Source organism: Enterobacter sp. BNK-22 (assembly GCF_048684805.1).
GTDB classification, from domain to species: domain Bacteria; phylum Pseudomonadota; class Gammaproteobacteria; order Enterobacterales; family Enterobacteriaceae; genus Enterobacter; species Enterobacter quasiroggenkampii.
The window spans coordinates 691,663-807,005 of the sequence record NZ_JBLQTT010000001.1 but is presented as its reverse complement, the minus strand read 5'-3'; the positions used below and the strand labels follow the sequence as shown (position 1 = coordinate 807,005).

The 115,343-nt window shown below is 56.6% G+C and carries 103 protein-coding genes, 3 pseudogenes and 1 riboswitch (2 of these 107 only partly in view); of the genes and pseudogenes, 38 read left to right on the top strand and 68 right to left on the bottom strand.

The window, feature by feature from the left end:
* The 23 genes and pseudogenes from ACMGGE_RS03690 to ACMGGE_RS03580 all read right to left on the bottom strand — a co-directional run.
* Window positions 1-308: the 5' end (the start) of a type VI secretion system Vgr family protein gene (locus tag ACMGGE_RS03690; protein WP_420293362.1), read on the bottom strand. Its footprint begins 1,621 nt before the window's first position; only the first 308 of its 1,929 coding nucleotides appear in the window; it begins with the start codon at window positions 306-308; its stop codon lies beyond the left edge, outside the window.
* Between the two features lie 65 nt (window positions 309-373).
* On the bottom strand, window positions 374-1,792 hold the full coding sequence (locus tag ACMGGE_RS03685; RefSeq protein ID WP_420293361.1) for a serine/threonine protein kinase: 1,419 nt from the start codon (window positions 1,790-1,792) through the stop codon (window positions 374-376).
* A 24-nt stretch (window positions 1,793-1,816) separates the two neighbouring features.
* Window positions 1,817-4,432, bottom strand: a complete 2,616-nt coding sequence (gene tssH, locus ACMGGE_RS03680) for a type VI secretion system ATPase TssH (protein WP_420293360.1) — start codon at window positions 4,430-4,432, stop codon at window positions 1,817-1,819.
* 38 nt (window positions 4,433-4,470) lie between these two features.
* Window positions 4,471-5,514 (bottom strand): type VI secretion system baseplate subunit TssG, encoded by a 1,044-nt coding sequence (tssG, locus tag ACMGGE_RS03675; protein ID WP_045908274.1) that lies wholly within the window; start codon window positions 5,512-5,514, stop codon window positions 4,471-4,473.
* Window positions 5,511-7,382 carry a type VI secretion system baseplate subunit TssF gene (gene tssF / locus ACMGGE_RS03670; RefSeq protein ID WP_420293359.1) on the bottom strand — a complete coding sequence of 624 codons (1,872 nt, stop codon included), beginning with the start codon at window positions 7,380-7,382 and terminating at the stop codon, window positions 5,511-5,513. The genes tssG and tssF overlap by 4 nt, the downstream gene beginning before the upstream one ends.
* Before the next feature lie 2 nt (window positions 7,383-7,384).
* On the bottom strand, window positions 7,385-7,948 hold the full coding sequence (gene tssE, locus ACMGGE_RS03665; RefSeq protein WP_024909842.1) for a type VI secretion system baseplate subunit TssE: 564 nt from the start codon (window positions 7,946-7,948) through the stop codon (window positions 7,385-7,387).
* Entirely contained in the window at window positions 7,941-8,753 is an 813-nt protein-coding gene (locus tag ACMGGE_RS03660) for a type VI secretion system accessory protein TagJ (protein ID WP_420293358.1), read from the bottom strand. Before ACMGGE_RS03660 ends, tssE begins: the two co-directional genes overlap by 8 nt.
* Window positions 8,754-8,762: 9 nt before the next feature.
* Window positions 8,763-9,761 (bottom strand): hypothetical protein, encoded by a 999-nt coding sequence (locus tag ACMGGE_RS03655; RefSeq protein ID WP_048029471.1) that lies wholly within the window; start codon window positions 9,759-9,761, stop codon window positions 8,763-8,765.
* Window positions 9,762-9,777: 16 nt separating this feature from the next.
* Window positions 9,778-10,575 (bottom strand): PP2C family protein-serine/threonine phosphatase, encoded by a 798-nt coding sequence (locus tag ACMGGE_RS03650; RefSeq protein WP_008502637.1) that lies wholly within the window; start codon window positions 10,573-10,575, stop codon window positions 9,778-9,780.
* Complete coding sequence (tagH, locus tag ACMGGE_RS03645) at window positions 10,572-12,335, bottom strand: type VI secretion system-associated FHA domain protein TagH (RefSeq protein ID WP_048029470.1); 1,764 nt, start codon at window positions 12,333-12,335, stop codon at window positions 10,572-10,574. The genes ACMGGE_RS03650 and tagH overlap by 4 nt, the downstream gene beginning before the upstream one ends.
* An 86-nt stretch (window positions 12,336-12,421) precedes the next feature.
* Complete coding sequence (locus ACMGGE_RS03640) at window positions 12,422-12,775, bottom strand: T6SS amidase immunity protein Tai4 family protein (protein ID WP_045908268.1); 354 nt, start codon at window positions 12,773-12,775, stop codon at window positions 12,422-12,424.
* A complete protein-coding gene (locus tag ACMGGE_RS03635) occupies window positions 12,772-13,263 on the bottom strand; it encodes a type VI secretion system amidase effector protein Tae4 (RefSeq protein WP_032645536.1) in 492 nt (163 codons plus the stop codon). The genes ACMGGE_RS03640 and ACMGGE_RS03635 overlap by 4 nt, the downstream gene beginning before the upstream one ends.
* A 58-nt stretch (window positions 13,264-13,321) precedes the next feature.
* The gene (locus ACMGGE_RS03630; RefSeq protein WP_008502640.1) at window positions 13,322-13,804 is read right to left on the bottom strand and encodes an Hcp family type VI secretion system effector; all 483 of its coding nucleotides are present in this window, start codon (window positions 13,802-13,804) and stop codon (window positions 13,322-13,324) included.
* 681 nt (window positions 13,805-14,485) lie between these two features.
* Window positions 14,486-15,151: a hypothetical protein gene (locus ACMGGE_RS03625; protein WP_025913122.1), complete on the bottom strand. Its 666-nt coding sequence runs from the start codon at window positions 15,149-15,151 to the stop codon at window positions 14,486-14,488.
* A gap of 98 nt (window positions 15,152-15,249) precedes the next feature.
* A pseudogene (tssC, locus tag ACMGGE_RS03620) lies at window positions 15,250-16,748 on the bottom strand (type VI secretion system contractile sheath large subunit).
* Window positions 16,749-16,751: 3 nt separating this feature from the next.
* The gene (tssB, locus tag ACMGGE_RS03615) at window positions 16,752-17,276 is read right to left on the bottom strand and encodes a type VI secretion system contractile sheath small subunit (protein ID WP_008502644.1); all 525 of its coding nucleotides are present in this window, start codon (window positions 17,274-17,276) and stop codon (window positions 16,752-16,754) included.
* A gap of 75 nt (window positions 17,277-17,351) precedes the next feature.
* Entirely contained in the window at window positions 17,352-18,368 is a 1,017-nt protein-coding gene (gene tssA, locus ACMGGE_RS03610; protein WP_420293357.1) for a type VI secretion system protein TssA, read from the bottom strand.
* An 11-nt stretch (window positions 18,369-18,379) separates the two neighbouring features.
* Window positions 18,380-19,096, bottom strand: a complete 717-nt coding sequence (tagF, locus tag ACMGGE_RS03605) for a type VI secretion system-associated protein TagF (protein WP_420293356.1) — start codon at window positions 19,094-19,096, stop codon at window positions 18,380-18,382.
* Window positions 19,097-19,112: 16 nt separating this feature from the next.
* A complete protein-coding gene (gene tssM, locus ACMGGE_RS03600; protein WP_229226050.1) occupies window positions 19,113-22,733 on the bottom strand; it encodes a type VI secretion system membrane subunit TssM in 3,621 nt (1,206 codons plus the stop codon).
* 3 nt (window positions 22,734-22,736) lie between these two features.
* Window positions 22,737-23,975 carry a DotU family type VI secretion system protein gene (locus ACMGGE_RS03595; protein ID WP_045908263.1) on the bottom strand — a complete coding sequence of 413 codons (1,239 nt, stop codon included), beginning with the start codon at window positions 23,973-23,975 and terminating at the stop codon, window positions 22,737-22,739.
* 17 nt (window positions 23,976-23,992) lie between these two features.
* Window positions 23,993-25,336, bottom strand: coding sequence for a type VI secretion system baseplate subunit TssK (gene tssK, locus ACMGGE_RS03590; protein WP_029740099.1), 1,344 nt, complete (start codon window positions 25,334-25,336; stop codon window positions 23,993-23,995).
* Between the two features lie 28 nt (window positions 25,337-25,364).
* Complete coding sequence (gene tssJ / locus ACMGGE_RS03585; RefSeq protein WP_023618341.1) at window positions 25,365-25,868, bottom strand: type VI secretion system lipoprotein TssJ; 504 nt, start codon at window positions 25,866-25,868, stop codon at window positions 25,365-25,367.
* A 23-nt stretch (window positions 25,869-25,891) separates the two neighbouring features.
* Window positions 25,892-26,386 carry a hypothetical protein gene (locus ACMGGE_RS03580; protein ID WP_045908262.1) on the bottom strand — a complete coding sequence of 165 codons (495 nt, stop codon included), beginning with the start codon at window positions 26,384-26,386 and terminating at the stop codon, window positions 25,892-25,894.
* Window positions 26,387-27,390: 1,004 nt separating this feature from the next.
* Between ACMGGE_RS03580 and ACMGGE_RS03575 the strand changes: the two genes are divergently transcribed.
* Both ACMGGE_RS03575 and ACMGGE_RS03570 read left to right on the top strand, forming a co-directional pair.
* A complete protein-coding gene (locus tag ACMGGE_RS03575; RefSeq protein WP_420293355.1) occupies window positions 27,391-29,679 on the top strand; it encodes an FdhF/YdeP family oxidoreductase in 2,289 nt (762 codons plus the stop codon).
* Between the two features lie 22 nt (window positions 29,680-29,701).
* A complete protein-coding gene (locus ACMGGE_RS03570; RefSeq protein WP_032675006.1) occupies window positions 29,702-30,598 on the top strand; it encodes a LysR family transcriptional regulator in 897 nt (298 codons plus the stop codon).
* Here the strand turns inward: ACMGGE_RS03570 and ACMGGE_RS03565 are convergent.
* Together ACMGGE_RS03565 and ACMGGE_RS03560 are read right to left on the bottom strand one after the other, a co-directional pair.
* On the bottom strand, window positions 30,577-31,335 hold the full coding sequence (locus tag ACMGGE_RS03565) for a phosphate/phosphite/phosphonate ABC transporter substrate-binding protein (RefSeq protein ID WP_196351748.1): 759 nt from the start codon (window positions 31,333-31,335) through the stop codon (window positions 30,577-30,579). The two genes, ACMGGE_RS03570 and ACMGGE_RS03565, sit on opposite strands and share 22 nt — an antisense overlap.
* Window positions 31,328-32,298 (bottom strand): annotated as a pseudogene (locus tag ACMGGE_RS03560) (fatty acid desaturase). Before ACMGGE_RS03560 ends, ACMGGE_RS03565 begins: the two are co-directional and overlap by 8 nt.
* Before the next feature lie 149 nt (window positions 32,299-32,447).
* On the opposite strand from ACMGGE_RS03560, the gene ACMGGE_RS03555 reads away from it, so the two are divergent.
* Together ACMGGE_RS03555 and gap are read left to right on the top strand one after the other, a co-directional pair.
* Window positions 32,448-33,428 (top strand): GlxA family transcriptional regulator, encoded by a 981-nt coding sequence (locus ACMGGE_RS03555; RefSeq protein ID WP_032675009.1) that lies wholly within the window; start codon window positions 32,448-32,450, stop codon window positions 33,426-33,428.
* A gap of 78 nt (window positions 33,429-33,506) precedes the next feature.
* Window positions 33,507-34,517 (top strand): type I glyceraldehyde-3-phosphate dehydrogenase, encoded by a 1,011-nt coding sequence (gene gap, locus ACMGGE_RS03550; RefSeq protein ID WP_045908256.1) that lies wholly within the window; start codon window positions 33,507-33,509, stop codon window positions 34,515-34,517.
* Between the two features lie 41 nt (window positions 34,518-34,558).
* Here gap and ACMGGE_RS03545 read toward each other — a convergent pair whose 3' ends face one another.
* Entirely contained in the window at window positions 34,559-35,746 is a 1,188-nt protein-coding gene (locus tag ACMGGE_RS03545; protein WP_032675011.1) for an MFS transporter, read from the bottom strand.
* Between the two features lie 115 nt (window positions 35,747-35,861).
* On the opposite strand from ACMGGE_RS03545, the gene ACMGGE_RS03540 reads away from it, so the two are divergent.
* Entirely contained in the window at window positions 35,862-36,818 is a 957-nt protein-coding gene (locus ACMGGE_RS03540; RefSeq protein ID WP_048029460.1) for an AraC family transcriptional regulator, read from the top strand.
* Window positions 36,819-36,831: 13 nt separating this feature from the next.
* Here ACMGGE_RS03540 and ACMGGE_RS03535 read toward each other — a convergent pair whose 3' ends face one another.
* Window positions 36,832-38,169, bottom strand: a complete 1,338-nt coding sequence (locus tag ACMGGE_RS03535) for a carbohydrate porin (RefSeq protein WP_048029459.1) — start codon at window positions 38,167-38,169, stop codon at window positions 36,832-36,834.
* Between the two features lie 425 nt (window positions 38,170-38,594).
* Here ACMGGE_RS03535 and ACMGGE_RS03530 point away from each other — a divergent pair, with 425 nt between their 5' ends.
* Window positions 38,595-40,280, top strand: a complete 1,686-nt coding sequence (locus ACMGGE_RS03530) for an alpha,alpha-trehalase (protein ID WP_420293354.1) — start codon at window positions 38,595-38,597, stop codon at window positions 40,278-40,280.
* Between the two features lie 64 nt (window positions 40,281-40,344).
* Here ACMGGE_RS03530 and ACMGGE_RS03525 read toward each other — a convergent pair whose 3' ends face one another.
* Entirely contained in the window at window positions 40,345-42,447 is a 2,103-nt protein-coding gene (locus ACMGGE_RS03525; RefSeq protein WP_420293353.1) for a TonB-dependent siderophore receptor, read from the bottom strand.
* Window positions 42,448-42,559: 112 nt separating this feature from the next.
* The gene (locus tag ACMGGE_RS03520; RefSeq protein ID WP_420293352.1) at window positions 42,560-42,814 is read right to left on the bottom strand and encodes a GlsB/YeaQ/YmgE family stress response membrane protein; all 255 of its coding nucleotides are present in this window, start codon (window positions 42,812-42,814) and stop codon (window positions 42,560-42,562) included.
* Window positions 42,815-43,022: 208 nt separating this feature from the next.
* Here ACMGGE_RS03520 and ycgR point away from each other — a divergent pair, with 208 nt between their 5' ends.
* Window positions 43,023-43,754: a flagellar brake protein YcgR gene (gene ycgR / locus ACMGGE_RS03515; RefSeq protein WP_048029456.1), complete on the top strand. Its 732-nt coding sequence runs from the start codon at window positions 43,023-43,025 to the stop codon at window positions 43,752-43,754.
* A gap of 38 nt (window positions 43,755-43,792) precedes the next feature.
* Here the strand turns inward: ycgR and emtA are convergent, their stop codons facing one another.
* Window positions 43,793-44,404, bottom strand: coding sequence for a membrane-bound lytic murein transglycosylase EmtA (emtA, locus tag ACMGGE_RS03510; protein ID WP_024909815.1), 612 nt, complete (start codon window positions 44,402-44,404; stop codon window positions 43,793-43,795).
* Window positions 44,405-44,510: 106 nt separating this feature from the next.
* Between emtA and ldcA the strand changes: the two genes are divergently transcribed.
* Window positions 44,511-45,425 (top strand): muramoyltetrapeptide carboxypeptidase, encoded by a 915-nt coding sequence (gene ldcA / locus ACMGGE_RS03505; protein ID WP_223539152.1) that lies wholly within the window; start codon window positions 44,511-44,513, stop codon window positions 45,423-45,425.
* A 97-nt stretch (window positions 45,426-45,522) separates the two neighbouring features.
* Window positions 45,523-47,256, top strand: a complete 1,734-nt coding sequence (locus ACMGGE_RS03500; RefSeq protein ID WP_045908249.1) for a potassium/proton antiporter — start codon at window positions 45,523-45,525, stop codon at window positions 47,254-47,256.
* A gap of 97 nt (window positions 47,257-47,353) precedes the next feature.
* Here the strand turns inward: ACMGGE_RS03500 and dadX are convergent, their stop codons facing one another.
* Together dadX and ACMGGE_RS03490 are read right to left on the bottom strand one after the other, a co-directional pair.
* Window positions 47,354-48,424: a catabolic alanine racemase DadX gene (gene dadX / locus ACMGGE_RS03495; RefSeq protein WP_420293351.1), complete on the bottom strand. Its 1,071-nt coding sequence runs from the start codon at window positions 48,422-48,424 to the stop codon at window positions 47,354-47,356.
* A 9-nt stretch (window positions 48,425-48,433) separates the two neighbouring features.
* A complete protein-coding gene (locus ACMGGE_RS03490; RefSeq protein WP_045908248.1) occupies window positions 48,434-49,732 on the bottom strand; it encodes a D-amino acid dehydrogenase in 1,299 nt (432 codons plus the stop codon).
* A 321-nt stretch (window positions 49,733-50,053) separates the two neighbouring features.
* Between ACMGGE_RS03490 and ACMGGE_RS03485 the strand changes: the two genes are divergently transcribed.
* Complete coding sequence (locus ACMGGE_RS03485; RefSeq protein WP_023293929.1) at window positions 50,054-51,586, top strand: SpoVR family protein; 1,533 nt, start codon at window positions 50,054-50,056, stop codon at window positions 51,584-51,586.
* A 116-nt stretch (window positions 51,587-51,702) separates the two neighbouring features.
* Here ACMGGE_RS03485 and fadR read toward each other — a convergent pair whose 3' ends face one another.
* Window positions 51,703-52,422, bottom strand: coding sequence for a fatty acid metabolism transcriptional regulator FadR (gene fadR, locus ACMGGE_RS03480; RefSeq protein ID WP_008500512.1), 720 nt, complete (start codon window positions 52,420-52,422; stop codon window positions 51,703-51,705).
* Between the two features lie 201 nt (window positions 52,423-52,623).
* On the opposite strand from fadR, the gene nhaB reads away from it, so the two are divergent.
* Both nhaB and dsbB read left to right on the top strand, forming a co-directional pair.
* Complete coding sequence (nhaB, locus tag ACMGGE_RS03475; protein ID WP_045908245.1) at window positions 52,624-54,162, top strand: Na(+)/H(+) antiporter NhaB; 1,539 nt, start codon at window positions 52,624-52,626, stop codon at window positions 54,160-54,162.
* Window positions 54,163-54,305: 143 nt separating this feature from the next.
* Window positions 54,306-54,836, top strand: coding sequence for a disulfide bond formation protein DsbB (gene dsbB / locus ACMGGE_RS03470; protein WP_045908244.1), 531 nt, complete (start codon window positions 54,306-54,308; stop codon window positions 54,834-54,836).
* Between the two features lie 105 nt (window positions 54,837-54,941).
* Here dsbB and ACMGGE_RS03465 read toward each other — a convergent pair whose 3' ends face one another.
* The 3 genes from ACMGGE_RS03465 to ACMGGE_RS03455 form a co-directional block, all read right to left on the bottom strand.
* Window positions 54,942-55,382 (bottom strand): YcgN family cysteine cluster protein, encoded by a 441-nt coding sequence (locus ACMGGE_RS03465; protein WP_045908282.1) that lies wholly within the window; start codon window positions 55,380-55,382, stop codon window positions 54,942-54,944.
* 93 nt (window positions 55,383-55,475) lie between these two features.
* Window positions 55,476-56,135: a fumarylacetoacetate hydrolase family protein gene (locus ACMGGE_RS03460; protein WP_024909871.1), complete on the bottom strand. Its 660-nt coding sequence runs from the start codon at window positions 56,133-56,135 to the stop codon at window positions 55,476-55,478.
* A 47-nt stretch (window positions 56,136-56,182) separates the two neighbouring features.
* Window positions 56,183-56,458 (bottom strand): YcgL domain-containing protein, encoded by a 276-nt coding sequence (locus ACMGGE_RS03455; RefSeq protein WP_008500507.1) that lies wholly within the window; start codon window positions 56,456-56,458, stop codon window positions 56,183-56,185.
* 123 nt (window positions 56,459-56,581) lie between these two features.
* Between ACMGGE_RS03455 and minC the strand changes: the two genes are divergently transcribed.
* From minC to minE, 3 genes are read left to right on the top strand one after another with little or no spacing between them, the layout of a single operon-like run.
* Window positions 56,582-57,289 (top strand): septum site-determining protein MinC, encoded by a 708-nt coding sequence (gene minC / locus ACMGGE_RS03450; protein ID WP_045908243.1) that lies wholly within the window; start codon window positions 56,582-56,584, stop codon window positions 57,287-57,289.
* 23 nt (window positions 57,290-57,312) lie between these two features.
* Window positions 57,313-58,125: a septum site-determining protein MinD gene (minD, locus tag ACMGGE_RS03445; RefSeq protein ID WP_008500505.1), complete on the top strand. Its 813-nt coding sequence runs from the start codon at window positions 57,313-57,315 to the stop codon at window positions 58,123-58,125.
* A gap of 3 nt (window positions 58,126-58,128) precedes the next feature.
* Entirely contained in the window at window positions 58,129-58,398 is a 270-nt protein-coding gene (minE, locus tag ACMGGE_RS03440) for a cell division topological specificity factor MinE (RefSeq protein WP_008500504.1), read from the top strand.
* Between the two features lie 71 nt (window positions 58,399-58,469).
* Here minE and rnd read toward each other — a convergent pair whose 3' ends face one another.
* The 5 genes from rnd to ACMGGE_RS03415 all read right to left on the bottom strand — a co-directional run bounded on the left by rnd (window position 58,470) and on the right by ACMGGE_RS03415 (window position 64,849).
* Complete coding sequence (gene rnd / locus ACMGGE_RS03435) at window positions 58,470-59,597, bottom strand: ribonuclease D (RefSeq protein WP_111967062.1); 1,128 nt, start codon at window positions 59,595-59,597, stop codon at window positions 58,470-58,472.
* A gap of 71 nt (window positions 59,598-59,668) precedes the next feature.
* Window positions 59,669-61,354: a long-chain-fatty-acid--CoA ligase FadD gene (fadD, locus tag ACMGGE_RS03430; protein ID WP_074180385.1), complete on the bottom strand. Its 1,686-nt coding sequence runs from the start codon at window positions 61,352-61,354 to the stop codon at window positions 59,669-59,671.
* 203 nt (window positions 61,355-61,557) lie between these two features.
* Window positions 61,558-62,139 carry a Slp family lipoprotein gene (locus ACMGGE_RS03425; protein ID WP_028018678.1) on the bottom strand — a complete coding sequence of 194 codons (582 nt, stop codon included), beginning with the start codon at window positions 62,137-62,139 and terminating at the stop codon, window positions 61,558-61,560.
* Between the two features lie 37 nt (window positions 62,140-62,176).
* On the bottom strand, window positions 62,177-62,872 hold the full coding sequence (gene tsaB / locus ACMGGE_RS03420) for a tRNA (adenosine(37)-N6)-threonylcarbamoyltransferase complex dimerization subunit type 1 TsaB (RefSeq protein WP_045908240.1): 696 nt from the start codon (window positions 62,870-62,872) through the stop codon (window positions 62,177-62,179).
* A gap of 66 nt (window positions 62,873-62,938) precedes the next feature.
* A complete protein-coding gene (locus ACMGGE_RS03415) occupies window positions 62,939-64,849 on the bottom strand; it encodes an ATP-dependent DNA helicase (protein ID WP_023325496.1) in 1,911 nt (636 codons plus the stop codon).
* Window positions 64,850-64,982: 133 nt separating this feature from the next.
* On the opposite strand from ACMGGE_RS03415, the gene ACMGGE_RS03410 reads away from it, so the two are divergent.
* Window positions 64,983-65,327 (top strand): RidA family protein, encoded by a 345-nt coding sequence (locus tag ACMGGE_RS03410; RefSeq protein WP_008500498.1) that lies wholly within the window; start codon window positions 64,983-64,985, stop codon window positions 65,325-65,327.
* Between the two features lie 6 nt (window positions 65,328-65,333).
* Here ACMGGE_RS03410 and ACMGGE_RS03405 read toward each other — a convergent pair whose 3' ends face one another.
* Entirely contained in the window at window positions 65,334-65,516 is a 183-nt protein-coding gene (locus ACMGGE_RS03405; RefSeq protein ID WP_008500497.1) for a YoaH family protein, read from the bottom strand.
* 61 nt (window positions 65,517-65,577) lie between these two features.
* Between ACMGGE_RS03405 and pabB the strand changes: the two genes are divergently transcribed.
* The 4 genes from pabB to ACMGGE_RS03385 all read left to right on the top strand — a co-directional run bounded on the left by pabB (window position 65,578) and on the right by ACMGGE_RS03385 (window position 70,767).
* On the top strand, window positions 65,578-66,903 hold the full coding sequence (gene pabB, locus ACMGGE_RS03400) for an aminodeoxychorismate synthase component 1 (RefSeq protein WP_420294170.1): 1,326 nt from the start codon (window positions 65,578-65,580) through the stop codon (window positions 66,901-66,903).
* A gap of 6 nt (window positions 66,904-66,909) precedes the next feature.
* Complete coding sequence (locus ACMGGE_RS03395) at window positions 66,910-67,488, top strand: CoA pyrophosphatase (protein ID WP_045908238.1); 579 nt, start codon at window positions 66,910-66,912, stop codon at window positions 67,486-67,488.
* A gap of 185 nt (window positions 67,489-67,673) precedes the next feature.
* Window positions 67,674-69,038 carry an L-serine ammonia-lyase gene (gene sdaA / locus ACMGGE_RS03390; RefSeq protein ID WP_008500494.1) on the top strand — a complete coding sequence of 455 codons (1,365 nt, stop codon included), beginning with the start codon at window positions 67,674-67,676 and terminating at the stop codon, window positions 69,036-69,038.
* 130 nt (window positions 69,039-69,168) lie between these two features.
* The gene (locus tag ACMGGE_RS03385) at window positions 69,169-70,767 is read left to right on the top strand and encodes a cyclic diguanylate phosphodiesterase (protein WP_048029448.1); all 1,599 of its coding nucleotides are present in this window, start codon (window positions 69,169-69,171) and stop codon (window positions 70,765-70,767) included.
* A 6-nt stretch (window positions 70,768-70,773) separates the two neighbouring features.
* Here ACMGGE_RS03385 and yoaE read toward each other — a convergent pair whose 3' ends face one another.
* On the bottom strand, window positions 70,774-72,333 hold the full coding sequence (gene yoaE, locus ACMGGE_RS03380) for a CNNM family cation transport protein YoaE (RefSeq protein WP_008500492.1): 1,560 nt from the start codon (window positions 72,331-72,333) through the stop codon (window positions 70,774-70,776).
* On the bottom strand, window positions 72,321-72,479 hold the full coding sequence (locus ACMGGE_RS03375) for a protein YoaL (protein WP_406915712.1): 159 nt from the start codon (window positions 72,477-72,479) through the stop codon (window positions 72,321-72,323). Before ACMGGE_RS03375 ends, yoaE begins: the two co-directional genes overlap by 13 nt.
* 316 nt (window positions 72,480-72,795) lie before the next feature.
* Here ACMGGE_RS03375 and manX point away from each other — a divergent pair, with 316 nt between their 5' ends.
* The 5 genes from manX to mntP all read left to right on the top strand — a co-directional run bounded on the left by manX (window position 72,796) and on the right by mntP (window position 76,952).
* Complete coding sequence (manX, locus tag ACMGGE_RS03370) at window positions 72,796-73,761, top strand: PTS mannose transporter subunit IIAB (protein WP_045908235.1); 966 nt, start codon at window positions 72,796-72,798, stop codon at window positions 73,759-73,761.
* A gap of 47 nt (window positions 73,762-73,808) precedes the next feature.
* Entirely contained in the window at window positions 73,809-74,609 is an 801-nt protein-coding gene (gene manY, locus ACMGGE_RS03365; protein ID WP_024909729.1) for a PTS mannose transporter subunit IIC, read from the top strand.
* 12 nt (window positions 74,610-74,621) lie between these two features.
* On the top strand, window positions 74,622-75,473 hold the full coding sequence (locus ACMGGE_RS03360) for a PTS mannose transporter subunit IID (protein ID WP_420293350.1): 852 nt from the start codon (window positions 74,622-74,624) through the stop codon (window positions 75,471-75,473).
* A gap of 55 nt (window positions 75,474-75,528) precedes the next feature.
* On the top strand, window positions 75,529-75,987 hold the full coding sequence (locus tag ACMGGE_RS03355; protein ID WP_420293349.1) for a DUF986 family protein: 459 nt from the start codon (window positions 75,529-75,531) through the stop codon (window positions 75,985-75,987).
* Window positions 75,988-76,185: 198 nt separating this feature from the next.
* Window positions 76,186-76,375: riboswitch (yybP-ykoY riboswitch) on the top strand.
* 10 nt (window positions 76,376-76,385) lie between these two features.
* Entirely contained in the window at window positions 76,386-76,952 is a 567-nt protein-coding gene (mntP, locus tag ACMGGE_RS03350; protein WP_045908281.1) for a manganese efflux pump MntP, read from the top strand.
* Here the strand turns inward: mntP and rlmA are convergent.
* From rlmA to mgrB, 7 genes and pseudogenes are all read right to left on the bottom strand, one after another.
* On the bottom strand, window positions 76,949-77,764 hold the full coding sequence (gene rlmA, locus ACMGGE_RS03345) for a 23S rRNA (guanine(745)-N(1))-methyltransferase (RefSeq protein WP_235403176.1): 816 nt from the start codon (window positions 77,762-77,764) through the stop codon (window positions 76,949-76,951). The two genes, mntP and rlmA, sit on opposite strands and share 4 nt — an antisense overlap.
* Window positions 77,765-77,829: 65 nt before the next feature.
* Complete coding sequence (gene ftsI / locus ACMGGE_RS03340) at window positions 77,830-79,548, bottom strand: peptidoglycan glycosyltransferase FtsI (protein ID WP_045908232.1); 1,719 nt, start codon at window positions 79,546-79,548, stop codon at window positions 77,830-77,832.
* Window positions 79,549-79,767: 219 nt separating this feature from the next.
* On the bottom strand, window positions 79,768-79,977 hold the full coding sequence (gene cspE, locus ACMGGE_RS03335) for a transcription antiterminator/RNA stability regulator CspE (RefSeq protein WP_001062678.1): 210 nt from the start codon (window positions 79,975-79,977) through the stop codon (window positions 79,768-79,770).
* Between the two features lie 13 nt (window positions 79,978-79,990).
* Window positions 79,991-80,135: pseudogene (locus ACMGGE_RS03330) on the bottom strand (DUF2627 domain-containing protein).
* Between the two features lie 525 nt (window positions 80,136-80,660).
* A complete protein-coding gene (locus ACMGGE_RS03325; protein ID WP_045908231.1) occupies window positions 80,661-81,650 on the bottom strand; it encodes an MBL fold metallo-hydrolase in 990 nt (329 codons plus the stop codon).
* 23 nt (window positions 81,651-81,673) lie between these two features.
* Window positions 81,674-81,964, bottom strand: a complete 291-nt coding sequence (locus ACMGGE_RS03320) for a YebO family protein (protein WP_024909723.1) — start codon at window positions 81,962-81,964, stop codon at window positions 81,674-81,676.
* Between the two features lie 74 nt (window positions 81,965-82,038).
* Window positions 82,039-82,182: a PhoP/PhoQ regulator MgrB gene (gene mgrB, locus ACMGGE_RS03315; RefSeq protein WP_006175995.1), complete on the bottom strand. Its 144-nt coding sequence runs from the start codon at window positions 82,180-82,182 to the stop codon at window positions 82,039-82,041.
* Between the two features lie 160 nt (window positions 82,183-82,342).
* Here mgrB and ACMGGE_RS03310 point away from each other — a divergent pair, with 160 nt between their 5' ends.
* A complete protein-coding gene (locus ACMGGE_RS03310) occupies window positions 82,343-82,582 on the top strand; it encodes a YobH family protein (RefSeq protein WP_045908230.1) in 240 nt (79 codons plus the stop codon).
* Window positions 82,583-82,648: 66 nt separating this feature from the next.
* Here the strand turns inward: ACMGGE_RS03310 and kdgR are convergent, their stop codons facing one another.
* Window positions 82,649-83,440: a DNA-binding transcriptional regulator KdgR gene (gene kdgR / locus ACMGGE_RS03305; protein ID WP_023312208.1), complete on the bottom strand. Its 792-nt coding sequence runs from the start codon at window positions 83,438-83,440 to the stop codon at window positions 82,649-82,651.
* A 178-nt stretch (window positions 83,441-83,618) separates the two neighbouring features.
* Here kdgR and ACMGGE_RS03300 point away from each other — a divergent pair, with 178 nt between their 5' ends.
* Window positions 83,619-84,992: an MFS transporter gene (locus ACMGGE_RS03300; protein WP_343666119.1), complete on the top strand. Its 1,374-nt coding sequence runs from the start codon at window positions 83,619-83,621 to the stop codon at window positions 84,990-84,992.
* 50 nt (window positions 84,993-85,042) lie between these two features.
* On the opposite strand, the gene htpX is transcribed toward ACMGGE_RS03300, so the two are convergent.
* The 4 genes from htpX to ACMGGE_RS03280 form a co-directional block, all read right to left on the bottom strand.
* Window positions 85,043-85,924, bottom strand: coding sequence for a protease HtpX (gene htpX / locus ACMGGE_RS03295; protein WP_014884290.1), 882 nt, complete (start codon window positions 85,922-85,924; stop codon window positions 85,043-85,045).
* A gap of 193 nt (window positions 85,925-86,117) precedes the next feature.
* Window positions 86,118-88,166, bottom strand: a complete 2,049-nt coding sequence (gene prc, locus ACMGGE_RS03290; RefSeq protein WP_025910096.1) for a carboxy terminal-processing peptidase — start codon at window positions 88,164-88,166, stop codon at window positions 86,118-86,120.
* A gap of 19 nt (window positions 88,167-88,185) precedes the next feature.
* Window positions 88,186-88,872: an RNA chaperone ProQ gene (gene proQ, locus ACMGGE_RS03285; RefSeq protein WP_014884292.1), complete on the bottom strand. Its 687-nt coding sequence runs from the start codon at window positions 88,870-88,872 to the stop codon at window positions 88,186-88,188.
* 96 nt (window positions 88,873-88,968) lie between these two features.
* A complete protein-coding gene (locus ACMGGE_RS03280) occupies window positions 88,969-89,466 on the bottom strand; it encodes a GAF domain-containing protein (protein ID WP_008500476.1) in 498 nt (165 codons plus the stop codon).
* A 132-nt stretch (window positions 89,467-89,598) separates the two neighbouring features.
* Here ACMGGE_RS03280 and yebS point away from each other — a divergent pair, with 132 nt between their 5' ends.
* From yebS to ACMGGE_RS03260, 4 genes are all read left to right on the top strand, one after another.
* Window positions 89,599-90,882 carry a membrane integrity lipid transport subunit YebS gene (gene yebS / locus ACMGGE_RS03275; protein ID WP_045908227.1) on the top strand — a complete coding sequence of 428 codons (1,284 nt, stop codon included), beginning with the start codon at window positions 89,599-89,601 and terminating at the stop codon, window positions 90,880-90,882.
* The gene (locus ACMGGE_RS03270) at window positions 90,851-93,484 is read left to right on the top strand and encodes an MlaD family protein (protein ID WP_420293348.1); all 2,634 of its coding nucleotides are present in this window, start codon (window positions 90,851-90,853) and stop codon (window positions 93,482-93,484) included. Before yebS ends, ACMGGE_RS03270 begins: the two co-directional genes overlap by 32 nt.
* 77 nt (window positions 93,485-93,561) lie before the next feature.
* A complete protein-coding gene (rsmF, locus tag ACMGGE_RS03265) occupies window positions 93,562-95,004 on the top strand; it encodes a 16S rRNA (cytosine(1407)-C(5))-methyltransferase RsmF (RefSeq protein ID WP_420293347.1) in 1,443 nt (480 codons plus the stop codon).
* Between the two features lie 106 nt (window positions 95,005-95,110).
* The gene (locus ACMGGE_RS03260; protein WP_008500472.1) at window positions 95,111-95,350 is read left to right on the top strand and encodes a YebV family protein; all 240 of its coding nucleotides are present in this window, start codon (window positions 95,111-95,113) and stop codon (window positions 95,348-95,350) included.
* Between the two features lie 34 nt (window positions 95,351-95,384).
* Here ACMGGE_RS03260 and pphA read toward each other — a convergent pair whose 3' ends face one another.
* Window positions 95,385-96,029: a protein-serine/threonine phosphatase gene (gene pphA / locus ACMGGE_RS03255; protein ID WP_048223724.1), complete on the bottom strand. Its 645-nt coding sequence runs from the start codon at window positions 96,027-96,029 to the stop codon at window positions 95,385-95,387.
* Between the two features lie 166 nt (window positions 96,030-96,195).
* Here pphA and ACMGGE_RS03250 point away from each other — a divergent pair, with 166 nt between their 5' ends.
* The gene (locus tag ACMGGE_RS03250) at window positions 96,196-97,137 is read left to right on the top strand and encodes a VirK/YbjX family protein (RefSeq protein ID WP_262766083.1); all 942 of its coding nucleotides are present in this window, start codon (window positions 96,196-96,198) and stop codon (window positions 97,135-97,137) included.
* A gap of 304 nt (window positions 97,138-97,441) precedes the next feature.
* Here the strand turns inward: ACMGGE_RS03250 and ACMGGE_RS03245 are convergent, their stop codons facing one another.
* The 4 genes from ACMGGE_RS03245 to yobA form a co-directional block, all read right to left on the bottom strand.
* The gene (locus tag ACMGGE_RS03245; protein ID WP_063621985.1) at window positions 97,442-97,933 is read right to left on the bottom strand and encodes a hypothetical protein; all 492 of its coding nucleotides are present in this window, start codon (window positions 97,931-97,933) and stop codon (window positions 97,442-97,444) included.
* A 654-nt stretch (window positions 97,934-98,587) separates the two neighbouring features.
* Entirely contained in the window at window positions 98,588-98,926 is a 339-nt protein-coding gene (locus ACMGGE_RS03240; RefSeq protein WP_048029434.1) for a YebY family protein, read from the bottom strand.
* A gap of 16 nt (window positions 98,927-98,942) precedes the next feature.
* The gene (gene copD, locus ACMGGE_RS03235; RefSeq protein ID WP_420293346.1) at window positions 98,943-99,812 is read right to left on the bottom strand and encodes a copper homeostasis membrane protein CopD; all 870 of its coding nucleotides are present in this window, start codon (window positions 99,810-99,812) and stop codon (window positions 98,943-98,945) included.
* A 1-nt stretch (window position 99,813) separates the two neighbouring features.
* Window positions 99,814-100,185 carry a CopC domain-containing protein YobA gene (gene yobA / locus ACMGGE_RS03230; RefSeq protein ID WP_048029432.1) on the bottom strand — a complete coding sequence of 124 codons (372 nt, stop codon included), beginning with the start codon at window positions 100,183-100,185 and terminating at the stop codon, window positions 99,814-99,816.
* Window positions 100,186-100,322: 137 nt separating this feature from the next.
* Here yobA and ACMGGE_RS03225 point away from each other — a divergent pair, with 137 nt between their 5' ends.
* The 3 genes from ACMGGE_RS03225 to exoX all read left to right on the top strand — a co-directional run bounded on the left by ACMGGE_RS03225 (window position 100,323) and on the right by exoX (window position 102,001).
* Window positions 100,323-100,553, top strand: a complete 231-nt coding sequence (locus tag ACMGGE_RS03225) for a DNA polymerase III subunit theta (RefSeq protein ID WP_008500465.1) — start codon at window positions 100,323-100,325, stop codon at window positions 100,551-100,553.
* Window positions 100,554-100,663: 110 nt separating this feature from the next.
* The gene (locus tag ACMGGE_RS03220; RefSeq protein ID WP_048223735.1) at window positions 100,664-101,314 is read left to right on the top strand and encodes a carbon-nitrogen hydrolase family protein; all 651 of its coding nucleotides are present in this window, start codon (window positions 100,664-100,666) and stop codon (window positions 101,312-101,314) included.
* A 24-nt stretch (window positions 101,315-101,338) separates the two neighbouring features.
* A complete protein-coding gene (gene exoX, locus ACMGGE_RS03215; protein ID WP_420293345.1) occupies window positions 101,339-102,001 on the top strand; it encodes an exodeoxyribonuclease X in 663 nt (220 codons plus the stop codon).
* Here the strand turns inward: exoX and ptrB are convergent.
* Both ptrB and ACMGGE_RS03205 read right to left on the bottom strand, forming a co-directional pair.
* Entirely contained in the window at window positions 101,998-104,058 is a 2,061-nt protein-coding gene (ptrB, locus tag ACMGGE_RS03210) for an oligopeptidase B (RefSeq protein ID WP_045908214.1), read from the bottom strand. The genes exoX and ptrB overlap by 4 nt on opposite strands.
* Window positions 104,059-104,143: 85 nt before the next feature.
* Complete coding sequence (locus tag ACMGGE_RS03205; RefSeq protein ID WP_008500461.1) at window positions 104,144-104,794, bottom strand: tellurite resistance TerB family protein; 651 nt, start codon at window positions 104,792-104,794, stop codon at window positions 104,144-104,146.
* Window positions 104,795-104,965: 171 nt separating this feature from the next.
* On the opposite strand from ACMGGE_RS03205, the gene purT reads away from it, so the two are divergent.
* On the top strand, window positions 104,966-106,144 hold the full coding sequence (gene purT, locus ACMGGE_RS03200; protein WP_126533673.1) for a formate-dependent phosphoribosylglycinamide formyltransferase: 1,179 nt from the start codon (window positions 104,966-104,968) through the stop codon (window positions 106,142-106,144).
* A 41-nt stretch (window positions 106,145-106,185) separates the two neighbouring features.
* Here the strand turns inward: purT and kdgA are convergent, their stop codons facing one another.
* From kdgA to zwf, 3 genes are all read right to left on the bottom strand, one after another.
* Window positions 106,186-106,827 carry a bifunctional 4-hydroxy-2-oxoglutarate aldolase/2-dehydro-3-deoxy-phosphogluconate aldolase gene (kdgA, locus tag ACMGGE_RS03195; RefSeq protein WP_008500459.1) on the bottom strand — a complete coding sequence of 214 codons (642 nt, stop codon included), beginning with the start codon at window positions 106,825-106,827 and terminating at the stop codon, window positions 106,186-106,188.
* A 39-nt stretch (window positions 106,828-106,866) separates the two neighbouring features.
* Window positions 106,867-108,678: a phosphogluconate dehydratase gene (edd, locus tag ACMGGE_RS03190; protein ID WP_420293344.1), complete on the bottom strand. Its 1,812-nt coding sequence runs from the start codon at window positions 108,676-108,678 to the stop codon at window positions 106,867-106,869.
* A 233-nt stretch (window positions 108,679-108,911) separates the two neighbouring features.
* Window positions 108,912-110,387 carry a glucose-6-phosphate dehydrogenase gene (zwf, locus tag ACMGGE_RS03185; protein ID WP_023312228.1) on the bottom strand — a complete coding sequence of 492 codons (1,476 nt, stop codon included), beginning with the start codon at window positions 110,385-110,387 and terminating at the stop codon, window positions 108,912-108,914.
* A 356-nt stretch (window positions 110,388-110,743) separates the two neighbouring features.
* Here zwf and ACMGGE_RS03180 point away from each other — a divergent pair, with 356 nt between their 5' ends.
* Both ACMGGE_RS03180 and pyk read left to right on the top strand, forming a co-directional pair.
* Window positions 110,744-111,613: a MurR/RpiR family transcriptional regulator gene (locus ACMGGE_RS03180; RefSeq protein WP_023312229.1), complete on the top strand. Its 870-nt coding sequence runs from the start codon at window positions 110,744-110,746 to the stop codon at window positions 111,611-111,613.
* A 140-nt stretch (window positions 111,614-111,753) separates the two neighbouring features.
* Window positions 111,754-113,196, top strand: coding sequence for a pyruvate kinase (pyk, locus tag ACMGGE_RS03175; protein ID WP_008500455.1), 1,443 nt, complete (start codon window positions 111,754-111,756; stop codon window positions 113,194-113,196).
* Between the two features lie 46 nt (window positions 113,197-113,242).
* Here the strand turns inward: pyk and lpxM are convergent, their stop codons facing one another.
* Both lpxM and mepM read right to left on the bottom strand, forming a co-directional pair.
* Window positions 113,243-114,214: a lauroyl-Kdo(2)-lipid IV(A) myristoyltransferase gene (gene lpxM, locus ACMGGE_RS03170; protein WP_420293343.1), complete on the bottom strand. Its 972-nt coding sequence runs from the start codon at window positions 114,212-114,214 to the stop codon at window positions 113,243-113,245.
* Between the two features lie 121 nt (window positions 114,215-114,335).
* Window positions 114,336-115,343, bottom strand: partial view of a murein DD-endopeptidase MepM gene (gene mepM, locus ACMGGE_RS03165; RefSeq protein ID WP_048029426.1) — the 3' portion only. It continues 312 nt past the right edge of the window; only the last 1,008 of its 1,320 coding nucleotides appear in the window; the start codon falls outside the window, past its right edge; the stop codon is at window positions 114,336-114,338.

Sequence of the window (115,343 nt, the reverse complement as noted above, 5' to 3'; positions counted from 1 at the left end):
TCGCGCTTCATCGGCCACAGGTCCGGCTCCACCGTCAGCTGGTACACCGCATAACGGGTGCCCGTCAGCTCAACGGCGCTGACCGCCACGCGGGTAATCTTGCCGTTAATATAGCGGGACGTCAGCAGATTCTGCGTCGGGATGGTCACCGTGACCGGCTGGCCCAGCAGCTTACTGCGGTCAATGCGCGCGTCCGTGCCGAGCACGGTCAGCGTCAGCGCGAACGACTCGGACATCGCCTCGCGGCCCGTCAGTTTCCAGAACAGAAGCCCCTCCACCGGGAGCTGAACGGTAATTCGGTTGAGCATAATCTTTATTCCATCTAGCTTATGCGATTCAGAAAAGAGGTTCGCATCAGTAACTGAGCGTCATTCTACGGATTCACCAGCCAGGTGCCCGGCTTGGCAATATCCAGCGTCTGGCCACGCGTTCTTCCGTTGCCCTGCAGTTCAATCTTCGCCTCACCGGCTGGCAGCTTGAGCGATGCATAGCCGTTGGTTCCCGGGCGCAGCGCTTTTGGCTCGCCGTTTACTTTCAGCGTTTCGCCGTCGAGGATGCGGATATAGACCAACGCAACAGGGCTCGCGACAGGCGGTGGCGTCTGCTGTGCCGTCGCCGGTTCGCTTACCTTCGCCGTTTCTGGCTTCACGTCTGGCGTGTTCGCGGCGGTTTCGGTTGGACGCGTCTCTGCCGGTGCCTGCGCAGCCTGCTCAGGCGCATCGTTACCTCCGCTGAACAGCATCGCGCCAGCGACAACGCCGACCAGCACGCCTGCGGCAACCATGCCCGGGATCCTGTAGCGACGCCAGTCGAGCAGCGAAGCAGGTTGTTCCTCCTCCACCGGTACCAGCATCGTGCCGGGCTTTTTCGCCGTCAGCACGTCGTTGATACCCGCGACCGGCATCTCAATCAGCGCGGCGAACTCGTCGATGGACTGCGGACGATCCTCCATGTGCAGCGCCAGCGCGCGGTCAATGGCCTGGAGTAGCGGGATGGAATAGCCCTGCGGCATGATTTCCACCAGCGGTTTGCAGGTATCCTGAATAGAGCGCACCACGCTGACCGGCGGCGGAGAACCCACAATCAGGGTACGCAGCACGGCGCCGAGGGCGTAAATATCCGTCCACGGGCCCTGCTCGCTTTCGTTGTCGTCGGTGTACTGCTCAATCGGCGCAAAGCCCGGACGCAGCATGGTTTCCGTTTCGTCGGAAAGGTTACCAATCGTGCGGCGCGCGGAGCCGAAATCGAGCAGCACCGGCAGGCCGTTATCCTGGATCTGGATGTTATCCAGAGAGATGTCGCGGTGCAGGTAGCCTTCATCGTGGATGGTCTTGATCGCGCCAAAAAGCATCGGCAGCGTGCGGCGGATCCAGGCTTCGTTGATCAGCTCCGGCTTTTCTTCACGCAGGCGTGACAGCGTGGTGCCGCTGTAAAACAGCGTCCCCATGTAGGCCGTGTCGTTTTGCACCCAGAAGCGCAGGACGTGCAGCAGGTTCGGGTGGTTAAAGCGCGCCAGCAGACGCGCTTCCTGAATGAAGCTGTTCAGGCCCGCGGAGAACGCTTTGCCAAAGCGCTCGCTGCGGAGCACCAGGGTCATGTCGTCGCCGCGTACGGCGAGCGAGGAAGGCATAAATTCTTTGATAGCGATAGTGCGTTCGAGCTGGTGATCCCACGCGCGATAGACAATGCCAAAACCGCCGCCGCCGATCACCTCTTTGATTTCAAACTCGTTGAAGCGGTACCCGACCGGGAGCGCGTTTGGGACAGTCCGATTGTTATCATTATCCGTCATCTTTTACAGTTCTCTTGATGATTATTACGCGGCAAACTGACAGTGAAACTCGCCCTGCTCGCAGGTGACATGCAGACGTCGGTACTGCTCGTCGCTGCGGCTGGCGGTAAGTAAGATCTGGCTCATCTGGGGCAACAGGGTGTTGGTCAGAATAGCATCCACCATGCGTCCCCCCGACTCCACCTCGGTACAGCGCTGAACAATCTGTTCCACCACGCTGTCGTCAAACTCAGAAATGATGCTGTGATTCTCTTCCAGACGACGCTGAATGCGCCTGAGCTGCAGGCGAACAATCTGCCCCAGCATCTCGTCGCTGAGCGGGTAATACGGCACCACCAGCAGACGGCCCAGCAGCGCGGGCGGGAAGACCTCCAGCAGCGGCTGGCGCAACGCGCCGCTTAAGGCCTCAGGCTCCGGCATGAGGTCCGGATCGGCGCACATGGCGCTAATCAGCTCGGTACCGACGTTGGAGGTCAGAATAATAATGGTGTTGCGAAAATCAATGTGGCGCCCCTCGCCGTCCTCCATCCAGCCTTTATCAAAGACCTGGAAGAAGATCTCGTGGACGTCCGGGTGCGCTTTCTCAATTTCGTCCAGCAGCACCACGCTGTATGGACGGCGGCGGACGGCCTCGGTTAATACCCCGCCTTCACCATACCCTACGTACCCTGGAGGCGCACCTTTTAAGGTGGAGACGGTGTGCGCTTCCTGGAACTCGCTCATGTTGATGGTGATGACGTTCTGCTCGCCGCCGTACAGAGATTCGGCGAGCGCCAGCGCGGTTTCGGTTTTACCAACGCCGGACGGGCCGCACAGCATAAAGACGCCCACCGGCTTGTTCGGGTCGTCCAGCTTCGCCCGCGAGGTTTTCACGCGGCGGGCAATCAGATCCAGACCGTGACGCTGGCCGATAACACGCTGGTTCAGCGTGTCGGCAAGGTTGAGTACCGCGTCGATCTCGTTTTTCACCATCCGGCCCAGCGGGATCCCGGTCCAGTCAGAGACCACCGCAGCAACCACGTTTTCATCCACCGCGGCAAACAGCAGCGGCTCGTCACCCTGTAAGGCGTTCAGCGCCAGCTGCTGTTCCGCCAGCTTGCCGCGCAGCTCAGCGGTATCTTCCTCGCCCGCCGCGAACAGCGCGGCGCGCAGGCGGATAATCTCCTGCACCAGGCTGCGTTCTTCTTCCCAGCGCCGGGACAGGGCTTCGCGTTTTGTCTCATACGCGTCGCGTTCGGCGCGTAATACCGTGACGCGATCGGGATCACCGGCCCCCACGCGCGCTTCGCGTTCGGCAATCTCAATTTCCACGTCCAGCGCGGCAAGATGGCGCAAGCAGTCTTCCAGCTGCGCAGGCGGTGCGCTCTGGCTGACCGCGACGCGGGCGCAGGCTGTGTCGAGCAGGGCCACGGCTTTGTCCGGCAGCTGACGCGCCGGAATGTAGCGATGAGACAGCTTCACCGCCGCGCTGACCGCTTCGTCGAGCAGCAACACCTGGTGATGCGTCTCCAGCGGCGACACGGTGCTGCGCAGCATCAGAATGGCTTTCGCTTCGTCCGGCTCGTGCACCTGCACCGTCTGGAAACGACGGGTCAGCGCCGGATCTTTCTCAATGTACTTTTTGTATTCCGCCCAGGTGGTGGCCCCGATGGTGCGCAGCTGGCCGCGCGCCAGAGCTGGCTTCAGCAGGTTCGCCGCATCGCCGGTCCCCTGCTGGCCGCCTGCGCCAATCAGGGTGTGGATCTCATCGATAAACAGAATGATCGGCGTGGCGCTGGACTGGACTTCGTTAATGAGCGCCTGCAGACGGGCTTCAAACTCGCCTTTCATGCCAGCACCGGCCTGCAGCATGCCGATATCCAGCAGCCACAGCTGAATGTTCTGCAGCGGCTCCGGCACGTCGCCGTCGGCGATACGCAGCGCCAGACCTTCCACCACCGCCGTTTTGCCGACCCCGGCTTCCCCGGTCAGCAGCGGGTTGTTCTGACGACGGCGCATCAGGATATCGACCATCTGGCGGATCTCCTCGTCGCGCCCGACAACCGGGTCAATCTTCCCGTCGCGGGCGCGGGCGGTCAGGTCCTGACCGTACTGGGCCAGCGTCCCCTGCGCAGCCGGTACCGCACCCGCCGGTGCATCGACGGCAGCAGCAGCCTGCTGCGTCTCTTTGCTGTTGGCGCAAATAGCGTCGAACTGCTCAATCAGCACCTCGACGTTAAGGCGGGTGAATTGCGACGAGATGCTTTTCAGCACGTTGGCCAAATTCCAGGTTTTCAGCATGCCGATCAGCAAATGGCCGCCGCGAATGCGGCTGACGCCAAACTTCAGCGAGCCGAAGACCCAGGCGCGCTCCACGGCGCTGTCGATATGCTCGGAGAGATCGGAAACGGAACTCGCCCCGCGCGGGAGCACATCCAGCGCGGCAACGATATCGCGCGTCAGCTGCTGTTCATCAAGGGCAAAGTGGCGGATGACCTGCTGCAGATCGCCATCCTGCTGCTGCATCAGCTGATGCAGCCAGTGCACCAGCTCAACATAGGGGTTGCCGCGCAGCTTGCAGAACGCAGTGGCGCTTTCCAGAGAGGTAAATAACAGCGTATCCAGTTTGCCGAAAAGCACGGCACGGCTAATTTCTGACATGTTAGTTTCCATTAACAATGATTCGGTATACGGAAGGATTACCGCTCTGCGCGATACACCAGATCGCCGCGCGGGACAGGCTGCGGCTGAAGGCCCAGCCAGGTGTTATAGCCTAATCGCGCATGACCGCCGAGCGTGGCGCCCAGCACCGCGTCTGCGTGCAGGATCACCCGCGTTTCCCATTCAAACTCCACTCCGGCGTACTGACGCACCCAGTCGCGCAGTTCGGTGACCCACGCTTCACCCGGCAGAAAGCGGTTGTACTCCTCCGCGCTCAGCGGGCCAATCTCGATGCGAAACTTATGCTGCACGTCGCGGACGGCGACGCCGAGAAAGGCGGACTCACCCATGCGCGGCATGCGGCGTCCTGCTCCCAGCTGCGCCTGCTCGCGCGTGGAGAGCGGCATCCACTGCGGCACGTTGCTGACCAGTTTGACCGGCGCCTTAAAATAGCTGCGCAGGATCTTCTCCAGCCCCTCCGGATCCCGCCCGTGACGGGTCAGGTGCCCGGCGTGGGTAAAGCGCGCGTGTGAGCTCAGGCTGCCGTTGTCCATCTGACCCGGCTGGCCCATACCAATCAGCGACGCCAGATAGCCCTCAAAGCGCTTGTTATCGGCGCGGTCCAGCGAGACGGTGGGCTGCGCATCCGCCCAGGCGCGGTAAAACAGCAGCGCCAGACGATGGTGGAACAGATCGGCAAACGCGCTCAGGCTGGTGTCCTGATGATGATAAATACGCTCGCGGGCGTACTCGGTCATGTGGACCGGCAGCGGGCCGTTCGGGCCAAACAGGCCGAAGCTGAGGATAGACACCTCATGCAGCCCGCTCTCTTCCCGCTGACGCACCCTGGCCAGCGTCGACGGGGCAAAACTCATCGACGGCTGCTGGCCGATGCGCAGCGGTTCAAATTTTGGCAGCGGCGCGCGGCCCAGCGGGTAGCGCTCGCCGCCCTGGGCATCAATGCGCCTTAACAGCTGAAACAGATCGTAGCGCCAGGGCGTCTCACGGACGCCGTGCCAGAACGCGTCCGGCAGCTTCGTCAGGCGATGCACGCGCAGCGGTACAGTGGCGGCGTCACTCATATCAGCGCCCTTTTACCCATGCGCGGCGCCCAGTAGCCAATCTCGCCGCGCTGCTGACTCTTCAGGGAGAACTCCGTAAAGCTGTTGATGGAGACCAGGCGGGCAAAAAGACGCTCCATCACGCTGCCGAAGAGCCACGGACTGGCCCCCGAAAAGGCTCGCTCATCCACCGTCAGGGTAATGCCGATCCCGCGTGCGAACACCACCGGGCCGGGTTCAGGCACGCGGCGGTGAACCGGCTCCAGCACGCAGTGACGAACGCCTTCCACCTGACGCGCAACGGGCGTTTCGGCCAGGTTAGCGTACAGTCCTAACAGCTGGCGCAGCGCGGCAGCCCCCTCCTCATTGTCACTGTCCATCAGGCTGAGGTAGTTCATCTGCAGCTGGCTGATAAGCCGCCAGGTGCTGAACCCTTCCGCCAGCGCCGGACGCGGGGGCGTCGGCCCTTTACGCAGCGTGAGGGATTTCACCGGCATGGAGTCCGCCATAATGAACTGCCCGAGCTCCTGCTGCAGCATCAGCGGCAGGTCGCGGCTGGTGCAGAGCACCTCGGCAGAGATATAGCGCAGGTTTTCCTGCCAGGGGGCGTGCTGTTCATCCACCAGCGAGACAAAGACCTCCGAGCCGATATAGCCGGTACGGGTGCCGTAGCGCAGGGCATGCTCGGACAGCACGCGCTGTTCACGGCGCAGGGAAAAATAGGCTCCGTAGTTGCCCGCATCACCGCTCCAGGTACTCCAGAACGGGCGAAACGTCTGGTCATCGCGCTGACCATCCGCGCTGCCATAGATTTTTTTGACCGCGTAAATCTCATAATCCAGCGGACGGATGTTATCGACCACCAGATGGTATTCATGCTGGCCTTCATTCAGCTTCTGACGCGCCGCGACCTTTGGGAACAGGTTGATGACCGGGGTGCAGTGCAGCGCCAGGTGGCTGGCATCGACCACGCGCTCCAGCTGTTCATCCGACTTATCCAGCAGGATGAAGAGGTCGAAGGCTTTCTCACCTTCACAGCGCTGGATCAGCGTGCTCAGGCCGCTGAGGCTAATGAACCGGAATCGGGCCGGAAAGGCGAAATACTCCTGCAGCAGACGATAGCCGTCAAAGTTGCGCAGATCGTCCGGAAGCAGCGCCTGGTCAGGCTCAAAGCCCTCCTGATGCAGCGCGTCCGACGCCAGCAGCTGTCGCTGCGGCTGCGGGCTGACCGTCTGACAGACGATCCCGGCGTGGTGCTCCATCACCAGCTCCAGCAGCTTCAGCGCCTCGATATCCGGACCGGCGAGGAAAAATTCCAGACGGTCGAAATCCAGGTGCCCGAGATTTTGCGGGCCGTCGCAGGCGATGCGGATCCGCAGGGCGCTGCCGATCCCCTGCTGGCTCAGACCCAGCTGTGCGAGCGGCAAATCGGCGGGGACACCGCCCAGCTCGACCTTGTCGATTTTCAGCGGCAGCAGGTTGACCTCGTGCGCCGTGATATAGCTGCAGGTCACGCCGGTTTTTTTCAGCGCCAGGCTGTCCATCATGGTACCGCGCGGCACGATGAAGCCCTTGCTCAGGTCTCCCCGGCTGCTGTCGGGCTGAATCTCCGCAATCGCCATTGACGGCGTGGGCGCAAGATAGTTCGGCGCAATCATCTCCAGCAGACGCTGGGAGAAGCGCGGAAACTCCGCGTCCATTTTCATCTGCACGCGGGAGGTCAGGAAGGCGAACCCTTCCATCAGGCGTTCGGTATACGGGTCCGCCACGTCGATGCCGCGCATGCCCAGCCGTCCGGCGACTTTAGGGTAGCGTTCGGCAAACTCGGCCCCCATTTCGCGCAGGTAGGCCAGCTCACGGTTGTAGTATTCGAGCAGTTTACTTTCCATGATTACCCCGCATCTTTCAGTTCAAAATGGCCGTTTTCCAGATCGACATCGGTACGAAACAGAAACTCCAGCGGGTACGGCACACACCATAAACGCCCTTTTATCTCGATGGAGAGCACGTTGTGCAGATCCAGCGAGGAGGTATCCGACACGCAGCGGACCTGCAGCCCCTGCGGCAAAATGCGCGGTTCAAAATTGATGATGGCCTCGGTGAGCTTGCGCTGAATGTCGTGCCATTCGATGTCCGACATTCTTTTCCCGGCCAGCGGCGCGACGCCGAAGTTAACCACCGAGCGGCTCACGTGCGGTAACGCGCTCAAATCACCGGAGGCATCGTGGTTGATGGTATTAAACAGCCACTGCAGATCCCGCAGCACATTGCGACGCAGGGCGGCGTGGGTGATCAGATTGCTGTTGGCCGACTCGCGCTTTTTTTCCGGATCGTTATCGGTGAGGCGATCGAGCAGCGAAGGCTGCATTTTGTCGCGCGCCCCCACCTTCTCCTGCTTGCTGCGGGCTTGCCAGCCGCTGCGCAGCAGATCGCCTTCGCCAGCGGGATTACTCATCGGCTCCATCCGTCGCGAACGTCACGAGGTTCAAGGACAGCAGCGGGCTTTCGCTTTGCTCGCTCAGCCAGGCCTTCTGGCCCTGGCCTTCATACAGCGTGCCGTCAGTATCGAGCGGGTGCCAGTCGGTGGTGCGGCCCAGTTTGACCGCATCAGAGGCATCGGCTGCAAACGGGTAACGCGCCGGGATCTGACACACCTGTTCCGTTCCGTCGGTCAGGCGCACCAGCGCGTGACGCCAGACCAGATCGGTGACGCTGGCAGGCGCCTGGAAACGGATCTCCGCGATGGCGTTAAACGGCAGCCAGAAATAGCGGCCGTTGACGATGGTTTCGCATACCGGGCCGAGACGGGCATCGCCGTCCATCAGCCACTCAAAGGCCTGCGTCTCCTCGTTTTCAAGGGTGACACTACCAGGGTTTGCCTGCGCCTGTTCAAGGGCTTCCAGACGCAGCGCCTGCGCGCGCTCGCGCTCCTCGCTCAGCGCCGCGGCAAGGGTGGTCAGCCACGGCCACTGGGTTTCAGGCATCGCCGGACGCGCCTGTCCCGCCATCACCTGCGCGCGCTGCAGCTCGCCCTGAATGGACTGCTCCAGCAGCGTGACGGTGGGCTTCGCCTGCGGCTTCAGCGCCAGCCAGCTTTTTAGCTGGGTCAGGGCACGTGTCCAGTTGCCGCTCAGGGTTAAAAACTGCACGAACGCGGCGCGGAGGTCGGCATCCGCCGGACGGGCTTTGATTTCTACTTCCAGACGCGCGAGCGCATCGTTAAGCGACTCACCCGCCAGGTGTTGATAGAGCGTTTTCATTGCCATTCCTTAATTTGCCGCGCGCCATGCGCCGACGGCTGGATCGCGCAGCTGAGGACGCAGGGTGTCAATCAGAACGATATTCAGCGGAGTGCCGGGTGCCACCCAGGCGCTCCAGGTTTTTTTCACCGCCGCGATACGCGCCTGCAGTTTTGCATCATCGCTGGCGGTTTCACGGGAAATCTCCACCGCGACCGTGCCGTTGCTCTTCCAGCTGTTCAGGGCGTTGTCGTAAGGCAGGATCATCCAGCTCTGGTCGCTGTTTGGAGTGCTGAATACCATGCGCTCTTTGTTGACGGAGGTGATCAGAGCGTTTTCCGGGTCGGCGCTTTGATTCAGCCCGGTGACCGGGAAGCCATGAATGTATGTTACCGCCATCTCTTTCTGCCCGCCGTTGCGGGACTGCGACACAACGGTGTGTCCGCTCAGCCAGCTGCCGTTCCCGCAGCGGGTGGTGTCAGAATCGGGAATAAAGAGCGCCGGTGCAGAAGCGCCCCCTTCCCAGAAGGTGCGCAGGTGGCAGCCGTCCTGAAGCGTAAACTCCTGCCACGGCGTACGATCGGCGGCAACGGTGCGGGAAGCCACGTTCTGATCGGGCGGCAGTAACGCGCCGCTGGCTGGGGTGGCGGTGACGGTCGCGGCAGACGCGGCCTGCTCCTGTTTCACCACCAGCGCCCAGTCCTGTGCTTTGCCAGCCGTGCCCTGCGCCAGCGTGGTACCCGCCGGATCGTTGAGCGTCCAGCTGAGTTTATTCACTTTGCTGCACTGGTGTTCCAGCAGTGAGCCAAGACGCGGCACAAAGTTCTCCAGCACGGAGACGTCTTTCTTGCCGTTCGCCACAATACGCAGCGCCACCTCAGGCTTACACCAGCTCTGCGGCGTGTTGTCTTTGATGTTGTCGATCCAGATATCCAGCTTCTGCGCAGGAGACTGCACGATGCGGAAATTTTCAGCCTGCGCGGTAGAGGTCGCCGCCAGAAGTGCCAAACCCGATAGCCAAAGTTTCATATCGTTCCTTGTGTGTCTAATCAGTTCCGCAGGGAAGAAATTGTGCTGCGTCAGAGAGGGTGTGCAGCAAAGTGGTGTCCTGAGGGTTGCCCATCCATACCGCCAGGGCAGTATAGTTATCCTGAGCATTCCCCTCCTGCTCGCCATTCTTTTGAATGATTTGGTTCATTAAGGTCAGCCACTCCTGCGGCGTATTCACCATGTGCAGCGACTGCTTCATTTGCTCTTCGCTGACGCCGTGCCAGAATCCGTCGGTGCAGAGTAAGAATGCATCACCGTCTTCAACCTGCACCACGTCGCTGTAGCTCGCTTCCGGCCCGCCGTTTTCAATCCCGAGCGCCAGATAGAGCAGATTGCTGTTCAGGTTGTCGGTCTGGTGTCCGGCATCTTTCATCTGCTGCACCAGGCTGTGGTCAGTGGTCACATGCCACAGCCATCCGCGGCGGAACAGGTACAGGCGGCTGTCTCCGGCATGCGCCCAGTAAGCTAGCCCGTAATCACGGTCAATGAACAGGCTGACCAGCGTCGTGCCCATCCGGCGATAGTCCTGAACGGCCTGCTGTTCGCTGAGAATGGTGCGATTCGCCGTCTGAACGTAGTCGCGGATGTGCTGCGCATTAAGATGTTTGTCGCCATCGAAGCGGGAGATAATGCTATTGCGGGCCAGCGCTGCGGCCACCTCGCCGCCCGGCAGCCCCGCGATGCCGTCGCAGACGACAAAGCAGGCTGAACGTTCCCCTATGGTTTCTCCCGTCTGATCCTGGTTGCTGGCGCGCGTCCCCTGGCGGGAGAGAGAAGCCGTTGCGATATTCATTTGTCTTCCGATCCGCTCTGTGAGTCTTTGTACTGATTGACCTCCATGTCATACGCATGAAGGAAGGCTTCGCCGAACAGGGTGTGGAAGTCGTCCTCAATCTCGCCCGCCGTCTCGCCATAGCTGCGAACAAAGTAGTCCCACAGGGCGGCTTTGCGGCTGCCCGGCAGCGCCAGACGCGAGGTCATGCCGTTCTGCTTCGCCTGCTCTTCCAGCTGCTCCGGGTTAAAGGACTGCAGCATCGCGGCAATGATGGCGCGGATGCCGGAGATCATACCCAGCTGGTGCGCCTGCAGATCGATCAGCGCATCGCGCACGGATTTGGTTGGTGGCATAAAGCCCGGCATCGGGGTGCCGAACATTTGGATTAATACGGTTTTGCCGGTCGGCAACAGCTTGAACGGGTTGTTGGCATCGTCGAGCACCATGGTCATGTCGGCTTTTACGCCGCGCTTGAGGATAGAGCGCGAGGAGAGCAGCGCCACTGTCCCCTGAGAGAACATACCGAGGATCTGCCCCAGCTGACGCATATTTTCACGGTCAAACTGCGGAACGGGCTGCATTTCACTGAGCCCCATCCCCTCCAGCAGCGCTTCCAGCAGCTCGCCCTGCAGCACTTCGCCCTTCTCACCGCTGTTTGCCGTGGCGGCTGGCGAGGCGGCGTTATTGACCGGGTCGATGCGCAGGCGGCCCTTCGGGGCCTGCGCGCTGCTGCGCGCAACGGCCTGTGGCGTTGGCATGGTGAAGCCTGCGTAATCCGGTCGCGCGGGTTCTTCTTCAGCACGCGGTTCTTCCTGCGGCTCAGGGGCGAACAGCGGGGAATCGGCCAGCACGTCCTCTTCCTGCTCAGGTTCCGGCACGGGAGCAGGCTTCTCGTTGATAATGTCATCCGGATGGGTTAACGGCGCGCCGCCCATCAGCCCGAGCGGGTCGTCATTGCGCGCGGCTGGAGCGCTGGCTTTACCGCCAAACAGGGCCAGCGGATCGAGCTCATCCGTTGCCTCTTCTTCTGGCTTAACGGGGCTCGTCTCGCCCGGCGGCACCAGGGTTGACGGGGTGACGTCGTCAAAAATACTCTCTTTTTTGAACAACGCTTCATCGCTGAACAGCGTATCCGGATCAACATGCTTACGCTCGAGCGTCGGATCGCTGTCGTTAAACATCGCCAGCGGATCTTCGGCGTTCCGCTCCGGAGCCGCAGGCTGGGAGAACGGATCGTGCGATGCAGCAGACTGCGGCTTTGTGCGGTTACTGGAGATGCTGTCGGAGATGGAGAACTCCTGCATCAGGCTATCCCAGATCTCCGTTGGCACGGCGGTCGGTTCGGCTTTCCCACGCGGTGTGGCGCTCGCCGGTTTCGGCTGCTGCGCAGGCGCAGGGGCGACCGTCGGACGCGCCTGCTGGTGCAGGCTGGCCGCCATGCGGCTTACGGGCTGCGTATCGTGGATCAGTTCGGTCACTTCGATACGGTAGTCATCAATACCGAGAATATCGCCATCCTGCAGCTCAACCTGACGTCCCCGCTCCAGCGGAATGTCATTTAATACCACGCGGGTGACGCTGCCACGGTTAGTGACGCGGCATTCGCCCTGAGCGTCAACGTGAACAATGGCCTGCAGACGAGAGATGGTGCGGTCATTGTCCGGCAACACCAGATTGTTATCCGTACCGCGCCCAATGGTGCCGCCCGGGGCGTAAAAATCACAGCTGCTTTGCGGCGGCTGATGACCGGGTTTCGTAGAAATAATCGTGAATCGCATGGCGTATTCCTGCTGGTATGATTAGCGCTCAAACGCTGCCGCTCTCGGAGCGAGAACGGCGGCGTTTGGGGGCGATTCCATTGGTTCTATTTTGCGGTTTTGAGCGGACGAATCGCGTCGCTGTTGGCGATTAAGCTGCACTTTAAAACCTGATATTGACCCGGTTCGGTTCCGCCTACTTTCTCTTTCAGTAGAGATACAATCACCTTGTCAGCTTTTTCAAAATTCTCAGCAGGGAGATTGCTTGCTTCCAGCCATGCGGCCGCACTGGCCTCAGCATCATCTTTAAGACTTTTACTGTCCGCAATCTTACTGATGCATCGATTTTGCACCCAGTTTTCAAAGATTTGTTGCTGAGAAAAAGCGCTAACATCAGGCAGGGTTTGGGCATAAACAGCAGGGGCATTAATAGCCAGGATCAGCAGTAACAAACGTTTCATTTCAGGCTCCAGAATGTTGCGTTGGTCGGAATAAATGAACCATTACCCGGTGAGCCCAGAAAATGGCAATCATCAGAGCAAATATTTCCATTCCAGAGTGTGACATGCCCGGTAGCGTCGCTCCAGCCGTGCCCGGTGAAGATGATAATGCCCTGTTTGCCTGCAAATTGCGCAGGAGTGGGAGAAGAGACAGACATATCGGCATTGCCCAGTACCGTGGGTAGAAATGCAATCATATCTTTAACGCGGAACATATAGCGCTTTTTGTCGTTTCCGGTCACTGTCGCATATTTACTGTTAGAAGGAATCGGAATGCCACAGTAATTTAAAACGTAGCTCATACGAATTGGGCAGGCATTTTTAAAAATACCGGCGTCGATATTATGCTGAACTTTTCCACCCAACAATTTGCCAACCTGTTCTACGCTTACGTTCACTTCTCTGAATCTGTTCCAGGCGGCACCAAAAGCAGGACGCATTTGAGACATCTTGTTTCTCCTTGATAAGAAGCTCCGGATAAAGTGAGCCCTTTCGGGCCCACTATTATTACGCTTCTTTGTTCTCTTTGATGTTCCAGCCAGCGCTGCTTTCAGCACCTTTACCACCCGACGTGGTCTGCTCCCAGTACTGCTGTTTCACTTTCGCAGCCTGGAATGCGTAGGTCACACCAACGGTATCGCCGTTGTCTGCACCGGTGTACTGAACAGAGGTCACCAGCACATCTTCCAGCGTGATGCGGGAGTATTCCACCTGCTGGCCGCCCGCTTTACAAACGGACAGTTCAACTTTAGTCAGGTGTTTACCGCTTGCGCAGTGTTTCAGGATAGCGGTGGTGGATTTGTCGATCAGCGCGTTAACGTGCAGGTCGTTAAAGTTAACTTTACCGGCACCGCCGCCACCGCCAACGCTCATATTACCTGGCTGGGAAGCGCCCCAGGAGAAGGAGGTAATATCAGTCCAGCCGGTGTGGTTAGAATCTTTAGATTCGCCCGTAACACCCTCGACCTTCAGAAACATATCAATAGCCATAATATCTACTCTTCGTGGATGAAAATTATTGCTTTCGAAAAAGCACTTATATGGCAAACAGGAAAGCATGGGGCTGAATAAAACCGTCCATATTTTACCTCTGCCTCTAGCCTGACGAATTCGTACTTCGTACAGACTCTTCAGAGTGCCTGCAATTGCAACCACCCTAAATTTTGTTAGTTACACTTCATGGTAACTAAGCGCTAGACAATCATTCACTGTATCATCTAGAATATTTTCAATCGTCTATCATTCATCAAAGGCAACATAACATGAAGAAAATATTGTTATTAATACTTACCATTGTATTTTTAATTATCGCAATTTTCACAACTGTAGATCTTTTTCAGTCCGCCTGGTATGTATTTTCATTAGAAAAAGTCACTACAACTTCTGCAGGTTTACTTTTTGGAAAATTACTTTTCCTGCTGGTCATACTTTTAGCATTTTACTTCTCGCTAAGATTTTTGCGCAAATCAAAGCCTTGATTTTAATTTTTCCGCAAAATAGTAAATAGCGATAGATGCAACTAAGAGAATGATTAATAGAGCGGCATTTATCGTTATTTCCAAGATGGTTACCGACCAATCAAAAACAAAAATATAATAGCCAAGAGTTGAGAAAAAAAGCATAAATGAAACAATAAGCATGAGATAGACTATAACGTACTTTGATGCTCTTTCAAACACGAGTAGCTCCTGCTAAAAACTGACTAAAAATCTCTTTATCTATGGCACCATGACTCTGTTGGAAATTTATAGCTTCAATAAATGGCTTAACATTATCTTCAACGAGAAAATATAACAAATCTAAATCGCCCGCACCACGCAACTCATAGTAAACATTTTTGTTTAATTTTAATAGATCGTATGAAGCATAAACTGAGCGAGAAATTGAAGCCCCCACACTTAATACACCAGTAAGCCCTGCAGAAACAAGAAATCGCGGCACAATTTTTGAAACGAATAGCGTAATTAATTCATTTACGAAAACCATTTTAAAGGCTATACCACCTACTTGCGACCCACCGACTTTTAGGAGGAGTTCCTTAGATTGTTCTTCAGATAAACCAGACAGATATCGTTTGACCACTGTATTGATTAACCGACGCACATCTTCTGATGTAAGCCCTTTTTTTATTAAAGTTAACAATCTAATTTTATCTGTTTCATTTCGCCACCGATGGTCTGTATCCAGAAAATCTTTTGTTAACATCCATAAGTCTTCTGGAATTGACATAAAACCATCGACCGCGCTGCGAGCGAAAATTTCTGGGCCACTTTGTTTACGCGTATCAAAAATTTTCAGCATGCCATCTGCAATTTCTTTTGGTGAACTCGTTCCCAAAGTTGATTCCTCCTGAGGTTCATGAATGTCGATGGCTTTCTAGATGAATTTTGCCAATGTAGTTTACTTTGCCGGCCCTCCAAGGCCGGCACTCATCATCACGCGTCTTTCGTCTTCAGCGACGGCAGCTTAGAAACCAGACGCAGGGAAACGGTCAGACCTTCCAGCTGGTAGTGAGGACGCAGGAAGAACTCGCGGCATAGTAGCCTGGGTTGTCCTCAATCTCCTGCACCTGCACTTCCGCAGCTGCCAGCGGTTTACGGGACTTGGTCTCCTGAGAGGAGTTCGCCGGGTCACCGTCGACGTAGTTCATGACCCAGTCGTTCAGCCAGCGTTCCATCTCTTCGCGCTCGCGGAAGGAGCCGATTTTGTCGCGCACAATGCACTTCAGGTAGTGAGCAAAACGGCAGCAGGCGAACAGGTACGGCAGGCGTGATGCCAGGCGCGCGTTAGCGGTCGCATCCGGATCGTGGTACTCCGCCGGTTTTTGCAGAGACTGCGCGCCGATGAAGGCGGCAAAGTCGGAGTTTTTGCGGTGAACCAGCGGCATAAAGCCGTTTTTCGCCAGCTCGGCTTCACGACGATCGCTGATGGCGATCTCGGTCGGGCATTTCATATCCACGCCGCCGTCATCGCTCGGGAAGGTGTGGCACGGCAGGTTTTCCACCGCCCCGCCGGACTCCACGCCGCGAATCGAGGTGCACCAGCCGTACTCTTTGAAGGAGCGGTTGATGTTGGCGGCCATCGCATAGGCCGCGTTCGCCCAGGAGTAGCTGTTGTGGTTCGCGCCGTCGGTCTGCTCTTCAAAGTCAAAGCTGTCCACCGGGTTGGTGCGAATACCGTACGGCAGGCGCGACAGGAAGCGCGGCATCACCAGGCCCAGATAGCGGGCATCTTCCGATTCACGCAGCGAACGCCAGGCGGCGTATTCGGTATTCTGGAAGATCTTGGTCAGGTCGCGCGGGTTAGCAAGCTCCTGCCAGGATTCCATCTGCATCACGCCCGGTGCGGTACCGGTAATGAACGGACAGTGCGCCGCAGAACCGATGCGCGCCATTTCGCCCAGCAGCTCAACGTCCTGCGGGCTGTGGTCAAAGTAGTAGTCGCCGACGATGCAGCCAAACGGCTCGCCGCCGAACTGACCGTACTCCTGCTCGTAGATCTTCTTGAAGATTGGGCTCTGGTCCCAGCCCACGCCCTTGTAGCGTTTCAGGGTGCGGCCAAGCTCCTGCTTGGAGATGCTCATAAAGCGGATCTTCAGCATCTCGTCGGTTTCAGTGTTGTTCACCAGGTAGCTCAGACCGCGCCAGGCGCTCTCCAGCTTCTGAAATTCTTCGTGGTGAATGATCTGGTTCACCTGCTGCGACAGCTGCTCATCGATACCGGCAATCAGGTTCTGAATAGTGCGGTAGGTATCGTTCGAGAAGGTGACGGTATTTTCCAGCGCCTGCTGCGCCAGGGTTTTGACCGCGCTTTCGACGGCGGAGCGCGCCTGGTCGGTTTTCGGGCGGAACTCTTTGTTCAGCAGCGCGCTGAATTCATCCTGGCTGAACGCCTGACCCGCCTGCTGCTCGTGTTGTTGAGTCTGGTTGCTCATCGATTATTCCTCGCTACCTTTCGCACTTTCGTCATTTTTCGGCAACTGGCTCAGGGATTTGAGCAGCGTCGGATCCTGCAGAATTTTTGCGATCAGCTCTTCCGCACCGTTTTTACCGTCCATATAGGTCAGCAGGTTGGAGAGCTGGGTGCGCGCTTCCAGCAGCTTGTTCAGCGGCTCAACCTTGCGGGCCACCGCGTCCGGCAGGAAGTCGTCCATGCTGTCGAAGGTCAGATCCACGTTGAGCTTACCTTCGCCCGTCAGGGTGTTATCCACCTGGAACGCCACACGCGGCTTCAGCGCCTTCATGCGTTCGTCAAAGTTGTCGATGTCAATTTCGAGGAATTTACGCTCGTCGACGGCCGGCAGGTTTTCCACCGGTTTGCCGACCAGATCGGCCATGACGCCCATCACAAACGGCAGCTGAATCTTACGTTCTGCACCGTAGATCTCTACGTCGTACTCGATCTGCACGCGGGGGGCACGGTTACGTGCGATGAATTTCTGCCCACTGTTACTCATTGCCATGATGTTCTCCATCAAAGATGCGCGGTGAAGGTGAAACGACAGGCTCCATGCCTGACGTCATAATGCCTGGACGCGCTATTCGCGGCGCCCAAAGATGTTTTCCAGTTGGTTAACGCCGTCTGGCGCCAGGTCGCGAATAATGTCCATAAAGTTAAGTTCTGACAGCCGCTGTACCCGTTCAATCATCAGCGGCGCGGGGTGGCTCGGTTCGTACTGTGCAAAATACTGCTTCGCTTTTTCCAGCATCAGCTGGGCGTCGGCGCGGCTGGTGACCTGCACGCTGCGCCAGTCGGTGACCGGCTGAACGGGCTGCGTTGCCGCTGATGGCGGCTCCGCCTGTGGGTCCCCCTGCGCCTCACGGTTCGGCAGCAGCTTGCTGATGTCGGTCACCTGACAGGCGCTGGCCACCAGCCCCACGGTTTTCAGCAGCTGCTCCATCTCGGGCACGCCGCTTTCACCGAGATGCCCGGTGAGCAGCTCGCGAATCGCCAGCAGACGTTCGTTGATGACGATAACCGCTGCGGTTCCCGGCTGGTCGCCGCGGGCCAGCTCGTCAATCAGCCGTGGACGGCCGCCTGGATAGTCGGGACACTCCGTCTTACTGCCGTCCAGCAGGGCCTGAGCATCCCTAAGCGAAATTTCATCGCCGTTTGAACGCAGCAGCGAGGCGTTACGCACGGCGACGGTGAGGTCAGATTTATCGCTCAGTCCTGCCAGGGCGTTAATGCGGTAGAACGGATCGGTTTCGCCATACTCTTCCAGCAGCGGATAGAGCGGCTCCCAGTAACGGGCGATCGCCTCCTGCACCAGCAGTAATCCGTCCGCGTAGCCCGCCAGGCCGCGACGGCGGGTCCAGGCATGGGTTAACGCCAGCAGGACGCGAAGATCTTTGGTGCGGGTCAGCAAGCTGGTGGCGTATTTTTCGACCGTGTTCCAGTCAGCAGGCTCCGCCGGGATAATGGTGTCGCCAAACTGCTGTTCCGCTTTCCCAAGGCTTGCCTGGTTCATCGCCTGGAAGTCAGCGTCGTACTCCAGGTTTTCGCCGCAGGGCTTGTCGGCGCTTATCGGCGCGAGAAATTCTTCGATATTCATGAGATCCCTGCTTATTCAAACATAGGCGGATAGAGACCGTGACGGCCCGGACGGGCGCCCCCTGCCGGATCGAACAGCAGGGTGAAAAGCTGCCCGGTGAAGTTACCGCTGTGCACGTGGGTGTACAGCGGGTAACCGTCGCAGCGGTTGGTCCACCAGTAGCTGGTCTGACGCAGCGGATCAAAACACTCTGCCGCCTGCGGCCAGCCCAGCGTGCTCTGACCGTCCTCGTCATAGCCAATCACATCCAGGATGTCGGAGCGCTTTTGCGGCTCGACCGGCTGCGGCGCCGGAATGGTCATCAGCATCTCATCCAGCTGCGAGGCGGAAAAACTGTTGCGCACCGCGTGCAGCCCCAGGCGCCCAATCTGCTGATACCAGCTTTCGGCCTGGCTGAGCAGTCTGGTCGACCATTCTGACGGCGCGAAGCTTAGCTGAAGGCAAACCGGGTATTGTCGGCCAACGCTGTCGCGGCCGGGCAGCAGACAGCCCATCTGGATCATCTGGCTGCCCAGCATGGGCGGTACCACAAAATTCCAGACTGGCGCTTTCTGAAACGGGCGCTCGCCGCTGCGCTGCTCTTCCTGCTGCCAGGCCAGCAGACCGACCTGGAACCAGTGCGACCACTGGCGCTGTAAGGTGTCAGGAAAGCGACGCTGCAAAAAATCTCCGGCGCTGGGTAACTTGCCATACCAGCTGTAGCGGTTCATCGCAGGGGTATTCGTCATACGGCTGTCCTTGCGGTTATGGGCATGAGAAACGGGGAAGCTGGAACGGGTTACGAATGCTGTTCGGCGCAAATTCCAGCGTGACCTGATGTCCGTCGACGTTGAAGGTGGCCTGACGGCTCAGGCTACCCGTGCCGGGGCTGGTGCTCGCTTTATCGAAAAAGCGGTTCAGCGCCCAGGCGCCGTTGGTGACCAGCGTCGCCGTACTGCCGTTCGCCAGCCCCAGCTGCATACGGACCTGGTTGGTGCCGCCCGGCCCCGGCCAGTTCATGATCTGTACGGCCTGCGGGCCGTGGCTGTAGCGCAGCAGCTGACCGTCAACGTCCAGGGTCAGGTTCAGAATGGTGTTATCCATTCGCACGGTGCGAACCGTCACCTTGAAAGACGGCGTGGTTGCGCCGTTAGCAAAGAAGGCGTCGCGAATCGACTGGGCCTGCTGGAACGGCCTCAGCAGCCCTTCACTTCCCGGCAGCGTTTTCCCGTCAATGCCCGGCATAAAGCGCCAGTTGGCCTGCGTGGTATCCACCTTGTTGGTCAGGTTATCGCGAAAGAAGGTATCCATCAGCCCGGTTCCCGGCGCAAACATGCGCGCGAGATCGTCCGGCGTCACCTCGGTGCTGGCGCTGCGCACCAGCGGGTAGCGACCGGCAATTGCCTGGCGGCAAAATCCGCCCACTTCAACGTTAATGCGCTTACGTACGTTTTCCAGGTCACGGCGCTGGGTGTCGCTGCTGGCGCCTACCGCCATGTTGCTGAACATGGTTTGCAGCCCGCCTGGCAGACGACCGGCGCTGGCCTGCAGACGGCTGATCGCCTCCCCGCCCGGCGCAGGCATGCCGCTGTTGGCCGCATCCTGAACGGCGGTCAGGTAGCGATAGAGTTCATCCACCTGCTTGAGAAAATCATCAAACACGATGGTCTTTCCGCCCTTCTCCAGCGGCTGCGCCAGCTCAATCATCGGCGCATAGTGGTCGGTCACCAGCTGTTCCGGTGCCTGCGTAACCACCGCGGCCTGCGTCGGTGCAGCGTCGTTGTTGCTGAACAGGGCTTCCAGCGTACGGGTGGCGCGGTTGCTTTGATCCTGCGCTTTACCCGCATCTTCCGGCGCTGGCGCATTGCGTGACAGCGTCAGGACCTGGCTCAGGTTCTGCACCAGACGGCGCAGCGGCGAGTTGGCGCCGGAGAGCAGGCGCGCGGTGTTGATGCGCTGGGAAAGGTCGGCGCTGTTATTGAGCTGGATGTCGGCGAGGAAGCGATCCCAGTTGGCGATAAAGTCGCGCATATAGAGCTGGCGCACGGCGTTATCGATCTGCTGCTTATCTTCCTGCGCGGTGGCGGCCCCCAGCACCCAGGCGTCGTCCTCGTGCAGCGCCGTAGTGACGCTGTCAATCTGGCCGTTAAAGCTTTTCCAGTAGCCGTCCGGCGTATAGAGACCCGGTACGCCCTCGCTCACCGGCTTGCCGCTTTTGCGCGAAAACACCAGCTCGCTCTGCGGTCCGCCGAGGTCGGAAAGGGAGACCGGCTTCAGGTTGTCATCATGTTCCAGCAGGCGCTTGAGGCGGCCATAGACGCGCGTGGAAAGCGGCTGCTGGTTGATCATCGCTCTTTCGCGTGCGACCAGGGATTCGTCCTGCGCGTACGGCGAGGCCTGAATCTTCGGCTCCAGCAGCTGCGTCAGATGCCATTCAAGCTGCTGCAGCTGCGCCTTCGTGACGTTCTGCGGCAGGTTACGCTGCAGGTTGAGCATCACCCATGAATGCAGGAATTTGCCGTCATAGTGTTTCGGCTGATACAGCATCTGATAGGCTTTCAGCGCTTCATAGCTGTATTCCACATCGCTGCCGTTGTCGTTGCGCAGCCAGGTGGTGATGTGCATGGCGACGGCAGGCAGCAGCATCTGATCCAGCGCTTTCTGGTACAGGGACTGGGAGGCGTCGCTAACGTCATCCCCGCGATAAAGCCCCATGCGGCGGGAGATCGGCGGATCGTTGACATCAAAGGCGTCGCTTTTCGGCAGATCCACCAGGCTATTCAGCAGCGGCAGCAGTTCGAACAGGTCACGCTGAGTCTGGTTCTGTAAGGCTTTGCTCTGCTGGTCAAGTAGGGGCACCTTCGCATCCACCTCTTCCAGGTAGGCCTTGTTTTTGGCATAGCTGGTGAGCCACAGCCCGCCCAGGATCGCGAGCAGAGCCAGCAGCGCCGCATAGCCTGACCAGATCACCGCCCGGTTGCGCAGCTCCCACCAGCGGTTTTCCCCGGCGATCCCAGCTTCCTGGAAGATGACGTTTTGCAGCAGGTTCTTGATGAAGAAACTCTGGCCTTTTGCACCCGGGATTGGCGCTTCTTTGCTGACCGAATCCCAGTTATCGCTCTCTGCCCCTTCCGGCAGCGACAGGGCGCGGTTCAGTTCGCCCATCACGCGGTCGAACGGCATGCCTTCCTGCGTCCCGCTGGCGAAGTAGATCCCGCGCGGGGAGAATTCGGTTTCGAAGTTGGAGCGGGCGAAAACGGTGCTCAGGTAATCCGCCAGCAGCGGACGCAGCGCGGCGAACTCCTGCGGGAAGAGATACGCTTCGGCGCGGGTTTTCGCGTCATGCTCTTTGAGCATGGTTTCCGGCAGCCCGGCGTCGAGGCGCTGCTGCAGCAGCGAAAACTCCTGCTGGAAGTTGCCCATCAGGTCATAATCGGCGTGTTTGGTTTGTTCCCACGGCAGCGTAAAGCCCCAGATCTGATCGCGCTGCGCTTTATCGTAGTCGGCAAACCAGGCGCGGAAGCCTTTAAGCAGGTCGGCCTTGGTCACCATCACGTAGACCGGGAAGCGGATACCCAGCTGTTCATGCAGCTCGGACAGACGCTGACGCAGGTTTACCGCCTGCTGGCGGGACGCCTCGGCTGACTGGGTGAGCAGGTCAGAAATGCTGATGGTAACGATCACGCCGTTGATCGGCTGGCGGCGGCGATACTTACGCAGTAACCCCATAAACTGCAGCCATTCCCCGGCATCCTGCACCTGCTCGCTCTCCTGGGTGGTATAGCGACCCGCGGTGTCCAGCAGCACGGCCTCGTTGGTGAACCACCAGTCGCAGTTACGCGTGCCGCCAATACCCCGCAGGGCGGTCTTACCGAAACGGTCGGCCAGCGGGAACTGCAGCCCGGAGTTGACCAGCGCCGTGGTTTTACCGGATCCCGGCGCGCCGATAATGACGTACCACGGCAGCTGATAGAGGTACTGCGTGCTGAAGCGCTGCGTCCACTGGGCGCCCTGTCCCGCCTTGCTGAAGTGCGCTTTTTTCAGCATCTGCGCGGCTTCATCAAAACGGCTGGCGAGGATCTGCTCCTCACTGTTCAGTCGCTTCTGCGGATCCGCCGCTTCCGGGCTGGCGGTATTCTCTTTGAGCTTATCCATCAGCTTGCGGTTCAGCCAGGCGTTGTACAGGCGCGGCAGAATATGGCCCTGCGCCCAGAGCAGATAGACCACGGCGATACTGATGATGCGGTTCTGTTCCGATTCAAGCGGTCGGGTGTCCACGATGGACAGCAGCGGTCCAATCATCCAGATCACCGCCGCCAGCGCCGTGACGCCGAGGAAGCTCCACAGAATGCGGTTAGTCAGTATGGAAAGAAGAGTCGTCAGCATTCCTTAGTTTCCTTGCGGCAATCCGTTCAGCTCGGCCTGGGTATTTTCAGGCGACACCAGCAGAGTAATTTCCACACGGCGGTTACGGGCGCGGTTTTCAGGCGTCGTGTTCGGCGCCACCGGGTTAATCTCGCCCCGCCCTTCCGCTTTCACGCGGCCAGGCTGAGAGAGGCTTCCCTGCAGCATTTTCTGTACCGAGCGGGCGCGTTCCAGGGAGAGTTCATAGTTAGAGGCAAAGCGCGCGCTGCGGATCGGCACGTTGTCGCTGTAGCCCACCACCAGAATTTTGCCGCTCACGTTATTCATCGCCTGCGCGATGCGGTGGATGACCGGTTCATAGCGGTCACGCACGACGGTCGAGGCAGAGGCAAACAGCCCGTCGCCTTTCAGGATAACCACGCTGCGATCCGCTTCATCTTTCACCGCGACGAGGCCAGCCTCGATCTCCGGTTTCAGGAAGCCGCGCAGGTTCAGCACCGCCGGAAGCTGACGCGCCGGCTGCTGAATAGTGGTTTCCGGCAGCTGGGACTGGTAAATCTTCGCCAGCACCGGGTTGGTGCTGTCGCCAAGACGCCAGTTAAGCACGATATAAAACAGGCAGGCGATAAACCCGGCCAGCGCCACACAGGCCCACAGGGGGACCATGGGCCGCCAGAGCTTGCGCAGCACCGGACGATCTTCCGGATGAGGAGAAAGCGGCGGCGGATAGCTGCCGCGCACGCCGCGGATCATCTGCCACAGCCGCTGCTTGATGGTCTCAAGCTGGGTGCGGCCATTGTCCAGCACCCGATAGCGCCCTTCGAAACCGAGCAGCAGACAGTAGTTGATCATCTCCAGCAGCAGAATGTGCTCGCGCGGGTTTTGCGACAGGCGCGCCAGCAGCTGAAAGAACTTCTCGCCGCCCCAGGTTTCGTTATGGAACGTCACCAGCAGGCCATTGCTTGACCAGACCCCGCTGCTGCCCCAGGGGGTGAGCGCGGCAGCCTCATCGAGCGCCGTACACAGGCAGTAGCGTGCCCCGACGATCACTTCGTAGGGCAGCCCCGCCTGCTGGCAACGGACTTCAAAACGGCGAATTTCATCGATCAGGCGCTGGCGTAGCGCCACCTGATCGTCATGCGATACCGAATGACGGATCTGCGGAATCGCATTGAGCAGCGGATTGGCGGCCGCCACCAGCTGATTGTTGCTACTGGCCCCGGTGAACGCGGCATCGCTGCCGGTATCCTGTCGTTCCTGCATATTAAGCGCTCGCTTTATTATTCTGTCGGGCTACGGATGGCCCAAAACTCCATATCCAGCCCCGGGAACTCCCCTGCAAGGTGCAGGGCGAATGCGCCGGACTTATCCATCTCGTGCCACAGCTCGCTGCCCTTCTCGAGCTCGAAGTAGCTGTAGCCGGCATGCCACGGGATCTGCGGCGGTGCGACCGGCATGGCGCGCAGCATAATGCCCGGCAACTGAAGCTGAACCAGATCGCGGATTTTCGACACCGGTGCGACCTTCATCTGCGCCGGGAAATGGGTTTGCAGGTGTTCGCCCGGCACATTGGCTTTGACCGCCAGCACGAAGCCGAACTCACGCACCATGCTGGTTTCAGGCACCGTGGCGATGTTGAGGCCGTGAGAGCGTTCGTTAAGCGGCAGCTGGATCGCGTGGTCTTCCATCACCAGCGACAGCCCCTGACGCAGCATCAGCATCAGCTTGCTGAAGCAGTTTGCCAGATCGTCATGATCGTAAATCGGCAGCACGCTTTCAGCGGTTCGCTGCGATGTCCAGGTGGCAAGTTCGGTCGCGAACGGCAACCAGCTGCGCCAGAGCGTTTCCGGGTGCAGCAGCGGAAGGGTTTTTAAATGAGACACCTCGCCAAGGTGACGGTTAACCAGCGACAGCAGCGTGAACTCGATCAGTTCGGAGGTGTTAAAGCGGCCGGGCTGGCGCAAACGGCCGCCAATTTGCTGGCTGCGCTGCACCAGCAAGCCGTGCAGATCGTTGATCATGCTGTAGATCTGCGGGCTGTTATTGGCATTCAGCATCGGCGGGATGTAGCTGTTGTCGAGCCGCACGTGGTTGTCGTTACGCTTCTCGGTCACAAACGCCACGCCGATGGCGGTCCACTCTGCCGTGAGGTCTTTTTCGAGCATCAGGGTCAGACGCAGGCGGCCAAACTGAACGGTGGCATCCCCCACCGACATGGCGTTATCGTCTTCCACCTCTTGCTCAAACGCAATAAAGCGCGCCAGCGAGGCTGGCTCTTCGCTGAAAATCACCTCTTCTCTCTCACCACGACGAACCGGCAGTGCGAGCACCACTTTTTCGTTGGTGAGATTGTCAGGAATTTTCAACGGTACAGGACCGTTGCGCCCATTACGGACCTGGAAAAAGGTGCCGTCCGGCAGCAGCCCACTGCAGTAGCTCAGAGCTATGCATCCCTGACGAAGCATCGCTTCATCCAGTTCAACGTCGAGAAAGCCCCAGAGATACGATCGCTGCAGCGCGCCCCATTCACGAACATGGTTGAGCAGATAGCTTTCAGTCCGCTGAAAATGGTGTGGACGCAGGAACATGCCTTCGGTCCAGACGACCTTTTCTGCTTTCGTCATGATGATGTGTTTCCTGTTTTGAAGCGCGTTACTGGCTGATGACCCGAATGCCGTTCACGTCGAGAAAAACGTTGGCCTGAAGTTCATCTGCGGACCATTTCCAGAACTGGTAGATATGATTTTCGCCAGGCACGGGCAGAGGGAGTGAAACGCGCCATTTTTTGCCATCCAGCACCTGATACTCCGCCATCACGCCGATATAGCGAGCCTCCGGCGAGCTTTGCCCGCTGAGGGTTTTTGACAGCTGTCCCGGCATCAGGAAGAACACATCGCTGTTCAGCAGATTCGCGCCAAGCGTAGCTGACGCGTTGTTCTGCAGGGAGTAGAAGTCGCTGGACATGAAATCCGCATCGGATTTCAGCAACAGTACCCGGACCTTAAGCGGCGCAGATTCATTGATTTGTGGATGAGCCTGAAACTGCAGATTGTAGCGGGAGGGGTCGCTGTGTGAAGACGACGTACAACCACTGACCAGCGCGAAAATCATCGCGTAAAAGGGTAACCACAGCTTATGAAAATTTTTATTATTCATAAAAATGCGCTCATGAAAGCCGTTTAGTTCAGGATCCAGGTACCGTTAGCGCTGTCTTTGCAGGCTTTGCTGTTACCGTCGACATCAACACAGGTCGCTTTTTTACGCACCTTTGGACGAATAGCCTGTTTACGCACGGTGGCTTCGTACTGGTCGGCCTTGATAACAGCGCGCATCGGAACGTAACCAATCAGCTGTTCGTTACCTTCATCGGCAAGCGCCATCCAGTAGTGTTCAACCTGCCCCAGCACCACGTACGTTTTTCCGGTCTCGAGAGTGCGGATAACTTTACCGCCAAAGTCAGGACGGCTCATCAGGGAGGCCGGATACATGGCACGATACGGCTCGTTAACCGGGTTGAACTCCGTCGGCGCCGTCACGGCGTGACGGTGGGTTAAGGTGACGCCGTTGACCTGGCTGGTCTCGATCGTATCGTCGTTGATCACAGGTTTCTGCGGTGCTTTACAGCCCGCCACCGCCATTACAAACAGAAGTGAAAACAGTACGCGCATTTTCATATGCTTTTCCGTAGCGATATTTCGATGATGGAGATAAAGGGATGAAGTTTGACTTAAGTGCTATTGTTAAAATAGCCAGGATATTTTCGGGGCGTTACTACTTTAAGGGCATAGCTACCGCACGAGCCTTTCAGAATAAGGCCCAGTGTCTTCCTGACATATTTTGACAAACGGTAAACAAGTTTACATGAGCTTCGTATCAATTCAATATTTACCGCCGCGTAACTGTTGGTAAATGAAGCAGTCGGAAAATTATAGGATTAATCCTATGATAAAAAACGTTATGGCCCACCCTTTCTTATTTCTTCACCACAAAACGACATAACTTTATGTTTTATAAATTAAAAAACATAAAGGAGAACCACTTTCATTAACGCAATCACGCTATTATCGCCACTACCATAATTAGTAGAATTCGCGTTTTTTTGATGTCAAAGGAATATATCTCTGATGAATTATTTGTTGCACTAACAGGGTATCTTTAATATTGAAGACGCTTCATCGTCTGGGTGAGAATATTTCACTTATGCAGCAAGATGTTAATTTCATGCCGCAAAAAAAGCGTATATTTTCGGCCGTAATAATTCCACTGTCAGGTATACCTTATATCTATTATTCATTAAGCGTGAGTAAACCTTCCTGCCATTCTCTCAATTGAAAAATGCCTCTAGCAGCCCACCAGCCGCGAATCGCGGCGATATCTCCAGCGCATCAGCTTCATTCGAAGTTTTACTGGCGCTACATACTTTCCTGCTCACCGCCATCTATCTCGCCTACCGGACGATAGATAAGATTTATTATTAAAATGATAAAAATTCGTTATAATTTCTTTAAATATTTAAACACCAGACCAGATAAATTGCTGTAATAAAAAGAGTTTGCGTTAAGGCACTTTTCCGTTCCGTATGTGCGTTGCCATTCGGTCGTCATTGCTTTCACCTATTGCTCTCGTCAGTGATTTTTTGAGCTCAGGCGTTGTGTGATCGAACAAATCAGGAGTGGGTATGAACAAGAAAAGACGCTCGGTGCCAGGCATCAGACACTATGACGGCCCTGCTGGCGGCTGGGGCGCATTGAAAGCAACGGCCATTGCGGTACGCACCCAAATGGATACCCTTGACGCCCCCGCGACGCTGCTGCGCACCAACCAACCTGACGGCTTCGACTGCCCGGGCTGCGCGTGGCCTGATAAAGAACACAAATCGACGTTCCAGTTCTGCGAGAACGGCGCCAAAGCGGTGACCTGGGAAGCGACCAGCAAACGCGTCACCCCCGCGTTTCTGGCCGAAAACAGCGTCTCCTCGCTGCTGGCAAAATCGGACTTTGAGCTGGAAGGCTACGGTCGACTCACGCACCCCCTGCGCTATGATCGGGCGAGTGACACCTTCCGCCCCGTCGACTGGGACGCGGCGTTTCAACGCATCGGCGAAGTATTGCGCGGGCTCGAGCCGGACCAGGTCGAGTTCTATACCTCCGGACGCGCCTCTAACGAAGCGGCTTATCTGTTCCAGCTGTTTGCTCGCGAATACGGCACCAACAACTTCCCCGATTGCTCGAATATGTGTCACGAGGCCACCAGCGTCGGTTTGCCCCGTTCGATCGGGATTGGGAAAGGGACCGTCTCGCTGGATGACTTTGATAAGACTGAACTGGTGATCTCCATCGGCCATAACCCCGGCACTAACCATCCGCGCATGATGGGGACCCTCCACGAGCTGGCCCGCCGCAACGTGCCGATTATCGTCTTTAACCCGCTGCGCGAGCGCGCCCTGGAACGTTTTGCGGATCCGCAGAGCGTGATTGAAATGGCGACCTACAGCTCCACGGATATCGCCTCGACCTATTTCCAGGTGAAGGCCGGAGGCGATGCCGCCGCGCTGAAAGGGATTGCCAAACACCTGCTGGAAATGGAGGCCGAACGCGGGGACGTGCTCGATCGCGCGTTTATTGCCGAACACACCCAGGGCTTTGAGGACTTTGCCGACGATATCGCACAAACCCGCTGGGACGACATTGAGCGCGAGTCGGGTCTGAGCCAGGGGGCACTCAAACAGGTGGCTGAGGCCTATGCGAAATCGAATGCCACCATTATTACCTACGGGATGGGCATTACCCAGCACAATAAAGGGACGGCCAACGTCCGCCTGATCGCTGACGTGCTGCTGATGCGCGGGAATATCGGTAAGCCCGGCGCGGGAATATGCCCGCTGCGCGGTCACTCAAACGTGCAGGGGAACCGTACCGTCGGGATTAGCGAGAAACCCACGCCAGCCTTCCTGAACAGTCTGAAGGATGTATTCGGCTTTGAGCCACCGTCTCACCACGGCCATGACGCGGTGCAGGCCACGCAGGCGATGATCGACGGCCGCGCAAAAGCGCTCATTTGCCTCGGCGGTAATTTTGCGGTAGCGATGCCCGATCATGAACGCGGCTTTCCGGCCATGGGCTCCCTCGATTTGAGCGTTCACGTCGGGACCAAGCTGAACCGTACCCATTTGCTGGTGGGCAAAGAGACCTTTATTTTCCCGTGTCTTGGCCGTACCGAGCTGGATGTTCAGGCCACCGGCCGCCAGTCCATTACCGTCGAAGACTCGATGTCGATGGTGCACGCCTCATCCGGCAAGCTAAAACCCGCCTCGCCGTTGCTTCGGTCAGAACCCGCTATCGTCGCGGGCATGGCGAAAGCCACCCTGCCGGACACCCGCGTGGACTGGCTGACGCTGGTTGAGGATTACGACCGCATCCGCGATCTGATCGAGCAGACCATTCCGGGCTTTGAGAACTACAACGCGCGGATCCGCGTTCCCGGCGGCTTCCGTATGCCGCTGCCGCCAACGCAACGTCTCTGGCCAACGGCGACGGGAAAAGCGATGTTCTCGGTCTTCGACGGCGTACACGAGAACGTCAGCGGTGAAGGTGAGCACGTTCTGCGCCTGATCACGCTGCGCAGCCACGACCAGTACAACACCACCATTTACGCCCTGGATGACCGCTACCGTGGCGTGTTTGGCCGTCGCGACGTGCTGTTTATGAACGAAGACGATATGGCGCAGTCAGGGCTGGAACACGGCGACCGCGTGGATATCGAAACCGCCCTGCCCGGCAACGGACAGCGTCTGGAAGACATTACCGTGGTGGCGTACAACATCGCGCCGGGGACCGTCGGGGCCTATTATCCGGAAGCCAACGTGCTGGTACCGCTTGATTATCTGGATAAGGACAGCGGTACGCCGTCGTATAAATCCGTTCCGGTTCGCATCACCCTGCGCTCAAAAGAGATCCGCATGCTGTAAGGCTGTTCGCGCAGAGAAAAAGATGGATATTAAACAGTTAAAATATTTAATCGCGCTCGACGAGACCCGCCATTTTGGCAAGGCGGCCTCGCAGTGCAACATCACCCAGCCGACCCTCTCCATGCGCATCCGCAGCCTGGAAGAGGAGCTGGGGCTGGTGCTGATTGTGCGCGGGCAGCGCTTTGAAGGGTTTACGCCGGAGGGTGAACGCATCCTCGCATGGGCCCGCGCGCTGCTGGCCGCGCATGACGGGCTACAGGCGGAAGCCGCGCTGTGCAAAGGCCAGGTGGTGGGAGAACTCCGTCTGGGGATGGTGCCGCTGGCGAGTGTGGATCCGATGATCTTTATTCGCCTGCTGACGCAAAAATACCCGGAGCTGACCTATAGCCTCTATTCCATGTCCTCCGCGCAGATTGCCGACGGCGTCAGCCGCAATCAGCTTGAACTGGGGATTTGCTATCTCAACAGCATCGACACCAGCCAGTTCGATATTATCCAGCTTCCTAAAACGAAGATGGGCCTGCTGCACGACGTCCGCCATTTCCAGTTCGGCCAGGAGAGATTGACCTGGCGCGACCTGACGGATTTTCCGCTGGGGTTCCTGACCAAAGGGATGCATTACCGGGCGCATATGGAGGCCAGCTTTAAGTCTGCTGGCATTGAACCGAGGTCCGTTTTCGAGAGCGACTCCACGTTCCAGATCATTCAGGCGGTGCAAAGCGGCGTATGCTGCGCCGTGATGCCGCTGAACAACGGACTGGAAGATCTGAACAGCCATTTCAGGATTGTCCCCATCGCCGATGCGAACATTGAGGCCCCTGTCGGCCTGATTATGCGCAGGCAAAAACCGGTCTCCTCGCTGGCGCTGCGCTGCTTTACCGACGCGCAGGAGATTTATCACGCCAGCAATGAGGCGTAGGCCTGACGCGTCACGACGCTAAACCCCTCAATCAGTACCGCGTCGCAAACGGCCCGGTGTTCCGGCAAACTCACCAGCGCGTGGAGCGCATCGCGAAGGGCGTTCAGGGTGTCAGGCGAAGTGTGGGGCGAGGTAATGAGCGGCAGCCCTGGCGTCAGCGGGGTACGGTCAATGACAGCCAGCCCCGTCAGACCTTCCGGTTCGTGACGCTGCAGCAGTGCCCAGGTGACACAGTCGATGGCCGCGATATCCCCTGCTCCGCGTTTGACATCCTTCAGCGACTGGCGATGGCTGCCGCTAAAGGACGTTTGCGCGAAAAACGGACCGTCCGCCGCCAGAGCCGCTATTTTTTTTCGCAGCGCATTGTAGCCGGACTGCGAGTCCGCAGAGTTACAGACCGCCCGTCGGCCGCGAAAATCCGCCAGCGTGAGATGCCGATCCGCCTCGCGCACCACCAGAAAGCTGCGGTACTGGATCCCTTCGCAGCCCGGGGCCGCGTAGTGAAAACAGCCGACAACCTGCACGTCCGGAAGCTGCGTGACCAGCGGGTAACCGCAGGTCTGGCTGAGGATAAGCCCGGGCTGTTGCCAGTGCGTGAGCAGATCGGACTCCGGCCCGTCGGGGACATCATCGACGGGCACACCGCGTGCGGCCAGCAGCCCCTTTACCGCCAGCCAGAGCGCGCGCGTGTCGGCGCGATCCACCGCATACATGGGAAACGCCAGCAGGTTACTCATACCCTTCCCCCTGTTGCTTTCCGGGGTGAACGGTGACGTCGACGGGACTGCTCCAGAACCGGCGCAGCCATTCACCGTAGCCCCTGACCAGAAAACCGCGGTTTCGCTCCCGGTACGCCTCCCGGTTTTGCTGGTAGATCGCCTTCAGTCCGTACCACGGCACGCCCGGTAGATCATGATGTACTGAATGATAGTTGAGATTTAAAAACAAGATCCGCCAGAACAGCCCGGCCTCGTTAATGACGGAGCGCGCCAGCGGATCGTCCGCCGCACGATGTTCGAAAAACGATCGTACCTTGGTCAGCGCCAGCGCCGGATAACTGACCGCCAGCACAAACCAGACGGGTGAAAAACCGACGTGCGTCATCCAGGCGAAGAGTGCCGCCAGCAGCGTGATGTGAACCAGCCACATCGTCATCGCCCGCAGGTGAAGATGACGAAACGCCGCCACGGCGCTGCCCAGCGTCTGGACGATATCCAGCAGCGGCGCCAGCAGAAGCCGCCCGGCAAAGGTATTACGGGCCCGAATCAGGCGCTTCTGCCAGGGGGGAAGCGCGCCCAGCTTGCCTCGGTAAAATAGTACGACTCCGGGTCATCCACCGGATGGGTCAGGCTATCGTACCGATGGTGGGCCAGATGGGAATCCCGGTACAGGCCGTACGGGTACCAGACCGCCAGCGGGAGCGTGCCGAACAGCTGGTTAAGCCAGGCAAAACGGGTGGGATGCCCGTGGATCAGCTCATGCTGCAACGACATATACCAGGCGGTAAACCCGATGAGCAGCAGCGTGGCGGGCAGCAGGCCGAGCGTTTGCCAGAACGCCAGCGTGGCAAACCAGCCCGCATAAATCGTGAACATTAACAGCCAGGTGGGCAGTTCGCTTCGCCACAAGAAACCCGACGCGAGGCGGTGGATTTGATTGCGTTGTTGTGGATGTAAATAGAGGGAGCTTCGTTTACCCATTCCTTCAGACGCCGTTTCGCCAGAGACAGAGCCCTGAAGATCGGGGATAACGCCTGAAATAACAAAGAACTTAAATCGCTTTGCTTTGCCAGAAACACAGAGCGCACTCGTCGCTTGACTTATTCTGTATTAAAGGTACTTTTCAGGACATGAAGAAGATCCTGATTATCGTTCCCGACGGCGGCATGCTGTTTGAAGCCGCCGGTATCGCCGACATTCTGATGCAGGCCAACCGGCTGCATCCGGAAGGGCTTGCGCAGCCCCGCTACCGGATTATCATCGCCACCACGCAGCCTCACCAGGTGATCCACGGCCAGTCCGGCCTGAACCTGCTGGCGGACTATCGTCTGCCGGAGCTGGATCCGCGTGAACCGCTGGATACCATTATCATCACCGGACGCGGTATGAACGAGCAGGAGAGCATAGCCGTAGTCGACTGGCTGCACCTCGCTGCGCCGCACGCCCGGCGGATCGCCTCTATCTGCGGCGGCGCGATGCTGCTGGCCCAGACCGGCTTGCTGGACGGTCGTCGCGCCACCACCCACTGGCGGCTGCTGGAAACCATGCAAGCCCAGTACCCGTCAATCCAGGTTGAAGGCGGCCCACTCTACATTCAGGACGGCCCCATCTGGACCTCCGGCGGCGTGAGTTCCGGGTTCGACCTGACCCTGGCGCTGGTGGAGGACGACTACGGATTTACCCTCGCCCGCGACGTGGCGCAGGATATGGTGATGTATCTGCGACGTCCCGGCGGACAGCTGCAGTTCAGCCGCTACAGCCTGCAGCAGCCCGGCACAGCAGGGCCGATAGGCGAGGTGCAAAGCTGGATCCTGCAGAACCTCACCGCCGATCTGTGCGTGGAGAACCTGGCCGAGAAAGCGGCGATGAGCCCGCGTAACTTCACCCGCGTGTTTACCCGCGAGGCCGGGGTCTCGCCTGCCCGCTACGTGACCGAAGCGCGTCTGGCCGCCGCCCGCCAGCTGCTTGAACAGACCCGCGATCCCCTTGAACGCGTTGCTGAGCAAAGCGGCTTTGGCACCAGCATTAACTTGCGCCGCATCTTTGAGAAACAGCTTCACCTCACGCCCGGAGAATACCGCCAGCGCTTTCATTGCCGCAAGATGGCGTAATCTGATCCTTTTTTGTCGTTTACGCCAACCGGCCCGACGCCTACAGTGACTCCAGACAACAGAGATAAGGAGTGCACCATGGTTAAGGTCGGTATTAACGGTTTCGGCCGTATCGGGCGTAATGTCCTGCGCGCGGCGCTGGGCAACCCGGCGCTTCAGATTGTGGCCATCAACGATCTGACAGACAGTAAAACCCTCGCCCATCTGCTGAAACATGATTCCCTTCTGGGCAAGCTGCCCGCGCCCGTTGAAGCGGCTGACGGCGCGCTGCAGGTAGACGGCCAGCGGATCGCCGTATTTAGCGAACGCGACCCGGCGAATATCCCGTGGCGTGATGCCGGGGTAGACGTGGTGATTGAAGCTACCGGCTTCTTCACTGAACGGGAGAAAGCGGCGGTGCATATCACCCACGGCGGCGCTAAGCGCGTCATCATTTCCGCTCCCGCGAAAAACGACGACCTGACGATTGTGATGGGCGTCAACCATGATCAGTACGATCCCGACCGGCACACGGTGGTAAGCAACGGGAGTTGCACCACGAACGGTCTGGCACCAGCCGCGCAGGTGCTGCACCAGCAGTTCGGGATTGAGCATGGCCTGATGAACACGACGCACGCCTACACCAATAGCCAGGCGCTGCACGATCAGCCGGAAAAAGATCTGCGCGGTGCACGCGCGGCGGCGCTGTCGATTGTGCCCTACTCCAGCGGCGCGGCGAAAGCGCTGGGGAAAGTAATTCCCTCCCTGGACGGCAAGCTGACCGGGTACTCCCTGCGCGTGCCGGTGCCGGTGGTATCGATTGTCGATTTAACCGTGACGCTGAGCCGCAACGTGACCGCCGAAGAGGTGAATGACGCGTTCCGCAACGCGGCCGCCAGCGGCCCCCTGAAAGATATCCTGGGTTATAGCGATGAACCGCTGGTGTCCAGCGATTACCAGGGTGACCCGCGCTCCTCGATTATCGACGGGCTTTCCACGCTGGTCATTGGCGGGAACATGGTGAAGATCCTGGCGTGGTATGACAACGAGTGGGGCTTCTCTAACCGCCTGGTGGATCTGGCGGTGCTGATGGATAAGAAAGGGCTGTAAACCTGAGGCCGGGTGGCACGAACGCTCACCCGGCTAAAAAATCACTCCGCTTTCACTTTCACACCCATAAACACAATCACCATCGCCGTCACCAGCAGGAAGCCGCTGCCCGCGAACACGCCGCTGGCGCCGTTAAGATCAAACACTGCCCCACCTCCGGCCGCACCGGCGCTTATCGCCAGCTGGATTGAGGCCACCAGCAGCCCCCCTGCACTTTCGGCTTCATCCGGAACGGTGGTCGCAAGCCAGGTGGACCAGCCCACCGGAACCAGGCCAAATGCAAAGCCCCACAGTGCGACCAGCAGCCCGTCCAGCATGGCCAGATGACCAAAGGCGACCATCATGAGCGCGAGAACGCCCATCGCAAACGGCACCAGCGCCAGCGTCAGGCGCAGATTACGTGCCAGCAGATGCCCGGCCACGGAGGTGCCCACAAAGTTGGCGATACCAAAGCCCAGCAGGATCAGTGAAATGGTCTCCACGCTCGCCTGGCCCACCGTCTCCAGGAACGGACGCAGGTAGGTAAAGAAAGCGAAATGGCCGCTGAAGATCAGGATGGTTGCCAGCATGCCGCCGATCATCCCCGGACGGCGCAGCACGCGGAACAGCGTACTCAGGCTACCGCTGCTCTCCGGCTTCATGGACGGCAGCACCCAGAGCTGCCACAGCAGCGCCAGCATGCTCGGCAGAATGCAGAGTACAAAAACGTTGCGCCAGCCGATCAGGCTGCCCAGATAGCTGCCCAGCGGCGCCGCGACTACCGTGGCAATCGATACGCTGGAGAAGATCACCGCCAGCGCTTTCGGCACTTTATCTGCCGGAACCAGGCGCATCGTCGTGGCCGTCGACATCGCCCAGAATCCCCCGATCGCTATCCCCAGAAGCAGGCGCCCCATTAGCAGGACGTGCAGGTTAGGCGCAAAGGCCACCAGCAGGCTGGAGATAATTTGCAGCACCGAGAAAAACATCAGAACCCAGCGGCGGTCGATACTCTTGGTTGCCGGGGTGATCAGCAATCCGGTGACCAGCGCCACCAGCGCGGTGGCGGTGACAGCTTGTCCGGCCATCCCCTCGGTAACGCCCAGGCTCGCGGCCATGGGGGTTAACAAGCTGGCGGGCAGAAATTCGGCCGTAATCAAACCAAATACCCCCAACCCCAGTGAATAGACGGCCCGCCAGGCGGGTTTTGCAGGCGCTACCGCCTCGCTCGCCGCGACACATGAACTCATCTGTTGATCTCCCGTTATAAAAATGTGACTAGTGTCGCAAAAGAATAGAAGGTTCACCCAGGACGATCTATGACATATAATCTCCACTTATTGATTATTCGTCCGGAGTTGCGCCATGACCGTACAGTCACCCGATTTGATCAGCGAACTTTTACGCGGCATGCGCCTGTCAGGCGTGAAATACCGGCGGATTGAAGCCAGTGCGCCATTTGGCGTCGCGTTTCATCAGGCTCCCGGCAGGGCGCAGTTTCATTTTGTGAGCCACGGTAGCGCCCTGTTGCGCATGGAGAGCGGTGCAACGTTCGAACTGAGCGGTGGCGACGCCCTCTTTATTCCCGGCGGAAATTCTCATGCCCTGCTCTCTGACGAACAGGCCACCCTTACCCCTGTCAACGCCTTTCCGAGCGAGCCTATCTGCAGCTCGGTCTGTGCTATCACCTGCGAGCCCTGCCCGGAGAGCGAGAACACCCTTATCTTTAGCGGATGCATGGATTTTGAGCTGGGCGGCATGCAGCCGCTGATCAAGGCGATGCCGGAAGTGATGATGGTTAGTCGGCTGATGTCCACCTGGCCGGAAATTCATCCGCTGCTGGCGGCAATGGAGCGGGAATCCGCGGCGCGTCAGGCCGGGTATGCCGGGATCCTTGCGCGGCTGGCCGATGTGGTGGCGGCGTTAATTGTGCGGGGCTGGGTTGAAGGCGGCTGTGGCAAAGCCACCGGCTGGGTGCAGGTGCTGCGCGACCCGCGCCTGAGCCGGGCCATTTACGCTATGCACCAACAGCCTGGCCTGAACTGGAGCGTCGCCGATCTGGCAAAAGAAGCCGGGACTTCCCGATCCGTTTTCGCGGAACGGTTTCTCGCGGCGACGGGAACGACACCGGCAAAATATCTCAGCGAGCTGAGAATGCGGCTGGCCATTCAGTATATTCGTCATGAAAACCAGCCGATCGAAACCGTCGCGCTGCGGCTGGGTTACGGATCGCTGGCGGCTTTTAGCCGGGCATTTAAGCGCATCATTGGCCATGCGCCGGGCACGCTGCGGGAAGCCAGCCAGACTCCGGAAGAAGCCTGACTGGCGTACGGCATCAGAAATAGTATTTAAAGCGTACGCGTCCGCCGTAGCGATCGTCGTTTTTATTGTCACCCTCTTTTGGAGAGGCGTTGACCCAGGACGCATACGCGCCCAGATAGATGTTGAAGTTTTTCATCTTCATGACGTTCGGAATGAGGTACGACGTATGGATGGTATGAATGTCGTACTCGCCCGGGTCGCTGATCCAGCAGTCGTTTTCACACTCGGCGTCAAAGGTTGAGGTATTAAACTCGTCGATTTCGTTATGAGCATAGATATAGCCCAGCTCAAAATTACGCCAAAGGGCATTGATGCCTGAGGTAAAGTCGGTTTCGCCCGTGGCGTCCAGGTAAGCCGTGTTGAAGTTCATGACCACCCCGTTCTCCGGATCGGTTTTAAGTCCGTCCCAGGTCATAGTAAACCCGTAGCCGGTCCGGTCTGACTGATCGACCCAGCGCCCGGCATCGTCACGATAGCCGTAAGCGTTGTTTACCAGGTTGGTCTCCATAGCGAACGCGGTTGAAAACGGTCCGCTCTGCCATGAGACAACCGGGCGCACGTAGGCGACGTTTTTATCGTTCTCAAGCTCCGCGCCGTGATAACGCTGGTCGACGTACAGATCGCTGCCGTCCTTAAACAGGGTATTCAGTTCGAAATACCAGTTGTCCAGCGTCTTGCTCACCAGGAAGTTACCGCCGCTGTCGGTTCGGCCACGCCCCTCTTTCAGCATATAGATATAGCCGTAGCCATCGCTGTAAAGGTCGTCTGCCGTATTGCCCGAGTATTCCACAAAGGTATCCTGATTGAGCGGAAACATATCATACGCTTCGAAGCGACCAACCTTAATTTCCCAGTCTTTTTCAGAACCGAAGAAAAATACGGCGTCATCCAGATACATTTGCCCAGCAAGATCGCCGAGCGGCTGAACGGAGAATCCGGCATAATTTCCGTTATTCATTTTACGATAACCATCAAAACCCAGCAGAATACGGCCATTAATATCCCAGCGTTCTTTATCCCCGGGTGCCCAGTCGTTATTAGCGCTTTGCTTAACAGACGTCAGGCTACCCGTTTTACTGGCAGCATCCATATTAAGCTCAACGTCACCATAAAATTTAATATCGCCAAAACCTGACAGCGTCAGTTTCGGCGGCGCCTCGTTGTTGACCGGCTCCTCTGACTGCACGGTGACCGTCGCTGCCTGCTGTACCGTCGCCTGTTGCTGCTTAAGCACTTCGATTTGCGCTTCCAGCTGCGCCAGCTTTTCCTCCACGCTTGCTGAGGACTGGGCGGCTAAAAGCGCCCCGGAATAGAGCGCACCTGTCAATATGACCATTTTCTTTAATTTCATAGATTCCGTCCTGATTAAAAAGGAAATACCCAATGATTGAGTTTCGCCATTTCGTACAAATACAGTCAGGAACGCTATTATGTTTTTTGATAACTGAATTACGAATTTTAACTTGTGTGAACCGGGCAGAATAATTCCTTTATTATTAACGAGAGAAACACAACTCGCCTCACATTATTATTTCATCAACTTACCCGACGTTAATTATATAAAATACAAATATAATTATTTAAGATAATAATTAGACCGGTTTCATTCCCACAACAAATTATCAAACGTCCTGCAGCCTGCCTGAGAACGCGGTAATTTGTCTGGTTCTGCGCAAAATGGGATATTCAACACGCGAAGCGGGCAATATTCGTCTAAGGTTTTCAGGTGATTGACAACAGCGGTCACGCTGCCCGGTAAAGACAGGAGACGAAAAGATGATAAAACCTCGTACATTGCGCCCCGCTTGTTTACATCTCGCGCTGGGAGGCGCGCTGCTCGGTGTCGCAACGTTTGGCTATGCCAACGAACAGCCTGCGACTCAGACAACCCCGCCCGATATTTTACTGGGGCCCCTCTTCAGTGATGTGCAAAGCGCTAAACTGTTTCCCGATCAAAAAACCTTTGCGGATGCAGTCCCCAAAAGTGACCCGCTGATGATTCTGGCGGATTACAGGATGCAGCACGCGCAGTCCAGCTTTGACCTGCGCCATTTTGTCGAGATGAATTTCACCCTCCCAGAAGAGGGAGAAAAGTATGTTCCACCGGCGGGGCAATCGTTACGTGAGCACATTGACGATCTTTGGCCCGTACTGACGCGCACCACCGATAAAGCCAGCAACAAATGGGATTCCCTTCTGCCGTTACCGAAGCCTTACGTTGTGCCCGGCGGTCGTTTCCGCGAGGTCTACTACTGGGACAGCTACTTCACCATGCTGGGCCTGGCTGAGAGCGATCATTGGGACAAAATCAGCGACATGGTGGATAACTTTGCGTATGAGATCGACACCTTCGGCCACATTCCCAACGGCAACCGCAGCTATTACCTGAGCCGCTCCCAGCCGCCGTTTTTCTCACTGATGGTTGAACTGCTGGCGACCCATGACAGCGATGCGCTGAAAAAATATCGTCCGCAGATGGAGAAAGAGTATGCCTACTGGATGGACGGCGTCGATGCCCTGCAGCCGGGCCAGGCAAGCAAACGCGTGGTGAAACTGGATGACGGCGCGATCCTCAACCGCTACTGGGACGATCGCGACACCCCGCGCCCGGAGTCCTGGCTTGACGATGTGAATACCGCGAAAAGTAACCCTAACCGACCGGCAACCGAGATCTACCGTGATTTGCGTTCCGCCGCGGCCTCGGGATGGGACTTTAGTTCCCGCTGGATGGACGATCCGCAAAAACTCGGCACCATCCGGACCACCAGCATTGTGCCCGTGGACCTGAATGCCCTGATGTTCAAGATGGAAAAACTGCTGGCCCGGGCAAGCCAGGAAAGCGGCGATGCCGCCAGCGCAAACAAGTATGAGGCGCTGGCCACCGCGCGCCAGAAAGCCATCGAGAGCCACCTGTGGAATGATAAAGAGGGCTGGTACGCCGATTACGATCTGAAGAGTAAGAAGGTACGCAATCAGCTCACGGCTGCGACCCTGTTCCCGCTTTACGTGAAGGCGGCGGCGCAGGATCGTGCCGATAAAGTCGCTGCGGCAACCTCCTCACGTCTGCTGCAGCCGGGCGGAATAGCGACCACCACCGTCAACAGCGGTCAACAGTGGGATGCGCCAAACGGCTGGGCCCCGCTGCAATGGGTGGCGGCGGAAGGGTTGCAGAATTACGGGCAAGAAAAGGTCTCAATGGATGTGACCTGGCGCTTCCTGAAAAACGTTCAGCATACTTATGACCGGGAAAAGAAACTGGTCGAGAAATACGACGTGTCGACAACCGGTACGGGCGGCGGCGGCGGCGAGTATCCGCTGCAGGACGGCTTCGGCTGGAGCAACGGGGTGACGCTGAAGATGCTGGATCGGGTCTGCCCGAAAGAGAAACCGTGCGACAGCGTGCCGGAGAATCGGCCTGCCGCGAATGATGAGGGGGCGCCGGTGAAGGCGACGGCGCAGTAAGTGAGTATTGCCGGGTGGCGGCTACGCCTTACCCGGCCTACTTTTTAAACTCACAGGGCTTTGCTTAGAAACTGTAACTCGCCCCTAACTGATACGTTCTGTCGCGCCCAATCCAGCAGTTGGTCGCATCGTAGCAGGTCAGCGTCTCTTTGTTGGTGATGTTCTGCGCACTGGCCTTAAGCGTCAGCCCTGCCAGCGAAGGCAGGATTTCGCCCATCCGGTAGGATGCCGACAGATCGTACTGGGTGGTACCGCCCAGCTTACCCGCATCGTTAGCGGGTGAGATTTCCATCGGGCCGGTATAGCGCGCCCCCGCCCCCAGCATCAGCCCTTTCAGCGGCGTGTTCTCAAAGGTGTAATCCCCCCAGAGATTGAAGGCATTCTCCGGCACCTGCGTTGGACGTTTCCCTTTGTACTTATCATCTTCCGTATTGATCGCGTGGGTGTAGGCATAGTTCGCAATCAGCGTCAGGTTGTCCGTCGGGCGGCTGATGGCAGACAGCTCAGCCCCTTTGGATTCCACCTCCCCGGTCTGACGATAGTTCAGGAAGCCCGGATCGGAGGTGACGACATTTTTCTGACGGATGTTGAACACCGAGGCGGTAAAGGTGGTGGCGTAGTCGGCCAGCAGATATTTCACGCCGCCCTCCACCTGCTTGCTGGTGGTCGGTTTGACGTCTTTCGCCGCGAGCGTTCCCTTCGGCGACACTGGTGCAAAGCCTTCGGAATAGCTGATAAACGGTGACAGACCATTATCAAAAGCGTAAAGCGCGCCCAGGCGTTTGGTGACGCGATCCTGAGAGACCCAGTCCTTATCACCGTTTTGCAGATAATTGGTGGTCACGGAGCGATAATCGTCGTAGCGCAGGCTGCCCAGCAGATTTAAGCCCCCCCACTCCACCTGATCCTGCAGGTAGTAGCCGTTCTGCTGATAGCTCAGACGGTTTTTCTGGGCGGTATACAGGCCCAGCGCGCTTTCGCCGATCTGCGAATAGTCAGGGTTGCGCATATCCATGCCCGGCGTGGCCGACGCGTAACGGTAGTGGAAATGGGAATTCAGCTTCTGATAGTCAAACCCGGCCAGCAGATGGTGTTGCCAGTCACCCAGCGCCACGGTTTTAGTCACCTGGTTATCGATGTTGAAGCTCTGCAGATCTTCATCGGTGGTGTAGGCAAAGCGGTTGAGCTGATAGACCTCGCTTCCCGTGCCCGTCGCATAGACGCTGCGCTGATGCGTATCGACGTCGAAATAGCGCGCCTTCTGGTTAAAGCCCCAGCCGCTGTCGAACGCATGTTCAAAGCTGTAGCCCAGCATCCACTGGCGCTGCTTAAATCCGTTCCACTCATCACCGGCGTAGTCGCGCTTGCCCGCGTATTTCGAGCGCAGGTAGGCGAGCGGCAGCGGGTTCGACGGCGTCAGGCTCGGGGAGTTCTGCGCCAGCGCATCCAGAGTCAGGCGGGTTTTGCTGTCGGGTTGCCAGGTGACGGACGGGGCAACCAGGTAGTTTTCATACCGGGTGGTGTGCGGCTGATCGTCATTTTCCGTCGCTTTCCCCAGCAGACGGTAGTTCCAGTCGCTGTCGGCGATCTGACCGGTTGAGTCGAGATAGCCCTCTTTCAGGTTGCGGTTGCCGGTGTTAAATCCGAATTCGGTTCGCGCTTCTCGCTGTGGCTTTTTACTCTGGATATTCACCAGCCCGCCCGGCGAGCCGCCGCCGTAGAGAACCGATGAGGGGCCTTTCAGGATATCAACGCTGTCAATTAACAGCGGATCGATGCGGGCTTTGGTATTGCCGGTGACGTTATAGGGCAGCTGCAGCCCGTTGTAGAACTCCTGGTCGACGGTAAAGCCACGAATTTTATATTCGCTCATGTAGGAGGTATTTCCCCGCACCTCGGTTGAGACCCCTGGCGCATAGCGCAGGATTTCATTCACGGAATTCGCATGGCGCTTATCAATTTCCGGCGCAGAGAGGGTCGTGATGACCTGCGGCGTTTTACTTTCAGCAACGGCCGATTTCGTGGCGCTGTTCGTCCAGGCCGGCAGCGCGCTGCCCTGCTCTGCGCCGGTGACGACGATAGTGGATTCTTCGGCGAATGCCGGAACGTGCAGTGCGAGCGAGACGGCGCCTGCCAGGGCGCATAGCGTAAAACGTGAAGGAGTCATAATGTCGTCTTGTTGTTAGATGCGATACGGAACGACAATTATTATCATTTAGATTAACAAATCAATACGCAGCCAAAAAAACGGCCCTCCGCAGAGAGCCGTTTACGTCATGTTATGCTCGTCGCAGTAACCTGAATATGCCCAGCACCACAATGGCGCCCACGACAGCGACCAGAAAACTGTGCAGGTCAAAACCACTTATGTTGCCTCCTAAGCCAAACATCGTCGCCAGCCAGCCGCCCACAACCGCACCAACGACCCCGAGTACACAGGTCAAAATAAAGCCGCCGCCATCGTTTCCCGGCATGATCAATTTCGCGATAGCGCCAGCAATAAGACCAAAGATAATCCAGGCGATGATACCCATAGCGATGCCCTCTTGCAGGTTTAACGCATGCGCAGAAAACCTTCTGCACAGCTAACATAAGTATAGGTCATCGCCGGAAAATCATTTTCTTCTCACCGACTTATCTTTGTCTAAACAGGCAAAAAAAACTCACCGGTTTGTATTAAGTTTCATCGCAGATTGCCGATAACGCTAAGACAGTCTGTCATCTATCAAGGAGCCATCCGGCGTGAGTCATTACAGTGAGCAGTTCCTCAAGCAAAATCCGCTGGCTGTATTAGGGGTATTACGCGACCTGCAAAAAGGTGAAGTGCCGCTGCGCATCAGCTGGTCGAATAATCAGTTCATCAGCAAGATCCTTGACGCCTCGCAGGAGCGGCTGGTGATTGATTTAGGCAGCCAGGAGTATGAAAACCGCGCGGCGCTGAAGGCGGAGAATATCGCCGTGATGGCCGAAACGCAGGGCGCCAAAGTGGAGTTTGTCCTGTCGCGACTGGAACTGAGCGAATATCAGGGGCTTCCGGCCTTTGTGACCCCCCTTCCTGGCAATCTCTGGTTTGTCCAGCGTCGCGAATATTTCCGCATCAACGCCCCGCTTCACCCAGCCTACTTCTGCAAGGCCAAAATGCCGGATAAAAAAGAGATTCGCTTCCGTCTCTTCGATCTGTCGCTGGGCGGTATGGGCGCGCTGATGGATACGCCGAAACCCGACGGACTGGTAGAAGGCATGCGGTTTACGCAAATTGAACTGGATATGGGGGGCTGGGGGCGCTTTTATTTCGATGCACAGCTGATTGCCATCAGTGACCGCACCGTCGTGGACAGCAAAAATGAAACCATCACGACGCCGCGTCTGAGCTTCCGTTTCCTGAATGTCGGGCCCGGCGCAGAGCGCGAGCTGCAGCGCATTATCTACTCCCTGGAGCGCGAGGCGCGGGAACGCGCAAATAAAGTTCTGTAAGGAACATCGGGCAGCGTGACCGCCGCCCGTCTGCGGCATTACATGGCATCCATCGCTTTCTGTACTTTCCAGATATAACGAGGCGCCTGTGGTGCCGGGTGATTTTTCGCCACATGCTCAAAGAATTCGTCTTTGTCCATGCCGTTAATCTCTTCTATCGCCTCTTTGCGGTCAGAGGAGAACGTTCTCAGCAACGCGCCGGCACCGTTAACGTAAGAGACCACCAGCGCGTACTGCATCACCTCCGGATCCTTAATGCCCTTCAGCACGCCGTGCTCCATGATGCTCAGATAGGCCGTGCCCATTGAAATGTTGCGTTCCGGATTCTTCAGCTCGCTGGTCGACGGCTGACCGCTCCAGCCCATATAGCGGTAAACTTCTTTCCCCGCCGTTGACGCTTTAAGCTGCATCAGCCCCACCGCGTTGGATTTGCTGACAAGCGTGGGATTACCGCCGGACTCCACCGCAATGATCGCCGTGATGAGACGCGGACTGACGCCCCAGGCTTTCCCGGCTTGTTCACTGATCGGCATCCACTGCATCGCGCGCTTCACCGGCACTTCCGGGTTCCAGGGCGGGTTTTGATAATCATGTTTTGAACTACAGCCAGCGAGCAACACAATCAAAAAAGCAAACCATCTCAATTTCACGTCATCTATCCTTATAGCCGGTCATCGCGGTGCGCCGCTCTTGAAGCAGGCGGCGTATAAGCGGCATGATATAGACAATTAGTTTCTCATTCAGCAAGGAATTGCCATGTCTCAGTTTCATCTCATCGCGCCGTCGGGCTACTGCATTAACCAGGACGCGGCGCAGCGGGGCGTTCAGCGTTTGCTGGAGTCGGGCCACCGGGTAGAAAATCAGACGATTATCCCCCGCCGCCAGCAGCGTTTTGCCGGTACCGAAGCGCAGCGGCTGAATGATATCAACAGCCTGGTCAGCCTGAAGGGTGAAAATAGCATAGTGCTGGCGGTGCGCGGCGGATATGGCGCGAGCAGGCTGCTGGAAAGCATTGACTGGCAGGGCCTGGCGCAGCGCCAGCAGCAGGATCCGCTGCTGATATGCGGCCACAGCGATTTCAGCGTCATCCAGCTTGGGCTGCTGGCGCTGCATAACGTTATCACCTTCAGCGGCCCGATGCTGGCCGGTAATTTCGGCGCCCCGGAGCTGAATGCGTTCACCGTGGAACACTTCTGGCGCGCGCTGCGCAATCCCACCTACAGCGTGGAGTGGCAGGGGAATGGACCGCACTGGGAATGTGAAGGCCAGCTCTGGGGCGGCAACCTGGCGATGCTGGTTTCGCTTATCGGCACGCCGTGGATGCCGCACATCGAGGACGGCATTCTGGTGCTGGAAGATATCAACGAACATCCGTTCCGCGTCGAGCGCATGCTCTTGCAGCTCTATCATGCCGGTATTCTTGAGCGCCAGTCCGCGATCGTGCTGGGCAGCTTCAGCGGCTCTGCCCCGAATGACTATGACGCGGGTTACTCCCTGGAAACCATGATTGAGTTCATTCGCTCGCGGCTGGATGTTCCGGTGATCGCCGGTCTGGATTTTGGCCATGAGCAGCGCACCGTGACCCTGGCGCTGGGGGCGCACGCCTCCCTGATCCATAATGATTCCGGCTCCCGGCTGACCATCAGCGGCCATCCTGTCATAAAGGCATAAAAAAGCCGTTATACCCCCTTAATAAAACGCTGTTGCCGTCGTTAATATGTTAGGGTTTTAGTAACAGCGTTAACATTGAGGTGGGAGTAAGAGAACATTGGATGCCGCAGCGATAATCAGCCTTTTCATTCTGGGTTCGGTCCTTGTAACCAGCAGTATTTTATTAAGTTCATTTTCATCGCGTCTCGGCATACCTATTCTTGTTATTTTCCTCGCCATCGGCATGCTGGCCGGCATTGATGGCATTGGCGGTATCCCATTCGATAACTATCCTTTCGCCTACATGGTGAGTAACCTGGCGCTGGCGGTGATCCTGCTGGACGGCGGCATGCGCACCCAGGCGAGCTCCTTCCGCGTGGCCTTAGGGCCCGCGCTGTCGCTCGCGACGGTTGGCGTGTTGATAACCTCCGGCCTCACCGGAATGATGGCCGCGTGGCTTTTCCATCTCAATATCATGGAAGGTTTGCTGATTGGCGCGATTGTCGGCTCAACCGATGCGGCAGCGGTGTTTTCTCTGCTTGGTGGAAAAGGGCTCAACGAACGTGTTGGCTCCACGCTTGAGATTGAATCCGGCAGTAACGACCCGATGGCGGTGTTTCTCACCATTACGCTTATCGAGATGATTCAGCAGCACGAAAGCGGGCTGAGCTGGACGTTTGCGTGGCATATCCTGCAGCAGTTTGGCCTTGGGATTGTCATCGGCCTGGCGGGCGGCTATCTGCTTCAGCAGACAATCAACCGCATATCGCTGCCGTTGGGGCTTTACCCGTTGCTGGCGCTGAGCGGCGGCATCCTCATTTTTGCCGTTACCACGGCGCTGGACGGCAGCGGCATTCTCGCCGTCTACCTCTGCGGGTTCCTGATGGGCAACCGCCCTATTCGCAACCGCCATGCCATTTTGCAGAACTTCGACGGTCTGGCCTGGCTGGCGCAGATCGGCATGTTCCTGGTGCTTGGGCTTCTGGTCACCCCTTCAGACCTGCTGCCCATCGCGGTTCCGGCGCTGCTGCTGTCCGCGTGGATGATCTTTTTCGCCCGTCCGCTGTCGGTATTTGCAGGTTTGCTGCCGTTTCGCGGCTTCAACCTGCGCGAGCGGATATTCATCAGTTGGGTGGGCCTGCGCGGCGCGGTGCCGATTATCCTTGCCGTCTTCCCGATGATGGCGGGTCTGGATAACGCCCGGCTGTTCTTTAACGTGGCGTTCTTCGTGGTGCTGATTTCGCTGCTGTTCCAGGGAACATCCCTCGGGTGGGCGGCGAAAAAAGCCAAAGTGGTGGTGCCTCCCGTGGGCTGGCCGGTTTCCCGCGTGGGGCTCGACATTCATCCGGAAAACCCATGGGAACAGTTCGTCTATCAGCTGAGCGCCGACAAATGGTGCGTGGGGGCTTCGCTGCGCGATTTGCACATGCCGGCCGAAACGCGCATTGCCGCCCTGTTCCGCGACAATGTTCTGCTGCACCCTACCGGCAGCACCCGCCTGCGCGAAGGGGATATTCTGTGCGTGATTGGCCGCGAGCGCGACCTGCCCGCACTGGGCAAGCTGTTCAGCCAGTCGCCTCCGGTGGCGCTGGACCAGCGTTTCTTCGGCGATTTCATTCTGGAAGCCAGCGCCAGGTTTGCCGATGTGGCGCTGATTTACGGCCTGGATGAAGGTGCTGAAGACGGAGATAGCCAGCAAACGCTGGGCGAAATCATCCAGCAGCGGCTTGGCGCTGCCCCGGTCGTGGGCGATCAGGTCGAGTTTGCCGGGATGATCTGGACGGTAGCAGAGAAAGAAGATAACGCTGTGAGGAAAGTCGGTTTGAGGCCGATGGAAGAGGAAGCGGAGTAGCGGTTTTTTTGCCGGGTGGCGCTAACGCTTACCCGGCCTACACTCGAGGGTTTTGTAGGTCGGGTAAGGCGAAGCCGCCACCCGACACAAACATTTGTTACACCGTCACAACCGGCACCCTTGGTGCCAGCGCGCACATCAGTTCATACCCTACCGTCCCTGCTGCTGCGGCAACGTCATCAATTTTGATTTCGTTACCCCACAGCTCAACCGGGGAACCGATGCCCGCCTGCGGGCAGGGCGTCAGGTCAACGGCCAGCATATCCATTGATACGGTGCCTACCGTTCCCGTGCGGACCCCATCGACCCACACAGGCGTGCCGGTCGGCGCAATGCGCGGGTAGCCATCGGCATAGCCGCCCGCCACGATACCAATCCGCTGCTCGCCCTGTGCTCGATAGCGGCTGCCGTAGCCCACCGTGTCGCCAGCCTTCAGGGTTTGCACACCAATGATTTCGCTGCGCAGGGTCATTACCGGCTTCAGGCCGCTGTTGGCGATATCCTGCCACTGGCCCGAGGGGGACGCGCCGTACAGAACGATCCCCGGACGCACCCAGTTGTAATGCGCCTCGGGATGCCAGAGCGTGGCCGCCGAGTTGGACAGCGAGCGCGGACAGTCCAGCCCTTCTGCCGCCTGCTCAATGCGGACCATGGCATCGGCAATGCCCTCCGGTTTTTCCGCGTCGGCAAAATGCGCCATCAGCGTCATTTCACCTACGTTCTTCAGCGCGCGCAGCTGCTGCCAGACCGTATGCACCCGCTCAGGCTGGAAGCCCAGGCGGTTCATGCCGCTGTTCACCTTGAGATAGATATCCAGCGGAGCATGGAGCTTCGCATCCTGAATCGCTTTGATCTGCCAGTTGCTGTGAACGCTGGTGGTCAGCCGGTACTTATCCAGCAGCGGCAGATCGTCGGCGTGGAAGAAGCCCTCGAGCAGCAGTATGGGCCCTTTCCAGCCGCGCTCGCGCAGCAGAATAGCCTCTTCCAGATTAAGTAACGCAAAGCCATCGGTGGCGCTCAGCGCGCTCCAGATACGGTCAATGCCGTGGCCGTAGGCATTCGCTTTCACGACCGACCACACGCGTGCGCCAGGTGCCGCCCGGCGAACAATCTGCAGGTTATCCTTCAGGGCCTGCAGGTTCAGCTGAGCCAGAACAGGACGGGACATGACAACTCCTTAGTTATGCGCGCCGTGCAGGTGCTGTGGACGCGACGGCGTAAACCCCGATTGATAGCGCGCGGCGCTTAAATCGTCAAACGGAATGGCTGGCGTGCGTCCGGAAATCAGGTCGCTCAGCAGCTGGCCGGAGCCACAGGCCATCGTCCAGCCAAGGGTGCCGTGTCCGGTATTGGTCCACAGGTTTTTGAACGGCGTGCGCCCCACAATCGGCGTACCGTCCGGCGTCATCGGACGCAGGCCGGTCCAGAACGTCGCCTGCTCGACAAAGCCACCGCGCGGGAAGAGATCCCCAACCACCATCTCCAGCGTTTCACGACGCGGTTTCAGCAGCTCGGTATTGAAGCCAACGATCTCCGCCATGCCGCCTACGCGGATGCGGTTATCGAAGCGGGTAATGGCGATTTTGTAGGTTTCATCCAGAATGGTAGAAACCGGTGCGCCGCTCTCCTCTTTTACCGGAATGGTCAGCGAGTAGCCTTTTAGCGGGTAGACCGGAATATCGAGAATGCCCTTCAGCATGGCGGTGGAGTACGAGCCAAACGCCATGACGTAAGCATCCGCTTTGATCACCTCTTCGCCACACTTCACGCCGTAAATTTTTTCCCCTTCCGACAGCAGCTTGTCGACAGCGGTGTTAAAGCGGAACTTCACCCCCGCCTGCTCGCACATCTGCGCCAGACGCTGCGTAAAGAGCTGGCAGTCGCCGGTTTCGTCGTTCGGCAGGCGCAGGCCGCCCGTCAGCTTATGCGCCACTTCCGCCAGCGCCGGTTCAACCTGACCAAGCTGGCTGGCTTCCAGCAGCTGGTACGGTACGCCGGCATCTTCCAGCACGGCGATATCGCGGGTGGCATTTTCGTACTGCTGCGCCGTGCGGAACAGCTGCAGCGTTCCGCCCTGACGGCCTTCATACTCAATCCCCGTCGACGCGCGCAGCGCTTTCAGGCAGTCGCGGCTGTATTCCGCCAGGCGCACCATGCGCCCTTTATTCTCCATGTAGTGGCGGGTGTCGCAGTTGCGCAGCATCTGCCACATCCACTTCAGCTGGAACTGCGTGCCGTCAAGGCTGATGGCCAGCGGCGCGTGGCGCTGGAACATCCATTTAATCGCCTTCAGCGGAACGCCCGGCGCTGCCCACGGTGCCGCATAGCCGGGAGAGATTTGCCCGGCGTTCGCCGCGCTGGTTTCCAGCGCAGGGCCTGACTCACGATCGATAACGGTGACGTCATGTCCCGCCTGACTTAAATACCAGGCGCTGGTTACCCCAACGACACCACTTCCCAGTATGACAACACGCATAGCCACTCCATTATGTGCAAAAGAACAATCTTCTAATTACAGATTGATAACCTAGTTGAAAATATTATTCAACATACGACTTTTTTATGGTGACTTACCTCACACATCCCCCAGCATCAGGGGATAGTGCTAATTTGGGATCTCCTGCTGCGCGTTATTTTTAACCAGCATAATATGCTGAGGGACGCCCTTTTTTTGCCGTATCAAAAACGCGAAATCGCAAAGAAAAAATTTCTGCCTCAGCACGCTTTTTAACACGTTGATCTATGCTTGAAAGGAGGCTCTCCAGACAGAGAGAGCACCCACAACGAGGGCGCGCTAATGGCTACTATTGATTCCCTGAACAAGGACAACACACGTCTGAGCGATGGACCCGACTGGACCTTCGAGCTGCTGGATGTTTACCTCGCCGAGATCGACCGGGTCGCAAAACTGTATCGCCTGGATACCTACCCCCATCAGATTGAAGTCATTACGTCCGAACAGATGATGGACGCCTACTCCAGCGTCGGGATGCCGATCAACTATCCGCACTGGTCGTTTGGTAAGAAATTTATTGAAACGGAGCGGCTGTATAAGCACGGCCAGCAGGGTCTGGCGTATGAAATCGTCATCAACTCCAATCCGTGTATCGCCTATTTAATGGAAGAGAACACCATTACCATGCAGGCGCTGGTGATGGCGCACGCCTGCTACGGGCATAACTCTTTTTTCAAGAATAACTATCTGTTCCGCAGCTGGACGGATGCCAGCTCCATCGTCGATTACCTGATCTTCGCCCGTAAATACATTACCGACTGCGAAGAGCGCTACGGCGTGGACGAAGTGGAAAAACTGCTCGACTCCTGCCACGCGCTGATGAACTACGGCGTTGATCGCTACAAACGTCCGCAGAAAATCTCCCTCCAGGAGGAGAAAGCGCGGCAGAAAAGCCGCGAAGAGTATCTCCAGAGCCAGGTGAACATGCTGTGGCGTACCCTGCCGAAGCGTGAGGAGGAAAAAACGATCGCCGAAGCGCGTCGCTATCCGTCCGAGCCCCAGGAAAACCTGCTCTATTTTATGGAGAAGAACGCCCCGCTGCTGGAGCCGTGGCAGCGTGAGATCCTGCGTATCGTGCGCAAGGTGAGCCAGTATTTCTATCCGCAAAAGCAGACGCAGGTGATGAACGAAGGCTGGGCGACATTCTGGCACTACACCATCCTCAACCACCTGTATGACGAGGGGAAAGTTACCGAGCGGTTCATGATGGAGTTTCTCCACAGCCATACCAACGTGGTGTTCCAGCCGCCCTACAACAGCCCGTGGTACAGCGGCATTAACCCGTATGCGCTTGGCTTTGCCATGTTCCAGGACATCAAGCGTATCTGCCAGTCGCCGACGGAAGAAGACAAGTACTGGTTCCCGGATATCGCCGGATCTGACTGGCTGGAAACGCTGCACTTTGCGATGCGCGACTTTAAGGATGAGAGCTTCATCAGCCAGTTTATGTCGCCGAAGATCATGCGTGACTTCCGCTTCTTCACCGTGCTGGACGATGACCGCAACAACTATCTGGAGATCTCCGCAATCCACAACGAGGAGGGATACCGTGAGATCCGCTCTCGCCTCTCTTCCCAGTACAACCTGAGCAACCTTGAACCGAATATCCAGGTCTGGAACGTGGATTTACGCGGTGACCGCTCCCTGACGCTGCGCTATATCCCGCACAATCGCGCGCCGCTGGATAAAGGGCGTAAAGAGGTGCTGAAGCATGTGCATCGCCTGTGGGGCTTTGATGTGCAGCTGGAGCAGCAGAATGAAGACGGGAGCGTTGAGCTGCTGGAACGCTGCCCGGCGCGGTTGAATACGCTGTAGTGCAGCCTTTTTTGCCCGGTGGCGCTACGCTTACCGGGCCTACAAGACCCGTAGGTCGGGTAAGGCGTAGCCGCCACCCGACGAAAAAAAACCTCTCATACGAGAGGTTTTTTATTTCAGCGGCTCTGAATCGCCAAATCGCCCGGCAGCGTTTTCTGCATACGGTGCCAGATTTCACCGGAATCGTGACCGTAGCGGCGCACCGTCTCATAAACCTGATCGTGCAGGCCTTCAGAGCACAGCTTGCTCAGCTTATGGTAGAAGCCCAGCGCCAGGCTGCGGGCTTCTGGATTGGCAAAGTAGTGGCGACCAATGCGGGTGTAGAGCCCTTTCATGCCGTTGAGGATCAGACCGTACACCGGATTGCCGGAGGCAAACGCCAGCCCACGGAAGACGTTGTAATCGAGGGTGGCAAACGCGTCGGCATGATCTTCCACTTCGTTGGCACTGGCCAGTACCGCAAGCGCATCTTCCGGATGCTGACGGAAAGCCGTACGAATGAAGATCGTCGCGATGTTGGTGCGAACGGAGAGCAGATTATCAATGAGTTGCGGCACGCTTTCATGATCGAGACGCGCCAGCGTTTCAAGAATGTTCAGCCCGGAGGTTTCCCAGAAGTTGTTCACTTTTGTTGGCTTGCCGTGCTGGATCGTCAACCAGCCATCGCGCGCCAGTCGCTGAAGCACTTCACGCAGCGTGGTGCGAGTGACGCCAATCAGTTCAGAGAGTTCGCGTTCAGCCGGAAGAATGGACCCCGCAGGGAAACGATTATTCCAGATGCTTTCAATGATGTACTCTTCCGCGAAACCCGCCGGGCTCTGCGCCTTAATGACCATAGTGAGATTTCCATTACACAGCTTTAGCAAATTGGACTCATCATACCAGAGGCACGCAGTGGCAGGTAGCGCGGCAAAGAGAGAAAAGAGGGATCGCCGTTTCATTTTTGTGAAATTTACACTGCAGCGTTATCCGCCTCCGGCCCGCGATTTTTGCGTATACTGATGTTTTGTCTTACTTGACGGGGAAGGACGTCTGTCGTGGAAATTTCATTTGGGCGCGCGCTGTGGCGCAATTTTTTAGGCCAGTCTCCTGACTGGTACAAACTTATACTTCTGGTGTTCCTGGTCGTAAACCCCCTCCTCTTTAGCGTGAACCCGTTTATGGCCGGGTGGCTGTTGGTGGCGGAATTTATCTTCACCCTGGCGATGGCGCTGAAATGTTATCCCCTTCTGCCGGGCGGACTGCTGGCGTTTGAGGCCGTCGTCATCGGCATGACCCGCGCTGAGCACGTCAAGGCCGAGCTGGCATCCAATCTTGAAGTGCTTCTGCTGCTGATGTTTATGGTGGCGGGCATCTACTTTATGAAACAGCTGCTGCTGTTTATCTTCACGCGCCTGCTGCTCAGCATTCCGTCGAAAATGTTCCTCTCGCTGGCATTTTGCCTTGCGGCTGCCTTCCTGTCGGCCTTCCTGGACGCGCTGACGGTGGTCGCGGTAGTGATAAGCGTAGCGGTGGGGTTTTACGGTATTTATCACCGCGTGGCCTCCTCTCGTCCGGGCGAGGATTTGCAGGATGACAGCCACGTCGATGCGCATAACCGTGAGGTACTGGAGCAGTTTCGCGCCTTCCTGCGCAGCCTGATGATGCATGCCGGCGTCGGTACCGCTCTGGGGGGCGTGATGACGATGGTGGGCGAGCCGCAAAACCTGATCATTGCCAAAGCGGCGGGCTGGCACTTCGGTGATTTCTTCCTGAGAATGGCGCCGGTGAGCGTGCCGGTGCTGATCTGCGGTCTGGCGACCTGTCTGCTGGTGGAGAAGTTTCGCCTCTTTGGGTACGGAGCACAACTTCCGGAGCCGGTGCGCCAGGAGCTGCATAAATTTGATCTGCAGAGTCGACGCCAGCGGACGCGCCAGGAGACGCTGCGCCTGATTGCTCAGGGGATCATCGGCGTCTGGCTGATCGCCGCGCTGGCGTTCCATCTGGCTGAAGTGGGGCTGATTGGCCTGTCGGTCATTATTCTCGCCACCACCTTTACCGGCGTAACGGATGAGCATGCCATCGGCAAAGCCTTTACCGAAGCCCTGCCGTTTACCGCCCTGCTGGCGGTCTTCTTTGCGGTCGTGGCGGTGATTATCGACCAGCATCTGTTCGCGCCGATTATTGCCTTTGTCTTAAAGGCGTCGCCGGATGCTCAACTGTCGCTGTTTTACCTGTTTAATGGCCTGCTCTCATCGATCTCAGATAACGTCTTTGTCGGGACGGTCTACATCAACGAGGCCAAAGCGGCCATGGAGCAAGGCGTGATTAGCGCCGGACAGTTTGAGCTGCTGGCCGTGGCGATCAACACCGGTACCAACCTGCCGTCGGTGGCGACGCCAAACGGACAGGCCGCCTTCCTGTTCCTGCTGACCTCCGCCCTCGCCCCCCTCATACGTCTTTCTTATGGCCGGATGGTGTGGATGGCGCTGCCCTACACGCTGGTGCTCACGATCGTGGGATTGCTTTGCGTCAAAATTACCCTCATTCCCTGTACGCAATGGTTGATACAAGCGGGTATACTTGCGGCGCAGTAAATACTGCAACTCGGGCAGTTCGCTGCCCGTTTGCCTTTTCGCACGATAAACATCCAATTACGTTTTATTTCGCCAGGTACAGGTGGCGCGAAAAACGAATTCGTTTACACTGCGATTTCTAAGCATGTTCCAGGGAAATGATTATGTTGAGATTTTTAAACCAGTGCTCCCGCGGTCGCGGAGCGTGGTTGTTAATGGCCCTGACCGCCTTTGCGCTGGAAATGGTGGCGCTATGGTTCCAGCACGTGATGGGACTGAAACCTTGCGTACTCTGTATTTACGAACGCTGCGCCCTGTTCGGCATTATGGGTGCGGGCCTGGTGGGCGCAATTGCGCCGAAATCGCCGCTTCGCTACGCCGCTATCGCGATCTGGCTGTACAGCGCCTGGAAAGGCATTGAACTCTCCTGGCAGCACACCATGATGCAGCTGCATCCGTCACCGTTTATGACCTGTGATTTCGCCGCCCGCTTCCCGAGCTGGCTGCCGCTGGACAAATGGCTGCCGCAGGTGTTTGTTGCATCCGGTGACTGCTCAGTTCGCCAGTGGGAATTCCTGACCCTCGAGATGCCGCAGTGGCTGGTGGGCATTTTTGCCGCCTACTTCGTCGTGGCGCTGCTGGTGCTGATCGCTCAGCCTTTCAAACCGAAGAAACGCGATCTATTTGGGCGCTAATTCGCCCGGCGGCGCTTCGCTTGCGCGGGCCTACGGTTTTGTAGGTCGGGTAAGCACAGCGCCACCCGATATAATAAAAAACCCGCCTCGGCGGGTTTTTTAATCTCAGCGGGTCGGGTGGTTCATGATGTGGTCTTCCCAGTCACGCACCTCGGACTCTTTCACCGCAATGTGACGCACGGAGATACGCTCGCCGTGCATCGCCGCTTTTGAACCGGTCAGCAGCGGATGCCAGGCCGGCAGATCTTTCCCTTCCGCCAGCAGGCGATACGCGCAGGTATGCGGCAGCCATTCGAAGGTGGGCAGATTATCCCGGGTTAACTTGATGCAGTCCGGCTCAAACTCAAAGCGGCGCTCATAGTTGCGGCACTGGCAGGTCTTAATGTTGAGCTGCTTACAGGCCACGTTGGTGAAGTAGATTTCATCCGTGTCTTCATCCATCAGCTTGTGCAGGCAGCACTGACCGCAGCCGTCGCATAAGGATTCCCATTCCGCATCAGTCATGTCGTCGAGAGTTTTGCTTTGCCAGAAAGGGATGTCGTTCATCAGGATGTCCACACGTCAAAAGAAAGCGCACCTTATAACGAGTCTGGCACGTCGTTGCAAGTTTTGCCGCCCTTTTCAGGCGGCAAGAGGATGTTACAGCACGCGGGTTTTCAGCGACAGGCCGTTAAAACCGACCTCCAGTTCATCACCGCTCACGAGCGGACCAACGCCTTCCGGCGTGCCGGTCAGGATCACATCACCCGGTTTCAGGGTAAAGAAGCGGCTCATGTAGGCGATCAGCGGCACAATCTTATGGATCATGTCTGCCGTGGTGCCCTGCTGGCGGATTTCACCGTTAACCTTCAGGCTGAGCGGGGTATCCTGCGGATCGCCGGTAAATTCGCTCACCGGCACAAACGCCGAAATCGGGCAGGAATTATCAAACCCTTTGGCTTTTTCCCACGGCTGTCCGGCTTTCTTCATTTTGCCCTGCACGTCGCGTAGCGTCAGATCCAGCGCCACGCCGTATCCGGCAATCGCTTTCTGAACATGCTCTTCGGAAGCCTGACGCAGCGTCGCGCCAATCAGTACGGCGAGCTCAACCTCGTGATGCACCGAGCCGAGCCCCTGCGGCAGGGCCAGCGGCTGGCGGATATCGCAAAGCGCCGTTTCAGGCTTAATAAACAGAACCGGCTCTTCTGGCGTCGCACTGCCCATCTCCTGAATATGTTTTGCATAGTTGCTGCCTACGCAAACCACTTTGCTGACGGGATAATCCAGTAATGCACCTTGCCAGTTATGATGTTGATACATGGTCGACCCCTAAACGGTTGATGTGTTGTGCTCAAAAACAGTTGAGACTATTTTTTTCCGTTCGCCTCAAGATGCTGTTTTAATAAATTCTCCGGTGGCGGCGGAAGCTGTAAATAATAGCCCTGCTCGGCTAATGCCGTTTTCACTTTCTCCAGATCGGCATTCACCAGTTTCTTGCGACCATCAAGCGGCAGCAGCATCGCCATCTGCGGTCGGCCAAAGCTCTTCATTAATTCTTCAGGCACGCGTGAAAAATCGTCTTTCTTTTCGACATAAAGATAGGTCTGGTCACGGGTTGTACTTCTGTAGATCACACAAAACATGTTTTTACTCTGAATTAATGGGTGGTTGCTTGCCTCAATATACTCCTGACTATAACATGCCTGATACTCTTCGGAATATCGCAGCGAGTGGTTGCGGTTAATAGCAAATTGAGTAAGGCCAGGATGTCAAACACGCCCATCGAGCTTAAAGGCAGTAGCTTCACCTTATCAGTGGTACATTTGCATGATGCAAAACCCGAGGTTATTCGTCAGGCGTTAGAAGACAAAATCGCCCAGGCTCCCGCCTTTCTGAAGCACGCCCCTGTTGTGATCAACGTCAGCGGTCTTGAGGCGCCGGTTAACTGGAAACTTCTCCAGCAGGCCGTCTCCTCCACCGGACTGCGTATTGTCGGCATCAGCGGCTGCAAAGATACTGAACTGAAAGCGGAAATCGACCGTGCGGGGCTGCCGCTTCTGAATGAAGGCAAAGAAAAAGCCCCCCGTGCGGCCCCCGTTGCCGTCGAAACGCCCCCTCCTGCGGCGCAAAACGTTACAACCATCACAAAAACGCGAATGATTGATGTGCCGGTTCGTTCCGGTCAGCGCATTTATGCACCAAACTGTGATCTGATTGTTACAAGCCACGTCAGCGCTGGCGCTGAGCTGATTGCAGATGGCAATATTCACGTATACGGTATGATGCGTGGACGTGCGCTCGCGGGTGCAAGTGGCGATCGGGACGCGCAAATATTTTGTACTCACCTGACGGCGGAACTGGTGTCCATCGCAGGTGAATATTGGCTGAGCGACAAGATCCCAGCCGAATTTTATGGCAAAGCGGCTCGCCTGCTTCTGGCAGACGACGCGTTGACCGTTCAACCGTTGAATTGATCCCTTTTTAACAAGGAATTTCTATGGCACGCATTATTGTTGTTACTTCGGGTAAAGGAGGCGTTGGCAAGACCACCTCCAGCGCGGCCATCGCTACTGGTTTGGCCCAGAAGGGAAAGAAAACCGTCGTTATCGACTTCGATATCGGCCTGCGTAACCTCGACCTCATCATGGGATGTGAGCGTCGCGTCGTGTATGACTTCGTGAACGTCATTCAGGGCGATGCCACGCTGAACCAGGCGCTGATTAAAGACAAGCGCACCGAGAACCTCTACATTCTCCCGGCCTCTCAGACGCGTGACAAAGACGCCCTGACCCGTGAAGGGGTAGAAAAGGTGCTCGACGAGCTGAAAAAAATGGAGTTCGACTTCATCGTCTGTGACTCCCCTGCCGGCATCGAAACCGGTGCTCTGATGGCGCTCTACTTCGCTGATGAAGCGATCATCACCACCAACCCTGAAGTTTCATCCGTGCGTGACTCAGACCGTATTCTCGGGATCCTCGCCTCTAAATCCCGTCGTGCGGAAAATGGCGAAGACCCGATTAAAGAACACCTGCTGCTCACCCGCTACAACCCGGGCCGCGTGAATAAAGGTGACATGCTGAGCATGGAAGACGTGCTGGAGATCCTGCGCATTAAGCTGGTGGGCGTTATCCCGGAAGATCAGTCCGTGTTACGCGCCTCTAACCAGGGCGAGCCAGTGATCCTGGATACAATGGCAGATGCAGGTAAAGCTTACGCCGATACCGTTGACCGTCTGCTGGGAGAAGAACGTCCTTTCCGCTTCATTGAAGAAGAGAAGAAAGGTTTCCTCAAACGCCTGTTCGGAGGATAAGTTATGGCATTACTGGACTTTTTTCTCTCGCGGAAAAAGAACACCGCCAACATCGCAAAAGAACGTCTGCAAATTATCGTTGCGGAGCGTCGTCGTAGCGACGCCGAGCCTCACTACCTGCCGCAGCTGCGTAAGGACATCCTGGAAGTGATCTGTAAGTACGTGCAGATTGACCCGGAGATGGTGACGGTGCAGCTGGAACAAAAAGACGGGGATATTTCGATTCTGGAGCTGAACGTGACGCTCCCGGAAGCGGAAGAGTCGCGTCCGTAGATTTATGATTTCGTAGCCCCGGTAAGCGCAGCGCCACCGGGGAATATGCCGGGTTAACCCCCGGCATATTTTTATCGCGGATAACCTTCCAGCAGCGTATTCAGGCGATCGGCCATCAATTCCCCGCGCCATCCCGCCATCATTTCCGGTACGCCATTCTGCGGCTTCAGCTTCCAGTGCCAGTTCAGCAGCTGGTTAATCTGACGGCGTGAGGCAAGCAGTTCCGCGCTCAGCTTGCTTTCCGTTGCCACCGTCTGCACCAGCGCTTTGATATCTTTAAACGCTTTGCGATAGCCCGGCATGTCCATCAGGTTCAGCAGCGGTTCCGGCAGCGCGTCGTCGGGTAATTCTTGCGCTTTTGCGACCAGCGCCAGCAGGGTTTTACCGTGGAAACGGATCTCACTGCCCGAAAGCCCAATGCTGTCCAGCTCGCCGAGGCTGCCCGGCATATAGCGCGCCACCGCCCAGAGATGCTCTTCGCGGACGACAAAGTTAACGGCCAGATCGCGCTCGCGCGCTTTACGCAAGCGCCAGTCTGCCAGCAGCTGCAGGCATGCCAGCTGACGCGTGCGCAGCTGCCAGGCGTTGCTGATGTCGCGCCAGGCCTCTTTCGGATCCACCACTTCCTGACGACGCTGCTGGGTCATACGGCACTCATCCAGCGCTGCCGGGAGCCATCCGGAGGCTTCCGCCTCTTTCATCAGCTGTCCGGCGATCGGCAGCAGGTAAAACACGTCAGCCGCCGCATACTCCAGCTGGCGGGCGGTAAGCGGACGCGCCAGCCAGTCGGTACGGGATTCGCTTTTATCCAGGGTCAGGCCCGTATACTCCTCCACCATGGCGGCAAAGCCCCATGAGAGCGGGCGACCGCTGAACGCCGCGAGGATCTGCGTATCAATCAGCGGCTGAGGCATGATGCCAAAGGTATTCAGAAAGACTTCCAGATCTTCACTGCCTGCATGCAGGTATTTCGTGACGGCGGTATCGAGCAGCAGGTCGCGCATCGGCGTCCAGTCGGTAATGCCGAGAGGGTCGATCAGCGACACGTTTTTACCGTCGTACATCTGAATCAACCCCAGCTGCGGATAGTACGTCCGGGTACGGACAAACTCGGTATCCAGGGCAATGGCAGGAAAGTCGCGCGTCACTTCGCACAGCGAAGCCAGCTCGTCGTTGGTCGTGATCATCTGGTAATTCAAATCGGATTCTCTTTTGTTTGCGCCCATAAAAAACGCCGGCTTAACCGGCGTCTGGGCGATTAACGTGTAGCTCAGGCCTTATTGTCTACTTTGGCACGGGCTTCGTCACGTAATTCTCGTCGTAATATCTTCCCGACGTTGGATTTCGGCAGCTCATCGCGGAATTCCACCAGCTTCGGCACTTTATAGCCCGTCAGCTGACGACGACAAAACGTTACCAGCGCTTCCTCGGTGAGAGAAGGATCTTTCTTGACCACAAATATCTTCACCGCTTCACCGCTGCTGCCGGAAGGCACGCCGACCGCTGCCACTTCGAGTACACCGCTGTGCTGCATGACTACGTCTTCGATCTCATTCGGATAGACGTTGAAGCCGGAGACCAGGATCATATCTTTCTTGCGATCGACAATGCGCAGGAAGCCCTCGTCATCCATCACCGCGATGTCACCGGTATGCAGCCAGCCATCTTTGATGATTTCGTCAGTCGCGTCGGGACGCTGCCAGTAGCCCAGCATCACCTGTGGACCTTTGACGCACAGCTCGCCCGGCTCACCCGGCGCAACTTCATTATCGTTATCATCGACCAGTTTCGCTTCAGTGGAAGGAACGGGCAGACCAATGCTTCCGCTGTGGTAGTCGATGTCATGCGGGTTAACGCTGACCAGCGGCGCGCATTCCGTCAGGCCATAGCCCTCCAGCAGATACTGACCGGTGAGCTTCACCCAGCGCTCGGCCACCGCCTGCTGAACCGGCATACCGCCGCCCGCAGAGAGGTGCAGCGTGGAGAAGTCCAGTTGCTGGAACTCTTTGTTATTAAGCAGCGCGTTAAACAAGGTATTTACCCCGGTCATGGCGGTGAACGGGTATTTTGCCAGCTCTTTCACCAGCCCCGGGATATCACGCGGGTTGGTAATTAGCACGTTTTGACCGCCCAGCTCAATAAACAGCAGACAGTTCATGGTCAGTGCGAAAATGTGGTACAGCGGCAGCGCCGTGATGACCAGCTCTTTGCCGGGATGCAGCAGCGGCCCGTAGGTTGCGTTGACCTGCTCAAGGTTCGCCAGCATGTTGCGGTGGGTCAGCATTGCGCCTTTCGCCACGCCGGTGGTACCACCGGTATACTGCAGGAAGGCGAGATCTTCTGAGACCACTTCCGGCTTGACGTACTGCATCCGATAGCCCGCATGCAGCGCGCGGCGGAAGGAGATAGCGTCCGGCAGATGGTATTTTGGCACCAGACGTTTGACGTATTTGACGACAAAGTTAACCAGCGTGCCTTTGGCGGTAGAGAGCTGGTCCCCCATGCGCGTCAGGATGACGTGTTTCACCTGGGTTTTGTCGACCACTTTTTCCAGCGTATGGGCAAAGTTGGACACAATGACAATCGCAACCGCGCCGCTGTCGTTCAGCTGATGCTCGAGCTCGCGCGGGGTATACAGCGGGTTGACGTTGACGACGATCATCCCGGCACGCAGGATACCGAACAGCGCCACCGGGTATTGCAGCAGGTTCGGCATCATCAGCGCGACGCGATCCCCTTTTTGCAGCCCCAGCCCTTCCTGCAGATACGCCGCAAACGCCCGGCTGCGCTCCTCCAGCTTACGGAACGTCATCACCTCGCCCATATTCACAAATGCGGGCTGATCCGCGTAGCGCCTTACCGAGTGTTCAAATAATTCCACCAGGGATTGATAACGGTCAGGATTGATCTCAGCAGGAACATCTGCGGGATAACGGTTAAGCCAAACCTTCTTCAATGCATCACCTCTGAAATGAGTGTTCGTCGTCATCACAACCCCGATAATAAACAGTTTGTTAACATTATATTAACTCAGCGTACCAGTTTATTAATTGTTCAGATTTAAGGTTGCGAAGCGCGTCACTCTTTTTTTTCGTTTTATCCGTAAAAAAACAGAGACAGCGGCTGAGCCGCTGTCTCTTTTCTAACAATAACAGTAAGTTACTCAGTAACGATCGTCTGTACCTGTGCAGGTCCCGGGTTATACCAACCCCAGCCCGGGTAGCCGTAGCGATAAGGATGCGGACCCCACATCCACGGATCGATCGGCTGCGGCGGCATAATCACCTGCTGGGCCAGCCGCCAGCGCTTGTATCCGTTGACCTGCATGGTCATAAATTTATACGGCGTGTTGCCGATTTTGCCCTGCACGGCGCCGGTAATCGGCCCGACGACGGTTACCAGCTGTCCGCGAAAATCGACCGGATCGAGGAACCCGCTGACGTCCGCATAGATACGTCCCCGGGAGGCCTCGCCCAGTACAGGCCGCGCGCCGCTGTCCAGCGGAACGGTGGCGATCTCCAGGCGGGTTTTGCCCTGCTGGTTTTGTACGTCAATCACCTTACCGCCAAAGCGCGCTTCCTGGCCCACGTACAGCTCAGGCGCATTCATCACCCGAACCAGATCCTGCTGTGGCGTCGGGCTGCTGCCCTTAATCGCATCAGGAACGGAAACGCATCCGCTCAGTGCTATGGCAACCGCGCCTGCCATAATAAGGCGTACTACTTTAGTCTGAACCGCCATGATGCGACTCCTTTTTCTCAGTTCCTGTTACTGAGATTCACTCGCGGCCCGGAAGTTTCTTCCACGCGACGGTGTTTCGCAAATAAACCGGTTCCGCCTGTTCAACAGCCACGGTTTTGCCTGCTGCGAGCAACTGGCTGGCAATCGGAAGCATATCTTCCGCAGCCGGCAAAAGCATGTTGCCGTCCACCAGCGTCAACCCGGTGTCGTTCGCCATCTCAGGCCACGCTGGCCAGCCCGTGCCGACGGTCGCCCACTCGCCGGACAGCTGCTTCAGTCGTTCTGTCACCGCTTCTGGCTTAAGCACGGCCTCCGTCTCTTCACCGTGCCACACGCCCTGCTCGTCACGGGTGTATTCGGCCCAGTAGACTTCGCCCATGCGGGCATCAATCGCTGCCAGGACGCGCGTTGCCCCGGTCGTGCGCCATGCGCCCTGCGCCATGGTGGCGAGGGTAGAGACGCCGATCATCGGCAGTTCGGCGCCCAGCGCCAGCCCCTGCGCAATGCCAATCCCGATACGTACGCCCGTAAAGCTGCCGGGGCCGCGGCCAAAGGCCAGCGCGTCGAGGTCGGTTAAGGAGGTGTTTCCCTGGGTTAAAATGGCTTTTACCAGGGGCAGAATGCGTTGGGTGTGTTCCCGGGGGCACTCTTCGAAATGGGCAGAAACAGCACCGTCGTTCAACAGGGCAACAGAGCAAGCCTCTGTCGCGGTATCAATAGCCAGAATTCGCATCGGTCGTCGCGCTCTCGCAAGGGTCAGTCACAAAATGGCGCGCATCTTAGCACACTCCGGGGTAAATTACTCCGCCGTTGGGTTTGCCAGGAAACGCACCGCGCGTTTTATGTCCCGTGTCCGCGGCGCGGGCGGCAGGCTTGCAAGGAAGGTTGCCCCGTAAGGACGCATCACCAGCCGGTTATCGCAGATGACCAGCACGCCGCGGTCGGTGACGTCACGGATTAAGCGCCCTACCCCTTGCTTAAGCGTAATGACCGCATCCGGCAGCTGAACCTCGTCAAACGGATCGCCACCGCGCAGGCGACAGTCTTCCATCCGCGCTTTCAGCAGCGGATCGTCCGGGGAGGTAAACGGCAGCTTATCAATGATCACCAGCGAAAGCGTGTCGCCGCGCACGTCCACCCCTTCCCAGAAGCTGCTGGTTGCGACCAGCAGGGCATTACCGGCACTCACGAACTGCTGCAGCAGCTGGCCTTTGCTGGTTTCGCCCTGCAGCAGCACCGGTAGCGTCATCGTAGCGCGGAACTGCTCAGCGAGGTCGCGCATCATGGCGTGGGAGGTGCAGAGCATAAAGCAGCGGCCGTTATTGGCCTCGATCATTGGCTTCAGCATCGCCGCCAGCAGCCGGGCCGCACCCGGCTGGTTGGGAAGCGGCAGATTTCGCGGCACGCAGAGCAGCGCCTGCTTTTCGTAATCGAACGGGCTGGGCAGAAGCAGCGATTCCGCCTGCTCAATGCCGAGGCGCTCGGTGAAGTGGTGCAGATCGTCATTCACCGACAGGGTTGCCGACGTAAAGATCCAGCTGCCCGGCTTCTGCGCCATCACCTCTTTAAATTTATCCGCCACCGTCAGCGGCGTCAGCGCCAGGGTAAAGTGGCGCGAAGTGCACTCGTACCAGTAGCTGTAACCCGGCTGATTAATCTCTTTCAGCCGTTTGAGCCGCCCGCGATAAAGCGTGGCGCGCTCGAAGGCCGCATCCAGCAGCGCGGAGCGGCCGAGTGACAGTTTTGCCACGTCGTAGCAGAGCTCAAGCGCATCATCGAGCAGCAGCAGCGCGCGCTGGATGTTTTTGTCCGCCAGCAGCTCGCGCAGGTTACCACGATAGCCCGGCTCGCCGAGCTGTAAACGGAAATCCTGCGCGCTCTGCGCCAGACGGTCGGCGCACTTCTGCAGCTGCTGGGTATCTTTGAGTTCGGTCCGGTAAGCAATGGTGAAATCTTTCGCCAGATCCTGCAGCTGACGGCTGGAGAGCGACTGACCAAAGTACTGGCTGGCGATGTCCGGCAACTGGTGGGCTTCGTCGAAGATCATCACGTCCGCTTCCGGGATCAGCTCACCAAAGCCGCTGTCCTTAACCACCATATCCGCAAGGAACAGATGGTGGTTCACCACCACCACATCCGCATCCATCGCCGTTTTGCGCGCTTTCACCACGAAGCAGTCTTTATACAGCGGGCAGTCGCTACCGAGGCAGTTGTCGTTGGTGCTGGTCACCAGCGGCCAGGCAGGAGAGTCTTCCGGCACGCTCGCGCAGGTGCTGATATCGCCCTCTTCGGTCTGGTTCGCCCAGGCGCGAAGGATAATGACGTCGCTCAGGGTTTGCACCGGCAGGTCGCCGCCCGCCAGCGCCTGCTGCTCAAGGCGTTCCAGACAGAGATAGTTGGAGCGCCCCTTCAGCAGGGCCAGACGGCCTTTATATTTCAGCGCTTTTGCCACGGTGGGCAAATCACGGCTGTAGAGCTGATCCTGCAGCGCCTTCGAACCGGTGGAAATAATCACCTTCTTTTTCGCCCGCAGCGCCGGCGCAAGGTAAGCATAGGTTTTACCCGTGCCGGTACCGGCTTCGACCACCAGCGGCTGAGCCTTATCGATGGCGCGTGCAACGGCGTGCGCCATCTGTCGCTGAGGCTCTCGGGGTTTGAAGCCGGGGATAGCCTGCGCTAATTGACCTTCAGGGGAAAAATCGTCTGCCACGGTGCTCTCTCACTGTATTTTTGCACAGGGATTATGTCAGCCCATCCACTCATGTGCCACCCCAAATAGTGACGACGGATGAACAATATGGCAGTCTTGCCGCCTGACGACGAAAAATAACGAGGAAACGTTTATGACAATTGTGCGCATTGATGCCGAAGCCCGCTGGTCTGATGTGGTGATCCATAACCAGACGCTCTACTACACCGGCGTCCCGGCTAACCTGGACGCGGATGCGTTCGAGCAGACAGCCAATACCCTGGCGCAGATTGACGCGGTGCTGGAAAAACAGGGCAGCGACAAATCACGCATTCTGGATGCGACGATTTTCCTGGCAAACAAAGATGACTTCGCGGCAATGAACAAAGCCTGGGATGCGTGGGTGGTGGCGGGTCACGCGCCTGTACGTTGCACCGTACAGGCCACGCTGATGAAGCCGGAATACAAGGTAGAGATTAAGATTATCGCGGCGGTTTAAGCCCGATCACTCTTCATCTTCATCCTCGAAACGCGCCACGATCCGCTCGCCGGTATGCGTGGCGCGCAGTTCTTCCGCCACTTGGGAAATCGCCTGTCCGCTGCTCATCCCCTGGGACATCAGTTCCTGAATTCGCTCAACCGCTTTCTGCTGCTGTTCATGGCTCAGAGAAGGTAAACCTGCAAACATCGTCAACTCCTGCTAAATTATTCGCGCTAATTATTTCACGCTGCCCGGTAGTATGCCACACATGAACATGCGCTTCCCCACTGTTATTACCCTGCCCTGGCGGACAGACGCCGCTGAATACTGGTTTGCCCGCCTGAGCCATCTTCCGTTTGCGATGCTGCTGCACTCCGGCCATGCGGACCATCCCTATAGCCGCTTTGATATTCTGGTCGCCGATCCGCTGAAGACGCTGACAACCGATGACCTGTCGCTGACGGACGATCCGCTGGTGCAGCTTCAGCACGACATTAACGCGCTGGGCTTATCTGCCACACCCAACCCGGATCTTCCTTTTCAGGGGGGCGCGCTGGGCCTGTTTGGCTACGATTTGGGTCGCCGTTTCGAAACGCTGCCCGAGCATGCGCAGGCTGATATCCCCCTGCCCGACATGGCCGTGGGGCTGTATGACTGGGCGTTAATTGTCGATCACCAGAAAAAAACGGTTTCCCTGCTGAGCCATCGTGACGTGCAGGCGCGTCTGGCCTGGCTTGAGGCGCAACAGGCTGCACCCGCAGAGACGTTCACGCTGACCTCCGGCTGGCGCTCCAACATGAGCGCCGCGGAGTATGGCGAAAAATTCGCGCGCGTTCAGGCGTATCTGCAAAGCGGCGACTGCTATCAGGTTAACCTCGCCCAGCGCTTCGAGGCGACCTATCGGGGAGATGAGTGGCAGGCGTTTACCCGTCTTAATGCCAGCAATAAGGCGCCGTTCAGCGCCTTTGTGCGTCTGGAACAGGGGGCGATCCTCAGCCTGTCGCCCGAGCGTTTTATTCATCTGGCCGAGGGCACGATTCAAACCCGCCCGATTAAGGGCACGCTTCCACGCCTTGCCGATCCCGACGCCGACCGTCAGCAGGCGGAAAAACTGGCCGCCTCGCCAAAAGACCGCGCCGAAAACCTGATGATTGTCGATCTGATGCGTAACGACATTGGCCGGGTGGCCGTGCCGGGCAGCGTCCGCGTGCCGGAACTGTTTGTCGTTGAGCATTTCCCGGCGGTGCATCATCTGGTCAGCACCATTACCGCGCGGCTGCCTGACTCGCGCACGGCCTGCGATCTTCTGCGCGCCGCGTTCCCGGGCGGCTCCATCACCGGCGCGCCGAAGGTGCGGGCAATGGAGATCATTGATGAGCTGGAGCCCCACCGCCGCAATGCCTGGTGCGGTAGCATCGGCTATATCAGCCTGTGCGGCACGCTGGATACCAGCATTACCATTCGTACGCTGACCGCCTGCAACGGAAACCTTTACTGTTCGGCCGGGGGCGGCATTGTTGCCGACAGCCAGGTCGATGCGGAATATCAGGAAACCTTTGATAAAGTTAACCGTATCCTGAAACAACTGGAGTAAACACGGGTGGAAAAAGAGAATCTGACGCTGGATGACTTTTTATCTCGCTTTCAGCTACTAAGACCGCAGGTCAACCGCGAAGCGCTGAATCAACGTCAGGCGGCCGTGTTGATCCCGGTCGTGCGTCGCGCGCAGCCGGGCCTGCTGCTCACCCAGCGTTCCGCCCATTTACGCAAGCACGCGGGTCAGGTCGCTTTTCCGGGGGGCGCGGTAGACAGCTCCGACGCCTCGCTGATTGCCGCCGCGCTGCGCGAAGCGCAGGAAGAGGTTGCCATTCCGCCAGAGGCCGTTGAGGTCATCGGCGTGCTGCCACCCGTCGACAGCGTCACCGGTTTTCAGGTCACGCCGGTGGTCGGCATTATCCCGCCGGGCCTGCAGTATCACGCCAGCGTCGATGAAGTCTCCGCGGTGTTTGAAATGCCGCTGGATGAAGCCCTCCGACTGAGTCGTTATCACCCGCTGGATATTCAGCGTCGTGGGCATGACCATCGGGTCTGGTTGTCCTGGTATCAGCATTATTTTGTCTGGGGCATGACGGCGGGCATTATTCGTGAGCTGGCGTTGCAAATCGGCCTGAAGCCTTGACTATACTTTACATTCCGCCCTCTTCTGCCAGGTTTGCGATCTGCGTCGCGCTATTAGCAAAACCCATCGTTAACCATTAGTTTAATTCATGTGAATAGTTAAGCCGAGGTCGGTGTTCCCTCTTACACTATGCGCAGTTATAACATCGTTACTGGAACCCCGGTAACCCTGTCAGGAGTGTGAAAGTGATTAGTATATTCGACATGTTCAAAGTGGGAATTGGCCCTTCGTCTTCCCATACTGTTGGCCCGATGAAGGCCGGTAAACAGTTCGTCGATGATCTGGTCGAAAAAGGATTACTGGAAAGCGTTACCCGTGTCGCCGTGGATGTTTACGGCTCGCTGTCATTAACGGGTAAAGGCCACCACACCGATATCGCCATTATTATGGGTCTGGCAGGCAACATGCCGGATACCGTTGATATTGATGCCATCCCGGCATTCATCCGCGACGTGGAAACACGCGGCCGCCTGCTCCTGGCAAACGGCCAGCAGGAAGTCGATTTTCCGCAGGATGACGGCATGCGTTTCCGTAGCGACAACCTGCCGCTGCATGAAAACGGCATGACCATTCACGCTTATAGCGGTGAAAAAGAGATTTACAGCAAAACGTACTACTCCATCGGCGGTGGTTTCATCGTGGATGAAGAGCATTTTGGCAAAGACAGCGTCGGCGACGTCAGCGTACCGTATCCGTTCAAATCGGCGACCGAGATGCTGGGTTACTGCAAACAGACCGGTCTTTCCCTGTCCGGCATGGTGATGCAGAACGAACTGGCCCTGCACAGTAAACAAGAGATTGAAGACTATTTTGCCAACGTCTGGCAAACCATGCGCGCCTGTATCGATCGCGGGATGAACACCGAAGGGGTTCTGCCGGGTCCGCTGCGCGTGCCGCGTCGTGCCTCTGCTCTGCGCCGTATGCTGGTGACCACGGACAAATTCTCCAACGACCCGATGAACGTGGTCGACTGGGTGAATATGTTTGCACTTGCGGTTAACGAAGAGAACGCCGCCGGTGGCCGCGTCGTGACGGCGCCAACCAACGGCGCGTGCGGCATTGTTCCTGCGGTGCTGGCGTATTACGACCACTTTATTGAGCCCGTGACGCCGGACATCTACATCCGTTATTTCCTGGCAGCAGGTGCCATCGGCGCGCTGTACAAGATGAATGCCTCCATCTCCGGTGCGGAAGTGGGCTGTCAGGGTGAAGTCGGCGTGGCCTGCTCCATGGCGGCGGCAGGTCTGGCAGAGCTGTTGGGTGCAAGCCCTGAGCAGGTCTGCGTGGCGGCTGAAATCGGTATGGAACATAACCTTGGTCTGACCTGCGATCCGGTCGCGGGCCAGGTGCAGGTGCCGTGCATTGAGCGTAACGCGATTGCCTCGGTGAAAGCCATCAACGCCTCACGTATGGCGATGCGCCGTACCAGCGAACCTCGCGTATCGCTGGATAAGGTGATTGAAACCATGTACGAAACGGGCAAAGACATGAACGCGAAATACCGCGAGACGTCCCGTGGTGGCCTGGCCATTAAGGTGCAGTGCGACTAATACTGCCTTTCGCCCATCTGCAACGGATGGGCGAATTTCCCTCTTCTTCCTCGTCTCCTTCTGCTTTCCCCACTACACTTTCACTGTTGCGTCCGGCTTTTGTGGCTGGTGGCTTATCAGGCGACCGTTCATGCAAACTGCACAAACGATCATTAAAAACTATCGCCGAAAACGCGTTATCGTCTGTGTGACGGTTGCGCTCCTCACGCTCATCCTGACGCTGGGCATTCGCTTTATTTCCCAGCGCAACGTTAACCAACAGCGGATCCTCGATTTTACCAGCCATACCGTTCGCGCCCTTGATAACGTTCTGCTTTCGCTGGAAAACCACCGCAACGTGCTGCAGCCGCTGGTGGGACAGCCCTGCCCGCAGGTGCAGCTGGCGCTGCGACAGCAGGCAGCCATTTTGCAGACGGTACGTTCTATCGCCCTGATTAAAGACGGTATCCTGTATTGTTCGAGTATTTTCGGCAGCCGCAGCGAGCCTGTCCGTGACTTCCTTCAGGAACTCCCCGCCAGCACGGCGAAGCTGATTTTATCGACCGACCAGTGGCTGCTTAAGGGCAGCCCTATTTTGATCCAGTGGTATCCTGTCTCCCAGGACGGTGAAGAAGGCGTCGTCGAGATTATTAATATCGACCTGATCGCCAGAATGATCCTCGAGCCCCAGCGTCCGCTCATCAATGACGTGGTGCTGACAGTCGGCGATCGTTTTTTACGCTACGGTCAGCGCGTCACCGACAGCCTGACGTTTGATGAGGAGAGCGCCCTTTTCCAGCAATCATCAACCCGAAATCCTTTCACCATTACGGTCAGCGGACCTGGCCCCGGTGAGTTAGCTTTAAAAAGCCTGCCCGCCCAGCTGCCGCTGGGGCTGATGCTCAGCCTGCTGCTGGGCTACCTCGCCTGGCTGGCGACGGCAAACCGGATGAGCTTTACGTGGGAGATCGATATGGGCATTGCGGCGCGGGAATTTGAGCTTTTCTGCCAGCCGCTGGTGAATGCCCGCACCCAGGCGTGCACGGGCGTTGAAATCCTGCTGCGCTGGAATAATCCCCGTCAGGGTTGGATCACCCCGGAGGTGTTTATCCCTCTGGCAGAAGAACATAACCAGATTGTCCCCCTGACCCGCTATGTCATCGCCGAAACGGTGCGCCAGATAGGCTACTTCCCGTCCAGCGCCGGTTTCCACATCGGCATTAACGTTGCCGCCAGCCATTTCCGTCACGCTGTACTGGTACAGGACCTGAACCGTCTCTGGTTCAGCGCCAATCCGCGACAGCAGCTGGTGATTGAACTCACGGAACGGGATGCGCTGCTGGACGCGGATTATCGCATCGTGCGCGAACTGCATCGCAAAGGGGTGAAGCTCGCTATCGACGATTTTGGCACCGGGAACAGCTCCCTCTCCTGGCTTGAAAAGCTGCATCCGGACGTCCTGAAAATTGACCAGTCCTTTACCACCGCCATTGGTACGGATGCCGTGAATTCAACGGTGACGGACATGATCATTGCGCTGGGCCAGCGGCTGAATATCGAGCTGGTTGCGGAAGGGGTCGAAACGGAAGAGCAGGCGCGCTATTTACGCCGTCACGGCGTTCCAGTCCTGCAGGGCTTTTTCTATGCGCGGCCGATGCCGCTACGGGACTTTCCAGACTGGCTGGCGGGAAGTGCTCCCCCGCCAGCGCGTCATAACGGGCACATCGTACCCTTAATGCCGCTGCGTTAAGCAGACTTACTCATCTTCGTCGTGGGCAGATTGTTCTTTAACAATACGGACCATATCAACGCGATAGTCGTTGGCTTCGACAATGGTAATGTGCAGCGGCGGCAGCTCGATCACATCGCCAACACGCGGGATCTGGCCGTTTACGGCGATAACCAGACCGGCAACGGTCGCGATGTCTTCTTCATCGTTGACCACGTTTTCCAGCCCCAGCGTGTGCGAGAGCGCGTGCAGGTCGGTGGTACCTTTAACCAGCCAGCCTTCGCCATCGGCAACAATTTCCGGCGTTTCGTCTTCATCCGGGAATTCACCGGCGATCGCTTCCAGCACGTCCAGCGGTGTCACCAGCCCCTGCACCACGCCAAACTCGTTGGTGACAATAACAAAGCTACCGCGAGCGCGGCGCAGCACCCCGAGCAGGTTGATCGGATCCAGCGTTTCCGGCACCACAATCGCAGGCGATGCAGCAGCAACGGCTTCGACGTTAACACCCTCTTCCAGGGCGACCAGCATCTCTTTCGCCCGCACCACGCCGATGATCTCATCCAGTTCACCACGACATACCGGGAACAGGCTGTGCGGTGAAGAGAGCAGCTGCTGGCGAATTTCATCAACGCTCAGGTTAGCATCGACCCAGCTGATCTCCCCGCGCGGCGTCATGATGCCGCGCAGCGAACGGGAGGCCAGAGAGAGCACGCCGTTAATCATGTAGCGTTCCTGTTCCACAAACGCCCCTTCCGGGACCGGAACCGGGTTGTGGTTTTCGGAATCAGACTGCACGTTCACCTGACGACGACCGCCCATCAGGCGTAGAATGGCATCTGCGGTACGGGCGCGCAGCGGCTGATTTGACTGCTGTTTGATAAAGTTACGGCGCGCAATCTGGTTGAACAGTTCGATCAGGATCGAGAAGCCAATCGCGGCGTACAGATAGCCTTTCGGAATATGGAAGCCAAAGCCTTCCGCCACCAGGCTCAGACCAATCATCAGCAGGAAGCTCAGACACAGTACCACCACCGTTGGATGCTGGTTCACGAAACGCGTCAGCGGTTTCGACGCCAGCAGCATGACCGCCATCGCAATAACCACCGCTGCCATCATGACCGGCAGATGGTTCACCATGCCGACCGCCGTGATCACCGCATCCAGCGAGAAGACCGCATCCAGCACCACGATCTGCAGCACCACCACCCAGAAACTGGCATAGCCTTTACCGTGCCCATCATCGTGCTGACGGTTTTCCAGCCGCTCGTGAAGTTCTGTCGTCGCTTTGAAGAGCAGGAATATCCCCCCGATCAGCATGATTAAATCACGGCCGGAGAAGGTGTAATCCATGACGGAGAACAGCGGTTTGGTCAGCGTGACCATCCACGAGATGACGGAGAGCAGCCCCAGTCGCATGACCAGCGCCAGCGAGAGTCCAATCAGACGCGCTTTATCACGCTGTTTTGGCGGCAACTTATCCGCAAGGATGGCGATAAACACCAGGTTATCAATGCCGAGAACGATCTCCAGCACGACCAGCGTGAGCAATCCCACCCAGATTGACGGGTCCATTAAGAATTCCATGACAAGCTCCTGCTAAAGGAATGACGAAACGGTGCCCCACTCAATGTGGGCAAAACAGAGGCAGACAGAGTCGATACGTGGCGAGGATCGCCGGTGAAAAAGGCGCGAAATGGCCTGGAAGATGACTGACGTCGGTGACGGTCCATATAGTGGGCTGGAGCCCTATACTCCTGAACAATTAAACGGAGGCTAAACATATCAGAGAGACTGTGTTTTTAGCAAAGATTTACGTTCCTTTGCAAAGTTCTGTTACACAGCGGCTTTACGCTACAGATAATTCTGTAACGCGTGGCTAAATTACGGATCTTCATCACATAAATTATTTTTTCACTATCTAAAATAATTCGCGGAAGTCTTAGTTTTTTGAACTCTAACCCTTATCTGAATCGATTCGGTTCGCCAATACGATTCTCAGTACGACTGCCTGGCAGGCGTATTAATGATAATAAAAGGAGGTAGCAAGTGACCATTGCTATTGTCATAGGCACACATGGTTGGGCTGCTGAGCAGCTACTCAAAACGGCAGAGATGCTGTTGGGCGAGCAGGAAAACGTCGGCTGGATCGATTTCGTTCCCGGTGAAAACGCCGAGACGCTGATAGAGAAGTACAACGCTCAGCTCGAGAAGCTGGATACCAGCAAAGGCGTGCTGTTTCTCGTTGATACATGGGGCGGCAGCCCGTTCAATGCTGCCAGCCGCATTGTCGTCGATAAAGAGCACTATGAAGTTGTCGCCGGGGTCAATATTCCCATGCTGGTGGAAACCCTTATGGCACGCGACGACAATCCGTCCTTCGATGAGCTGGTTGCACTGGCTGTTGAAACCGGCCGCGAAGGGGTTAAGGCCCTGAAGGCACAGCCGGTTGAAAAACCTGCCCCTGCGCCTGCAGCGGCACCGAAAGCGGCGGCACCGGCAAAACCGATGGGCCCGAATGATTACATGGTGATCGGCCTTGCGCGTATTGATGACCGCTTAATCCACGGTCAGGTAGCCACGCGCTGGACCAAAGAGACCAACGTTCGACGCATTATCGTGGTCAGCGACGAAGTGGCCGCTGATACCGTACGTAAAACCCTTCTGACTCAGGTTGCTCCTCCTGGCGTTACCGCGCACGTTGTGGATGTCGCCAAGATGATTCGCGTATACAACAACCCGAAATATGCGGGCGAACGCGTGATGCTCCTGTTCACTAACCCGACAGACGTTGAGCGCATTGTTGAAGGCGGCGTGAAAATCACCTCCGTTAACATTGGTGGTATGGCATTCCGTCAGGGCAAAACGCAGGTCAACAACGCCATTTCAGTCGATGCGAAAGATATCGAAGCATTCAACAAGCTGAATGCACGCGGTATTGAGCTGGAAGCCCGTAAGGTTTCCACGGACCAGAAACTGAAAATGATGGATTTGATCGGCAAAGTTGGGAAATAAGCCCGCGCCGGTTTTTCACATAATGCTTATGTAATAGGAGAAGTACAATGGAGATTACCACTCTTCAGATTGTGCTGGTGTTCGTGGTCGCATGTATTGCGGGTATGGAATCCGTACTTGATGAATTTCAGTTCCACCGTCCTCTGGTGGCCTGTACGCTGATTGGGGCCGTTCTGGGTGACATGAAAACCGGTATCATCATCGGTGGTACCCTGGAAATGATCGCCCTGGGCTGGATGAACATCGGTGCGGCGGTTGCGCCCGATGCCGCTCTGGCCTCTATCATTTCTACCGTTCTGGTTATTGCCGGTCACCAGAGTATTGGTGCAGGTATCGCCCTGGCAATCCCGCTGGCAGCCGCAGGCCAGGTTCTGACCATCATCGTTCGTACGATCACCGTTGCCTTCCAGCACGCGGCGGATAAGGCGGCCGACAACGGCAACCTCACGGCCCTGTCATGGATCCACGTTTCATCCCTGTTCCTGCAGGCGATGCGTATCGCAATCCCGGCGGTTATCGTCGCGATCTCTGTGGGTACCAGTGAAGTCCAGAGCATGCTGAACGCCATTCCTGAAGTGGTCACCGGCGGCCTGAACATCGCGGGCGGTATGATCGTGGTCGTTGGTTATGCGATGGTCATCAACATGATGCGCGCAGGCTACCTGATGCCGTTCTTCTACCTCGGCTTCGTGACCGCGGCCTTCACCAACTTCAACCTGGTTGCACTGGGTGTGATCGGTGCGGTGATGGCGATTCTCTACATCCAGCTCAGCCCGAAATATAACCGCGTCGCGGGTGCCCCAGCGCAGGCTGCTGGTAACAACGATCTCGATAACGAACTGGACTAACAGGTGAGCGAAATGGTTGATATGACAAAAACTACCACCGAGAAAAAACTCACTCCGGGTGATATTCGTGGCGTGTTCATCCGTTCTAACCTGTTTCAGGGTTCATGGAACTTCGAACGTATGCAGGCGCTGGGTTTCTGCTTCTCCATGGTACCGGCGCTCAAACGCCTGTACCCGGAAAACAACGAAGCACGCCGTCAGGCCATCAAGCGTCACCTGGAATTCTTTAACACCCATCCTTACGTTGCGGCCCCGGTACTGGGCGTAACGCTGGCGATGGAAGAGCAGCGTGCAAACGGCGCAGAGATTGACGATGGTGCCATCAACGGTATCAAAGTCGGTCTGATGGGTCCGCTGGCCGGTGTCGGTGACCCTATCTTCTGGGGTACCGTGCGTCCGGTCTTCGCGGCACTGGGTGCCGGTATCGCGATGAGCGGCAGCCTGCTTGGCCCGTTGCTGTTCTTCATCCTGTTCAACGCCGTGCGTCTGCTGACCCGTTACTACGGCGTGGCCTACGGCTACCGTAAAGGGGTGGACATCGTTAAGGACATGGGCGGCGGCTTCCTGCAGAAACTGACTGAGGGGGCGTCAATCCTCGGCCTGTTTGTCATGGGCGCGCTGGTAAACAAATGGACGCACGTGAATATCCCGCTGGTGGTATCGACCATCACCGGACAGGATGGTCAGACCCGCGTCACCACCGTGCAGACGATTCTGGATCAGCTGATGCCGGGCCTGGTCCCGCTGCTGTTGACCTTCGCCTGTATGTGGCTGCTGCGTAAGAAAGTGAACCCGCTGTGGATCATCGTTGGCTTCTTCGTCATCGGTATTGCGGGCTACGCCGTCGGCCTGCTGGGTCTGTAAGTATCAATGCTATAGGCCGGGGGCTTGCCCCCGGTTTTTTTTATCTGGAGGATGAATGACTGTCACGGACATCGTACTGGTTTTATTTGTTGTTGCCCTTCTGGCTTACGCGATCTATGACGAGTTCATTATGCCCGGCCGTCACGGCGAGACGCTGCTCTCCCTTCCCCTGCTACGACGCGGCCGCGTGGATGCCTTTATCTTCGTGGGTCTCATCGCCATTCTTATTTACAATAACGTCACCAGCCATGGTGCATTATTAACCACATGGTTATTATGTGCGCTGGCATTAATGGCGATTTATCTGTTCTGGATCCGCACGCCAAAAATCATTTTTAAATCCCACGGATTCTTCTTCGCCAATGTATGGATAGAATATAACCGTATTAAAGAGATGAATTTATCCGAAGACGGCGTGCTGGTGATGCAATTAGAACAACGTCGCCTGCTTATTCGGGTGAAGAATATTGATGACTTGGAAAAGATATACAAGTTACTCGTTAAAACTCAATGAGTTAGATATATAGCAACGGCTATATCCTGTGTTTATTTTGCGCAAGAAATATAGCCGAAGCTATATCCCCACCGCTAATTTGAACGCTATTTGTTAACGATATTTTCACGATTAAAGACAAATGAAAATCGTTATCAACAAACGTTTTAAATAATGCCTTTTCATTGTTGTTTTATATTCTCAAAATATGTTAAGGTTGCGCCCGTCGTTGGGGAGTAGCCGATTTCCTGTTCGCAGGAAATGTACGTGTCAACATACTCGTTGAAAAACGTGGCACGTACGGATCGCTTACCGCACATCTTATGTGCATTGCGATCAGGCGAGACCATAGATACATCAACTGCTGTTTACTGGGGGCAGTGATGTGTCATATGGATATCCCCGGTCTGGACGCTGTTATGAATATCTCCGCTACGATCCTTCTCGCTTTTGGCATGTCCATGGACGCCTTCGCTGCTTCCATCGGAAAAGGCGCCACGCTACACAAACCTAAATTCTCAGAAGCCCTGCGTACCGGCCTGATTTTTGGCGCTATCGAAACACTGACCCCGCTTATCGGCTGGGGACTTGGCATGCTCGCCAGCCAGTTCGTGCTGGAGTGGAACCACTGGATTGCCTTCGTCCTGCTGGTGTTCCTCGGAGGCCGAATGGTCATTGAAGGTTTTCGCGGCGGTGATGATGAACACGAGGAGCCGCAGCATCGCCACGGCTTCTGGCTGCTGGTCACCACGGCCATTGCCACCAGCCTTGATGCGATGGCCGTTGGTGTGGGTCTGGCATTTCTGCAGGTCAATATTATCGCCACCGCGCTGGCTATTGGCTGTGCAACCCTGATTATGTCCACACTGGGCATGATGGTCGGACGGTTTATCGGCCCGCTGCTGGGTAAACGCGCCGAGATCCTCGGGGGGATTGTGCTGATTGGCATTGGCGCCCAGATCCTCTGGGCACACTTCGCCGGTTAATCTTCGCGCTGCCAGATGTGGATGCTGAAGTCCGTCTGGCAGCGAAATGTTGAATGTGCCGCCAGCGTTTCCCACACCTCCGGTTTTGCCCGCCACGCGAACGGCGTCATCTGCAATAACGCGACGGCCTCTTCCCCTTTCAGCGTCATTTCGTACGCCACTGATTCCGCCTGCTTCAGGGTAAAACCGCCCAGCTGTTCTGAATGCGGGGCATGCAGACGCACTTCGTCGTAGATCAGCCCTTTCAGCTCCATCAGATGACGCGGGCCTGGGGTCACGGTGACCACCCATCCGCCCGGCTTCACCACGCGCGCCAGCTCCTCTGCCTTACACGGCGCGTAGATACGGATAACCGCGTCCATGCTGGCATCGTCAAACGGCAGCCGGTGGCTGGACGCCACGCAGAACGTCACGCCGGTATAACGCTTTGCCGCCGCGCGTATGGCCACTTTCGACACGTCCAGACCGAATGTCTGCGCGCCCTTCTCACGAGCAACCTCCGCAAACCGTGCGGTGTAGTATCCTTCCCCACAGCCGATATCGAGCATGGCGGTGGCTGAAGCAGGCAGAATATCATTGAGCATCTGCGTGACGGCCTCCCGCAGCGGCAGATAGTGTCCGGCATCGAGAAACGCGCGGCGCGCCCGCATCATCTCAGCACTGTCGCCAGGATCGCGGGAACGCTTATGCTGTACCGGCAGAAGATTCACGTAGCCTTCTTTTGCCCGGTCAAACTGATGCCCCTGCGGGCAGGTATACCGTTTGTCTGAGTGCGTCAGGGGGGCGTGGCAAAGGGGACAGCTGAAGGACATGGCAACTCCGGAGCATAATCAAAGGGCGAAGTGTACCGCTATTCGCCCCTGTTATAAACGCCCGGTTAGCGCATGACGATAAGGTGATCGGATCCCGCCGGTAATCCGTCAGGTTTGATATTCTCCAGACGCAGCACGTTACCCATAATCTCACTGAAGACAGGGGCAGAGACGGCCCCGCCGTAGTAAGCTCCGTTTTGCGGATCGTTAATCACCACCACCAGGGCAAAACGCGGATTGCTGGCAGGGGCAACCCCCGCCGTGTAGGCGACGTATTTATCGACATACTTCCCGCTATCATCAATTTTCTTCGCCGTACCGGTTTTCACCGCCACCCGGTAATCACGCACGGCAGCCTTAACGCCTCCGCCACCCGGCAGCGCAACGCTCTCCATCATGTGCTCCACTTCATGGGCAATCTCTTCCGGCATGACGCGATGCCCGATAACGGGGGGATCGATGCGGGTGATCGAGAGCGGACGCTCAAGCCCGTACCCACCAATCGTGGCGTAGACGTGGGCCAGCTGGAGCGGCGTAACCATCAGCCCGTAGCCGAAGGCAAAAGTCGCGCGATCGAGCTGGCTCCAGTATTTACGCTGTGGCAACAGCCCCGAGCTTTCCCCCGTTAAGCCAAGCCCCGTATTGGTGCCAAAACCAAAGTTTCGATAGGTATCGATGAGATGCTGGACAGGCATCGCCAGCGAAAGTCGGGAAACGCCGGTGTCGCTCGATTTTTGCAGGATCCCGGTCATCGTCAGCTCAGGGTAAAAGCCCACGTCGCGAATGCGATGCCCGTCAAGGGTATACGGGTGGGTGTCAATCACGCTGTCCGGCTGGACCAGCCCCTGCTGCAGGGCCGTCATCAGCACCAGCGGCTTGACGGTCGAACCAGGTTCGAACGTATCGCTGATTGCGCGGTTGCGAAAATCGTTTATCGTCGCCCCTTCACGATTATTGGGGTTAAAATCCGGGTAGCTCGCCATGGCGAGGATTTCCCCGGTTGGGATATTAATGAGCACCGACGCCCCCGACTCGGCCTTGTTCCAGGCCACGGCATTGTCGAGCGCATCTTCGGTGATGGTTTGTAGCCGCTCGTCAATACTTAACTGGATGTTATGCGCCGGTGCGGGCGCAATTTCGGTCAGGTTTTCAACCACACGTCCATAGCGATCTTCCCTTACCTGACGCACACCCGGCTTGCCGGTGAGTTGCGCGTTGAAGCTCTTTTCCACACCTTCGATGCCCTGCCCGTCAATATTGGTGAAGCCAATCAGGTTCGCTGCCACATGGCCAGCAGGATAAAAACGGCGGGACTCATCGCGCAAATTGATGCCGGGCAGATTCAGTTTGTCGATCCACTTTGCCTGCGCAGGATCGACCTGACGGGCAAGGTAAATAAAACGGCCCTGTGGGTTGGCGTTGATGCGTGCCGAGAGTGTGCCGAGGGAGAGATGCAGCGCGCTGGCCAGCGCCTGCCAGCGCTCATCAAGGCCGACGCCCCCTTTTGCCAGCACCGTTTTAGGATCGGCCCAGACGGCCTGGACAGGCACGCTCACCGCCAGGGGGCGACCCTCACGATCCATTATCATACCGCGCGGCGCATCAATCGCCAGCTGACGGAGGGATCGCATATCCTCCTGCTTCACCAGATTGTCAGGCTTGATGATTTGCAGCCAGGCAACGCGCCCCAGCAGAAAAGCCAGACTACAAAAAATAGCTAAACAGAGCAGAGCAAAACGCGCCGGCGTGAAATTTCCAGTTGCTGTTATCAATGTCTTCTTCACCTGAACCCCAGGGCTGTAAAACAACGCCCTGATTTAACGGGAAAAGACGGCGAGAAGGTGGCGAAACAGTGCTACTAACCTCGCAGCTTTGCAACAAGTTACTAACAAGACCGCGGATGGTAATATTTTGAAAGATAAGGGACATAAAAAAGCCCCGCGACAGGCGAGGCTTTATGTCTGAGAGTGAAGTGCCAGGCACTTCAGTCAGCAGCGGTTCGATCAGATAGCAGTTACGTTAACTGCAGCTGGGCCTTTCTGGCCGTCCTGAATTTCGAACTCAACGTTCTGGCCTTCAGCCAGAGTTTTGAAGCCGTTACCCTGGATTGCAGAGAAGTGTACGAACACGTCTTTGCTGCCGTCAGCAGGAGTAATGAAACCAAAACCTTTAGACTCGTTGAACCACTTAACTTGACCTTTAATCTTTGCCATTTTGCAAAATTCCTTAGAGTGTTTTCTTAGCCCGCAGGCATTAACTGAGATAAAACTGAGACATTACTGCATGAGGCACTAATATAAGGTTCGGCAGAGAAGCGGTATTCAACGACAACGTGTTTACTCAGGACTTCTTTACTGAAAATGCCACACATAAACAGAACTGTACCTCGTTTGACCCAAAACGTGTTATCACACACTATGTTTAATATGGCAAGCCATTTTTAAACATGTCTCGATCCGCCGCACAAATTCGAACAGTGCCTGTCAGGTTTTGCACAATTATGCGCATCACGTACAGACAGCCCTGCTGCGTAACAAAGACCCAGCGTTGCTTTCACAACCGCTGTAATCTAAGACTTTTTTAACATAGCTCAATCATTACGAACCGTCCAGCAAACAGGAAAAGAAATCTTACGTCTTGATTGAGTTAGAACAATTTGTGAAAACTTATGCTTAAATCATTGTAACGCGACCAAATTGTTTCAGAGAAAAAACAGTGTTAATAACCCGCGCCCAGCTGTATTAAAATGCACCAGCGAATAAACAGCGTTATGCACCAAAATAATGAAATTTTTATGACTCTGCATCAAAAGAAGGCAAGCAAAACGTTTCGATAAAAATAAAACATTCCTGCGCGCGTTTACATCAACAATATATGCAACAATTTATCGCTTCGTTTATAAGGATAAATATTCACCAATTTTCAGTATCCTGAAAGAATGGTTAACTGGTGCTAAATTATCGAGTGCGTGAGTTAACTCCTGCACAGGTTCATCTAAGGATTCATCTGCCAGTTCAAACACGCCCCAGTGAATAGGGAACGCCAGAGGTGAGCCCAGTTGCTGCCACAATGCCACCGCAGATTGCGGATCCATATGATGGACAGCCATGAACCATCGTGGGGCATAGGCACCAATCGGTAACGCGGCGGCATCTATCTGGCCCAGGCGTTCAGGAATCAACAGCAGCTCAGGTGAATAACCGGTATCACCGCTGAACCAGAAGCGGTGATGCCGTCCTTCCATCACCCAGCCGCACCATAAGGAACGATTGCGGTTCCATGGCGTGCGCATGCTCCAGTGCTGTGCCGGTACGGCGGTCAGCGTCATCCCCTGCCAGGTGAAACTCTGCCACCAGTCGAGTTCGACCACGCGTTTTGCTCCCCGGCGACGAAACCAGTCGGCGAGGCCCAACGGAACAAAAATACTGACGTCGGGAAAGCGTTTGAGGATTCGGCGAAGGGTTGCGTCATCAAGATGATCGTAATGATTATGGGAAATGACGACCGCATCCAGCTGATGAAGTTGCTCGACAGACAGTACGGGGGGTGTCTTACGCTGGGGTCCCAGGAAAGGAAGCGGAGAAGCGCGTCGAGAAAACACCGGATCGGTAAGGATGATATTGCCGTCCAGCTGCAGCAACACGCTCGCGTGTCCGAGCCACCATACCCCATCTTCCTGAGGTTGCGTAAGCTCAACCGGTTGCCACCACTGGCGGATAAAGTCTTCATAACCCAGCGCGGGCGGCTTCGGTAATCCGGCCTCTTTACGCGCTTTACGCCAACGGTCAAGGTCGCCGGGTTGATGTCCGACAGGATCGGTATTACAAAAACCGTTTGGGGTGTGATGTTTCAGGGAGGGGTCATACCAGGGATTTTTCCAGACCACAGCCACCTCCCAGGACAAAAAGATTAACGCTCAGCCACCAGGCGGATAAAGTCGTCTTCGTCTTTGTTATCTTCAGCGACCGCGTCTTTCGGCGCGTCTTTCTCTTCCGGTTCGTTAGCCTCACACAGACGGCGTAGCAGCGCATTCTGACGTTTTTGCTGATCGAGCAGCGCTTCCAGCAGTTCGATCTGCTCGTTAGTACGGGAACTGGCGCGGTTCACGAAAAACCAGATGACCAGCCCCACAAGCAGAACCACCAAAGAAATCATCAGGGATGCTATATTCAGCAGCCCTGAATTCAGTAACTCACCCATTTCACCACCTCAATAAAAACGTCTATTTTACCACTGGCGCGAAGGAAGGAAATCACGTTGAGAAAAAATGTCTATTACCACGGAATAAACTTATTTATTGCGCAAACGCCGCTAAAAAACTGTACATCCTGATCGCACATCACATTGATCGTCTGCGTCCATAACACCACGCACGCAATCAGCACGATAATCAGAATTACCCAGCGTATTTTTTTCACTCCACACTCCGTCTAAGGACCTGATGTAACGAGATTATCACGCTTATCTTAAACAAGGACTAACTGTGCCTCCATCGCGCTTTTTTCAGAATCCTGCACTTGTTTCATCACGTAAACGCTTTACGCTAGCATTACGATAACAACGATAAAAGAGGTAATGATGCGATTCATCATTCGAACAATTATTGCACTGGCCCTTGTCTGGATTGGCCTTCTGTTAACGGGCTATGGCGTGCTCGTGGGGAGCACCGAAAACGCAGCCGGGCTAGGCATTCAGTGTAAATACCTCACAGCACAGGGAATGAGCACTGCCCAGTATCTGCATACTGACAGCGGGATCGTTGGCTTAACCCACTGCCCTGTACTGCGTAAAACATCCGTCGTGATTGATAATGGCTAATCAGCCAGGTGAATGACATACAAAAAACGCCGCATCAGATGCGGCGTTTTTTTCTACCAGTAGGGATTAAAACGGGTAGTCGTGATATCCCATCTGTTCAGAAATTTTCCGTGCCGCAGTGTGCAGAATAGCCACATACTCATGCAGACGCTCTTCGGAGAAGCGTAAGGTTGGGAAGGAGATACTCAAGCCCGCGATCACCACGCCAAAGCGGTCAAATACCGGAACGCCGATGCAGCGCAGCCCCTCTTCCTGCTCTTCGTTATCTTCGCCATATCCCTGCTCGCGCACGCGGTCAAGCACCGTCAGCAGCGCATCCGTGCTGGTAATGGTTCGTGAGGTACTTTGCTTGTATTCCACGCCTTCAAGGATCTGCTTCACTTCCTCGCGATCGCGCCACGCCAGCAGAACTTTACCAATGGCGGTACTGTAGAGCGGGTTGCGTCGACCAATGCGCGAATACATGCGCAGATTGTACATGGAGTCGATTTTATGGATGTAAACGATGCTGTCTTCATCCAGCGCACCGAGATGAATGGTCTCTTTGGTCAGGCGAGAGATTTCACGCATCTGAATGTCAGCGCTGCGGATCAGGTCAACATTTTGTAGCGCACGCGCACCCAATTCAAACAGCTTAAGCGTCAGAGAATACTTTTCAGATTCGCCTTCCTGCGCAACGTATCCCAGGGACTTCATGGTTTGCAAAAAGCGATAAACGGTGCTTTTTGACATCATCACGCGCTGCGACAGCTCTGTAATACCTATTTCACGCTCTTCTCCAAGCGCCTGTAAGATGCCAAACACCTTCAGCACGGAAGAAACAGAATCTGGCTGTTTATCCAAATCCGCAATAGCCATTTACCACCTCATAGCGAGTGTTTTATAAAAATCAGAACCGGTTTTTATTATAAGTTCCCGTCATGTCACCTGCAATCAATCCGCGTTTACTTCGTTACAAATCTGCGACATATCGCGGCTGTAACAATGCTAAAATAGTTACCCTGAGAATAATTTCACGCTGAGCTTTTTACTCCTGATGGAAAAAAATCTTTCTGATGGCCTGCCATTACCCCAACGGTATGGCGCAATAGCGACCATCATTATCGGTATCTCAATGGCCGTCCTTGACGGCGCGATTGCAAACGTTGCCCTGCCAACCATCGCCAGCGACCTGCATGCCTCACCCGCCAGTTCGATTTGGATTGTTAACGCCTACCAGATTGCGATTGTGGTGTCACTGCTCTCGTTCTCTTTCCTCGGCGATATGTTCGGCTACCGCCGGGTATATCAGTGCGGCCTGGTGGTTTTCACTTTTACCTCCCTGCTCTGTGCCCTTTCAGATTCACTGCATACCCTGACGCTTGCGCGTATTGCGCAGGGTTTTGGCGGCGCGGCGCTCATGAGCGTAAACACGGCGCTGATCCGCTTAATTTATCCGCAGCGTCATCTGGGGCGCGGAATGGGGATAAACTCGTTTATTGTCGCCGTCTCTTCTGCCGCCGGGCCAACCATTGCGGCGGCGATCCTCTCCGTTGCGTCATGGCAATGGCTGTTCGCCATTAACGTGCCGCTGGGTATCGTCGCCATCTTTTTTGCTCTGCGCTTTCTTCCCGCTAACGGCTCCAAAAGCAGCATGCCGCGCTTCGACGTGGCAAGTGCGGTGATGAATGCTCTGACCTTCGGCCTGCTGATTACGGCGCTGAGCGGCTTTGCCCAGGGACAATCTCTGGTGCTTACCGCCGCGGAGCTCATCGCCCTGCTGGCGATCGGCTTCTTCTTTGTACGCCGCCAGCTCACCCTGCCAGTTCCTTTGCTGCCCGTTGACCTGCTGCGTATTCCCCTCTTTTCGCTCTCCATCTGCACGTCTGTCTGCTCGTTCTGCGCCCAGATGCTGGCTCTGGTCTCCCTGCCCTTCTTTCTGCAGAGCGTAGTTGGCCGTTCAGAAGTGGAAACCGGGCTGCTGCTCACCCCCTGGCCGCTGGCGACGATGGTGATGGCACCGCTGGCAGGTTATTTAATTGAACGCGTTCATGCCGGTTTATTGGGCGCTTTGGGGCTGACGGTGATGGCGACAGGCCTTTTCGCGTTAGCATTGTTGCCCTCGTCGCCTTCGGATCTGGACATCATCTGGCGCATGATCCTCTGCGGTGCAGGGTTTGGCCTGTTCCAGTCCCCCAATAATCACACCATTATCACCTCAGCGCCGCGGCATCGCAGCGGTGGGGCAAGCGGTATGCTGGGAACCGCGCGTCTGCTGGGCCAAAGCAGCGGTGCGGCACTGGTCGCCCTGATGTTTAACCTTGCCGGACAAAACGGTAACCACCTTGCGCTCCTCACCGCAGGCGCCCTTGCCACCCTCGCGGCGGTCGTCAGTGGCCTGCGGGTGACCCAGCCCAGGGTTCAGGCATAAAAAAAGCCGGGCGGAGTGTTCTCCCGCCCGGCTTTTTGTATTTTGTTGCGTTACTTCAGGTATTCCCCACTGCGCAGCGCTTCAATACGCTTATCCAACGGCGGGTGAGACATAAACAGCTCGCTCAGCGATTTAGATTTACCGTTAATGCAGAAGGCCATCATGCTGTTCGCTTCCTGCGGCTCGTAGGAGGTTTTCAGACGCTGCAGCGCGGCAATCATCTTCTCACGACCAACCAGCTTCGCAGAGCCGGCATCCGCGTGGAATTCACGGTGACGGGAGAACCACATGGTGATGATGCTGGCCAGAATACCGAATACCAGTTCCAGAACCATCGACACGGCAAAATAGATCAGCGGGTTGCCGTTGCTCTCTTCACCTTCGTCGCGGTTGCCGCCCATGAAGCCCGCGGCAATCTGCGCCAGAATACGGGAGATAAAGATCACGAAGGTGTTTACCACGCCCTGAATCAGGGTCATGGTCACCATGTCACCGTTAGCGATATGGCTAATTTCGTGGGCGATAACCGCTTCGGCTTCGTCACGGCTCATGTTCTGCAGCAGTCCGGTGCTGACAGCAACCAGTGACGCATCGCGACGGGCACCCGTGGCGAACGCGTTGATATCCGGAGCATGGTAAATGGCCACCTGCGGCATGGCGATCCCGGCCTGACGGGACTGCTGAGCCACCGTATTCATCAGCCACTGTTCCATATCGTTACGGGGTTGCTCAATGACCTCACCCCCTACCGATTTCAGTGCCATCCACTTCGACATCAGCAGGGAGATGAACGAGCCACCAAAACCAAACAGCAGCGCCATAATCAACAGACCCTGAACGCTGCTCGACTGAATTCCTGTCAGGCTTAGCACGAGCCCGAAAACCACCATCACCGCCAGGTTGGTGAGCAGGAAGAGCGCGATTCGCATCATAATTTTCTTTTTACCTCAGTTTAACAAAACGCACTATGCGATTACCCACATCGTATGGGTATTGCGGCTATTTTCAAGCATCCGGCGGGCGTAAGTCACCAGAAAGACACAACTTTACACAATTGAAAATCTGACTGACGGAAGGATAAAGTACAAAAAGAAACAGGCACAATGTCTTGTGCCTGTTGGGAGGTTATTTTGCCGGAGCGGGCTGTACGGCAGGTTTCTCTTTTTCCTGATTCGCCAGGTCGAGAGCGATATGCACCGTCTCGTCGAGATACGGATCCGGCTCCTGGTAATCTTTTGGCAGATCGTCCAGTTTCTTGAGCAGAGGCTTGCCTTCACGCTTGAAGCGATCGTTGATACGCGCCAGGCGGGTTGCATCGTCTTCGTTGTTCTCTTTTTCACGCTGAGCGTAGTTCAGAGAAACAATATTCCGCTTATCCTTCAGAGCATTGAATCGCGCAATGTCCTTCATGATGTACTGGAACTCCGGATCTTTCGCGATGCGGTCGTTATGCGCCTTCAGCAACTCAGGGCCAAACTGCGTCATATCACCCGCTTTCACGTAGGTCGCGGCATTGATGCTGTCCCACGGCAACGCGTTATCTTCAAACTTCTCGCCGGTTTCCGTCTCCTGAGTGCCAGTCGGCATGATGATGTCCGGCGTGACGCCCTTACGCTGCGTACTGCCGCCATTTACGCGGTAGAATTTCTGAATGGTGTACTGAACCGAGCCCAGCGCAGGCCATTCCGGACGCAGCATCTGATCGTAAATACGATTCAGAGAGCGGTACTGCTGAACAGTGCCTTTCCCGAAGGTTGGCTCACCGACGATCAGCGCGCGGCCGTAGTCCTGCATGGCTGCGGCAAAGATCTCAGACGCGGAAGCGCTGAAGCGGTCAACGAGAACAACCAGCGGGCCTTTGTAGTAGACCACACCGTCATTGTCCGCATCTTCGCGCACTTTACCGTTGTTATCGCGCACCTGAACCACCGGGCCAGATGGGATGAACAGGCCAGAGAGAGAAACCGCTTCCGTCAGCGCCCCGCCGCCGTTACTGCGCAGGTCGATGATGATGCTGCTGACGTTCTGCTTTTCAAGCTTCTGCAGCTGAACTTTCACATCGTCAGTCAGCCCGACGTAGAAGCCAGGAATATCCAGGACGCCCACCTTCTCTTTACCCACGGTTTTCACCGACATTTTCACCGCGCGGTCTTCCAGACGGATACGCTCACGGGTCAGGGTAACGATACGGGTTTTGGTGCCTTTTCCGGCTGGCAGAATTTCCAGACGAACCTTGCTGCCTTTCGGACCTTTGATCAGCGCAACCACGTCATCAAGACGCCAGCCGATCACGTCGACCATGTTCTGGCCGGTTTGTCCCACACCCACAATACGATCGCCTACGCTAATCGCTTTGCTTTTAGATGCCGGGCCACCCGCGACCATCGAATTGATCACCGTGTAATCATCGTCCATCTGCAGCACCGCGCCGATACCTTCCAGAGACAGGCTCATTTCGGTATTGAACTGTTCGGTGTTGCGTGGTGAGAGATAGTTGGTGTGCGGATCGATTTCGTGCGCAAAGGCCGTCATGGCCAGCGAGAAGACATCCTCACTGTTGGTCTGGGCCAGGCGACGAATGGCAAATTTGTAACGACGCGTCAGCGTGTCACGGATCTCTTTTTCGTCTTTGCCGGTGAGCTTAAGGCTCAGTTCGTCGTATTTAACTTTGCCGTCCCACAGCGCATTCAGCTCGGCTTCATCTTTTGGCCAGGGCGCTTTGCTGCGGTCCAGATTGAAGGTGTCGTTGCCGGTGAAGTCCATTGGACGTTCCAGCACTTTCAGCGCGTACTGATAGCGTTCGAAGCGGCGCTTTTGCGACAGGTTGTAGAGATCGTAGAACAGATCCAGCTTGCCTGAACGCAACTCGTCACCCACCTCGGATTTTCGCTTAGCGAACTGCTCGACATCGCTGGCGAGCAAAACGTTATGGCTGTAATCCAGCAAGTTCAGATAGCGGTCAAAGATTTTGGCCGAAAAGGCCTGATCGAGATCGAACTGACGATAGTGCGAACGGGTGAAACGTGAGGTCACGCGCTCGCTCACCGTCGCGTGCTGCGTCTCTTCCTTGAGTACCGGAATTTGATCAACACGCGTGATATCGTCCACTGCAAAAGCGTGACCTGTTATAGCAAACAGACCCGCCAGCGCGGTGAGCTTAAAAAAAGTGTTCATGCCAGGCTTGGCCTCCGTTTCAGAACAACAAGTGTTCTGCGCGTACAATCATTGACATACCAGAAGTCAGCTGTACACGAACGCCATCTTTGGTGATTTCCAGTACGGTGGCGTCCATAGCATTGTTACCCGCTTTTACCTTCAGTGCCTGACCCACGCTCAGGGCGTTAATGTCAGAAACCGGCGTATGGCGCGGCTCTTCACGAGGCGCACGTGGGGCTTTTGCTGCTGGTTTGTCTGCACGCGGTTTGCGATCGTTATTATCGTGACGACGCGGCGCAGGGCGTGGTTTACGCTCACGACGAGGCGCTTCTTCCTGGCCGTTTGCCGCGGCGGCTTCGCGTTTTTTCGCTTGCTGTTCCGCACGTTGTGCCTGAACGCGTGCTTTGGCTTCTTCCAGCTGCTTGCGCGCATGCTCAACGTGCTGCTCGTCAAGCTCACCGCAAGGGTTGCCGTCGAGATCCACGCGAGTCGCGCCAGGTTTGATACCGTACAGGTAACGCCAGCTCGAAGTATAAAGACGTAAGGCGGAACGCAGCTGAGTTTTGCTGAGGTTCATTTCCCCTTCAACACGCGCCACCAGATCCTGAAAAATACCGACTTTCAGGGGACGAGCTTCGCCTTCCGCGCTGAAGCACTGCGGGAAACGCTCGGCCAGAAATGCGATAACTTCTTTACTGCTATTCAACTTAGGTTGATTTTCCATGAAATTTCCTGATTACAACGGACGTTGCCAACAAGCGCAGGCATGAACAGGCGTCATTATAATGACGCTATCAGTAAATGCTACGTTATCCGTTGATTATCCTGCGACGCTCGCAAAGAATTTTTGATAATCGGTTGCTGCGAGTACGTTTTCCAGATTCGCCACCAACTCGCGCAGCCCCTGTTCGTCCTCGGTTGTAAAGCGACTGAAGACCGTACTGTCGATGTCCAGAACGCCAATAATCTGATTTTTGACCACCAGCGGCAGAACGATTTCAGAATTACTGGCAGCATCACAGGCAATGTGTCCGTCAAACGCATGAACGTCTTCCACACGCTGGACCTGATTCTCGGCCACCGCCGTGCCGCATACGCCACGCCCAACCGGGATACGCACGCACGCCAGCTTTCCCTGGAACGGACCGAGCACCAGCGTTTCACCTTCCAGAAGGTAAAAGCCCGCCCAGTTTACGTCAGAGAGACGTTCAAACAGCAATGCGCTAGTATTTGCCAGAGTGGCTAAGAAGCTGGTCTCACCCGCCATCAATGCCTTAAAATCGCGGTTCAGATCCGCGTAGAATTCTGTTTTGTTCATTATTCAATCACTTAGTTGTCTTACAAAATTACCGCATAGCCTATTAAAATAAGCATTAAATGCGCTCATGCTCAAGATGAATCCGTTCATGAGTTATTATAACTTTCAACAATACTTATTTGTGCGCAGCTGATGGCCTTAAAAACAACCAAAATTACGCCGACGAGAAAGATAACTGTCCATACGGTAAGCGAAGCTTTGCCTCGTGCACATTATCAGCGTTGCCCCCAGTGCGATACGCTTTTTATGTTGCCGAAGATGAAATCGCACCAAAGTGCCTTCTGTCCCCGCTGCGACGCCAAAATTCGCGATGGCCGCGACTGGTCGTTGACCCGCCTCGCCGCCATGGCCGTCACCATGCTGCTGCTGATGCCCTTCGCCTGGAGCGAACCGCTGCTGAAGCTCTATCTGCTTGGCGTGCGCATTGATGCTAACGTGCTGCAGGGTATCTGGCAGATGACCCGTCAGGGCGATCCCATCACCGCCGCGATGGTGCTGTTCTGCACCGTGGGCGCACCGCTGGTGCTGGTTGCCGCCATTGCCTATCTCTGGTTTGGCAATATTCTTGGCATGAACCTTCGCCCGGTACTGCTGATGCTGGATAAGCTCAAAGAGTGGGTCATGCTGGATATCTATCTGGTCGGCGTGGGCGTTGCGTCCATAAAAGTCCAGGACTACGCCTTTTTGCAGCCCGGCATCGGACTCTTTGCTTTCATCTGTCTGGTGTTGCTGAGCATCCTGACGCTGATCCACCTGAACGTTGAGCAGCTCTGGGAGCGTTTTTACCCTCAGCGCCCCGCCACGCGCCCCGATGAAAATCTGCGCGTCTGTCTGGGATGCCACTATACCGGGTTGCCCGACCCGCGCGGACGCTGCCCGCGGTGCCACATTCCATTACGGCTGCGGCGCAACAACAGCCTGCAAAAATGCTGGGCCGCGCTGATCGCCTCCCTGGTGTTCCTGATCCCCGCCAATATGCTGCCGATTTCCATCATTTACGTGAATGGCGGACGTCAGGAGGATACTATCCTCTCCGGGATTATCTCCCTTGCGCACAGCAATGTCGGAGTGGCGGCGATCGTCTTTATTGCCAGTATCCTGGTTCCCTTTACCAAAGTGGTGGTGATGATTACCCTGCTCATCAGCATTCACTTAAAGTGTGAACAAGGTTTACGGACACGCATTCTGCTTCTGCGATTCGTCACCTGGATTGGCCGCTGGTCAATGTTAGATTTGTTCGTGATTTCGCTGATGATGTCGCTCATCAATCGCGATCAGTTACTTGCTTTTACAATGGGACCCGCGGCTTTTTATTTCGGCTCTGCGGTGATATTGACTATTCTTGCTGTGGAATGGCTGGATAGCCGCTTACTTTGGGATGCACATGAGTCAGGAAACCCCCGCTTCGCCGACTGAAGCGAGAATTAAAACAAAACGCCGCATTTCGCCATTCTGGTTGCTGCCCGTCATCGCCCTGATGATTGCAGGCTGGCTTATCTGGACAAGCTATGAAGATCGCGGGAGTACAGTCACCATTGATTTCCAGACCGCCGACGGCATCGTCGCCGGACGAACGCCCGTTCGCTTCCAGGGGGTTGAGGTCGGTACGGTTCAGGATATCTCCCTTGGAAAAGGGCTGAATAAGATTCAGGTGCGGGTCAGTATCAAATCTGACATGCAGGATGCCCTGCGCAGCGAAACACAGTTCTGGCTGGTGACGCCAAAAGCCTCTCTGGCCGGTGTCTCCGGGCTGGATGCGCTCGTGGGCGGGAACTATATTGGCATGATGCCGGGCAAAGGCGAGCCGCAGGATCACTTTGTTGCGCTGGATACGCAGCCCAAATACCGTCTTAATAACGGCGATTTGATGATTCATCTCCAGGCGCCGGACCTCGGTTCCCTGAACAGTGGCTCCCTGGTCTATTTCCGTAAGATCCCGGTTGGCCGCGTGTACGATTACTCGATTAACCCGAACAAACAGGGCGTCACCATTGATGTGCTGATCGAGCGTCGCTTCACCAATCTGGTGAAAAAGGGCAGCCGCTTCTGGAACGTGTCCGGCGTGGATGCCGACCTCAGCCTGAGCGGCGCCAAAGTGAAGCTGGAAAGTCTGGCCGCCCTGGTGAACGGCGCCATTGCCTTTGACTCCCCGGAAAACTCGAGCCCTGCCACCGCTGATGACACGTTCGGATTGTACGCCGACCTGGCGCACAGCCAGCGCGGCGTGATCGTCAAACTTGCCCTGCCCGATGCTAAGGGGCTAAAAGCGGGTTCAACGCCGCTGATGTATCAGGGTCTGCAGGTCGGCCAGCTCACCAAAATGACGCTCAACCCGGGCGGGTCGGTCACCGGCGAAATGACGGTCGATCCGAGCGTGGTCGATCTCCTGCGCGAGAAAACGCGCATCGAAATGCGCAGTCCAAAGATCTCGCTGAACGATACCAGCCTCAGCACGTTGTTGACCGGCAATACCTTTGAGCTGATCCCGGGTGAAGGACAGCCCAGCAACAGCTTCGTGATTGCTCCGGCGGATAAAGCTCTGTTGCAAAAACCGGGCGTGGTGACGGTTACCCTGAATGCGCCTGAAAGCTATGGGATTGAAGCCGGTCAGCCGTTGATTTTACACGGCGTGCAGGTGGGACAGGTGCTGGAGCGCAAGCTCTCCGCGGAGGGGGTGCAATTCTCCGTCGCCATCGACCCGCAATACAGAGACCTGGTGCACGGTGACAGTAAATTCGTGGTGAACAGTCGCGTCGACGTGAAAGTGGGTCTGGACGGCGTGGAGTTTCTCGGTGCCAGCGCCAGCGAATGGGTCAACGGCGGTATCCGCATTTTACCGGGGGATAAAGGCCCCGTGCGCGACAGCTACCCGCTGTATGCCAACCTGGAGAAAGCGATTGAAAACAGCCTGAGCGATCTTCCTACCACCACGCTGACGTTAAGCGCCGAGACCCTGCCGGACGTTCAGGCGGGCTCCGTGGTGCTGTATCGCAAGTTTGAAGTCGGGGAAGTGATTACCGTACGCCCGCGTGCCGACGCCTTTGATATCGAACTGCACATCAAGCCGGAGTACCGCAAGCTGCTGACGCCAAACAGCGTCTTCTGGGCCGAAGGCGGCGCGAAAGTTCAGCTTAACGGCAACGGACTGACCGTGCAGGCCTCTCCGCTGTCACGCGCGCTGCGGGGGGCGATTAGCTTTGATAACCTCAGCGGTGCGGGCGCGAATCTGCGCAAGGGCGATAAACGTATTCTCTTCCCGTCCGAGACCGCCGCCCGCGCCGTGGGGGGGCAGATTACCCTCCACGCATTTGACGCCGGTAAGCTGGCGGAAGGCATGCCCATCCGCTATCTGGGTATTGATATCGGGCAGATCCAGAAGCTGACGCTGATCACCTCGCGTAACGAGGTGCAGGCCACCGCCGTACTTTACCCGGAATATGTGCAGACCTTTGCCCGGACGGGTACGCGCTTCTCGGTGGTCACGCCGCAGATCTCGGCCGCGGGCGTTGAGCATCTCGACACCATTTTGCAGCCGTACATCAACGTGGAGCCAGGCCAGGGCAATGCCCGTCGTGATTTCGAGCTGCAGGAAGCCACGATCACCGACTCGCGCTACCTTGGCGGCCTGAGCATCGTGGTGGAAGTGCCGGAAGCGGGCTCGCTGAGCATCGGCACGCCTGTACTGTTCCGCGGTATTGAAGTAGGTACGGTCACGGGCCTGACGCTCGGTACGCTCTCCGACCGCGTAATGGTGGCGTTGCGCATCAGTGAACGCTACCAGCACCTGGTACGTAATAACTCGGTATTCTGGCTGGCATCCGGCTATTCGCTGGACTTTGGCCTGACGGGAGGCGTGGTGAAAACCGGCACCTTCAACCAGTTCATTCGCGGTGGCATTGCCTTTGCCACTCCGCCGGGGACGCCGCTGGCGCCGAAAGCGCAGCCGGGTAAACAATTCCTGCTGCTCGAAAGCGAACCGAAAGAGTGGCGCGAATGGGGAACCGCCCTGCCGCGTTAATCTGCAAGGCTCCGGTGTCAACGCACCGGAGCCTTTATGTTACACTGCGCACCTGAACTTTTCCCTGTGGTGTGCCCGTGGCTCAAAACTCCGTATTTCTTCCTGAACAATTCCTGGCGCAGATGCGCGAGGCGCTTCCTTCTCACCTGTCGTTAGACGATTTTATCGCCGCCTGCCAGCGTCCGTTACGCCGGAGTATTCGCGTCAATACGCTGAAAATCAGCGTCGAAGATTTTCTGGCACTGGTCTCGCCGTACCGCTGGCAGCTTACGCCGGTACCGTGGTGCGCAGAGGGGTTCTGGATCGAGCGCGATGACGAAGACGCCGTGCCGCTGGGAAGCACCGCGGAACATCTGAGCGGTCTGTTCTATATCCAGGAAGCCAGCTCAATGCTGCCGGTGGCTGCCCTGTTCGCAGAGGGCAACGCGCCCGATCGCGTGATGGATGTGGCCGCGGCGCCTGGCTCAAAAACCACGCAAATTGCCGCCCGCATGGGTAACCGCGGTGCGATCCTCGCCAACGAGTTTTCCGCCAGCCGCGTGAAGGTGTTGCATGCCAACATCAGCCGCTGCGGTATTCATAATGTTGCCCTGACGCACTTCGACGGGCGCGTGTTTGGCGCCGCCTTGCCGGAAGCCTTCGACGCCATCCTGCTGGACGCCCCCTGCTCCGGCGAAGGGGTGGTGCGTAAAGATCCCGATGCGTTAAAGAACTGGTCCGTGGAAAGCAACCTTGAGATCGCCGCCACGCAGCGGGAGCTGATCGAGAGCGCATTCCATGCCCTGCGCCCTGGCGGCACGCTGGTCTATTCAACGTGCACCTTAAACCGCGATGAAAACGAAGACGTCTGCCTGTGGCTGAAAGCGCATTACCCGGATGCGGTCGAGTTCCTGCCGCTCGACGAGCTGTTTGCCTCAGCACAGGAGGCGGTCACCCCTGAGGGTTTCCTTCATGTGTTCCCACAGATTTACGACTGCGAAGGCTTCTTTGTGGCGCGTCTGCGTAAAACACAGGCAGTTGCTCCCCTGCCCGCACCTAAATTCAAGGTCGGCAACTTCCCGTTTGCCCCCCTCAAAGGTCGCGATGCAGCACAGCTTGTCGCCGCCGCCGAAAAAATTGGCCTGGTCTGGGATGAGAGCCTGCGCCTCTGGATCCGTGATAAAGAGGTATGGCTGTTCCCGGCTGAGATCGAACCGCTCATCGGAAAGGTCCGTTTTTCCCGAATCGGGCTCCGCCTGGCGGAAGTGCATAATAAAGGCTATCGCTGGCAGCATGAGGCCGTCATCGCCCTTGCCGGGCACGAAAATGCCTTTGCCCTGACGCATCAGGAAGCCGAAGAGTGGTATCGTGGTCGCGATGTCTATCCTGACAGCACGCCATCAGGCGATGAAGTGATCGTGACGTATCAGGGATACCCGCTCGGGCTGGCAAAAAAAGTCGGTTCACGACTGAAAAACAGCTATCCGCGCGAGCTGGTTCGCGATGGACGGCTGTTTACCGGTAACGATCGCACGGCCTGAAAAAAAGCGCATTTTTTTACTGGCGATTTTGCTCTCCTTGTCTACGATCAAAAATGGATGACCGCACTGGTCATACCAGATTTTGACAACCGACCCGGAGAGCACTATGACGAAAACCAGCGTGCGTATTGGCGCTTTTGAGATCGACGACGCAGAGCTGCGCGGCGAAGCACAAGGCGATCGAACGTTAAGTATTCCCTGCAAATCCGACCCGGATTTGTGCATGCAGCTTGATGCATGGGATGCAGACACCAGCGTCCCGGCAATACTTGATGGTGAACACTCTGTCCTTTACCGTGAGCATTACGATAGTAAAACCGATGCCTGGGTCATGCGTCTTGCCTGACCTAAAGAGAACCCGCCCGAAGGCGGGTTATTTATTACTGCAGCTGTGCCAGCGTAAAGTAACCGTCAAATACGGCGCCCGTATCAATGTAGTGAAGATTGTCAAAATCATACCTTCTGTCGACGGGCGTATGTCCGAACCAGAAATGATCCGCACCGCTGATGCCCTGCCCTTTGCCCACCATAAACCCCATCAACCGATCGCGGTCCCATAAAACGCGATGGGCACTGACCGGTTTTTGCCAGCAGTATTCCGCTGCCGGATAATCCGCATGGGCAATCACGTTCAGACCGTTCGCACAGGTTATCTCAATGATATGCGGTAAATCGCGACAGGCCTCGAGCAACGACAGCGCAAGCTGTTGCTGGTCGCGTTCAAGTTGCGCAAACCACATTCCGCCATTCATCATCCAGAGAGAAAAATCGTTATTATCCAGACCGTCGAGCGCCATTTGCTCATGGTTGCCCCGGACGGCACGAAACCATTTTTCATGAATTAGCTGCAGGCATTTCACGCTATCAGGCCCACGATCGATCATATCCCCAACGGAAATAAGCAAATCCTCATACGGGTTAAAATGACGGCGTTTAAGCTCCTCCATAAGCCACTGATAACAGCCATGTATATCGCTGACAACCCAGACATGACGCCACATCCCACCTTCAATTCGCTGATACATAGCCCCTCCTGTTAACAGTATAGCCGCCGCAGAAAATGCAACAGACGGGCGTGGTCCTCACGAAGTGAAACAAACGGTAAACCAAACAGAAATAAAGATCCTCGCGCTATTAATCCCTTTTTCCTGGCTCTTTAGAATAAAGGGAGAAAAAAAGAGGGGTCTTCACGTGTCTAATACGCACCTGCATAACGATGTTTTCTATCCGCATCGCACAAATATTATTTCCGAGCTGGTGAACGGCAAACGCGTCCCGGGACCGATCTGGCGCAAACGCGAATATCGCCTGAAGTTCCTGTTACGTTCGCTGGTGTTCTGGTCTTCTACCCATCGAATGCTGGAGGCGCTTTCTGGTCGCGACGATTTCGACAAACTGCTGGCCTCTCAAATTACATTGCCAAGCAAAACCCACCGGCAGTACCTGATGCGCGGTTTGACGGCTAACGATCGCGCCGACGCGATCGTTAGCCATTATTACTGGATTGATAGCCTGAAAGAGAGCTGCCTCGCCCAGGCCCTGACCAGCCCGCAGGAGCAACCCGTTGCGCAGTTCCATGCAAAAGACGGTGTTATCTATACGGTCAATGCGTCCTCTGCGGGAAAAGCCGAGCGTGAAGGTGAAAGCACGCTGTGGCTTCGCGACAACGAGGATACGCTGCTGGCCAGCCTGACCTTTAGCGTCGCACGCAGCAATGGTCAGCAAGTCATGGTCATTGGCGGGCTTCAGGGTCCCCGTCGCAGCGTAACGCGTGACGTGATTAAACAGGCCACCCGCGCCTGCCACGGCTTGTTCCCAAAGCGCGTGTTGATGGAAGTGCTTTTCCAGCTGGCTGCACAGTCCTCTGTCCGGGCGATTTTTGCCGTCAGCGATGAGGGCCACGTATTCCGCGCGTTGCGCTATCGCCTCAGCAAAGGCCGCCATTTCCACGCCAGCTATGATGAATTCTGGGCATCTCTGGACGGTAAAAAACTCTCCGCTTTCTGCTGGCAGCTGCCGCTGCAAATGGCACGCAAATCCCTTGAAGAGATCGCCAGTAAAAAACGCGCTGAATACCGCCGTCGCTTTGAGCTGCTTGATGAAATCGAGGCGTCGGTTAAGTCGCACTTTTAGACCCCGCACCCACTTTGTTGAATTGCTATAGAAAAATTAACAAGGCAGGCAAACGGGCTGAATTTAGCTATGTCGTGTTGTGAATTACAAAAAAGTTCTTAAGGGATGCTCTGTATCGTAAAGGTAGTGTTCGAAACGATTTCTTTTACGCCACAATTAACCTTCTACCATTCAAAGAGTTAAGCATTAAAAACCCGTCAAATACGGGTTTTAATGCTTACCAATACATCCATTCGGTCTGAATGTCGGTGTACGCTGAGTTCCAAAATATTATCGAACTGAAGAACAAGCAGAGAGCTTTAATTCAGTTACATGCTTTTGCATAAAGTTCATTAAATGCTTTGATCTGAGATCGAACTTCATCGACCAGAAATTTATCATCAGTTGCGTAAGCTATCGGTCGTCGTGAATACTTGAAGCCTAGAACCAAATGATATGGTTCGGCAGCAATAAAACGAGCACCTATTTTTCGGCCTAGTTGAGTCTCACCAGAGAGAATGCCGCAAACATAGGGATGCCCTTCAGAATGATGTAATGACATTTCTGTAAAAGAAACTGGCTTGGTTGTATCTAAGTCGCTGTCACAGAGACCAATCATCATTTTCCTTGTTTGCTTATCTTCAAAATTTCTTGCTAGCTGCTCTTTGAACACATTGCAACTATCAGGATTTCCTGCCCCGCGCTTAAAGAATTCAATCACTGCAGGTTTTACAGCTTCAAAATTGTATTGTTCTTGAGCATGACTGCCTTGGGCCACGGTTAAGAGTATAAACAGGAGTAAATTCTGTGTTTTCATGGACGCCATTCCCTAAAAATATCTCTTAACATATCGGCAGATTTTGGATTTACCCAACTTATTTTATCCATATGTTCGAACCCCGCTCTGCGGAGAAAGAAAACCTGGACCGCTAACTCCTGACTGTCTTCCCCGGGCGTTCGAGAGATAAGGGATTCACCCGGGTTGAAATTCTGACCTAACTCGCCACCTTTACATGAGAGCAGAAGCCTCGCGAACAGACCCTATGAAAAGGAGCGCGGAGAGGAGTTTGCTCAATGCTTGCTCGGCCACAAAAATTTAACAATGACCAAAAAATACCTGGACGTACGCGGTGCAGATTATGTTATGGTTTAGACAGGATATGGAGTATTCGAGTAATTTTCTGGGCATTTCGGGTAAAGACCGAAAAACGCTTGAGAAACAAATAGATAAAAAGAGACCGAATACGATTCCTGTATTCGGTCCAGGGAAATGGCTCTTGGGAGAGAGCCGTGCGCTAAAAGTTGGCATTAATGCAGGCTAAGTCGCCTTGCCTTTTAAGAATAGATGACGACGCCAGGTTTTCCAGTCCACAGCTAAAGCGGTCGGAAAAAAAGCGCCAGAGCATCATAAAATGTGAAAAACCGCAGTGCTTTCGCAAGCATCTGCGGTTTTTTATTGGAAACCTGAACGTTAGCAGAGCTTGTCGGCGCGCTCGATAAACGGGGCCAGACTCATTTTCTGGCCCGGATTCGCCGGGTCATCGATCTGAATAATGCTAATCGGCTGGCCGCTGCTCTTTCCGCTGGCCACCTGCTGCTCGGCGGTTTCATTTAACGGGTATTGCACCAGCGTGCTCGGGTTGATGGCATACAGCGCATGGCCCGGACGGCAGGTCAGCATCACCTCTTCGCGGTTGAACGCCCATTTATCCTTACCCACTTCAAAACGGCTGACGGTGATAACCTGCGGTGCGGCTAACGCGCTCCCCGTGCAGGCCAGCAATATGAGAGAAAGTACTGTCTTTTTCATATGATATTTAACCTTGTCAGAAGGGTTCCCAGGTGGCGAACAGACTGACCGTTGCCAGTACCAGCGCCCCCAGCACCACTTCTGCCTGTGTCATCCTGATAAAAATCTGTTGTGCTCGCCCGGTCTCCGGACGAAACCGTGGCACCAGAAAATACCGATTTGCCAGCGCAATTACCACCATCAACGCCACCAGCGCACATTTGAACAACAAAAACTGCACGTAGTCAGCCTGCCAGGGAATATGGACGCCCAGTATCATGAGCACATTGATCGCTCCGCTGAGCAGCACGCCCGCGACCGCATAATGGCCCACGCGCGAGAAGCGCATCATGGTATAGATGGCGGCATTCTGCCAGCGCCCTTTCGCCAGACGCATACAGAACAGCAGGGGCAGTAATCCGCCAAGCCAGGTAGCAGCACAGATCAGGTGAAACGCGTGATTAAGGCGCTGCAACGCTCCCATCGGACCGTCGTTCATCGCCGCGTGCCCTACTCCCGCCAGCAGGATAAGCTGGCCCATGGCGAGCAGCAGCAGCCGCGAACCTTTCAGCGGCGCGAGCCATGCTGCAGCGACCGTCATCACAGCAAGAATTATTTGCCACAGCCAGACGCCGCCAAACTGTGTCCTCATCACGCCGTACCAGACCTGCGGGGCAAACACATCTCCCCAGCCGTTACCCATCAGTCCGCCCTGAAGCATAAACATCAGGAGTGCAGCCGCCAGGCTCACTAAGGCCGCCACTTTCTGCTGCAGCTGGAAACGCCGGGACATCAGCCGCTGGAGGGAGGAAGGCGCAAACCAGACGCTGTAAAGCGCGTTGCCAAAAACCAGCATCAGCGCCCCGAAATGGACAAAGCGCAACCCGATATAACACAGCGCCAGCATGCTATTTCACGCTAAAGTGATAGCTGCCTTTGGTTTTATGACCGTCTACAGAGACGACATGCCAGTCCACCTGGTACGTCCCTGACGTCAGCGTTTGTTCCAGCGGAACGGTGAGTTGCGCCTTGTTCTTTTCGTCTCGCGTAGCGGTACCCGTTTTGATGACCTGCTTTTGTGCGTCCGTCACCACCACACCGCTAAATCCCGGTTCGATGCCTTCTGAAAAATGCAGTGTAAGTGCCTGCGGAGCGCTCACCACACTGTCCGCTGCCGGGATCGGCTGCTTAAGGTGCGCATGCGCCAGCGCGGAGGAGGTCATCATTGTAGAGGTCAGAAAAACCAGTGCGCATACCGCGCGGGAAGCGGAGAAACCCATCGCAATCATTCCTTTTTGTTATGTCTGTATGCTAAAGAATAACGCTGTATAATAAACGAGTCGAGGAACATCCTGCCTCCGCTTGTCATCGTCGTGCAATCGCGGTAACGTTGCCGCCGCAGAAAAAGGAGAAGGTAATGAAGATCAATCTGGCCGCCCTTCCACAGGACGAGATGGATAAAGTGAATGTCGATCTCGCTGCCGCTGGCGTCGCGTTCAAAGAGCGTTACAACATGCCTGTCGTGGCTGAAGTCGTTGAACGGGAACAGCCCGCCCATCTGCGCGACTGGTTTCGCGAAAGACTCATCGCCCACCGTCTCGCCTCGGTTAACCTCTCCCGTTTACCGTACGAACCTAAAGTTAAATAAGCTTAACGAGCCGTTACACTTCCTTACGCTGAATCTGGCAGGATAAGAAAACCCTGATAAATTTAGGTGTATTCTTAAATCTCTGCGACTCAGTGTATAAGGAAGTCACGATGTCACATTGGAATATAGCGGCAGCCCAGTATGGTGGGCAGCATCAGAGTGTCGATGACCATATCACGCACCACCTGCGCTTCATCGCCGAAGCAGCACGGCAGCGGTGCGATCTGCTGGTGTTCCCTGAACTCTCATTAACAGGCTCGGGTACCACGACGCTACCTCCCCCACCCGATGACGCGCAGCTGGAACCGCTGCTGGACGCGGCGCATTTTTACCGGATTACCGTGATTGCCGGGCTCCCCCTGGAACGGAACGGTCAGCGCCAGAAAGGCCTCGCGCTCTTCACGCCCGCCCGTCACCGCATCCTGCGCTACCCGCAAGGTAGCGGTGCCAGCCTGGTGCCGGGGGAAAAACAACTTAGCATTATTGATGCGCATGCCGATTCCCCCAATCTCGATCCCAGAGCGTCGCTGTTTACCAGCAGCCAGTCCGTGGAGGATCACCGCTGGCGGCAATCCATCAGTACCCTGCAGCGCTTCGCGCATAAATATGCCATTGCGGTGCTGATGGCGAACGCCTGCGGCGGTAGCGCGCTGTGGGATGAAAAAGGCCAGCTGATCGTCCGCGCCGATCGGGGCGAGCTGCTGTTGACCGGCACGCTCGGCGGAGAGGGTTGGCAAGGCGATATCATTCCTTTAGGCTAGGCGTTTTAAGCTCAGGAGTGTTCAATGCTGCGCGTCATCGATACCGAAACTTGCGATCTTCAGGGCGGAATTGTGGAAGTGGCCTCTGTCGACGTGGTTGATGGTAAAATCGTCAACCCAATGAGCCATCTGGTGCGTCCCGACCGCCCCATCAGCCCTCAGGCGATGGCTATCCATCGCATTACCGAATCGATGGTGGCGGACAAGCCGTGGATCGAAGAGATCATTCCCCACTATTACGGTAGCCCCTGGTACGTCGCGCATAACGCCAGTTTTGACCGCCGGGTGCTACCTGAGATGCCGGGGGAATGGATTTGTACCATGAAGCTGGCGCGTCGCCTCTGGCCGGGCATTAAATACAGCAATATGGCGCTGTACAAGTCCCGCAAGCTCAGCGTCCGCACGCCTGAGGGACTTCACCATCACCGGGCCCTGTATGACTGCTTTATCACCGCCGCGATACTCATCGATATTATGAACACCTCGGGCTGGACGCCGGACGATATGGCAACGATTACCGGACGCCCCGCACTGCTGACCACATTTACCTTCGGTAAATACCGGGGCAGAGCGGTGTCTGATATTGCGGATAAAGACCCGGGCTATTTGCGCTGGCTGTATAACAACCTCGACAAAATGAGCCCGGAACTGCGCCTGACGCTGAAGCACTATCTGGGCGAAGCTTAACGCTCCGCACGGCCTGGCAGCGTCTCCTGCGCCAGGCCAATCAGGAAGGCATATTCCAGAGCAACCCCTTCGTAAGATTTAAATCGACCCGATTTCCCGCCGTGACCGGAGTCCATATCGGTACACAGCAGCAGCAGGTTGTCGTCGGTTTTCAGCTCCCGCAGTTTCGCCACCCATTTTGCCGGCTCCCAGTACTGCACCTGAGAATCATGCAGACCGGTGGTGACCAGCATGTGGGGATAGGCTTTCGCTTCCACGTTATCGTACGGGCTGTACGTTTTCATATAGCGGTAGTAAATCTCATCCTGCGGATTCCCCCACTCTTCAAACTCCCCTGTTGTAAGGGGGATGGATTCATCGAGCATGGTCGTCACCACATCGACAAACGGCACCTGCGCGACAATTCCCTTAAAGCGCTCGGGGCGCTGGTTGATCACCGCCCCCATCAGCATGCCCCCCGCGCTGCCGCCCATGCCAAAGCAGAGCTGCGGATCGCCATAGCCCTGCTCAATCAGCGCATCACAGACGTCAAGGTAGTCATTGAAGGTGTTTTTCTTTTTCAGGAATTTCCCGTCCTCATACCAGTGCTGCCCCAGCTCACCGCCGCCGCGAATATGGGCGATGGCGAAAACAAAGCCGCGGTCGAGCAGGCTTAATCGGCTGCTGCTGAAATCGGCATCCATGCTTGAGCCGTAGGAGCCGTACCCGTACACCAGGATCGGGTTTTTGCCTTTCTGGAAATGGGCTTTGTGATAGACGAGCGAGACGGGGACCTCGACGCCATCCCGGGCGGTGACCCACAGGTGCTCGCTGCGGTAGTTTTCAGACTCAAACCCTTTGACCTCGGTCTGTTTAATCACCTGGCGCTGCCCGGTATCCATGTCCAGCTCAAACAGGGTGTCCGGTGTGGTCATCGATGAGTAGCCGTAGCGCAGCCGCGAGGATTCAGGTTCCGGGTTGAAACCAATCCACGTCACATAGGCCGGGTCGTCGAACGCGATCCCCACCACTTCCCGCGTTTTACGGTTGATTTGCCGGATACTGGTCAGCCCGCGCTGACGCTCCTCCACCACCAGCCAGTCGGTGAACAGGGTGAACCCTTCCAGCATCACCTGATCCCGCGCGGGAATAAGCACCTCCCACTTGCGCTCATCGCGCACTTTGGTTTTATAGAGACCAAAGTTTTTACCCTCGCGATTCGAGCGCAGATAAAAGCTGTGCTGGAAGTGATCCAGGCTGTACTCATGATCCTTCCGGCGCGGCAGGAAACAGAGCGGCTGGGCGTCGGGCAGCTCGGCATCCAGCAGCAGGACTTCCGACGTCGTGGCGCTGGCCAGGAAGATAATCACATAATGGCGTGAGGAGGTTTTATGCAGGCTGACATAGAACGTTTCGTCTTTCTCTTCATAGACCAGCTCGTCGTCTGCAGAGTCTGTCCCCACGGTATGCCGCCATACCTGATAAGGCAGCAGCGTAGAGGCATGCTTTTTGACGTAGTAAACCGTCTCGGAATCATTCGCCCAGACAAAATCCGGGGAGACGTTTTCCAGCATTTCAGGATACCAGTTGCCGGTGTCCAGATTGCGAAAACGCAGGCCGTACTGACGACGCGAGAGATAATCCTCCGCCAGCGCCATTACCGCGTTATCCGGTGAAATGGACATGCCGCCCAGAGTATAAAACTCGCTGTGGGCGGCGCGCTGGTTGGCATCCAGCAGAATATCCCACGCATCCCATTCGGCGCTCAGCACCGACTGACGCTGGTAGATGGGATACTCGTTGCCGGGCTCGTAAATATGGCGGTAGCGATAGCCGTTTTTGGTCCAGGGCGCCGAGATATCGCGCTGAGGAATGCGCTGCACCATCTCATTCAGCAGCTGGTCCTGAAGCGTCTGCTGGCTGGACATGACCTTGCGGCCGTAGTCATTTTCCTCGTGCAGGTAGTCGAGCACCTCTGGCCGGGAGCGCGAATCGTCCCGTAGCCAGTAATAGTTGTCTATACGCGTATCGCCATGCGTGGTGATCGCATAAGGTATACGTCGGGCTTTCGGTGGCATGTCATCATTCTTTTTAGTTTTACACCCTATAAGGTTGGCAAAACCCACGCATGATGCAAGCGAAACCGGATCGCAACGGCGAGCACTATCCCTGTAACGCCTGTTTTTGTTCCCGGATATCCCGCTCAATGCCCTCACGCACGTCCTGGGGGATCTTCAGCGCGTCTCCAAGCGCATTCAGGTAGCTGCGTTCCATAAAGTGATCGATATCGATGGCGGCACAGCTGAGGAAATAGAGTTCAAGCGCCTCTTCCTCATTTTTCACGCTTTGCGCAAGACGCTGCGGCTCCAGAGGCTGTTCAATGGCCTGCGCCACCAGCGCTCTGCCCTTCTCTTCAACGCCAGCTTCACGCAACTGCTGTTCGATCGCCAGTCGTTCCTTATCGTCAATATGCCCGTCACTTTTCGCGGCAAAAACCAGCGCCAGGATCAACCGTTCAGTACGCAGATCCAGCGGCGAGGTATGCTCGCCATAATGCGGTTCGTCGCTGTGCGCGGTTCGGACCCTGTCCTTGTATTTATTCCACAGGACGGTGCCCGCAATCGCGCCCCCACCGGCCAGCAGCGCGCCTGTCCCGTACTTTGCCAGCAGCTTGCGCGAGGATTTATTCGCGACCAGCAGGCCAGCCAAGCCGCCGAGCGCCCCGGGTACCAGCAGTTTACTGAGGTCCCGCTCGCCGGAAGACGATGTTTTCTGCCCTAACAGTGATTGCAATTGATTTAGCCAGCCAGACATGGTTTCCCTCACTTAACGGTGAATATGTTCCACAGCGTAAGCGAGCAGGCGTCAGGAAATGTCTGGCCGGGCTAAAGAAGCGCAAATTTCTTCCTCCCGCGCTTTGCGGTGCACAAGACAGACGCAAACGTTTTCGTTTATACTGCCCGCAACTTTTTCAGGGGGATTGTTATGATTCGTTTAGGAACCGCGCTGCGACCTGCGGCGACGCGAGTGATGCTGTTGGGATCGGGCGAGCTGGGAAAAGAGGTCGCCATTGAGTGCCAGCGTTTAGGCGTGGAAGTCATTGCCGTAGATCGTTACGCCGATGCGCCCGCCATGCACGTCGCCCATCGTTCTTATGTGATTAACATGCTGGATGGCGATGCCCTTCGCGAGCTGATTACGCGCGAGAAACCCGATTTCGTTGTACCGGAAATTGAAGCCATCGCCACCGATACGCTGATTGCGCTTGAGCAGGAAGGCCAGCGCGTGGTGCCCTGCGCGAAAGCCGCAAAGCTGACCATGAACCGCGAGGGCATTCGTCGCCTGGCGGCGGAAGAGCTGGAAGTGCCCACCTCGAGCTATCGTTTTGCTGGCGATAAGGCCGCATTCCTGCAGGCCGTAGAGGAGATTGGTTACCCGTGCATCGTTAAGCCGGTGATGAGCTCCTCCGGTAAAGGACAGAGCTTCATTCGCGACAGCAGCACGCTGGACAAGGCGTGGGATTACGCCCAGCAGGGTGGTCGCGCCGGTGCCGGTCGCGTCATTGTCGAAGGCGTGGTGAAGTTTGATTTCGAGATCACGCTGCTGACCGTCAGCGCCGTTGACGGCGTCCATTTCTGCGACCCGATTGGCCACCGCCAGGAAGATGGCGATTACCGCGAATCCTGGCAGCCGCAGCAGATGAGCGCTCTGGCGCTGGAACGTGCGCAGGCGATCGCCCGTAAAACCGTCCTGGCGTTGGGCGGCTATGGCCTGTTCGGCGTGGAGCTGTTTGTTTGCGGCGATGAGGTGATCTTCAGCGAAGTCTCCCCTCGCCCGCATGACACCGGCATGGTCACGCTCATTTCGCAGGATCTTTCCGAGTTCGCTCTGCACGTGCGTGCCTTCCTCGGCCTGCCCGTCGGCGGTATCCGTCAGTACGGCCCGGCCGCCTCGGCGGTGATCCTGCCGCAGTTAACCAGCCAGAACGTTACGTTTGATAACGTCGACGCGGCGGTGGGTGCCGGGTTGCAGGTACGTTTGTTCGGTAAGCCGGAGATCGACGGTACCCGTCGTCTTGGCGTGGCATTAGCCACCGGGGATAACGTTGACGACGCCGTGGCGAGAGCGAAAGCGGCCGCAGCAAGCGTTAAGGTAGAGGGATAAAAAAACGGGCCGAAAGGCCCGTTTTTCATGCGACGAATGACTTACTGCTTCGCGCCTTCCACCGCTTCGCGAGCCAGTTTGGTGATGCGATCCCAGTCGCCCGCTTCCAGCGCATCCGCCGGAACCAGCCATGAGCCACCGATGCACAGCACGCTTTTCAGCGCCAGGTAGTCACGGTAGTTGGCAGGAGAAATACCGCCCGTCGGGCAGAAGCGTACCTGGGAGAAAGGACCGGCAATGGCCTGCAGCGCTTTGGTGCCGCCGTTCGCTTCCGCCGGGAAGAATTTAAACTCTTTCAGACCGTAGTCCATGCCCAGCATCAGTTCAGAGACGGTGCTGATGCCCGGGATCAGCGGAATAGTGCCTTCGGTCGCGGCCTTCAGCAGCGACTCGGTCAGGCCCGGGCTGATGGCAAACTGTGCGCCCGCTTCGGTCACTTCAGCCAGCTGTTTTGCGTTCGTCACGGTACCCGCACCGATGATGGCGTCCGGCACTTCTTTAGCAATGGCGCGAATGGCATCCATCGCGCAGGCGGTACGCAGGGTCACTTCCAGAACGCGAACGCCGCCCGCAACCAGCGCTTTCGCCATCGGTACAGCGTGCTCCAGCTTGTTTACCACGATAACCGGCACGACAGGGCCCGTGGTCAGGATTGCTTCTGCACTTGTTTTCCAGTTTTTCATCAGAGTTTTCTCTCGCCAGATCGTTAAAATCAAGTCGTCTTAAAACGTAATACAGGTTGCGCCCTGCTCAGCACCGGAGAGTTTCTCACGCAGCGCGCCAAACATTTCGCGTCCTGTTCCCACGCGCGACGCGCTCAGGTCAGGAATATGGGGCTGACGTGCCGCCAGTTCGGCATCATCCACCAGCAGGGTTAACTCGCCCGTCTGACCGTTAACGCGGATCATGTCACCGTCACGCACTTTCGCCAGCAGGCCACCGTCGTACGCTTCCGGCGTCACGTGGATGGCTGAAGGCACTTTACCTGAGGCGCCTGAGAGGCGTCCATCGGTCACCAGTGCAATTTTGAAACGGCGGTCCAATAATACACCAAGTGGTGGCATAAGTTTATGTAATTCTGGCATCCCGTTGGCTTTAGGCCCCTGATGACGCACCACTACCACGCAGTCTTTATCGAGCAGACCGGCGTCAAAGGCAGGTAATACGTCGTGCTGGCTTTCAAATACCACCGCCGGCGCTTCGATAATCTGGTTCTCTTCCGGTACGGCAGAGGTCTTCATCACCGCGCGACCGAGGTTACCGCTGAGCACTTTGGTGCCACCGTGAGGAGAGAACGGTTTGTCGATGGTGGCGATAACCTGCGCATCAAGAGACGCGCTCGCCCCATCACGCCAGTCCAGCTCGCCGTTGTTCAGCCATGGCTCCTGGGTGTAGCGCTGCAGGCCAAAGCCCGCCACGGTGTTGACATCTTCGTGCAGCAGACCGCCTTTCAGCAGCTCGCGCATCAGCAGCGGTACGCCGCCCGCGGCCTGGAAGTGGTTAATGTCCGCCGGGCCATTCGGGTACAGGCGCGCCATCAACGGCACCACGGATGAGATCTCGGAGAAGTCATCCCAGTTAATCAGAATGCCCGCAGCACGCGCCATGGCCACCAGGTGCATGGTGTGGTTGGTTGACCCACCGGTTGCCAGCAGCGCGACAATCCCGTTGACGATGACCTTTTCGTCGACCATTTTGCCCATCGGCATCCATTCGTTGCCGTTTCCGGTCAGACGCGTGACCTGACGGGCCGCAGCCTCGGTCAGCGCTTTGCGCAGCGGCGCGTCCGGCTGGATAAAGGATGAGCCCGGAAGCTGCATCCCCATAAACTCCACCACCATCTGGTTCGTGTTCGCGGTACCGTAGAACGTACAGGTGCCCGGCGCATGGTAGGACGCGGCTTCCGCCTCCAGCAGCGCCTGACGGTCTGCTTTCCCTTCCGCGTACAGCTGGCGGATACGGACTTTTTCTTTGTTCGGCAGGCCGCTTGCCATTGGGCCTGACGGCACAAAGATCGCAGGCAGATGACCAAACGACAGCGCGGCCATCACCAGGCCCGGAACAATCTTGTCGCACACGCCGAGATAGAGCGCACCATCAAACATGTTGTGTGACAGACCCACCGCCGCGGACATGGCAATCACTTCGCGGCTCAGCAGGGAGAGCTCCATACCGTCCTGACCCTGCGTTACGCCGTCGCACATGGCGGGTACCCCACCCGCCACCTGGCCGACCGCATTCACGCTGTGCAGCGCTTTACGGATGATATCCGGGTAAACCTCATAGGGCTGGTGCGCGGAGAGCATATCGTTATAGGCGGTAATGATAGCGATATTGTTACGCAACATGCTTTTCAGCGACGCTTTATCGTCAGGCTGGCAGGCGGCGAAGCCGTGCGCCAGGTTACCGCAGGCCAGTTGAGATCGGTGGACGGTGTTGCTCTTTGCCTGCTCAATCCGGGCGAGGTAGGCCGAACGGGTCTCTTTCGAGCGCTCAAAAATGCGCTGTGTTACGCGTAACAATGTCGGATTCATAAAAGCTCCTCTCATTTATCTGTCCGGGCTCGGGAGTTTACAAAGTCGCTGGCAGTTGTTAACAACGCTGAAACGCTTGCTGTCCGGAGCTCAGGGGCAAAATCACTTCCGGCAGTGTAATAAAAAAAGCTCCGCGGGTGAATCCACGCGGAGCTTAAAAGTTGAAAATTGTGCCACGAGCTGTGTTAGATCATGTTACCGGTAAAATAACACTTTCGGGCTAGCGGATTATCTTACTCAAACTCATTCCAGGAGCGGCCATCGCGGGTGATCATCGCCACCGACGCAACAGGTCCCCAGGTACCCGCCTGATACGGTTTTGGCGCATCCTGATCGGCAGCCCAGGCTTCGGTGATGGAGTCGACCCATTTCCACGCCTCTTCCACTTCATCGCGACGCACGAACAACGCCTGAATACCGCGCATGGTTTCCAGCAGCAGACGCTCGTACGCATCGGCCAGGTGCGTCTGGTTGAAGGTTTCGGAGTAGCTCAGATCCAGCTTGGTGGTCTGCAGGTTGTGTTTATGATCCAGGCCCGGCACTTTGTTCAGGATCTGGATATCCACGCCCTCGTCCGGCTGCAGACGAATGGTCAGCTTGTTCTGCGGCAGCTCCTGCCAGGACTCTTTGAACAGGTTCAGTTCCGGGTTCTTAAAGTAGACAACCACTTCGGAACATTTCGCAGGCAGACGCTTACCGGTACGCAGGTAGAACGGAACACCCGCCCAGCGCCAGTCGTCGATATCCACGCGGATCGCCACGAACGTCTCGGTGTTGCTGGACTTGTTCGCGCCCTCTTCTTCCAGGTAGCCCGGCACTTTTTTGCCCTGCGCAAACCCGGCGGTGTACTGGCCGCGAACGGTCTTCTCACGCACGTTGGAGCGGTCGATGCGGCGCAGCGATTTCAGCACTTTCACTTTTGCGTCACGGATGCTGTCCGCCGTCAGGTCAGACGGTGGAGACATGGCAATCATGCACAGAATCTGTAGCAGGTGGTTCTGGATCATGTCGCGCATCTGGCCGGCCTGGTCAAAGTAACCCCAGCGGCCTTCAATACCCACCTCTTCTGCCACGGTGATTTCCACGTGGTCGATAGTGCGGTTGTCCCAGTTATTCACAAACAGCGAGTTGGCAAAACGCAGGGCCAGCAGGTTCAGTACCGTCTCTTTACCGAGATAGTGGTCGATGCGGTAGACCTGGCACTCTTCAAAGAACTCGCCCACCTGGTCGTTGATTTCACGCGAGGTTGCCAGCGACGTACCCAGCGGCTTCTCCATCACGACGCGCGCCGGTTTGGCGTTCAGTTTGGCTTCGCCCAGGCCTTTGCAGATGGCGCCGAAGGTGCTTGGCGGCATGGCGAAATAGTTAATCGTGACACGGTTTTTCTGATCCAGCATCGCGCCTAAGCGGGTAAACGCGCTGACATCATTAACGTCCAGGTTGCAGAAATCGAGACGTCCACTCAGGGTATCCCACAAACTTTCATCAATTTTTTCCTTCATGAAAGTTTCGAGCGCCTCGCGGACGACTTTGGTATAAGCGTCCTTGTCCCAGTCGGCGCGCCCTACACCCAGGATACGGGTATCCGGATGAATTTGGCCCGCTTTCTCCAGTTGATACAGGGAAGGCAGCAATTTTCGGCGTGCAAGATCGCCTTTCGCGCCGAAAATGACCAGGTCACATGCCTGGGCTGTTTGCGTTACCGCCATGTCATTCTCCTCAGTTGGATCACCTGGTACTTCTGCCAGGTATCGTTGTAATTTTATTACAATGCACTGTACTGCTTTTACGTCATTCCCGAAACCATTAGCGCTTATCGTCGCGTGCGATACCGCGATTTTTCACCCTTCCGATGATTTCAACGGCTTAATGACGCAACAACCGTCGTTTCTTTGCGCAACAGGGTCATAGCAAAACCCGACACCGATCAAGTAATGAAAAAAAACAACAACATTATCTTGTCGATTGTTACCCTTAATGGAAGCCACAAGGGTAATATCGGCTAAATCGAATCACGATTTCATCAATTTATGAAATCGTTTACACCCATGAGCATCCTGTTAACATGAACATGCTGGAAAAAATCCAGTTTCAACTGGAACACCTTAGCAAATCCGAGCGAAAAGTGGCCGAGGTCATTCTCGCCTCTCCCGCTCAGGCGATTCATTCAAGCATCGCCGCTCTGGCACAGGAAGCGGGTGTTAGCGAACCCACGGTCAATCGCTTTTGCCGCAGCCTGGAAACGCGCGGCTTTCCTGATTTTAAACTGCATCTGGCGCAAAGTCTGGCTAACGGCACCCCTTATGTTAATCGTAATGTGGATGAAGACGACAGCGTTGATGCCTATACCGCGAAAATTTTTGAGTCGGCCATGGCTTCGCTCGACCACGTCCGTCAGTCATTGGACATGAGCTCCGTGAATCGCGCGGTGGATTTACTCACCCAGGCCAAGCGAATTGCGTTCTTTGGGCTCGGGTCGTCGGCAGCCGTCGCGCATGACGCCATGAACAAATTTTTCCGCTTTAATGTCCCGGTGATTTATTCCGATGACATTGTCCTGCAACGCATGAGCTGTATGAATTGCAGTGAAGATGACGTCGTGGTACTGATTTCGCATACCGGCCGCACCAAGAGTCAGGTTGAGCTCGCGCAGCTGGCCCGTGAAAACGATGCCATGGTGATTGCCCTCACAACGGCAGGCACGCCGCTGGCACGTGAGGCAACGCTGGCGATCACCCTCGACGTGCCGGAAGACACCGACATTTATATGCCGATGGTCTCCCGCCTGGCCCAGCTCACCGTGATTGACGTGCTCGCGACCGGTTTTACCTTACGTCGGGGGGCAAAATTCCGGGATAACTTGAAGCGGGTCAAGGAAGCGCTGAAGGAATCGCGTTTTGATAAAGAATTGCTTATAAAGAGCGATGTTCCCTGATAGTTGATAACGAATACGTCACGAATAATGACGATGTAACGATTTACGGCATTCGGTCCCCTCGCCGCTGCCTTGCAGCAGATGAAGGCCGATTCAATGTTCACGCAACACCAAAGTTGTTTCAGTCAACGGAGTATTACATGTCCAGAAGGCTTCGCAGAACCAAGATCGTAACCACCTTAGGCCCGGCCACCGATCGCGATAATAATCTCGAAAAAATTATCGCCGCCGGTGCCAACGTGGTGCGTATGAACTTCTCTCACGGTACGCCAGAAGACCATAAATTACGTGCCGATAAAGTGCGTGAAATCGCAGCAAAACTGGGCCGCCACGTTGCTATCCTCGGCGATTTGCAGGGTCCAAAAATTCGTGTCTCCACCTTTAAAGAGGGGAAAGTTTTCCTCAATATCGGCGACAAATTTCTGCTGGATGCCAACCTGGGCAAAGGCGAAGGCGATAAAGAAAAAGTCGGTATCGACTATAAAGGCCTCCCGGCTGACGTCGTACCTGGCGATATCCTGCTGCTTGATGATGGCCGCGTACAGCTGAAAGTGCTGGAAGTTCAGGGCATGAAAGTGTTCACCGAAGTCACCGTCGGCGGCCCGCTCTCCAACAATAAAGGCATCAACAAACTGGGCGGCGGCCTCTCTGCAGAGGCGCTCACCGATAAAGACAAAGCGGACATCGTGACGGCTGCGCTGATCGGCGTTGATTACCTTGCTGTCTCCTTCCCGCGCTGCGGCGAAGATCTGAACTATGCGCGTCGCCTGGCACGCGATGCAGGCTGCGATGCCAAAATCGTCGCCAAAGTTGAGCGTGCGGAAGCCGTTTGCGATCAGGATGCCATGGACGACGTGATCCTCGCGTCTGACGTGGTGATGGTTGCACGCGGCGACCTGGGTGTGGAAATCGGCGATCCTGAGCTGGTCGGTATTCAGAAAGCCCTGATTCGTCGCGCACGTCAGCTGAACCGCGCGGTGATTACCGCCACTCAGATGATGGAATCGATGATCACTAACCCGATGCCAACCCGTGCAGAAGTCATGGACGTGGCAAACGCCGTGCTGGACGGTACCGATGCGGTGATGCTCTCCGCAGAAACCGCAGCGGGCCAGTATCCGGCAGAAACCGTGGCCGCCATGGCGCGCGTCTGCCTGGGCGCTGAAAAGATCCCAAGCATCAACGTCTCTAAACACCGTCTGGACGTGCAGTTCGACAACGTGGAAGAAGCGATTGCGATGTCAGCAATGTATGCGGCAAACCATCTGAAGGGCGTTACCGCAATCATCACCATGACCGAATCTGGCCGCACCGCGCTGATGACCTCGCGTATCAGCTCGGGTCTGCCGATCTTCGCCATGTCCCGTCACGAACGTACGCTGAACCTGACGGCGCTGTACCGCGGCGTGACGCCGGTTCACTTCGACAGCACCAATGACGGCGTGGCCGCCGCGCACGATGCCGTAAACCTGCTGCGCGACAAAGGCTATCTGGTCTCTGGTGATATCGTCATTGTGACCCAGGGCGATGTGATGAGCACCATCGGCTCAACCAACACCACCCGCGTTATGACCGTCGAGTAATAACGTCTCTGTTAAAAAGCCCTCTCCAGATAGAGAGGGCTTTTTTTTATTTCGTTGGATACAGCTCTTTGCGTTTATACGGCTCTGTTTCGCCCGGTTTGCGCGTTTTAAGCAGCTTCAAAATCCACGTGTACTGTTCGGCATGCGGTCCCACCAGAATCTCCACCTCTTCGTTCATCCGACGCGCAATGGTGTGGTCATCGGCGTTGAGCAGATCGTCCATCGGCGGACGAACCTCAATACTCAGGCGATGCGTTTTGCCGTCATAGACCGGGAACAGCGGGATCACCCGGGCACGACACACTTTCATCAGGCGACCAATCGCGGGGAGCGTCGCTTTATAAGTCGCAAAGAAATCGACAAACTCGCTGTGCTCTGGGCCGTGGTCCTGATCCGGCAGATAGTAGCCCCAGTACCCCTGACGTACCGACTGAATGAAGGGCTTAATGCCATCGTTACGGGCATGCAGGCGTCCACCAAAACGACGACGCACCGTATTCCAGACAAAATCGAAGATCTTATTGCCCTGATTGTGGAACATTGCCGCCATCTTCTGGCCCTGAGAGGCCATCAGCATCGCCGGAATATCAACGCCCCAGCCGTGTGGGACAAGGAAAATGACTTTCTCGTCATTGCGACGCATCTCCTCGATGATTTCCAGCCCTTTCCAGTCAACGCGATCGACAATTTTATCCGGCCCTTTCAGCGCCAGCTCCGCCATCATCGCCATGGCCTGCGGTGCGGTGGTATACATCTCATCAATGATTGCCTCGCGCTCGGCATCACTCTTTTCCGGAAAACAGTAATAGAGGTTGATCTGCGCGCGACGGCGGGCACTCTTGCCAAAACGCCCGGCCAGACGGCCAATTTTACCCAGGACAGGATCGCGGACGGAAGCCGGCAGCATCGCTATCCCCGCAAAGGCATAAACGCCAAGCCAGGCGCCCCAGTTACGCGGATGACGAAAGGATTTTTCAAACTCAGGAATGTATTCAATATTGTTTTTTTGGGTTTCCATGCTGGATCCAGGGTCTGATGACGCAAAAAATTATTCAGATAGTGTAGCGAGGCAGTCGTCCGCGCACAAAAGAAAAAGCCGGCGTCAGTGTGCGCCGGCTTTATTAACAAAAACAGAGGGCTTAGTCTAAGCTCAGCTGCGGCAATACCTCTTTCACCTGCGCCAGATAATCAGTACGATCTTTACCTGTCAGGCCTTCGGTGCGCGGCAGTTTCGCCGTCAGCGGGTTCACTGCCTGTTGGTTAATCCACACTTCATAGTGCAGGTGCGGGCCGGTAGAGCGTCCGGTATTACCGGAGATCGCAATACGATCGCCACGTTTCACCTTCTGGCCCGGTTTAACCAGCAGCTTACGCAGGTGCATGTAGCGGGTCGTATACGTACGGCCATGACGTACCGCAACGTAATACCCGGCTGCACCGCTACGTTTGGCCACCACCACTTCACCATCCCCTACCGCCAGAACCGGTGTGCCCTGCGGCATGGCAAAGTCAACGCCACGGTGCGGTGCGACACGCCCAGTTACCGGATTCAGACGACGCGGGTTAAAGTTGGAGGAGACGCGGAACTGTTTAGCCGTCGGGAAGCGCAGGAAGCCTTTTGCAAGGCCCGTACCGCTGCGGTCGTAGAACTTACCGTCTTCGGCACGGATCGCGTAGTAATCTTTGCCCTCGGAGCGCAGACGCACGCCCAGCAGCTGGCTTTGCTCGCGCTTGCCGTCAAGCATTTCGCGGGACATCAGAACGGAGAACTCATCGCCCTTCTTCAGTTTGCGGAAATCCATCTGCCACTGCATGGCTTTGATCACCGAACTGATTTCAGCGCTGGTCAAGCCTGCATCACGCGCGCTGGAAACAAAGCTTGCCCCCACGGTGCCTTTCAGAACGCTGTTTACCCAGTCGCCCTTCTGCATTTCGCTGGTCATTTTAAAGCCCGTTGCCGTGCGATCGTAGGTGCGGGTTTCGCGGCGGGACATTTCCCAGGTCAGACGCTGCAGATCGCCATCGGCCGTTAGCGTCCAGGAGAGCTGTTGCCCAATTTTCAGGTTGCGAAGATCTTTATCTGCCGCCGCCAGCTGGCTGATATTCCCCATGTCGATGCCGTACTGGTTCAGCACGCTGCTCAGCGT

Bases quoted from the DNA above. Each gene is read 5' to 3' on its own strand.
- tssE (WP_024909842.1), bottom strand. From the start codon at position 7,948: ATGAGTAATCCCGCTGGCGAAGGCGATCTGCTGCGCAGCGGCTGGCAA.
- lpxM (WP_420293343.1), bottom strand. From the start codon at position 114,214: ATGGAAACCCAAAAAAACAATATTGAATACATTCCTGAGTTTGAAAAA.
- prc (WP_025910096.1), bottom strand. From the start codon at position 88,166: ATGAACACTTTTTTTAAGCTCACCGCGCTGGCGGGTCTGTTTGCTATA.
- ldcA (WP_223539152.1), top strand. From the start codon at position 44,511: ATGTCTCAGTTTCATCTCATCGCGCCGTCGGGCTACTGCATTAACCAG.
- kdgA (WP_008500459.1), bottom strand. From the start codon at position 106,827: ATGAAAAACTGGAAAACAAGTGCAGAAGCAATCCTGACCACGGGCCCT.
- yoaE (WP_008500492.1), bottom strand. From the start codon at position 72,333: ATGGAATTCTTAATGGACCCGTCAATCTGGGTGGGATTGCTCACGCTG.
- purT (WP_126533673.1), top strand. From the start codon at position 104,966: ATGATTCGTTTAGGAACCGCGCTGCGACCTGCGGCGACGCGAGTGATG.
- pyk (WP_008500455.1), top strand. From the start codon at position 111,754: ATGTCCAGAAGGCTTCGCAGAACCAAGATCGTAACCACCTTAGGCCCG.
- exoX (WP_420293345.1), top strand. From the start codon at position 101,339: ATGCTGCGCGTCATCGATACCGAAACTTGCGATCTTCAGGGCGGAATT.
- ACMGGE_RS03260 (WP_008500472.1), top strand. From the start codon at position 95,111: ATGACGAAAACCAGCGTGCGTATTGGCGCTTTTGAGATCGACGACGCA.
- ACMGGE_RS03405 (WP_008500497.1), bottom strand. From the start codon at position 65,516: ATGTTTGCAGGTTTACCTTCTCTGAGCCATGAACAGCAGCAGAAAGCG.
- ACMGGE_RS03270 (WP_420293348.1), top strand. From the start codon at position 90,851: ATGAGTCAGGAAACCCCCGCTTCGCCGACTGAAGCGAGAATTAAAACA.
- zwf (WP_023312228.1), bottom strand. From the start codon at position 110,387: ATGGCGGTAACGCAAACAGCCCAGGCATGTGACCTGGTCATTTTCGGC.
- rlmA (WP_235403176.1), bottom strand. From the start codon at position 77,764: ATGTCCTTCAGCTGTCCCCTTTGCCACGCCCCCCTGACGCACTCAGAC.
- cspE (WP_001062678.1), bottom strand. From the start codon at position 79,977: ATGGCAAAGATTAAAGGTCAAGTTAAGTGGTTCAACGAGTCTAAAGGT.
- ACMGGE_RS03375 (WP_406915712.1), bottom strand. From the start codon at position 72,479: ATGGACCGTCACCGACGTCAGTCATCTTCCAGGCCATTTCGCGCCTTT.
- tssM (WP_229226050.1), bottom strand. From the start codon at position 22,733: ATGCTGACGACTCTTCTTTCCATACTGACTAACCGCATTCTGTGGAGC.
- ACMGGE_RS03555 (WP_032675009.1), top strand. From the start codon at position 32,448: ATGAAGAAGATCCTGATTATCGTTCCCGACGGCGGCATGCTGTTTGAA.
- dsbB (WP_045908244.1), top strand. From the start codon at position 54,306: ATGTTGAGATTTTTAAACCAGTGCTCCCGCGGTCGCGGAGCGTGGTTG.
- ACMGGE_RS03630 (WP_008502640.1), bottom strand. From the start codon at position 13,804: ATGGCTATTGATATGTTTCTGAAGGTCGAGGGTGTTACGGGCGAATCT.
- ACMGGE_RS03540 (WP_048029460.1), top strand. From the start codon at position 35,862: ATGACCGTACAGTCACCCGATTTGATCAGCGAACTTTTACGCGGCATG.
- ACMGGE_RS03220 (WP_048223735.1), top strand. From the start codon at position 100,664: ATGTCACATTGGAATATAGCGGCAGCCCAGTATGGTGGGCAGCATCAG.
- ACMGGE_RS03355 (WP_420293349.1), top strand. From the start codon at position 75,529: ATGACTGTCACGGACATCGTACTGGTTTTATTTGTTGTTGCCCTTCTG.
- tagH (WP_048029470.1), bottom strand. From the start codon at position 12,335: ATGCGATTCACGATTATTTCTACGAAACCCGGTCATCAGCCGCCGCAA.
- fadR (WP_008500512.1), bottom strand. From the start codon at position 52,422: ATGGTCATTAAGGCGCAGAGCCCGGCGGGTTTCGCGGAAGAGTACATC.
- yebS (WP_045908227.1), top strand. From the start codon at position 89,599: ATGGCCTTAAAAACAACCAAAATTACGCCGACGAGAAAGATAACTGTC.
- ACMGGE_RS03545 (WP_032675011.1), bottom strand. From the start codon at position 35,746: ATGAGTTCATGTGTCGCGGCGAGCGAGGCGGTAGCGCCTGCAAAACCC.
- ACMGGE_RS03595 (WP_045908263.1), bottom strand. From the start codon at position 23,975: ATGCAGGAACGACAGGATACCGGCAGCGATGCCGCGTTCACCGGGGCC.
- ACMGGE_RS03575 (WP_420293355.1), top strand. From the start codon at position 27,391: ATGAACAAGAAAAGACGCTCGGTGCCAGGCATCAGACACTATGACGGC.
- ACMGGE_RS03455 (WP_008500507.1), bottom strand. From the start codon at position 56,458: ATGTTTTGTGTGATCTACAGAAGTACAACCCGTGACCAGACCTATCTT.
- gap (WP_045908256.1), top strand. From the start codon at position 33,507: ATGGTTAAGGTCGGTATTAACGGTTTCGGCCGTATCGGGCGTAATGTC.
- ACMGGE_RS03485 (WP_023293929.1), top strand. From the start codon at position 50,054: ATGGCTACTATTGATTCCCTGAACAAGGACAACACACGTCTGAGCGAT.
- ACMGGE_RS03460 (WP_024909871.1), bottom strand. From the start codon at position 56,135: ATGTATCAACATCATAACTGGCAAGGTGCATTACTGGATTATCCCGTC.
- ACMGGE_RS03535 (WP_048029459.1), bottom strand. From the start codon at position 38,169: ATGAAATTAAAGAAAATGGTCATATTGACAGGTGCGCTCTATTCCGGG.
- ACMGGE_RS03425 (WP_028018678.1), bottom strand. From the start codon at position 62,139: ATGGCGGTTCAGACTAAAGTAGTACGCCTTATTATGGCAGGCGCGGTT.
- ACMGGE_RS03650 (WP_008502637.1), bottom strand. From the start codon at position 10,575: ATGAATATCGCAACGGCTTCTCTCTCCCGCCAGGGGACGCGCGCCAGC.
- ACMGGE_RS03635 (WP_032645536.1), bottom strand. From the start codon at position 13,263: ATGTCTCAAATGCGTCCTGCTTTTGGTGCCGCCTGGAACAGATTCAGA.
- ACMGGE_RS03565 (WP_196351748.1), bottom strand. From the start codon at position 31,335: ATGAGTAACCTGCTGGCGTTTCCCATGTATGCGGTGGATCGCGCCGAC.
- manY (WP_024909729.1), top strand. From the start codon at position 73,809: ATGGAGATTACCACTCTTCAGATTGTGCTGGTGTTCGTGGTCGCATGT.
- tagF (WP_420293356.1), bottom strand. From the start codon at position 19,096: ATGACGAATACCCCTGCGATGAACCGCTACAGCTGGTATGGCAAGTTA.
- tssF (WP_420293359.1), bottom strand. From the start codon at position 7,382: ATGGAAAGTAAACTGCTCGAATACTACAACCGTGAGCTGGCCTACCTG.
- ACMGGE_RS03520 (WP_420293352.1), bottom strand. From the start codon at position 42,814: ATGGGTATCATCGCCTGGATTATCTTTGGTCTTATTGCTGGCGCTATC.
- ACMGGE_RS03580 (WP_045908262.1), bottom strand. From the start codon at position 26,386: ATGAAAATGCGCGTACTGTTTTCACTTCTGTTTGTAATGGCGGTGGCG.
- ACMGGE_RS03655 (WP_048029471.1), bottom strand. From the start codon at position 9,761: ATGAAACTTTGGCTATCGGGTTTGGCACTTCTGGCGGCGACCTCTACC.
- pabB (WP_420294170.1), top strand. From the start codon at position 65,578: ATGAACATGCGCTTCCCCACTGTTATTACCCTGCCCTGGCGGACAGAC.
- ACMGGE_RS03180 (WP_023312229.1), top strand. From the start codon at position 110,744: ATGAACATGCTGGAAAAAATCCAGTTTCAACTGGAACACCTTAGCAAA.
- ACMGGE_RS03240 (WP_048029434.1), bottom strand. From the start codon at position 98,926: ATGAAAAAGACAGTACTTTCTCTCATATTGCTGGCCTGCACGGGGAGC.
- minE (WP_008500504.1), top strand. From the start codon at position 58,129: ATGGCATTACTGGACTTTTTTCTCTCGCGGAAAAAGAACACCGCCAAC.
- ACMGGE_RS03525 (WP_420293353.1), bottom strand. From the start codon at position 42,447: ATGACTCCTTCACGTTTTACGCTATGCGCCCTGGCAGGCGCCGTCTCG.
- ACMGGE_RS03530 (WP_420293354.1), top strand. From the start codon at position 38,595: ATGATAAAACCTCGTACATTGCGCCCCGCTTGTTTACATCTCGCGCTG.
- ACMGGE_RS03360 (WP_420293350.1), top strand. From the start codon at position 74,622: ATGGTTGATATGACAAAAACTACCACCGAGAAAAAACTCACTCCGGGT.
- tssJ (WP_023618341.1), bottom strand. From the start codon at position 25,868: ATGAATAATAAAAATTTTCATAAGCTGTGGTTACCCTTTTACGCGATG.
- tssB (WP_008502644.1), bottom strand. From the start codon at position 17,276: ATGGCAATGAGTAACAGTGGGCAGAAATTCATCGCACGTAACCGTGCC.
- kdgR (WP_023312208.1), bottom strand. From the start codon at position 83,440: ATGGCTATTGCGGATTTGGATAAACAGCCAGATTCTGTTTCTTCCGTG.
- yobA (WP_048029432.1), bottom strand. From the start codon at position 100,185: ATGGGTTTCTCCGCTTCCCGCGCGGTATGCGCACTGGTTTTTCTGACC.
- ACMGGE_RS03685 (WP_420293361.1), bottom strand. From the start codon at position 1,792: ATGACGGATAATGATAACAATCGGACTGTCCCAAACGCGCTCCCGGTC.
- proQ (WP_014884292.1), bottom strand. From the start codon at position 88,872: ATGGAAAATCAACCTAAGTTGAATAGCAGTAAAGAAGTTATCGCATTT.
- tsaB (WP_045908240.1), bottom strand. From the start codon at position 62,872: ATGCGAATTCTGGCTATTGATACCGCGACAGAGGCTTGCTCTGTTGCC.
- htpX (WP_014884290.1), bottom strand. From the start codon at position 85,924: ATGATGCGAATCGCGCTCTTCCTGCTCACCAACCTGGCGGTGATGGTG.
- ACMGGE_RS03410 (WP_008500498.1), top strand. From the start codon at position 64,983: ATGACAATTGTGCGCATTGATGCCGAAGCCCGCTGGTCTGATGTGGTG.
- ACMGGE_RS03205 (WP_008500461.1), bottom strand. From the start codon at position 104,794: ATGTCTGGCTGGCTAAATCAATTGCAATCACTGTTAGGGCAGAAAACA.
- dadX (WP_420293351.1), bottom strand. From the start codon at position 48,424: ATGTCCCGTCCTGTTCTGGCTCAGCTGAACCTGCAGGCCCTGAAGGAT.
- ACMGGE_RS03280 (WP_008500476.1), bottom strand. From the start codon at position 89,466: ATGAACAAAACAGAATTCTACGCGGATCTGAACCGCGATTTTAAGGCA.
- minC (WP_045908243.1), top strand. From the start codon at position 56,582: ATGTCAAACACGCCCATCGAGCTTAAAGGCAGTAGCTTCACCTTATCA.
- tssK (WP_029740099.1), bottom strand. From the start codon at position 25,336: ATGACGAAAGCAGAAAAGGTCGTCTGGACCGAAGGCATGTTCCTGCGT.
- ACMGGE_RS03465 (WP_045908282.1), bottom strand. From the start codon at position 55,382: ATGAACGACATCCCTTTCTGGCAAAGCAAAACTCTCGACGACATGACT.
- ACMGGE_RS03225 (WP_008500465.1), top strand. From the start codon at position 100,323: ATGAAGATCAATCTGGCCGCCCTTCCACAGGACGAGATGGATAAAGTG.
- minD (WP_008500505.1), top strand. From the start codon at position 57,313: ATGGCACGCATTATTGTTGTTACTTCGGGTAAAGGAGGCGTTGGCAAG.
- ACMGGE_RS03245 (WP_063621985.1), bottom strand. From the start codon at position 97,933: ATGAAAACACAGAATTTACTCCTGTTTATACTCTTAACCGTGGCCCAA.
- edd (WP_420293344.1), bottom strand. From the start codon at position 108,678: ATGAATCCGACATTGTTACGCGTAACACAGCGCATTTTTGAGCGCTCG.
- tssH (WP_420293360.1), bottom strand. From the start codon at position 4,432: ATGTCAGAAATTAGCCGTGCCGTGCTTTTCGGCAAACTGGATACGCTG.
- mntP (WP_045908281.1), top strand. From the start codon at position 76,386: ATGAATATCTCCGCTACGATCCTTCTCGCTTTTGGCATGTCCATGGAC.
- ACMGGE_RS03300 (WP_343666119.1), top strand. From the start codon at position 83,619: ATGGAAAAAAATCTTTCTGATGGCCTGCCATTACCCCAACGGTATGGC.
- tssA (WP_420293357.1), bottom strand. From the start codon at position 18,368: ATGAATATCGAAGAATTTCTCGCGCCGATAAGCGCCGACAAGCCCTGC.
- ptrB (WP_045908214.1), bottom strand. From the start codon at position 104,058: ATGCCACCGAAAGCCCGACGTATACCTTATGCGATCACCACGCATGGC.
- ACMGGE_RS03490 (WP_045908248.1), bottom strand. From the start codon at position 49,732: ATGCGTGTTGTCATACTGGGAAGTGGTGTCGTTGGGGTAACCAGCGCC.
- tssG (WP_045908274.1), bottom strand. From the start codon at position 5,514: ATGAGTGACGCCGCCACTGTACCGCTGCGCGTGCATCGCCTGACGAAG.
- pphA (WP_048223724.1), bottom strand. From the start codon at position 96,029: ATGTATCAGCGAATTGAAGGTGGGATGTGGCGTCATGTCTGGGTTGTC.
- ACMGGE_RS03660 (WP_420293358.1), bottom strand. From the start codon at position 8,753: ATGAAAACGCTCTATCAACACCTGGCGGGTGAGTCGCTTAACGATGCG.
- ACMGGE_RS03310 (WP_045908230.1), top strand. From the start codon at position 82,343: ATGCGATTCATCATTCGAACAATTATTGCACTGGCCCTTGTCTGGATT.
- ACMGGE_RS03570 (WP_032675006.1), top strand. From the start codon at position 29,702: ATGGATATTAAACAGTTAAAATATTTAATCGCGCTCGACGAGACCCGC.
- ACMGGE_RS03385 (WP_048029448.1), top strand. From the start codon at position 69,169: ATGCAAACTGCACAAACGATCATTAAAAACTATCGCCGAAAACGCGTT.
- copD (WP_420293346.1), bottom strand. From the start codon at position 99,812: ATGCTGGCGCTGTGTTATATCGGGTTGCGCTTTGTCCATTTCGGGGCG.
- ACMGGE_RS03320 (WP_024909723.1), bottom strand. From the start codon at position 81,964: ATGGGTGAGTTACTGAATTCAGGGCTGCTGAATATAGCATCCCTGATG.
- ACMGGE_RS03640 (WP_045908268.1), bottom strand. From the start codon at position 12,775: ATGAAACGTTTGTTACTGCTGATCCTGGCTATTAATGCCCCTGCTGTT.